The 103,430-nt window shown below is 38.6% G+C and carries 75 protein-coding genes, 4 tRNA genes and 1 pseudogene (1 of these 80 only partly in view); 40 read left to right on the top strand and 40 right to left on the bottom strand.

The features are described from left to right. From HCG49_RS18750 to HCG49_RS18745, 5 genes and pseudogenes are all read left to right on the top strand, one after another. A pseudogene (locus tag HCG49_RS18750) lies at nt 1–876 on the top strand (collagen-like protein); the annotation flags it as partial. Nucleotides 877–964: 88 nt separating this feature from the next. Further along, nucleotides 965–2,143 (top strand): gliding motility-associated C-terminal domain-containing protein, encoded by a 1,179-nt coding sequence (locus HCG49_RS12660; protein WP_168469898.1) that lies wholly within the window; start codon nt 965–967, stop codon nt 2,141–2,143. A gap of 112 nt (nt 2,144–2,255) precedes the next feature. Further along, nucleotides 2,256–2,990, top strand: coding sequence for a M15 family metallopeptidase (locus HCG49_RS12655; protein WP_168469897.1), 735 nt, complete (start codon nt 2,256–2,258; stop codon nt 2,988–2,990). A gap of 34 nt (nt 2,991–3,024) precedes the next feature. Beyond that, nucleotides 3,025–3,798, top strand: a complete 774-nt coding sequence (locus HCG49_RS12650) for a M48 family metalloprotease (protein WP_168469896.1) — start codon at nt 3,025–3,027, stop codon at nt 3,796–3,798. 121 nt (nt 3,799–3,919) lie between these two features. After that, nucleotides 3,920–4,087: a DUF6747 family protein gene (locus HCG49_RS18745; RefSeq protein ID WP_178338866.1), complete on the top strand. Its 168-nt coding sequence runs from the start codon at nt 3,920–3,922 to the stop codon at nt 4,085–4,087. 95 nt (nt 4,088–4,182) lie between these two features. Here the strand turns inward: HCG49_RS18745 and HCG49_RS12645 are convergent, their stop codons facing one another. After that, nucleotides 4,183–4,578, bottom strand: a complete 396-nt coding sequence (locus HCG49_RS12645; RefSeq protein WP_168469895.1) for an ankyrin repeat domain-containing protein — start codon at nt 4,576–4,578, stop codon at nt 4,183–4,185. Between the two features lie 225 nt (nt 4,579–4,803). Here HCG49_RS12645 and gpmI point away from each other — a divergent pair, with 225 nt between their 5' ends. The 3 genes from gpmI to HCG49_RS12630 all read left to right on the top strand — a co-directional run bounded on the left by gpmI (nt 4,804) and on the right by HCG49_RS12630 (nt 8,115). Continuing rightward, complete coding sequence (gene gpmI, locus HCG49_RS12640) at nt 4,804–6,321, top strand: 2,3-bisphosphoglycerate-independent phosphoglycerate mutase (protein ID WP_168469894.1); 1,518 nt, start codon at nt 4,804–4,806, stop codon at nt 6,319–6,321. A 79-nt stretch (nt 6,322–6,400) separates the two neighbouring features. After that, nucleotides 6,401–7,219 (top strand): type I methionyl aminopeptidase, encoded by an 819-nt coding sequence (gene map, locus HCG49_RS12635; protein ID WP_168469893.1) that lies wholly within the window; start codon nt 6,401–6,403, stop codon nt 7,217–7,219. A 128-nt stretch (nt 7,220–7,347) separates the two neighbouring features. After that, entirely contained in the window at nt 7,348–8,115 is a 768-nt protein-coding gene (locus HCG49_RS12630; protein WP_168469892.1) for a class I SAM-dependent methyltransferase, read from the top strand. Here HCG49_RS12630 and HCG49_RS12625 read toward each other — a convergent pair whose 3' ends face one another. From HCG49_RS12625 to HCG49_RS12590, 8 genes are all read right to left on the bottom strand, one after another. After that, nucleotides 8,116–9,147 carry an FAD:protein FMN transferase gene (locus HCG49_RS12625; RefSeq protein ID WP_168469891.1) on the bottom strand — a complete coding sequence of 344 codons (1,032 nt, stop codon included), beginning with the start codon at nt 9,145–9,147 and terminating at the stop codon, nt 8,116–8,118. Next, on the bottom strand, nt 9,122–9,484 hold the full coding sequence (locus tag HCG49_RS12620; RefSeq protein ID WP_168469890.1) for a Na(+)-translocating NADH-quinone reductase subunit F: 363 nt from the start codon (nt 9,482–9,484) through the stop codon (nt 9,122–9,124). The genes HCG49_RS12625 and HCG49_RS12620 overlap by 26 nt, the downstream gene beginning before the upstream one ends. A gap of 107 nt (nt 9,485–9,591) precedes the next feature. Next, on the bottom strand, nt 9,592–10,899 hold the full coding sequence (nqrF, locus tag HCG49_RS12615) for an NADH:ubiquinone reductase (Na(+)-transporting) subunit F (protein WP_168469889.1): 1,308 nt from the start codon (nt 10,897–10,899) through the stop codon (nt 9,592–9,594). 2 nt (nt 10,900–10,901) lie between these two features. Next, the gene (gene nqrE / locus HCG49_RS12610) at nt 10,902–11,639 is read right to left on the bottom strand and encodes an NADH:ubiquinone reductase (Na(+)-transporting) subunit E (RefSeq protein WP_168469888.1); all 738 of its coding nucleotides are present in this window, start codon (nt 11,637–11,639) and stop codon (nt 10,902–10,904) included. A 25-nt stretch (nt 11,640–11,664) separates the two neighbouring features. Further along, a complete protein-coding gene (locus tag HCG49_RS12605; protein WP_168469887.1) occupies nt 11,665–12,312 on the bottom strand; it encodes an NADH:ubiquinone reductase (Na(+)-transporting) subunit D in 648 nt (215 codons plus the stop codon). A 3-nt stretch (nt 12,313–12,315) separates the two neighbouring features. After that, on the bottom strand, nt 12,316–13,068 hold the full coding sequence (locus tag HCG49_RS12600; protein ID WP_168469886.1) for a Na(+)-translocating NADH-quinone reductase subunit C: 753 nt from the start codon (nt 13,066–13,068) through the stop codon (nt 12,316–12,318). A 2-nt stretch (nt 13,069–13,070) separates the two neighbouring features. After that, nucleotides 13,071–14,339 (bottom strand): NADH:ubiquinone reductase (Na(+)-transporting) subunit B, encoded by a 1,269-nt coding sequence (locus HCG49_RS12595; protein ID WP_168469885.1) that lies wholly within the window; start codon nt 14,337–14,339, stop codon nt 13,071–13,073. Between the two features lie 3 nt (nt 14,340–14,342). After that, a complete protein-coding gene (locus tag HCG49_RS12590) occupies nt 14,343–15,695 on the bottom strand; it encodes a Na(+)-translocating NADH-quinone reductase subunit A (protein WP_168469884.1) in 1,353 nt (450 codons plus the stop codon). Between the two features lie 149 nt (nt 15,696–15,844). Here HCG49_RS12590 and HCG49_RS12585 point away from each other — a divergent pair, with 149 nt between their 5' ends. The 4 genes from HCG49_RS12585 (at nt 15,845) to pruA (ending at nt 20,364) form a co-directional block, all read left to right on the top strand. Beyond that, a complete protein-coding gene (locus HCG49_RS12585) occupies nt 15,845–17,089 on the top strand; it encodes a DUF5103 domain-containing protein (protein WP_168469883.1) in 1,245 nt (414 codons plus the stop codon). A gap of 52 nt (nt 17,090–17,141) precedes the next feature. Next, the gene (locus HCG49_RS12580; RefSeq protein WP_168469882.1) at nt 17,142–18,254 is read left to right on the top strand and encodes a DUF3667 domain-containing protein; all 1,113 of its coding nucleotides are present in this window, start codon (nt 17,142–17,144) and stop codon (nt 18,252–18,254) included. 11 nt (nt 18,255–18,265) lie between these two features. Next, the gene (gene apaG, locus HCG49_RS12575) at nt 18,266–18,652 is read left to right on the top strand and encodes a Co2+/Mg2+ efflux protein ApaG (protein WP_168469881.1); all 387 of its coding nucleotides are present in this window, start codon (nt 18,266–18,268) and stop codon (nt 18,650–18,652) included. Nucleotides 18,653–18,735: 83 nt separating this feature from the next. Then, nucleotides 18,736–20,364: an L-glutamate gamma-semialdehyde dehydrogenase gene (gene pruA / locus HCG49_RS12570; protein WP_168469880.1), complete on the top strand. Its 1,629-nt coding sequence runs from the start codon at nt 18,736–18,738 to the stop codon at nt 20,362–20,364. A gap of 117 nt (nt 20,365–20,481) precedes the next feature. Here pruA and HCG49_RS12565 read toward each other — a convergent pair whose 3' ends face one another. The 5 genes from HCG49_RS12565 to rsmG form a co-directional block, all read right to left on the bottom strand. Continuing rightward, nucleotides 20,482–21,726, bottom strand: a complete 1,245-nt coding sequence (locus tag HCG49_RS12565) for a multiheme c-type cytochrome (protein ID WP_168469879.1) — start codon at nt 21,724–21,726, stop codon at nt 20,482–20,484. A gap of 160 nt (nt 21,727–21,886) precedes the next feature. Then, nucleotides 21,887–25,198 (bottom strand): VCBS repeat-containing protein, encoded by a 3,312-nt coding sequence (locus HCG49_RS12560; RefSeq protein WP_240938694.1) that lies wholly within the window; start codon nt 25,196–25,198, stop codon nt 21,887–21,889. Between the two features lie 94 nt (nt 25,199–25,292). After that, nucleotides 25,293–27,161, bottom strand: a complete 1,869-nt coding sequence (locus HCG49_RS12555; protein WP_168469878.1) for a RagB/SusD family nutrient uptake outer membrane protein — start codon at nt 27,159–27,161, stop codon at nt 25,293–25,295. A gap of 12 nt (nt 27,162–27,173) precedes the next feature. Beyond that, nucleotides 27,174–30,338 carry a SusC/RagA family TonB-linked outer membrane protein gene (locus tag HCG49_RS12550; protein ID WP_168469877.1) on the bottom strand — a complete coding sequence of 1,055 codons (3,165 nt, stop codon included), beginning with the start codon at nt 30,336–30,338 and terminating at the stop codon, nt 27,174–27,176. 1,182 nt (nt 30,339–31,520) lie between these two features. Next, nucleotides 31,521–32,156, bottom strand: a complete 636-nt coding sequence (rsmG, locus tag HCG49_RS12545; RefSeq protein ID WP_168469876.1) for a 16S rRNA (guanine(527)-N(7))-methyltransferase RsmG — start codon at nt 32,154–32,156, stop codon at nt 31,521–31,523. A gap of 115 nt (nt 32,157–32,271) precedes the next feature. On the opposite strand from rsmG, the gene HCG49_RS12540 reads away from it, so the two are divergent. Continuing rightward, nucleotides 32,272–33,375, top strand: coding sequence for a fatty acid desaturase family protein (locus HCG49_RS12540; protein ID WP_168469875.1), 1,104 nt, complete (start codon nt 32,272–32,274; stop codon nt 33,373–33,375). Nucleotides 33,376–33,389: 14 nt separating this feature from the next. Continuing rightward, nucleotides 33,390–34,574, top strand: a complete 1,185-nt coding sequence (locus HCG49_RS12535) for a pyridoxal phosphate-dependent aminotransferase (protein ID WP_168469874.1) — start codon at nt 33,390–33,392, stop codon at nt 34,572–34,574. 469 nt (nt 34,575–35,043) lie between these two features. Here the strand turns inward: HCG49_RS12535 and HCG49_RS12530 are convergent, their stop codons facing one another. Together HCG49_RS12530 and trkA are read right to left on the bottom strand one after the other, a co-directional pair. Further along, entirely contained in the window at nt 35,044–36,534 is a 1,491-nt protein-coding gene (locus HCG49_RS12530; protein WP_168469873.1) for a TrkH family potassium uptake protein, read from the bottom strand. Nucleotides 36,535–36,538: 4 nt separating this feature from the next. Continuing rightward, nucleotides 36,539–37,888 (bottom strand): Trk system potassium transporter TrkA, encoded by a 1,350-nt coding sequence (gene trkA / locus HCG49_RS12525; protein ID WP_072764533.1) that lies wholly within the window; start codon nt 37,886–37,888, stop codon nt 36,539–36,541. 392 nt (nt 37,889–38,280) lie between these two features. Between trkA and ubiE the strand changes: the two genes are divergently transcribed. After that, entirely contained in the window at nt 38,281–39,009 is a 729-nt protein-coding gene (gene ubiE / locus HCG49_RS12520) for a bifunctional demethylmenaquinone methyltransferase/2-methoxy-6-polyprenyl-1,4-benzoquinol methylase UbiE (protein WP_168469872.1), read from the top strand. Nucleotides 39,010–39,012: 3 nt separating this feature from the next. Beyond that, complete coding sequence (locus tag HCG49_RS12515) at nt 39,013–39,714, top strand: porin family protein (protein ID WP_168469871.1); 702 nt, start codon at nt 39,013–39,015, stop codon at nt 39,712–39,714. 6 nt (nt 39,715–39,720) lie between these two features. On the opposite strand, the gene HCG49_RS12510 is transcribed toward HCG49_RS12515, so the two are convergent. Further along, on the bottom strand, nt 39,721–40,443 hold the full coding sequence (locus tag HCG49_RS12510) for a TrmH family RNA methyltransferase (RefSeq protein ID WP_168469870.1): 723 nt from the start codon (nt 40,441–40,443) through the stop codon (nt 39,721–39,723). A 24-nt stretch (nt 40,444–40,467) separates the two neighbouring features. On the opposite strand from HCG49_RS12510, the gene HCG49_RS12505 reads away from it, so the two are divergent. From HCG49_RS12505 to HCG49_RS12450, 12 genes are all read left to right on the top strand, one after another. Beyond that, nucleotides 40,468–43,056, top strand: coding sequence for a BamA/TamA family outer membrane protein (locus HCG49_RS12505; RefSeq protein ID WP_240938693.1), 2,589 nt, complete (start codon nt 40,468–40,470; stop codon nt 43,054–43,056). A gap of 57 nt (nt 43,057–43,113) precedes the next feature. Then, a complete protein-coding gene (gene fbaA / locus HCG49_RS12500) occupies nt 43,114–44,181 on the top strand; it encodes a class II fructose-bisphosphate aldolase (RefSeq protein ID WP_168469869.1) in 1,068 nt (355 codons plus the stop codon). Nucleotides 44,182–44,205: 24 nt separating this feature from the next. Beyond that, the gene (gene accD / locus HCG49_RS12495) at nt 44,206–45,066 is read left to right on the top strand and encodes an acetyl-CoA carboxylase, carboxyltransferase subunit beta (protein ID WP_072764539.1); all 861 of its coding nucleotides are present in this window, start codon (nt 44,206–44,208) and stop codon (nt 45,064–45,066) included. Nucleotides 45,067–45,174: 108 nt separating this feature from the next. Then, on the top strand, nt 45,175–45,444 hold the full coding sequence (gene rpsO, locus HCG49_RS12490; protein WP_168469868.1) for a 30S ribosomal protein S15: 270 nt from the start codon (nt 45,175–45,177) through the stop codon (nt 45,442–45,444). Nucleotides 45,445–45,672: 228 nt separating this feature from the next. Next, nucleotides 45,673–47,892 (top strand): polyribonucleotide nucleotidyltransferase, encoded by a 2,220-nt coding sequence (locus tag HCG49_RS12485; RefSeq protein ID WP_168469867.1) that lies wholly within the window; start codon nt 45,673–45,675, stop codon nt 47,890–47,892. A 452-nt stretch (nt 47,893–48,344) separates the two neighbouring features. Then, nucleotides 48,345–49,208 (top strand): RNA polymerase sigma factor RpoD/SigA, encoded by an 864-nt coding sequence (locus HCG49_RS12480; RefSeq protein WP_072764542.1) that lies wholly within the window; start codon nt 48,345–48,347, stop codon nt 49,206–49,208. A gap of 161 nt (nt 49,209–49,369) precedes the next feature. After that, nucleotides 49,370–49,825 (top strand): tRNA (cytidine(34)-2'-O)-methyltransferase, encoded by a 456-nt coding sequence (locus HCG49_RS12475; RefSeq protein WP_168469866.1) that lies wholly within the window; start codon nt 49,370–49,372, stop codon nt 49,823–49,825. 156 nt (nt 49,826–49,981) lie between these two features. Continuing rightward, nucleotides 49,982–50,440, top strand: coding sequence for an FKBP-type peptidyl-prolyl cis-trans isomerase (locus tag HCG49_RS12470; protein ID WP_168469865.1), 459 nt, complete (start codon nt 49,982–49,984; stop codon nt 50,438–50,440). A 495-nt stretch (nt 50,441–50,935) separates the two neighbouring features. Further along, a complete protein-coding gene (locus HCG49_RS12465) occupies nt 50,936–53,134 on the top strand; it encodes a B12-binding domain-containing radical SAM protein (RefSeq protein ID WP_168469864.1) in 2,199 nt (732 codons plus the stop codon). Between the two features lie 209 nt (nt 53,135–53,343). After that, nucleotides 53,344–54,573, top strand: a complete 1,230-nt coding sequence (locus HCG49_RS12460) for a DEAD/DEAH box helicase (protein ID WP_168469863.1) — start codon at nt 53,344–53,346, stop codon at nt 54,571–54,573. Between the two features lie 150 nt (nt 54,574–54,723). Further along, nucleotides 54,724–55,383 carry a ribulose-phosphate 3-epimerase gene (rpe, locus tag HCG49_RS12455; RefSeq protein ID WP_168469862.1) on the top strand — a complete coding sequence of 220 codons (660 nt, stop codon included), beginning with the start codon at nt 54,724–54,726 and terminating at the stop codon, nt 55,381–55,383. Then, nucleotides 55,383–56,360 carry a YpdA family putative bacillithiol disulfide reductase gene (locus tag HCG49_RS12450; RefSeq protein ID WP_168469861.1) on the top strand — a complete coding sequence of 326 codons (978 nt, stop codon included), beginning with the start codon at nt 55,383–55,385 and terminating at the stop codon, nt 56,358–56,360. The genes rpe and HCG49_RS12450 overlap by 1 nt, the downstream gene beginning before the upstream one ends. Before the next feature lie 73 nt (nt 56,361–56,433). Here HCG49_RS12450 and HCG49_RS12445 read toward each other — a convergent pair whose 3' ends face one another. The 16 genes from HCG49_RS12445 to HCG49_RS12370 form a co-directional block, all read right to left on the bottom strand. Beyond that, entirely contained in the window at nt 56,434–57,936 is a 1,503-nt protein-coding gene (locus HCG49_RS12445) for a sulfatase (protein ID WP_168469860.1), read from the bottom strand. Nucleotides 57,937–58,054: 118 nt separating this feature from the next. Further along, on the bottom strand, nt 58,055–59,638 hold the full coding sequence (locus HCG49_RS12440; RefSeq protein ID WP_205764390.1) for a sulfatase family protein: 1,584 nt from the start codon (nt 59,636–59,638) through the stop codon (nt 58,055–58,057). 243 nt (nt 59,639–59,881) lie between these two features. Further along, entirely contained in the window at nt 59,882–60,553 is a 672-nt protein-coding gene (locus HCG49_RS12435) for a DUF6250 domain-containing protein (RefSeq protein WP_168469859.1), read from the bottom strand. 60 nt (nt 60,554–60,613) lie between these two features. After that, nucleotides 60,614–62,239, bottom strand: coding sequence for a DUF4955 domain-containing protein (locus HCG49_RS12430; protein WP_168469858.1), 1,626 nt, complete (start codon nt 62,237–62,239; stop codon nt 60,614–60,616). A 56-nt stretch (nt 62,240–62,295) separates the two neighbouring features. Then, on the bottom strand, nt 62,296–65,373 hold the full coding sequence (locus HCG49_RS12425) for a chondroitinase family polysaccharide lyase (protein ID WP_168469857.1): 3,078 nt from the start codon (nt 65,371–65,373) through the stop codon (nt 62,296–62,298). A gap of 70 nt (nt 65,374–65,443) precedes the next feature. Then, on the bottom strand, nt 65,444–66,148 hold the full coding sequence (locus HCG49_RS12420) for a hypothetical protein (protein WP_168469856.1): 705 nt from the start codon (nt 66,146–66,148) through the stop codon (nt 65,444–65,446). Nucleotides 66,149–66,161: 13 nt separating this feature from the next. Next, a complete protein-coding gene (locus tag HCG49_RS12415; protein ID WP_168469855.1) occupies nt 66,162–67,691 on the bottom strand; it encodes a sulfatase in 1,530 nt (509 codons plus the stop codon). Nucleotides 67,692–67,696: 5 nt separating this feature from the next. Further along, the gene (locus HCG49_RS12410; protein WP_168469854.1) at nt 67,697–68,926 is read right to left on the bottom strand and encodes a glycoside hydrolase family 88 protein; all 1,230 of its coding nucleotides are present in this window, start codon (nt 68,924–68,926) and stop codon (nt 67,697–67,699) included. Between the two features lie 325 nt (nt 68,927–69,251). Further along, the gene (locus HCG49_RS12405; RefSeq protein WP_168469853.1) at nt 69,252–69,917 is read right to left on the bottom strand and encodes a hypothetical protein; all 666 of its coding nucleotides are present in this window, start codon (nt 69,915–69,917) and stop codon (nt 69,252–69,254) included. A gap of 211 nt (nt 69,918–70,128) precedes the next feature. Beyond that, nucleotides 70,129–71,643 (bottom strand): RagB/SusD family nutrient uptake outer membrane protein, encoded by a 1,515-nt coding sequence (locus HCG49_RS12400; protein WP_168469852.1) that lies wholly within the window; start codon nt 71,641–71,643, stop codon nt 70,129–70,131. Nucleotides 71,644–71,666: 23 nt separating this feature from the next. After that, nucleotides 71,667–74,582 (bottom strand): SusC/RagA family TonB-linked outer membrane protein, encoded by a 2,916-nt coding sequence (locus HCG49_RS12395; protein ID WP_168469851.1) that lies wholly within the window; start codon nt 74,580–74,582, stop codon nt 71,667–71,669. Between the two features lie 215 nt (nt 74,583–74,797). Further along, nucleotides 74,798–75,736, bottom strand: coding sequence for a DUF5017 domain-containing protein (locus tag HCG49_RS12390; protein WP_168469850.1), 939 nt, complete (start codon nt 75,734–75,736; stop codon nt 74,798–74,800). Between the two features lie 42 nt (nt 75,737–75,778). After that, nucleotides 75,779–77,362: a RagB/SusD family nutrient uptake outer membrane protein gene (locus HCG49_RS12385; protein WP_168469849.1), complete on the bottom strand. Its 1,584-nt coding sequence runs from the start codon at nt 77,360–77,362 to the stop codon at nt 75,779–75,781. Between the two features lie 12 nt (nt 77,363–77,374). Beyond that, nucleotides 77,375–80,554, bottom strand: coding sequence for a SusC/RagA family TonB-linked outer membrane protein (locus HCG49_RS12380; protein ID WP_168469848.1), 3,180 nt, complete (start codon nt 80,552–80,554; stop codon nt 77,375–77,377). 658 nt (nt 80,555–81,212) lie between these two features. Then, entirely contained in the window at nt 81,213–85,376 is a 4,164-nt protein-coding gene (locus tag HCG49_RS12375) for a two-component regulator propeller domain-containing protein (RefSeq protein ID WP_168469847.1), read from the bottom strand. Nucleotides 85,377–85,433: 57 nt separating this feature from the next. Then, nucleotides 85,434–86,453 carry a LacI family DNA-binding transcriptional regulator gene (locus HCG49_RS12370; RefSeq protein WP_168469846.1) on the bottom strand — a complete coding sequence of 340 codons (1,020 nt, stop codon included), beginning with the start codon at nt 86,451–86,453 and terminating at the stop codon, nt 85,434–85,436. A gap of 412 nt (nt 86,454–86,865) precedes the next feature. Between HCG49_RS12370 and kduI the strand changes: the two genes are divergently transcribed. The 4 genes from kduI (at nt 86,866) to HCG49_RS12350 (ending at nt 91,464) form a co-directional block, all read left to right on the top strand. Continuing rightward, on the top strand, nt 86,866–87,708 hold the full coding sequence (gene kduI / locus HCG49_RS12365; RefSeq protein ID WP_168469845.1) for a 5-dehydro-4-deoxy-D-glucuronate isomerase: 843 nt from the start codon (nt 86,866–86,868) through the stop codon (nt 87,706–87,708). A gap of 18 nt (nt 87,709–87,726) precedes the next feature. Next, entirely contained in the window at nt 87,727–88,521 is a 795-nt protein-coding gene (locus tag HCG49_RS12360) for a gluconate 5-dehydrogenase (RefSeq protein WP_168469844.1), read from the top strand. Nucleotides 88,522–88,540: 19 nt separating this feature from the next. Then, on the top strand, nt 88,541–89,716 hold the full coding sequence (locus HCG49_RS12355) for a DUF4861 family protein (protein WP_240938692.1): 1,176 nt from the start codon (nt 88,541–88,543) through the stop codon (nt 89,714–89,716). 206 nt (nt 89,717–89,922) lie between these two features. Then, nucleotides 89,923–91,464 (top strand): pyruvate kinase, encoded by a 1,542-nt coding sequence (locus HCG49_RS12350; protein ID WP_168469843.1) that lies wholly within the window; start codon nt 89,923–89,925, stop codon nt 91,462–91,464. 286 nt (nt 91,465–91,750) lie between these two features. Here HCG49_RS12350 and rpsT read toward each other — a convergent pair whose 3' ends face one another. The 6 genes from rpsT to proS all read right to left on the bottom strand — a co-directional run bounded on the left by rpsT (nt 91,751) and on the right by proS (nt 94,126). Then, entirely contained in the window at nt 91,751–92,002 is a 252-nt protein-coding gene (rpsT, locus tag HCG49_RS12345) for a 30S ribosomal protein S20 (RefSeq protein ID WP_072764567.1), read from the bottom strand. 52 nt (nt 92,003–92,054) lie between these two features. Next, a tRNA-Glu gene (locus tag HCG49_RS12340) sits at nt 92,055–92,126 on the bottom strand. Between the two features lie 76 nt (nt 92,127–92,202). Next, nucleotides 92,203–92,274: transfer RNA gene (locus tag HCG49_RS12335), tRNA-Glu, on the bottom strand. 78 nt (nt 92,275–92,352) lie between these two features. Continuing rightward, a tRNA-Glu gene (locus HCG49_RS12330) sits at nt 92,353–92,424 on the bottom strand. A 76-nt stretch (nt 92,425–92,500) separates the two neighbouring features. Beyond that, nucleotides 92,501–92,572, bottom strand: a tRNA-Glu gene (locus tag HCG49_RS12325). A gap of 78 nt (nt 92,573–92,650) precedes the next feature. Then, a complete protein-coding gene (gene proS, locus HCG49_RS12320; protein ID WP_168469842.1) occupies nt 92,651–94,126 on the bottom strand; it encodes a proline--tRNA ligase in 1,476 nt (491 codons plus the stop codon). A 95-nt stretch (nt 94,127–94,221) separates the two neighbouring features. On the opposite strand from proS, the gene HCG49_RS12315 reads away from it, so the two are divergent. Both HCG49_RS12315 and HCG49_RS12310 read left to right on the top strand, forming a co-directional pair. Further along, nucleotides 94,222–95,424 (top strand): hypothetical protein, encoded by a 1,203-nt coding sequence (locus HCG49_RS12315; protein WP_168469841.1) that lies wholly within the window; start codon nt 94,222–94,224, stop codon nt 95,422–95,424. A gap of 45 nt (nt 95,425–95,469) precedes the next feature. Continuing rightward, nucleotides 95,470–96,975 (top strand): OmpP1/FadL family transporter, encoded by a 1,506-nt coding sequence (locus HCG49_RS12310; protein WP_168469840.1) that lies wholly within the window; start codon nt 95,470–95,472, stop codon nt 96,973–96,975. A gap of 104 nt (nt 96,976–97,079) precedes the next feature. Here HCG49_RS12310 and HCG49_RS12305 read toward each other — a convergent pair whose 3' ends face one another. Next, nucleotides 97,080–98,888, bottom strand: coding sequence for a T9SS type B sorting domain-containing protein (locus HCG49_RS12305; protein ID WP_168469839.1), 1,809 nt, complete (start codon nt 98,886–98,888; stop codon nt 97,080–97,082). 137 nt (nt 98,889–99,025) lie between these two features. Here HCG49_RS12305 and folE point away from each other — a divergent pair, with 137 nt between their 5' ends. The 6 genes from folE to HCG49_RS12275 all read left to right on the top strand — a co-directional run. Then, nucleotides 99,026–99,706, top strand: a complete 681-nt coding sequence (folE, locus tag HCG49_RS12300) for a GTP cyclohydrolase I FolE (RefSeq protein ID WP_168469838.1) — start codon at nt 99,026–99,028, stop codon at nt 99,704–99,706. Between the two features lie 15 nt (nt 99,707–99,721). Then, entirely contained in the window at nt 99,722–101,203 is a 1,482-nt protein-coding gene (gene cysS / locus HCG49_RS12295) for a cysteine--tRNA ligase (protein WP_168469837.1), read from the top strand. A 96-nt stretch (nt 101,204–101,299) separates the two neighbouring features. Beyond that, the gene (gene yidD, locus HCG49_RS12290) at nt 101,300–101,521 is read left to right on the top strand and encodes a membrane protein insertion efficiency factor YidD (protein ID WP_168469836.1); all 222 of its coding nucleotides are present in this window, start codon (nt 101,300–101,302) and stop codon (nt 101,519–101,521) included. A gap of 121 nt (nt 101,522–101,642) precedes the next feature. Beyond that, a complete protein-coding gene (gene lgt, locus HCG49_RS12285; RefSeq protein WP_168469835.1) occupies nt 101,643–102,608 on the top strand; it encodes a prolipoprotein diacylglyceryl transferase in 966 nt (321 codons plus the stop codon). A gap of 108 nt (nt 102,609–102,716) precedes the next feature. Continuing rightward, nucleotides 102,717–103,226: a DUF192 domain-containing protein gene (locus HCG49_RS12280; protein ID WP_168469834.1), complete on the top strand. Its 510-nt coding sequence runs from the start codon at nt 102,717–102,719 to the stop codon at nt 103,224–103,226. 173 nt (nt 103,227–103,399) lie between these two features. Continuing rightward, nucleotides 103,400–103,430: the beginning of an ATP-binding cassette domain-containing protein gene (locus tag HCG49_RS12275; RefSeq protein ID WP_168469833.1), read on the top strand. The gene runs 1,211 nt beyond the window's last position; the window shows 31 of its 1,242 coding nt (coding positions 1–31); the start codon lies at nt 103,400–103,402; the stop codon falls past the right edge of the window.

Genomic DNA, 103,430 nt, shown 5'->3' with positions numbered 1-103,430 from the left:
GAACAAGGTATACAAGGAGAAACAGGAGCTACCGGGGCCACTGGAGAAAAAGGTAATCAAGGTGAAACCGGAGCTACGGGGGCGACAGGGGAACAAGGTATTCAAGGTGATGCAGGAGCTACAGGAGCAACAGGAGAACAAGGTATTCAAGGCGAAACCGGAGCTACCGGCGCAACAGGAGAACAAGGAATCCAAGGAGAGACTGGAGCTACTGGAGCTACTGGAGCCACGGGTGCAACTGGCGAACAAGGAATTCAAGGAGAAACCGGAGCTACTGGGGCAACAGGTGAACAAGGTATTCAAGGCGAAACCGGAGCTACTGGGGCAACAGGCGAACAAGGTATCCAAGGTGAAACCGGAGCTACTGGTGTAGCCGGAAAAGATGGTGTTGACGGAGCTACAGGCCCAAAAGGAGATACTGGTGCAACCGGACCACAAGGGCCGCAAGGAGTTCAAGGTGAAGTTGGACCACAAGGACCCAAGGGAGATACTGGAGCAACAGGACCGCAAGGACAAGCAGGAGCTACTGGTGCAATCGGACCAAAAGGTGATCAAGGAGAAGTTGGACCCCAAGGTCCTTCTGGAGAAAGTGAATCCGGTGGAGGATTAGTTCGTGGCATAGCAACTACCAATTCAAATTACACACTAGGTCCAAATGATTTTACCTTAATTGTTAATGGTGATGATAAAACCATTTCTTTTCCTACAACTGGCGTAAAAGGACAGATCTATATAATAAAAGTTGGTTCAAATGAGAATCACACCAACATTAGTTATCTGAATGAAAAGGGTGAACCAAAGACCAAATTAGACGACAAAAGGACATATTGGTTCCAATATGACGGTACAAATTGGCATCAATTAAGTAAGGACTAAAATAAATCGAGTTATAATCGGTCTCCGATAAAGGGCTTTATAATGACTAGATCTAATTTAAATTCGAACAGAAAGAATTATTCACAACATGCATATTATCAAAAACATAATTGTAAGCTGTATTTTTTTGGCTGGTTCATTGGCAAACGCCCAAGAGTCATTCCATAACTATGGCACTATCCAGATTCATGAATCGGCTATGGTGGGCTTTCATATGGATATTATTAACGATGGGACTTTTGATGAGAACAAGGGATTGGTAGGTTTTTATAATGAGGATAATCCGCTAACTATCTCTGGGGCCTTTGCCCCTATTTTTTACGATACTGAAGTGGCCATTACGGATGGACTCTATCTAGAGACGTCCATGGGAGTGAACAACAATCTTAATTTTGTCGATGGGAATATTTATACCCCAAAGAATAGAAGCGATATTGCTGTTCGGTTTTTTGACCAAGCCTTTTATGTTGGCGATGGTATAAAAACTAAAATTGAGGGGTACGCTACCGCAATTAACAAGGACTCTTTTACCTTTCCGGTTGGGTATGACAATCGCATTAGACCTTTGACTGTTACCTCTAACACTATCAATCCATTGCTCAAATGTGCTTATTTCTTTGAAGACCCCAACAGTCTTAAATCAACCCAAAAAATCATTGAGTCCAAGAAATTAGATTTTAACATTAAGAAAGTAAGCTCCAAGGAATATTGGCGTTTAGACGGCGATTTTCCCGTACAAGCAACCCTAAGTTGGGATGCCAAAAGTAATATTGGTAGCCTCGGAGAATATCTTAGTGATCTTATTGTAGTTGGCTGGCATAAAAAAGACCAAATATGGCAGAACCTTGGAAATGCCATTGTGGAAGGAGAAATTGGTATGGGCAGTATAACTTCGAATACATTTTTACCCAACAACTACGAACTGATTACCATTGGTGGAATTCTAGATCTTAATGAAGTATTGACAACAATTGATCTGGGCAATTATTTCTTAACACCAAATGGCGATGGAAAAAATGATTTCTTGGTACTGGACGGTATCTCGGAATCTCCCAATAATCTATTGCAAATATTTAATAGATATGGCGTATTGGTATATTCTAAAGCTAATTATAATAATGAGTTCAATGGCTTATCAAACCAAAAAACACTAATAAATGGTGATAGAGGATTGTCCGCGGGAGTATATTTCTATATCCTCGCATTATATGATTTAAAAATAAAACACCAGGGTTATATGTATATCTCGCAGAAGATAACCCCTTAATTGGCTATCTGTAACATATAGGCTCCCCCTACTCTGTTCGATAATTTTTAAGAAATTCATGATAGCTATTTATTCATCTGATTTCCTTATATTTAAATAATTTACTAGCCTTATGCATAGAAGATCCTTTATAATAAAAAGTAGCTATACTGGCTTAGCCATGTCTATTTTACCAGGGCTTAGCCTTAGTCAAGAATCCCAATATTCGGTCTTGGAATTAATGGGAAAAACTAGTATTGACCTTTTTGGAAAAGAAATAAACCTTAGAAAGGAAGCCCATGATGCTTTCATAGACATGAAGAAAGCCGCTTATAGTGATGGGGTAGATTTAAAAATAGTTTCGAGTTACCGAAATTTTCTACGTCAGGATGCCATATGGGAAGGCAAATACCTACAATTTACGGAACAAGAAGGAATGTCTCCTACTGCAGCAATTGAAAAAATTGTTGAATATTCTACCATACCTGGGACTAGTCGGCATCATTGGGGTACCGATGCAGATATTATCGACGGTTACCCAATTACCACTGGTGATGTACTCGAGGTTGAAAAATTTGAAGAAGGCGGTCCCTTTGCTTATTTTAAAAACTGGATGGATGAAAACGCCCACAAGTATGGCTACTATTTGGTATACACCAACAATCCAAAAAGGAAAGGCTTTAAATACGAGCCATGGCATTACAGTTACGCTCCACTATCGGTTCCTATGTTGACCAGCTTTAGGAGAAAAAATATTTATAAATTGCTGTTGGAAGAAGATATCATAGGAAAGGAAAATTTTAGTTCCGGATTTTTAAAAGACTATATTCGGAACAATATAATGTCTATTAATCCGGAATTATTATAAACATTTACATAATTGTAATTGATAATTAAGCGTTGTGAAAAGAGGCAGTTGGAAAATTAGAATATTTATAGGCGTGGCCATAGTAGCCTTTGCCTTTATTCAACGCTGTAACAATAAAGAAAAAAACCCATATACGGGAAGGGTTCAAAACATTAATATGAATGCGGAGCAAGAAATTGCCATAGGTTTACAAACAGCTCCTGAAATAGCCCAACAATATGGCGGACTTTATCCTGACGAGCACATGCAAGCTTTTGTCGATCAAATAGGAAATAAACTTGTTAATAACAGTTTAGCTAGAGAGACTCCTTACCAGTACGACTTCCATTTACTTGCCGATGACAGCACTATAAATGCCTTTGCCTTACCGGGAGGACCGGTTTTTATCACCTATGCCCTATTTTCTAAATTGAACGAAGCACAACTTGCTGGTGTATTGGGACATGAAATTGGACATGTCATAGGCAGGCATTCTGCCGAAAGAATAGCCGATAGCAATTTTTGGAAGACCGTTACCCTTGGTGCTTCTGTAGGCGCCGATGCTGGGGATATTGTAGGAAGCATAGGTAGAACCACTCTTTTGACCAACGGTAGAGAAGATGAGTTGGAAAGCGATGAATTGGGCGTTCTTTTTATGATAAACTCTGGATACGATCCAAATGAAATGATCAAAGTAATGGAAATTTTAAAAGCGGCTGCCGGGGAAAATAACATCCCAGAATTTCAAAGTACACACCCCAATCCAGATAATAGAATTGAAAAAATAAAGGCTGTCATAAAAAAACACCAAGGGGCAATACAACGATAAATCACTAAAATATAACCAGTTATTCATTATCTTTTAGTAACTTGCGTTCATACCCAAAACTTATTGCTACCTCATACCCAACTCTTATAGCTTTGATTAATAATCATTAAAAAAGGACTATATGGGAACACTATTACATTTTAAAAGTATTTATCTGGAAGCGTTTGAGAATTGTAAGCCAGAGATTGCTGTAGTACTCTTAAAAATTTACTCTATTTTTTGTATGGCCATGATATTTATGGCCCTTTATGCTTTTGTTTACAGAGCATTTACTGGATTTGAATTTTAGATTTATAAATTTAGCAGAACACTAGAAGAGTTAAACATCGTTAAAAAAAAACCTATTGGCAAATCCCAATAGGTTTTTTAACGCTGAAAATTCGATTACTTTTTCAACTGATTTTCAATAATTTTTAATGTTTCAAGAGCATTGGCTTCTTCTGCATATTTTAGGGCCGAATAACCACTATTACATCTTAGTGTAACATCGGCACCATTTTTTATTAGAAGTTCTAAAATAGCTCCTCTATTGTAACGGGCAGCAAAAATCACTGGGGTCTTTCCCAAAGATTTTTGATTGACATCAACGCCGTTTTCTAAATAGCGTTTAACCGATTCGATATCGCCTTTTACAATAGCTTTACAAAAAGGGGAAATCTCCTCGATTTTAATGGTTGTTCCTGAGTCATAATTCACTCCTTTATACAATAAATTTTTAGCACTAAGCCCATGAACCATAAGCAATAATACTCCAGTTGTGATGATGATTGTTTTTCTCATGATGAATAAGTTTTAAGAGTTTTTTGATGATACTTAATAGACCTATCTAGAGACCTTTTGTTTCAGCATAACACATTAAATAACATAATTTTAACAGTTCGGTCTTTTTCGAAGGTTCCATTTACAACATCGCCCCTATCGTATGTGAAATTTTCAAAAAAGCACCGTTATATGCTAGTTCATGAGCTTAAATCGTACTATTTTTGAAGTAGAAAAATATAGAACATGAACAAGAAAGTGATTTTAATGATTTTAGATGGCTGGGGTAAATCTCCAGACCCTAAAGTCTCTGCAATAGAAAATGCCAATACTCCATTTATAGATTCTCTATATACTACTTACGCCAATGCCAATCTTTTAACCGATGGTATGAATGTAGGCTTGCCGGAAGGCCAAATGGGAAATAGCGAAGTAGGCCATATGAATTTAGGTGCCGGCCGCATTGTTTACCAAGATTTGGCAAAAATAAACCTTGCCATTGAACAGGATTCCTTAAAGGACGAACAGGTCCTTAAGGATGCTTTTTTACATGCTAAAAACAATAATAAAGCTGTTCATTTTCTTGGTTTACTAAGTGATGGAGGGGTTCATAGCCATACCTCACACCTTAAAGGTCTTATTAGTGCCAGCGAAAGCTACGGTATAAAAAACACCTTTATCCATGCCTTTACCGATGGTCGTGATGTAGACCCTAAAAGTGGTGTAGGTTATATAGATGATATCAATAATTACTGTGCCGATAAAAATGCCAAATTGGCTACGGTAATAGGACGATATTATGCTATGGACAGGGATAAAAGGTGGGAACGTGTAAAACTTGCCTATGACCTTTTAGTGAATAGTGTGGGAGCAAAAACCCAAAACATTTCTGAAACTATTAAGAGCAGTTATGAAGAAGGTGTTACTGACGAATTTATAAAGCCCATAGTACTTACTAACGAAGAGGGTACGCCTTTGGCCAATATAAAAGAGGACGACGTTGTTATCTTTTTCAACTTTAGGACAGATAGAGGTAGAGAATTAACACAGGTCCTTAGTCAGCAAGACATGCATGAGCAAAACATGCATAAATTAAATTTGTACTATGTTACAATGACCAATTATGACGAATCTTATACAGGGGTTAAAGTAGTATATGACAAAGACAATATTCAGGACACTTTAGGAGAAACGTTGGCCAATGCCAATAAAAAGCAAATTCGTATTGCAGAAACTGAAAAGTATCCGCACGTTACCTTTTTCTTCAATGGGGGTAGAGAAATTCCGTTTGAAGGGGAACAGCGTATCCTATGTCCTTCTCCAAAGGTTGCCACCTATGATCTAAAGCCAGAAATGAGCGCTTATGAAATTAGGGATTCTATTGTCCCAGAATTAAAAAAAGGAGAAGCTGATTTTGTTTGCCTAAATTTTGCCAATCCAGATATGGTTGGACATACAGGGGATATGCAAGCTGCCATTAAAGCCTGTGAGGTTGTAGATAGTTGTGCAGAATCTGTAATAAATGCAGGTTTAGAAAATGGATATACAACATTGGTCATTGCTGATCACGGGAATTGCGAAACCATGGTAAACCCAGATGGCTCTCCTAATACGGCCCATACGACCAATCCAGTTCCGTTAATTTTGGTAGACAAGGAACTAAAAAACATAAAAGATGGTGTATTAGGTGATTTAGCACCTACCATTCTAAAACTAATTGGTGTACCACAACCTAAATTAATGACTAGGGAGTCATTGGTGTAAAGGTTAAACTTTTAATAAACTACAAATCAATACTTTAGAAACCATGCGTTTTTAAAGTATTGTTTTACATTTGTATTCTATGGTAAAAATTAAAACTTTAGAGGAGATAGAATTAATGCGAGAAAGCGCATTGATAGTGAGTAAAACCTTAGGCATGCTTGCTAGTGAAGTTAAACCTGGTGTAACGACCTTGCATTTAGATAAACTTGCAGAGGAATATATAAGAGATCATGGCGGTGTACCTGCATTTTTAGGCCTATACGATTTCCCAAATTCTTTATGCATGAGTCCTAATGCCCAAGTGGTTCATGGTATTCCCAATAACACCCCCTTACAAGATGGTGATATTATCTCCATTGATTGTGGTGTTTTAAAGAACGAATTCTATGGCGATCACGCCTATACGTTCGAAGTTGGAGAAGTGGCTCCAGAGGTTAAAAAATTACTTCAGGTAACCAAGGAATCCCTTTATATCGGTATACGAGAATTTAAGGCAGGAAACCGCGTTGGCGATGTGGGTTATGCTATTCAAAAATATACCGAAGACCACGGTTACGGTGTAGTTCGCGAATTAGTTGGCCATGGGCTGGGCAGAAAAATGCACGAAGATCCAGAAATGCCGAATTATGGGAAACGAGGAAAAGGGAAGAAATTTGTAGAAGGTATGGTAGTAGCCATTGAACCCATGATAAATCTTGGAACTCAAAGAATAAATCAACTACAAGACGGATGGACCATATTAACGGCAGATAATAAAGCTAGTGCCCACTTTGAGCATGATGTAGCCATTGTTAATGGAAAACCCGAAATCTTATCTACCTTCGCGTATATTTATGAAGCCTTAGGTATTAAAAGTAATGAAGAAGACGAATTTCGTCAAAAGGCATTAGTATTGTAATACTCCCTTGCATGTCTTTAGGATTCTGATTAATTTCCTATTCAAAGTACCTGCAGTGCTTATACATTAACAACAAACCAAGTTTTAAATCTTTAGAACTTGGTTTGTTGTAATTTGACTAACCATTTATGAAACGTATTTTTAAGTTTTTTCTTAATACCATTCCACGCCCTTTATTAATAAAACTGAGTTATCTCGTTAGACCTATTCTCACTGTTTTCTTACGGGGAAAGAGGTATACAGATCCAATTGATGGTAAACAGTTTTCTAAGTTCCTTCCATATGGTTATGAGAACCCTAGGGATAATGTTTTGTCCCCTTCTACCCTATCTTTGGAACGCCATAGACTATTGTGGTTGTTTTTACAAAATGAAACTAAATTTTTCACGGTAAAATCAAGGGTATTACATTTTGCCCCTGAACAAGCCTTTTATGATCGGTTTAAATTACTAGATAATATAGATTATACTACTACAGATTTAGAATCCCCCTTGGCCGATGTCACCGCCGATATATGCAGTTTACCTTTCCAGGACAATTCCTTTGATGTCATATTCTGTAATCATGTATTAGAACATATTCCGGATGACACAAAGGCCATGCAAGAATTGTACAGAATCTTAAAACCAGGTGGTTGGGGCGTATTTCAAGTACCACAAGATTTAGAAAGACTAACTACCTATGAAGACGATAGTATAACCGACAAAAAAGAAAGAGCTAAAATATTTGGACAATACGACCATGTAAGGATTTACGGGAAGGATTATTTTGACAAACTAAGAAGCGTAGGCTTCAAGGTTCAGGAAATAGATTATACCAATAAAAACCTCACCGCAGAAGAAATTGACCGTTATCGACTAGCCAAAGGTGAAATTATTCCTTTTGTATCGAAGTAATTACTCTAAGATCATCTCTTTAAAGCCTTCGGTCATATATTCTTGGGTATTCCCATTTTCACCGATATAAATAATATATCCTTCTAGATTATTTTGACCTTCCAAAATAGCTTTAGACTGTTCAAGATCCATTGCCATAAAGCCCGTAGCAAAAGCATCGGCGGTAGCACAATTCTCGGCGACTACGGTAGCGGCCAAGATATTTGAATTTTTAGTAAAACCGGATTTTGGATCTATGGTGTGTACATATTTCTCTCCAGTATGTTTATCGACCCTATATTTCCTGTAATTTCCAGAAGAAGCCATAGCCCTATCTTTAAGGTTAACTAACCTCTTGGACGTTCTGTTTTCTCCCATTTGTGGATCGTCTACAGCCACTAGCCACTGTTTTTTCTTAATGGTATTTTCACCTTTAGCAACCAGTTCTCCACCTACTTCCAATAGGTAATTTGTTATTCCTTTCCGATCTAACATTACCGCTAATCTATCGATAGAATAGCCCTTAGCGATAGCATTGAAATCAAAATAAATGTTTGGATCCTTCTTTTTTATTTTGTTTTCAACTGTAAGTAAGACCTTATTAAATCCGACATATTCCAATAAACTATCAACTTTAACACTGTCCAATGCCAACTGTTCACCCGGCCCAAAACCCCAGGCATTTACAAGGGACCCTACTGTAGGATCGAAATATCCATCGGTTTTCTCATAAATAGCTTTAGACAAGTTAAACACCTCCTGAAACATATGCTCTACCACTAGGGTAGAATCTCCTTTATTAATCTTAGAGATATCAGAATTTGGCATATAGGTAGACATAGAAAGATTAACCACCTCAAAAATAGAATCTATTTCTTTTTCCAGGTTTAACTCGTTATCTGAAATAAAAATAAGATTATATGAAGTTCCCAAGGCTTCCCCAGAATGAACATTTTTAACCAATTGATTCTTTTCGCCACAGCCTAGCACCATAACAATAAATAACACTCCTAGACCTAAAAGCCTTTTAGGATATTTTAATAAGTCCCTCATAATCTTCAATATAATCTTGGTTTAAATAAACAGGCAAATCTTTATCTGTAGCGTTATACAATCCCACGCCAGCATAAAAGGCTTCTGCCTGGTGTTTCTCGGCATGCTCCTTCATCTTATTCATCAAGGCCGGATCATAATCCTTAGGATCGTGAGGATAGGCCACAGCCCTCACTACGATAAAAAACAATTGCTTGTCTTTTAAACAAACATATTGGGGATTTTTCTTGGGCTGACTATTAATTCCCATAAACTCAAAGCCATTTGCCTCTAAGTGCTTGCCAACAATATTCATGGCCAAATTATGCAATTCCTGCTCTGTCAAAGGTGTACTCATACTACAAAATTAAGACAAAAAAAACCGATGTAAAATACATCGGTCCTTTATATTATTATAAGACCTACACAGTTTTGATACCGTGCAGGTCTCTAAAATTTTAATGGTTATCCACCAAAATCGTCAAATCTGATATGCTCATCTGGGATACCGAAATCTTCACCCATTTTCTGAACAGCTTTGTTCATCAATGGAGGTCCACAGAAGTACAATTCAATATCTTCTGGAGATTCGTGATGGTTAAGGTAGTTTTCAATTACACAATTGTGAATAAATCCAACAAATCCATCCCCTGGGGCATCTATATTTTCCTTTACCTTCCAGTTATCTTCTGGTAATGGCTCTGAAAGTGCCAAATAGAATTTAAAGTTAGGGAATTCCTTCTCTAATCTATAGAAATGATCTAGGTAAAATAATTCTCTCTTAGATCTACCACCGTACCAATAAGTAACCTTACGGTTCGTCTTTAAGGTATTAAACAAGTGATATAAATGAGATCTCATTGGTGCCATACCTGCTCCACCACCTACATAAAGCATTTCTGACTCAGATTCATTGATAAAGAATTCTCCATAAGGTCCTGAAATAGTAACAGGATCTCCTTTTTTCAAGTTAAAGATATACGAAGAAGCGATACCAGGATTTACATCCATCCAACCGTTTTTAGCTCTATCCCATGGCGGAGTAGCGATACGAACGTTTAGCATAATTTCTCTTCCTTCCGCTGGGTAAGAAGCCATAGAGTAAGCTCTTTCTACAGTCTCCGGGTTCTTCATCACCAAAGGCCATAGGTTAAACTTATCCCATTCTGCTTGAAACTTGTCTGGCGTTTCGTGCTCCTCTGGATGTGCAGTGATATCCATTTCTGAGAATTTCACCTCACATGGTGGTATTTCAATTTGAATATACCCACCAGCTTTATAGCCCATATCCTCCGGGATTTCGACTACAAATTCCTTAATAAAGGAAGCAACATTATAGTTCCGAACAACGGTACCTTGCCATTTTTTAATACCAAAAACTTCTTCAGGTATGGTAATATCCATGTCTTGTTTCACCTTTACCTGACAAGCCAAACGCGCTCCATGGGTTAATTCCTTTTTAGAAAAGTGTGGTGTTTCGGTAGGTAATGCTTCACCACCTCCAGAAAGCACGTGGCATTCGCACTGAATACAGGTACCCCCACCTCCACATGCTGAAGGAAGGAATATTTTCTGATTCCCTAAGGTAGATAACAAAGATCCCCCTGAACCAACTTCTATTTTCTTTTCACCATTTATCGTAATGGTTACCGGTCCTGATGGTGACAACTTTTCTTTTGTAAAAAGTAAAAGAGCGACCAACAATAACAGTAGTACCATAAAAGCAACTACCGTAATAATTATTGTACCAAGTGTACTTGTAGCTAATATCATTTTTACTCGTTTATTATAGCATTGTTGTATGAAACTGAATTCTCATCAGCTTCTTTAATCGTTTTAACTTCTTCGGTTTTCTGAGCGGTATTCTTTTCAACCTCTGCTGGAGCTTCATCACCACCAGTAAGCATACCTCCGAAACTCATAAAACCAATAGCCATAAGTCCGGTTATAATGAAGGTAATACCAAGACCTCTTAGCGGTGCTGGCACATTAGAATAGCGTATTTTTTCACGAATGGCAGCAATTGCTAAAATAGCAAGGAACCAACCAATTCCTGAAGACAAGCCGTAGTTAAAAGCTAACCCTAAAGATTGAATATCTCTAGACTGCATAAACAATGATCCACCAAGAATAGCACAGTTTACCGCAATTAAGGGTAAAAATATTCCTAAGGAATTGTAAAGTGCAGGAGAAAACTTTTCTACCACTATTTCCACCAACTGTACCATTGTTGCGATGGTAGCAATAAACAAAATAAAGGATAAAAAGCTTAGGTCGTAATCGGCATATTCTGGCCCTAACCAAGCCAAGGCCCCACTTCTTAAAAGATACTGATCTAACAACCAGTTAAGGGGTACCGTAACCGCAAGTACAAATATTACTGCGGCTCCCAAACCTACTGCAGTAGTCACTTTTTTAGAAACGGCAAGGTAAGAACACATTCCTAAGAACGTGGCAAATACCATATTATCTATGAATATGGATTTAAAAAATAATTCTACATGTTCTAACATAACATTCTTTTCTTAATAATGACTACTAGTTTTCTTCTATTAATGCTTTGTTACGCGAGCGTTGTACCCATATAATGATACCAACTACTATTAACGCCATAGGCGACAACAACATAAACCCGTTGTTTTCGTACCCAATAGCATATAGACCAGTTTTTTCGATAGGATCTCCTAGAACCTTAATACCTAATAAGGTACCTGATCCCAAAAGCTCTCTAAAGAAACCGATAATCACAAGGATCAAACCGTATCCGGCAGAGTTACCAATTCCATCTAGGAAAGATTTCCATGGTCCATTCGCCAAAGCGAAGGCCTCAAAACGTCCCATAATAATACAGTTAGTAATGATCAATCCGATGAAAACAGAAAGAGTTTTACTCAATTCATAAGCAAAGGCTTTTAACACTTGGTCTACAATAATTACCAAGGTAGCTACCACCACCAATTGAACAATAATTCTGATTTTCGAAGGAATTATATTTCTCATCAAGGAAATAACAACATTTCCGAAGCCCAATACAAACACAACGGACAATGCCATTACGATTGAGGCTTTAAGTTCTGCTGTAATTGCCAATGCGGAACAAATACCCAATACCTGAATGGTAATAGGGTTATTATCTGCTAATGGATCTAGAATAAGTCTAGAATCTTTTTTTGAAAGTAGTGCCATTGTTTAATTTTTAACTCTTATGGTTTCCAAATAAGGTTTATAAAGGTTTACGCTTTCTTTGATCATCGCAGATAAGCCGTCACCTGTAATGGTTGCACCTGCCAATGCATCAACTTCATTATCGTCTTTGTCTTCATTGGTAGGATCATTATTTCCTTTTGCCACGGCAATACCAGCATAACGATCATTATCAAGGATAGACTCCCCAATAAAATCATCCATAAAATAACGTTGCTTAATATTTGCACCAAGCCCTGGAGTTTCTCCTTTATGGTCAAAATACACTCCTTGAACTACCATGGTTTCATCTAAGGCTACAAAGCCCCAAATAGCATCCCATAATCCTTTACCACGCATAGGAATAATGTAATTCTTCTTCCCATCTTTTTCTCCGATAAAAACAGGCAACCTCCTTGTCTTTCCGTTTTTTGCTCTGGTTTCTTCTGCTTTTAAATCGATCAAATAAGCATTAGGATCCGAAGTAATACTCTCTCCTTCGATCACTAGTTGGTCTTTGATATATTTAGAAAACTCACCAGCTACTTTATCTGTTGAAACAAAATTAACGCTTCCTTCGTCTTCATTCTCATTTACACCCATGGCGTAAAGAATATTTTGTTGCTTTTCCAGTCTTTCGTTTTCACCAATTCTTTCTTTCAAGGATGATGCGAAAAATGCTAAAAGCGACCCAACTACGATCACCATAATAGCGGCGAACATAATTGTGTAACTATTTTTTTCTGTATTAACTGCCATGATTATACTGTTTCTGCTTTTAATTCTTTTGCTTTTCCATGAGCTCCTCCGGCCAAATCTGCACTAGCTTGAAGACGCTTCATTCTTTTATTAACGTTTGCTCTAACCACGTAGTGATCAATAGTAGGAGCAAAAACGTTCATTAACAAGATAGCCAAGAACACTCCTTCTGGATAAGCTGGGTTAAACACTCTGATCATTACTGAAATAAATCCGATAAAGAATCCATATATCCATTTCCCTTTATCCGTTTGAGAACCAGTAACAGGATCAGTAGCCATATATACAATACCAAAAGCCAAACCACCTACAAGTAAGTGCTTCCAGAACTCAAAGCTCATCAAACCATAAAACTTAGACGTTTCTGCGATCCAACCTAGTTCTGCTGCACCATTAAATATAAGTCCCATAACCAAAGCTCCGGCAACGGCACTCACCATAATTCTCCAGCTAGCGATCTTAGTAAAGATTAAGAACAACCCTCCTAACAAAATAAGGAGCGTAGAAGTTTCCCCTACAGAACCTGGGATAAATCCGAAAAACATATCCGAGACAGAATAAGTCATTTCAGATCCTTTTCCTTGTGCTAAAAACCCTAAGATAGTTTCTCCAGAGATAGCATCAGGCCCTCCTGCTTTTTCAACTGCTTGATGTACCCAAACCTTATCACCACTCATCCAAGTAGGATAAGCAAAGAACAAGAAAGCTCTAATAGTCAATGCTGGGTTTAGAATATTCATCCCAGTACCACCAAAAACTTCTTTTCCAATAACTACTCCAAAGACAACAGCTACGGCCAACATCCATAATGGCGTATCTATAGGAACGATCAACGGCACTAACATACCGGTAACCAAATACCCTTCTTCTACTTCGTGACCTTTAATTACCGCGAATATAAACTCTACGACAAGACCCACAACATAGGACACAATTACCAAAGGCAATACTGTCCATGCTCCCATTAAAAAATTCTCCCAGGTAATAAAATTACCAAAAAGAGATGCTTGACGAATAATGCCATTAGCAGCATCTACGGCAGCATAATGCTGATATCCTGCATTAAAAATACCAAAGATAAGCACTGGCACTAACGCCATGATTACCGTATTCATCGTACGCTTCAAATCATCCACGGCACGAATATGTCCGCCTGAGTGCGTAGTTTCATTTGGAGTATATAAAAAAGTATGCAACGCATTAAAGGCCGGAGCCATCTTTTTACCCTTATATTTCTCCCTAAGGTTATGTAAATTACTTTTTAAGCTCATCTTTTATCCTATTTCTTTATATAATAAATCCAAACCTTCCCTGATGATTTGTTGGTGGGGCTGCTTAGAGATGCAAATAAACTCCGTTAGAGAAAAATCTTCAGGCGCTACTTCATAAAGTCCCAATTGTTCCATTTCATCAAGATCTTTAACCATACACGCTTTTAGTAATTGTAATGGATAAATATCTAATGGAAATACCTTTTCATACATTCCAGTAACCACAAATGCTCTGTGCTCTCCGTTTGTATTGGTATTTAAATCGTATTTTTTATTTGGGGTCAACCAAGAAAAAGTAAGTGATCTTGTTGTTGAAATCTTATCAAAAACCGGTTTATTCCATCCAAACAACTCGTAATCATCTCCTTCAGGAATAGCCGTAACGGTACTATTATAATGCCCTAAATATCCATTAGGTGTAGTTTGACTACCCGTTAACACATCGCCATTGATAAGTCTGAAGTTTTCGGTATTCACACCGCTAGCATAAAGGAATGTTGCAATTTCCGCTCCTATTTTAGTAGCATAATATTTTGGTTCCTTCACACTAGACCCTGCCAATGCCACTATTCTTTCGGCATTATATTTACCGGTCAGCAATAGCTCACCAATAATCACCAAATCTTGTGGAGTAACAGTCCAAACAACTTCTCCTTTATTAATAGGATCAATTTTATTTATCTGAGTACCTACCAAACCAGCTGGATGCGGCCCTGAAACTCTATGTAGCTCAATACCGCTCATAGCTTCAAGAACAGACTGACTTCCTTTCCCCACAGAAACATGTACTTTCCCAGAAGTCAATTTCGCCAAGGCACCGATAGCAGCTTGCAGCTCCTTTTCTTTTCCTTGAAGAATATAATCCAAATCTGCCGACAATGGACTCGTCGCATATCCGGAGATAAAAATTGCCTTAGGAGTAACGTCCGGATTCGCAATAATATCATATGGCCTTTGTTTTATAAAAGACCAACATCCAGATTTTAAAAGCAGCGTTTTAATTTCTTCCGTGGAAGCGTTCTGTGGCACGATAGTCTGGTGCTCAACAAATTCCTGGCTCTTATCGGCCAAAATCTTTAAAGTTAAAATCCTTCTTCTTGCACCTCTTACTACCTCAACCAGTTCGCCGCTCACAGGAGAAACAAAAAGCATATCCTCTTTATCTTTATTAAAGAAAAGTGGTTGTCCAGCCTTTACCTCAGCCCCTTGCTTAACTAACATTTTAGGTGTAATACCGTGAAAATCCTGAAGATTAATCGCATAAACATTACTTAAAACAGCTTTGGAAGTTATCTTTTCCGCTTCACCAATAAGATTAATGTTCAAGCCTTTTTTAATTCGAATGTCTTTTGACATATTTAGTAGACCTTAGGTTATCAAAATTTCGAGCAAATTTAGCACTTAAAAGAAAGTTTTCATAATTATTACCCATAAATTTAGAGATTAAGACTTGCTAAAATATTTGACCCGCCATTTTTATTACCTTTACGTAAAATTATCATAAAATGCGATCCTATTTTTATACGATAATATTTCTATTATGCACCTACCAATCTACTGCTCAGGTACAAGAAGAAATAAATCCTCCATCGAATATTAAATCCATAATTTTCAAAGGCCACACTGACGACCAATTCCCCATAGTGTTATTAGGAGACACTATATTTTTAGAATTTGATGACCTTTTCGCTAACGAAGAAGACTATTATTTTAAAATTATCCATTGTAATTACGATTGGACCCCCTCTGCCCTCCTCAAGTCCGAATACCTGAACGGCATGGACAACCAACGAATCACTGATTACAACAACAGTTACTCTACCTTACAGCCATACTCTAACTACAAGCTTTCCATTCCAAATGAGCACGTTAGTTTAAAGGTGAGCGGAAATTACTTAATCGCTATTTATAATAATTATGATGAGCTTCAATTTTCCAGACGTTTTATTGTCTACCAAGACCTCGTATCTGTTCAATCCGAGATAAAACGCTCCAGAGACTTTAATTACCTCAATGAAAAACAAAGCGTACAATTTTCCATAAACGCTAGTGATATTTCCTTGGTCAACCCCAAAAAAGAGGTTAAAGTCGCCATATTACAAAACCACCAATGGCCCACAGCCAAGTACAACCTTACACCTCAATTTATTTTAGGAAACACTTTAAGCTATAAGTACGACAAGGAAACCAGTTTTTTTGGGGGCAATGAATATCTGAATTTTGACACCAAAGACCTAAGAGCTCCCAGTGCTGCCATTTCTAAAATAGCACTGAACGATCTTTACGAGCACTACCTTTTTCCTAACGAATACAGACACAAGCACCCTTACACCTATTTTCCTGATATCAACGGTGATTTTGCAATTAGAACCCTCCAAGGAGAAAACAACTCTACAGAAGCAGAATATTCTTTTGTTCACTTCTATTTACCATACTCTAAGGAATTAGGTCTTAACAACGTATATGTTTATGGCAAATACAACAACTACGCTCTTAATGAAGAAAACAAAATGACGTACAATGAGGACAGCGGATATATGGAGGCTACGATAAAAATGAAACAAGGTTTCTACAATTACAAATACGTCGTTGAAAATAAAGGTGGGACTATAGAACTGAATACAGTATCTGGCAATTTTCATTTTACGGAAAACAATTATTTAATAATGGTCTACTATAGAAAATTTGGCGATTTATATGACAGTATTATAGGTATAGGCTCGGCAAACTCAACCACTTTAACCAATTAAAACCACAAAAAAGTGACTGTTTCCTATCTGCAATCTTTAAAATCGGATTCCTATGAAACATATTACGACTCCGAAAGGGCGGTACAAATTAAAGTATCGAGGTACAAAATGCCTAAACTGTGACCATTCATTGGACATCAGTGATAAATTCTGCCCCAATTGCTCACAAGAAAACAGCACAAAAAAACTCAACCTAAAAATTTATATTGCTGAATTCTTCTCCACCTTAATTTCTTATGACTCCAAAGTAATAAGAACCCTGTCCTATCTCTTATTTCATCCTGGCAAGATAACTAAAGACTACATTTTAGGAAAAAGAGTCAGTTTCACAAATCCATTTCGGTTTTTACTGAGCCTATCAATAATATACTTTTTACTTCTAAACGCAACTGGAGATTACACTCAACTTGACAATATCAACACTTCCGATGATAGCAATTTTTTATTTTCCGGAATATCGGAAATGAATTTCGACAACAACGGCAGTAACACTAAAGGGGTTAACCCCTCAGACTCCCTAAGCACTACTCGAAATTTAATTGATTATAAAAGAAGTAAGGATTCGGTGATACTTCGCAATCCGGCCGCATATTTTGAAACTATAAAAGACACAAACACCTTCAACCGATTTACTAAAAAGATCGACTTTTACAACACGCTTATTAGAAATGAAAAAGTGTATTCCTTTCAGGCACTTCGTCAGAAATACAATATCCCCAACACTAAGGAAAACCTCCTTTCCTATAAAACTACAAAAGGCTTGCTAAAGGCTTTTAATCAACCTGGAAGTTTTATTACGGCGCTTATATCGAGACTACCGTTCTTAATATTCTTTTTACTTCCAATATTTACCTTGTTCATTTTAATGACGTATGTCAGGAAAAAATATAATTATACCGATAATCTAATTTTTTGCTTTCACAATCAATCAATGTTATTTATATTGCTCATTACAAGCCTTTTAATTGATACCACATTTAACATAAGCAGCAATATAGTTTTCCTTTTAATCTTTGGAATATACCTATACATAGCTATGCTTTACTTTTATGGCCAAGGCAGAATAATGACATTTGTTAAATATATGTTTTTAAACGTAGTGTTTCTTATTTTAGCAGTACTTTCAATGGTTTTGCTTTCGTTGGGAAGTATTTTAACATATTAGAATTTATCGTTATGACAACACAGATAACCAAAGGGATTAAAATATCGGTAATCACAAGTTTTGAAGGCACATTTTTCAAAAACTACAAAATGCATTTCGCTTTTGGATATACAATTACCATCGAAAACCAAAGTAAAGATTCTGTGCAGCTCACTTCTAGACATTGGCGGATTTACGATTCTCTAAACGATTTAGAAATTTTAAACGGGGAGGGAGTGATTGGCAAAAAGCCTGTTTTAAGACCTGGACAATCTCACACCTATAGTTCTGGTTGCTTACTAACCTCTACCATTGGAGCCATGAAAGGTCATTACAATATGGTAAACTTAAACAATTCCGAAAAATTTAGGGTACAAATTCCCAATTTCAAATTCAGTGCCCCATTTGTACTAAATTAACCGTAAATTACTTATAATCTTCGCTTTAATTTCGCGGATGCTTTTATTACCTTTGCCTTATTTTTAATCTAAAATTCAAAATCATGGGTAAAGGATTTTTTCAAGTCCCCACAGCGTATAACGAACCTATAAAAAGTTTTGCTCCCGGAACTCCGGAGAGAGAAGCAGTTCTTAAACAATACAAGGCATATTTTAACGACACTGTTGATGTACCAATGTATATTGGCAGTAAAGAGGTTAAAACAGGGAACACCAAACCTATGTCTCCACCACATGACCATAAACATATTGTTGGTCAATACCACCTTGCCAACAAGGAGCACGTTACAGAAGCAATTGACAACGCCTTAGAGTCTAGAGAAAAGTGGGCTAATTTGGCTTGGGAACAACGCGCTGCTATTTTTCTAAAAGCGGCAGATCTTATCGCGGGTCCTTATCGAGCTAAAATAAATGCTGCTACGATGATTGCCCAATCGAAGACCATTCATCAGGCAGAGATTGATGCGGCCTGTGAATTCATCGATTTTCTTCGTTTTAACGTAGAATACATGACCCAGATTTATGCAGAACAACCAGAATCTGCCGAAGGTATTTGGAATCGTGTAGAATACAGACCTTTAGAAGGATTTGTATATGCCATCACTCCGTTTAACTTTACTGCTATTGCCGGAAACCTTCCTGCAAGTGCTGCTATGATGGGTAATGTTGTTGTTTGGAAACCAAGCGACCACCAAATCTTTTCTGCCAAGGTTATTGTTGATATATTTAAAGAAGCTGGACTTCCTGATGGCGTTATCAATGTTGTTTATGGTGATCCTGTTATGATTACTAAAACAGTTATAGACCGTCCGGAGTTTGCAGGAATTCACTATACTGGTTCTACTTTTGTATTTAAAGAATTGTGGAAACAAATTGGAAACAACATCCATATTTACAACACTTACCCAAGAATCGTTGGTGAAACGGGAGGTAAAGATTTTATCCTTGCACACCCAACAGCCAATACGAAGCAAGTAGCTACCGCTATTGTTAGGGGAGCCTTTGAATTTCAAGGACAAAAATGTAGTGCTGCCTCAAGGGTATACTTACCAAAATCGACGGCACAAGAAATTTTAGAATATGTAAAGGCCGACTTAGCGTCTTTTAACAAGCCAGGATCTCCTGAAGATATGAGCAATTTCATTACGGCGGTTATTCACGAAGCCTCTTTTGACAAGCTTGCAAAATATATCGATCAGGCCAAAGCAGATACCAATGCAACCATTTTTGCCGGAGGTAATTACGATAAATCGAAAGGTTACTTTATAGAGCCGACCGTAATCGTAACTACCGACCCAAAATATACCACAATGGAAACGGAACTTTTTGGACCAGTAGTTACCATTTATATTTACGAAGATGCAGAGTGGTCTAATACACTTACATTGATAGATGGTACTTCGGAATACGCCCTTACGGGTGCTGTTATTTCTGGTGACCGCTACACTATTGAAGAAGCGACCAAAGCCCTTCAAAACTGTGCCGGTAACTTCTATATCAATGACAAACCAACCGGAGCTGTCGTAGGACAACAACCGTTTGGCGGCGCAAGAGCTTCGGGAACCAACGACAAGGCCGGTTCTGCACAGAATTTATTGCGTTGGGTTTCTCCAAGATTAATAAAAGAAACTTTTGTTACTCCTGTAGATTACAGATATCCTTTCTTAGGGTAACACTTAATAATATTTCAAACAAAAAAAGGCTGCCCAATGGGCGGCCTTTTTATTTTATCGGCAATTTGTATTTCAATCACCTACAACACCTTTCATTTAAAGGTTAACTTAATTTTATTAACGCCATAATTCTTTTGCATAGATATCTATTAAATGAGTTCTAATATTAAAGGAAGTCTCCAAACTATCTTTTGGCAATTGCACCATCATAACAGTTGAAGGCGTAGTTGGCATATGACATTTAACACAATTATTCCCTGTGTGATCGGCCTCAGTTTTATCTACCTTGCAAGTTGTTGTCTTTCCATCGTGACAACCTATACATTTCAGATTAAAATCATTAACATTACCTCTTTCCTTTTTATGTGGATTATGGCAAGTATTGCAGTCCATTACATCCGTTTCCTTAAAGCATTTGCTTTTCACCAAAAGTCCATACTGGTTGCCATGAACATCTAATTTTTCATTTAAGTTTCCATTATCTAAGTTCTGGGAATGCTTACTCAAATCATCTCCCGGTAAATAAGAAAAAGCATTTCCTTTTAACAAAACACCTCTAAGACCAGAGTGACATTGCGCACATAGATCCAACCGTTGTTGCCGTAAAAGAGTATCCATTTTCACTACAAACTTGCCTTCCAAAGCTTTTGGATTTTCTCTTTGATATGCCACATGCTTTGCCGAAGGGCCATGACATCTTTCGCAATCTATTCCATAAATCATTTGTCCCCTATCAAAACGATTTCCTTTTGGTGTATTTTCACTGTTTTTCGCATAGGTTAGGTGACATTTTAAACAGGCATCCCGTATTGGCCTTTCTACACTATAAGAAGGGAATCCCGGGCTATTTACCCAACTATTTGTTGGCGTATAATAAGAGGCCTGTAATTGAAATAATTCGTCCTTCCTCCAAGACAGATATGTCTGGCCGCGAATTCCTGAACCAATTACAATATCAAATTTTGAGGGCAGTATCTCTATACTCCTATTTTTAATTTTCGTGTGCTGAAAGAACGAATCTCCTTTGGAAAGCATATTAAAAGTTACATCATTCAGATCTAAGGTGTTTTCTCCCTCCTTAAAACTACCCTTAATATTTTGAGAATCGGCTATCCCCGATGTTTTAAAATGAGCAGTTTCGATATGGGATTCATACACGTCAGCATGACATTCCCTACAGCTAACCGAGCCTACAAAGTGCTCCCCACTATCGTGAGTAGCAAGGATGGTTGGTGTATAATAATCTGACTCAATTTTAACATTCTTGCAATAATATATTACACAGGAGATTACTAATCCCAATAAGGCTATTATGATATTCGTATAAAATTTTCTTTTGTTTACAACTTTAAAAACCCCCATCCCTTTTTGTTATAAGCATGAAACAAATTATCCACCTATTTCTAGAATATTAAGTATTCAAAATGTAAAAACTTATTAGCAGATCATTTAAAGGGCTTATAAACATGCCCTATATTCCCTGTAATAAGTTTTCACGTATTGGTTAAAATTCATCAACACTTCATTGTATCACTTTAATCAGTTGCAAATAATCATCATTTTTTGCCACTAAAATGTGCTTCTCCCCTTTAATAGTGATAGTTTCCATACCTCGAACATCCCCTATGATTTTCAATCCGGACTCCGTCATACCATTTACTTTAAAATCTCCTTTTCCATCTCCTTGAAGGAAAAGTCCAAAACTAGCATCATTTCTAGGCGTTTCTACTTCTGAATTATATAAATTTCCAGCCAATACAACATCTAATTTTCCATCCGCATCAAAATCATCTACTACAAATTTGTTTATACTAGAAACTTGAGCCATTTGCGGCAAAGGCTTGGCAATAAATTTTCCATCGATATTTTCTAGATATAAGCTTTCAAATGAAATAATCTCATAACTAAGTGATTCGTCTAAAAGCTTATTGGTGTAAATCTGTTTTAACGACGCACTCGCGAAGGAATTATAATCTTGAAATTTCACTTTAATGGCGGGCATTTGTTGGGATGAACATTGACGTCCACGCACAGGAAATTCAGTTTCCCCTTTTTTATAACTCAATACAATATCTGCGGTTTCGTTTTTATCAAAATCATTCAAATACACCTTAAATGGTGACTCGGAACTGGCTTGGTATTTATAATTCTTCCCCAAATTACCTACAATCAAATCTTGATCCCCATCATTATCAAAGTCTCCTTTTTCTAATGAAAACCACCAACCAGTAGAAGCTCCCTTAAAAAGTTGGTCGGATACATCTTCAAAAACACCTTTTGTATTTTTAAAAAACTTTAATGGCATCCATTCCCCTACAACAACAAGATCTTCCCATCCATCATTATCAAAATCTAACCAGCTAGAAGCAGTTACCAACCCTATAGACCTCAGCTCAGGAAGTACTTTATCTGTTGCATCTACAAATCTTATACCTTCATCCGAACTTACGTTCTCTAATATATAGGAATCGGCAGGGTAAGGATATTTTTTTGGAACAAGGCGACCACCAACAAATAAATCTAAATCTCCATCGTTATCAAAATCCGATGCCGTCACGTTCATTCCGCTAATCTTAAAATCGGGGAGGGCTTCTTTATTACGATTGAATTGATTTCCTCCTAAATTTTCATAAAGCCGATCTTCATACCCCAACGAATTAGGTTTAAATTCATTACCTCCACTTGCAATATAGAAATCCATATCGCCATCATTATCAGCGTCGAAAATTAAAATCCCAAGATCCTCATAATACTTATCTTTAATTAGATCAGGAATATTCAATTCCCTAAAATCGCCCTCGGATGTTTGAAGAAAAACGGCAGTTGGCTGGCCTATTGCTCCACCTACAATATAATCGTCCAGACCGTCCCCATTTAAATCCCCTGTGGCCAAAGCTGGACCTAGGGTAGAATTTTTATGAGGAAGTAGTACCTCAACTTCAAAATCATTAAACACGTTCTCATTGTGCTTAAAAATATCCGGCACACTGATAGTTTCGAATTGATTTTTAACCAGTTTCTTTGACTTTTCTGAAGCTACAAGCTTGTCCTCCGAATAGTTAATGGTTAATCTTTGATTCGCTTTTATTTCATCCAACTTTGTGTAATAGCCATTTGGCCATTTCACTACTAAGCTATCTACCTTATTAACATCTCCCAATCCAAAATGCAACAATGGTGTCACTGAAGAAAGATAGCCACGTACGGTATTATACTCTTGAACCTGCATTCCTTCAGAAGTATATATAGATACTTTACTTCCATTAGGCAACACTTTGGAATCTCCTTTAAGACTTACGGTCAGTTGATTTTTACCGGTAGAATTGTTTTTATATATACTAGCAATATCCTCTAAATTATTTATTACCAGGTCTAAATCCCCATCATTATCCAAATCAGAAAAGGCTACTCCATTAGAAAATGTTTTTTCTTGAAATCCCCATTCTTTGGATTTCTTAATAAAGGTGAGATCTTTATTATTATGAAATATATAGTTACTCAACTTCTCCGACGGCAATTGTTCCAAATATTTTAACAGCCCAACTTCTTCCTCTTTATTTTTATAATTCGGGTCATTTTCCATTTTATCAAAAAACTCCCTGTGTTTGGCGTAAAAATCTTTATTGTTTACATCTCTACGAATACCATTGGTAACAAAAAGATCTTTCCAGCCATCATTATCGAAATCGGCCAATAGCCCTCCCCAACTCCAATCTGTTGAGGAAACTCCAGCCAACCTAGCAACATTACTAAACAAAGGAATCCCTTCTTTAGAATTTCCGTTATTTAATTGAAGTGAGTTTTGCATATATTGATGGTGTAGACCGAGGTCTACCGATCTATAAAAAGCATCAGGATCCATTGCGGACATATTGGCTTTTGACCGAAAATTATCCTCAGCGGACATATCTAACTGAAAGATATCTAACCGTCCATCATTATTAAAATCGGCAATATCGGCGCCCATTCCAAAAAATGAAGTTTGTTGCAGACTATTGTCTATCTGATTAGTAAAGGTCCCGTCCTGATTATTGATAAACAAAAAATCTGGGGCATTAAAATCATTGGACACAAAAATATCGATATAACCATCATCATTAACATCTGATGTCACCACCCCCAAGCTCAATCCAAAGGAGCTTAAACCTGCCTCTAGGGTAACATCCGTAAATTTACCATTGTCGTTTCTATACAGTTTATCTGAATCTTTAAACTCATGATTTTTAAGCATATAGTGATAATATTCAACAGGTGCGGTAAAACTTGTTGGCGGATAATTTATAACGTATAAATCGAGATCACCGTCATTATCATAGTCAAAAAAAGAAGCGTGCATACTAATACCGTCACAATCTACTCCGTACTCTGCCCCTCTTTCAGTGAATGTGTTATCCCGATTATTAATGTAGAGCTGATTGTTGTTAGGCCCGTTCTTTCCTCCTACGGACACATATATATCCGGATATCCATCCTGATTAACATCTACAAAGGTTGCTCCTGAATACCAACGGTCGTCCCCAGCAACCCCTGCACTTACAGATATATCCTCAAATTCCAGATTGCCTTTGTTTAGATACAACTTATTAGCCACCATATTCCCAGTAAAAAAAATATCTTCTAAACCATCGTTGTTCACATCTCCTATAGCCACCCCACCTCCAAGATACATATATGGATAGGTAAAATAATTATAGGTATGTGTTTCGGTAAGCTTATTATTAAAATGAACATTAGTATCCTTAGCATCGAGTTTCGAAAACAAAGTTTCTGACTCTGACTGACAGGACTGAAACAGCAATCCCAAAAAAAGAAAGTAAATAATTTTTCTCATCATAAATAGATATAATCAATAGACTCCTAAAATAGGAATAACCCCGCAATAAGTGCTAAGGGTTATTCCTTTAATTGTTAAATAAAGTTAATCTAGACTAGTAACCTGGATTTTGAATAATAGAAGGGTCCTTATCTATTTCTTCTTGTTTTATAGGCATAAAATAAACATGGTCTTGCCATATCCTATTTTCGAAAACGATATCCGTTGGTTTATAAGTATAATTGAATTTAGCAGTATCCTTTCTATAGTCCGTTACTGTTGTTCCCGGCTTCTGAGTAGCCTGTATAAGGACTTGCCTCACCGGTTTATTCAATGACTGTGGTCCTTCTAACCATCGTTTCATATCAAACAACCTAGCATCTTCATTCACCAATTCCTTATCTCTTTCTCGTTTATAGAGTTCTAATAAAGCTGCCCCAGAAACCGTTACCGGAGGAAGACCATTTCTAAACCTAAGTTTATTAAGCCAAATGATCGCTTCTCCCTCATCGCCAATATTAATGTTAGCCTCCACGTAGTTCAACAATACTTCTGTATAACGTATATATGGGGCATCAATCTTTTGAAGGTTATTAGGCCAGGATGCCGGTTGTCTTGGATCAGAAAATTTCCTAAAGTAATAACCGGTTCTAGAACCATTCCAATCTTCTACAGGACCTTGCCTTGTATCTACACCGTTGATGATGGTTCCGTCAGACAAGGTATAATACCCTGTTTGTATCTCGTTAAATTTATCGTATTTAACAACATCATCTGTTCTTTGTTTCCAAGGACCACCATCGTAAAGGAAGGTAGAATAGAAACGTGCTTCACGATCATTGTAGGGAGCTGCGGCGTGTGCTGGATTATTCCAGTCAAATTTAGTTCCATCGGCAAAATCATATTTGGAAACCAATGCTTCTGTAGGCGTAGTTCCTGCCCACTCGTGATAGCCATTTGGTCCGTGATACAATGCCACCATTCCTGGTCCCTGAGACCAACCATCTCCTCCTGGGTACGTTCTAGAACCAAAACCAAACTCCTCTACCAATCTTCCCCAGATAAAATCCTGGTTTTCATCTCCTTGCAACCATATATCCTCATAATTCTGGATAGCTTCTGCTTGGGAAGCAGGAGCGGTATAATCTAACTTATATCCTGTAGTTGCGTCTAACAAGGCCTTAGAAGCAACCTTTGCTGCTTCCCATCTTTGCAGTTGCGAGCCGCTAGTCCATCCAATTAATTCGGGATGACTATAAGATGCTATTGTTGATACTCCAGAATTCTTTGATTGATGATATAGATCACTAGCGACATGGGTTAACACTCTCGACTTCATAGCCATAGCCGTAATCTTATGAGCTCTTGCCGGATCTATTGGGGCATCTTCCAACAAATCAATAGCTCTATCTAAATCTGAAAGAATAAGATCGACGGTTTCTTCAAAAGTACCACGAGGATTATTAGCCTCACTATCTAATGTCAATGGTTCGGTAAGCAATACAACTCCTCCAAATTGTCGCATCAATTGCGTATAATAAAATCCTCTCATAAAATAGGCCTCTCCTAGCAAGCGGTTTACCAACTCTCCTTCTATTCCTGCTTCGTTAACAGTAAGTTTTTGAATAGCAACATTAGCGCTACGTATAAATGGATATAATTGAGGCCAACTCATCCACTGCATATCCATAAAGCTTCCTGCAGAGTTCATTTTTCCTTCTGTATATCCATCTACCCCCCTACCTGGATGAGTAAACACCGCTTGATCGGTAAAAGCATCTGTTGTTTCTTCACGAGTTAATGTTCCTGCCCATGTTCCTTGATACAGATCTAATACTGCTGCTTCGGCAAGTTTTTTATCTGACCAAACATTGTTTTCCCCAACTTCACTGAGCGGGGTAGTTTCCAAGAAGTCCTCGTTACAGCCCACAACCAATAGTCCGAAGATCATCAAAGTTGCATTTTTTAAAATATTCTTTTTCATTTAAGTGTTTTTTTAAAAAGTTATTTGCAATCCGGTCATAATTGTTTTCAACATTGGATATGCTCCTCCATTATTGACCGCTCCTCCAGTAGCTTGTCTTGTATCATCTACACGCACCCCACTCTGAGACACCTCAGGATCGAAAGGAAAATCGGTGATAGTCACCAAATTCGTTCCTGATAGTGAAAGTCTCAAGCTTTTAACACCAAACTGACTAATAAGTTCCTCATTCAAACTATAGCCTATTTCCAACGTTTTTAATCTGAAAAAATCTCTAGTTATAAGTGCATAATCTGTTTGACCAGAATACCACTGATCTCCTCTATCTGCCAATCTTGGTGCTGGGGCATTTGGATTATCTATGGACCAGGCACGATCGCGGACCTCACGTTGCACATTGGCCAAGGTTCCGGACATAAAGCTCCATTCATAGGTATTATAACCTCCTGCAGAACCTGTCCAGTACATATTGAAATCCAAATTTTTATAATTCATAGCCGTGTTCCAACCGAATTGGGTATCTGCAAAAGCACTACCTCCAACACGAGTCTTATCTTCTGGACCGATTTTACCATCTCCATTAATATCTAGTACTCTTGCATCCCCAGGCTTTAAGGCCGGTGTTACCCCGCTGTAGTCTAAGGTTTCTGCGTCTATTTCTGCTTGGGAACGAAAAACACCATCAAATTTATATCGTAGTGGTCTTCCAATTTCCCCTCCAGTTTCACGCTGCCATGGGCGGTCTGCTAAATCTGGTTCATCAAAAAACACTAATTTATTATTAGAATCACTGAAGTTAAAGGATAGGTTATAATTAAAACCTGAAGGGTTTCCTCCATTAAATCCTACACTTATTTCATATCCAGTATTTTCAAATTCCCCTATATTGACCGCTGGAGCCGCAATACCGCTATACTCTGGCAATGTTTTTTGAGGAGTAGTCAAAATATCCTTTCTAGAGTTTTTGTATACATCCAGACCAATGGTCAACCTATTGTTCAAGGTTCTTAAATCGAACCCTACGTTTTTTGAAGTCGCTGTTTCCCAGGAAATATTTGGATTTGCTACTTTATTTTCAAAGGCCGTTGTAAAAACGGGCCCTAAACCTGTTGCAGACAGCTCATATGTAGCAATATACTGAAAAGGCTCGACATTATCGTTTCCTAATTGCCCCCAAGAACCTCTTAGTTTAAAGAAATTAATAAATGACACACCTTCTTTAAAGAATGATTCCTCTGACACTATCCACCCTGCAGACACTCCTGGAAAGAAACCAAATCGGTTATTCTTTGGAAATAAATAAGACCCATCATATCTAAACAAACCTTCTAACAAATACTTATCCTTATAGGTATAATTTAATCTACCATAATAATTAAGGCGTGCTGTTTCGTAACCATTACCAAAACTATTTTGACCGTCGTTACCTCCCACATCCAATTGAGCTAGATCACTTGATAAAAAGAATCTCCTAAATGCTCCAAAGAAACTTTGCTCGGACTCTTCACGAGTAACCCCTCCTAACAGTTTAAAGTAATGATTCCCAAACTCCTTTTCATAGGAAGCATTTAGAGATGCTGTAAAATCTGTTAAGGTAGTGTGTTGTTGATTTAAACTTGGATCACCGGGTCCACGATCTGCTGCTGTTAAACCAGAAGAGTCCCTGTTAACTCCGTCCCAAGTATATAACTGCCATGGTCGTTGCCATTGTTTAAAGTCATAATTCATTTTGTCATAGGACATATTCCCCATTAATTGGAGGCCCTCCACTCCTGGAACCTTCAATGTTATCCCTATATTACTTTGAACAAAATTAGTTTTATTATCATTATAACCTGGAAGATCGGTAACTCTTATAGCAGGGTTATTTCCATTTTCTATATCCGGTCCGAATTCGCCAGTTGGCCAATAGGCCGGAAACCAAGGATACTGTCTTACCAAATCATTAAAAATATTTCCTGGTGTATTAGTGGCAGTGTAATTCTCTTCCTGACGAGAATACAACCCTACATTCATACTTAGATATTTATTAATATTAGCATCTAGGTTTAATCTTAGGTCGTATTGTGTATACCCTTTAGGAGCGTTTTTAAAATTTACATCTTGTCTTAAGTGACCCAAGGAAGCCAAATACTTTACATTCTCCGTACCACCGGAAACTTGAAGATTTTGACGCTGAATTGGTGCCCCTCTTGTTGTTACTTCTTTCATCCAGTCAGTATCTGGATATAGCCATGGATCATCTCCTGCGGCCGTATTTTGAATTCTTTCTTCGGTATAGGTTGGATTTAAGACTTCCCCATTAGGTCGGGTAAAAGGTCTCCCTCTAACAGCATTCGCATCTGCCCATTCATTGGTAGGAAGTTTATATACATTTAATAAATTTACTAAATCCATATATTCAGCGCCGTTCAACATATCGGGAGTAGTAGTAAAACTTTGCAATCCGTAATTGCTGGTAATTTTCACCACTGGTGCTCCAACTTTTCCACGTTTGGTAGTCACCAAGATTACCCCGTTTGCGGCACGTGCCCCATAAATCGCAGCGGAAGCATCTTTAAGCACTGAAATACTTTCTATATCTGCCGGATTTATCCTTGAAATTCCTCCCGCTCTATCTGGAATACCATCAACAACCACTAGGGCTGAGGAGTTATTAAAAGTGTTGGTACCTCGCACCCGGATACCGGTGCTTTCGGCACCTGGAGCAGAATTGCCAGTATCTACATACAAGCCCGCTACCTTACCTGCAAGTGCAGCACCTAAATTAGGAGAAGAAGACTTTTCAAGTGCTTCACCTCCAACGGTTGCTACAGATCCTGTTAGGGTTGCTTTCTTCTGAACACCATAACCTACAATTACCACTTCTTCCAACTGACTAGCGTCTTCGGTCATGGTTACGCTTACGCTGGACTGTCCGTTAACCGGTATTTCTACCGTCTTATATCCAATATAGCTAAATACTAAAATTGCATTGTTGGCAACCCCGGACAAGGTGTAATTACCATCAAAATCTGTTTGAGTGCCGTTGGTGGTACCTTTAACCAAAACACTAGCACCCGGCAATGGCCCCATATCATCTGCGACTACCCCCGTAATAGTTTGCTGTTGTGATTCTGAATAAACTCCTTCGGCCTTCGGTTTTTCATATGCCGCCTGTAAACTAGACAGGGTCATCGCAAATAATAAAACCGAAAGCCCAAACTTCGATTTCTTTTTTAGAATGTCTTCATGTTGAATAGAAAACTTTTTTTTTCTTTCATAAGGTTTAAAATTGAGTTGGCTGGTTTAATTCGTTAAATTTTAATGCTTAATGGTTTAAAAACTATTAATTAAAATCCTCAACGGCAGTCTATTGATCCATTAATTAGATAGAAATCATTGTCTTAAATGACTTTTAAAATTTAACAGATACCTTTTGAAGGCACATTCAACTAAGAATAACCGTATAATTGACTTTTGCTATAAATTTATAAAAATATTTAACATTATGTTAATTTATGATAAATTATTGTTAACATACTTAGGAGAAAAACAAAGAATTAATTTATTAAAACCTGAAACAGTAGCACCAAAAAAGAGTTCTTCAGCAGAAGGCTGCCTTCACATCTGTTTCTGTTATTAAGAAGCTGTCGTAGGACAACAACCGTTTGGTGGCGCAAGAGCTTCGGGAACCAACGACAAGGCCGGTTCTGCACAGAATTTATTGCGTTGGGTATCTCCAAGATTAATAAAAGAAACTTTTGTTACTCCTGTAGATTACAGATATCCTTTCTTAGGGTAACACTTAATAATATTTCAAACAAAAAAAGGCTGCCCAATGGGCGGCCTTTTTATTTGTTATTTACTTATACAATACTCTAAACTTACAAAACCTACAGAATAAGAATCCCTTTCCCCTATTTATATATAATTTTAGGAAATATCTATCTGCTAAGAATCTTTCCTAGCAACACTTCCTTATACCTTGGCAGAATAGCTTTTGATCAATTATTTCCTAACCTCCAAAACCTCCTTTCTGCTATTCATTAATATTAAAGCAAAAATTCTTCTGTCAGGAATCACACTCCTTCCAGTTAAAATCCACCCCTAATACTCTATAATAAATACAGTAAATTCTCTTTAAACAGACTTTTTCTTACATTTTAGCTACTCCAATGTAAAGTTTAGGTTAATTTTTTGTAAATTTAACGTAAACCCAAATGTGAAATTTGCTAAAACGTAAGATATGAAAACTAAAAATCCAACATACCACCAAAAAACTTCTACATCTTTTTCCTTCAGTCTAATTTTTAAATATTTAAAAGACTACGCCAAAAGATGTAAAGAATCGTACTACCGAATGTTAAGTATTTAATCCTATCCTTTAAACTTCATAGGAAGATACACTAGTCTTTTGGTTTCATAGAACTCCTCCTCATAAATATCGGACAGGTTATAGATTTGCACCGTGCGGTATTCTTTTAATTCTTCTTCCAAGTCGCCTCCTTTTAGATAAAGGATACCGTTTTTACGATCGTGCTCGGAGTTCTTTTTTATCCTACCTTTTACCCAATGAACAAAGGTAGGCATAGCGGCCACGGCCCTACTGACAATAAAATCAAACTGTTCTTTAATTTCTTCTACCCGACAATTTTTTGCGGTTACATTGGTTATTCCCAATCCGTCTACCACTTCTTGCACCACTTTTATTTTTTTCCCGATAGCATCGACCAGGGTGAAATGGGTTTCAGGAAACAATATCGCCAACGGAATACCAGGAAAACCTCCTCCTGTGCCTACATCCATAACGGTAGAACCTGGCTTAAATTGTTGAAATTTAGCTATAGCCAAGGCATGCAACACATGTCGCAAATACAATTCATCTATATCCTTTCTAGACACCACGTTAATTTTAGTGTTCCAGTCTTGGTATAAAGACTGTAGTTTTTCAAACTGCTCTTTCTGCAATTCCGATAGATCCGGAAAGTATTTATATATGATATCGATCCCCATAATTTTCAAAATATTAATTGCAAAAATAGTATTTTCGACGCCATTTGTTAACTTTTAACAAACCATATATATATAATTAAAATATGATTTACCGTATCTTTACAAAAAATTACGCATGAATAATGAAACCGTAAGGTTTTCGAGAAAAGATTCCACTCAATTCTTCAAAACCTTAAACAAAAGAGTAAATTCCTATTTTAAAGATAATAATATTAAGAAAACGGGGAACTGGAGATTGCATGTAAAGACTGCTATTATGTTCGCCTTATTTTTAGCGCCCTATTTTTTAATTTTAACCCTTGGTCTCCCTAATTGGGCCAACTTGCTATTGACCATCGTTATGGGAGTAGGAATGGCCGGAGTTGGCATGAACGTTATGCACGATGGCAACCACGGGTCTTATTCCACCAAAAAATGGGTCAACAAAATAATGGGGGGCAGCATCTATATTCTTGCTGGAAACGTCTATAATTGGCAAGTACAGCACAATGTGCTACACCATACCTACACCAATATTCACGAGCACGATGAAGATTTGGAAGCCGGTAGGATCCTTAGATTTTCTAAACATGCCGAATGGAGAAAATACCATAGATTTCAGCATTTTTATTCTATTTTCCTTTATGGTCTTTTAACTTTTAACTGGGCTATTACTACCGATTTTCAACAAATGTACCGTTACACTAAACGAAAACTGGCTTATGGTAAATTCCCAAATCCATTTATGAACTGGAGTATGCTGGTAGTGACTAAAATTATTTATATCACGATTTGGATTGTACTTCCGATGTTAGTTTTAGACATACCTTGGTGGACTATTATATTAGGATTTTTCATCATGCATTATGTTGCCGGGGTTATTTTAAGTGTTGTTTTCCAATTGGCACATGTTGTAAAAGATGCCGACACACCATTACCGCAGGAAGATGGCAGCATGAAAAATACTTGGGCTATTCACCAACTTTTCACTACGGTAAATTTCGGCACTAAAAACCGAATAATGAATTGGTTTACGGGGGGACTGAACCACCAGGTAGAGCATCATATTTTCCCTAACATCAGCCATGTACATTACACAAAAATTGCCAAAATTGTTAAAGAGACAGCAAATGAATTTAATTTGCCGTACAACGAATATAAAACTACTAGAAAAGCTATAATTTCGCACTTCAAGCATTTAAAAGAACTGGGCAAAAACCCTGAAATACAATATCAGTAAATTTAAACATCGAGATGAAAAACCATTTATCCAATAGGATTAACTCAATGGCTACTTCGGCTACTTTAGCTATGGCCGCAAAAGCAAGAGAATTAAAAAGCGAAGGAAAAGATATCATTGGGCTTAGTTTAGGGGAGCCTGATTTTAACATTCCTGATTTTATCAAGGAAGCTGCCAAACAAGCCGTAGATGACAACTACAGCAGTTACTCTCCTGTTGATGGATATGCAGACTTAAAGCAGGCAATTGCCAACAAATTTAAAAGAGACAATGGTCTTACCTACGGTCTTAATCAGATTGTGGTTTCTACTGGAGCGAAACAATCTTTAGCCAACATTGCTATGGTAATGTTAAACCAAGGTGACGAGGTTATTTTACCTGCACCTTACTGGGTAAGCTACAGCGATATAGTAAAACTAGCAGAAGGGGTACCTGTAGAAGTTGCTACAAGTATAGAAACCGATTTTAAAATGACCCCGGAACAATTGGAAAAAGCGATTACACCAAAGACTAAAATGATTTGGTTTAGTTCTCCATGCAATCCAAGCGGATCGGTATACAACCAAGAAGAATTGGAAGGCTTGGCCAAGGTTCTAAGAAATCACCCTAATGTTTTTGTTGTTTCTGATGAAATCTACGAGCACATTAATTTTAGAGGAGGCCATGTAAGCATTGCCAATATTGAAGGAATGTACGAGCGTACCATTACTGTTAACGGTGTTTCCAAGGCATTTGCCATGACCGGATGGAGAATTGGATATATCGGTGCTCCTGAATGGATTGCCAAAGCATGTACCAAATTCCAAGGCCAAATCACTAGTGGTGCCAATGCTATCGCCCAACGCGCTACCATTGCCGCTCTTGAGGCTCCTGTTTCTTCTATCAAATACATGATAGACGAATTTCACAAAAGACGTGACCTTGTATTAGCCTTATTAGGTGAAATAGAAGGATTTAACCTGAACGTACCTGAAGGGGCTTTTTACGTATTCCCAGACATTTCTGGTTTCTTCGGAAAAACCTTAAAAGGATCAGTTATCAACAGTGCTTCTGACTTTTCATTATACTTGTTAGAACACGCCAATGTTGCAACCGTAACCGGTGAAGCTTTTGGTAACCCTAACTGCATCCGTATTTCATACGCAGCATCGGAAAAAGAACTAAGGGAAGCGATCGCCAGAATTAAGGCTGTTCTATAACTTGTTTTTATATATTTTTATAAATATGGCTGCCTCTAAATGGCGGCCATATTTTTTTCACCCCTACTCTCCATTTCCTTAAAAAACACTAGCATTTCCTAAGAAACCTCCCTTAGGCCATTTTCATAAACCCCCTTGATTCATTACCCACCATTAGTCGCAACCTTACCAATACATTAAATCGTTGTCCATGAATTTCTATACGATCGTTTTTTTGCGTTAGGGACCGCGGCGGCATCCCCGCAGCGGAGCAAGGGATACAGCCAAGGGCCCGCCCGACAAAGGAGGGAACGCCCATAACAACATGCTAAAATCTAAGGAAAGATTTCACTGGGCTGTCCTTATAAGTATTCTTAAAAAATTTTTGATTTAACACAGGAGAAATCCTTCTCCACCAAACTATATACGTCAAAATAGTCCAGTGAAACCACGATACAAAATCTAGCTGTAGCTTATAGAAGCACAGTCACTAGTTAGTTTTCCAGAAATATGGTGTAAATAATATGAGGACGGTAAACAGCTCTAATCTTCCCAACAGCATTAAAAAACCACACCACCATTTACCCAATTCCGGAAGACTGTTATAATTGCTTACCGGGTTTAAGCTCCCCAAGGCAGGCCCTACATTCCCTAAAGAAGAAGCTGCGCCTCCGATGGCACTGGTAAAATCGAGTCCTAGTGCCCCCAGGCCGAGTGAACCAATTATAAACAGTAACATATACAGCACAAAAAACGCGATGATGTTATATACGATATTCTCATCAACGGTCTTATTATTATACCTTACCGGAATAATGGCATTGTTGTGAAGGGTACGTTTAAACTCTAACAGGCCATTCCTAATAATCAACAAATGCCTCATTACCTTGATTCCACCTGAGGTAGATCCGGCGGAACCACCTAGAAACATTAGCCCGAAAAAAAGCACGGTAAGAAAAGGAGCCCATGAGGTAAAATCGGCCGTCACAAAACCTGTGGTGGTAATTACAGAAACTACCTGAAACAAAGAATGCCTGAAAGCACTTTCTGCCTCTCCAAAGACCATTGGATGAAAATCAGACAAGGGCACATTGGCCTTTAGATAAACTACCAAGGCCGCGATTAAGGAAAAGCTGATTATAAAAATGGAATACATTTTAAACTCTTCATCAAAAAGAACCTTTTGAATTTTCCCTTTAAAGGCATAATAACTCAATACAAAATTACTCCCTGCCAAAAACATAAATAAAATAACTATATACTGAATCAAAGGCTGGTCGTTCCAATACGCCATACTTAAATTCTTGGTAGAAAATCCGCCTGTAGACAAGGTTGCCAAGGAATGATTAATAGCGTCAAAAAAGGACATTCCTGCTAATTTTAACAGCAGGGTCTCTGCCACGGTATAGCCAAAATAAATCAGCCACAGTCTCTTTGCGGTGTCGGTAATCCTAGGATGAAGTTTATCGGCACTTGGACCAGGGGCTTCGGCTGCGAATAGCTGCATACCACCGATTCCTAAAAGAGGCAAAATAGCTATTGCAAGGACTATAATCCCCATCCCCCCTATCCAATGGGTGAGACTTCTCCAAAAAAGAATTCCTTGGGGAAGCGCTTCAATATCATCGACAATGCTAGCACCCGTAGTGGTATACCCTGACATAGTTTCAAAAAAAGCATTGGTAACCCCTGGTATAGCTCCAGAAAAAAGATAAGGCAACATACCGGAGGCAGACATAACAAGCCACCCAAAAGTAACGATAATATACCCTTCCCTACGTTTTACTTCCTTCTTATGAGTACGGGTATAAAACATGGAAACGGTACCAATTAGCATGGTAATAATACCTGCCAAGGATATATCCAAAGTAACGCCATCGTCATAAATACCGCTTACAATGGCCGCCATAATCATAAAAAAGCCATTGCAAAGCAACAGCAATCCCATGAGGTGAAATATGATTTTTAAATTTAAACGCATGAACCTAGAGGAATAACTTTTCTATTTTTTGAATCGCGCTAGGCAAACAACAGACTACTACCCGGTCTCCCTGCAGAATCTCAAAGCCCCCTAATGCAATAATCCCTTTATTATCACGTATAACGCCGCCGATGGTAGCCTCTCTAGGAAACTCTAATTCCCGTATCAATTTTCCGTTGACCCTAGAGGTTGGTTTTACCACAAATTCTAATATTTCGGCATTTAAATTATTCAACCTGGTCACTGCCACTACTTCTCCCTTGCGAATATGCCTAAATATATTATTGGCCGCCAGCAGTTTTTTATTGAGCAGGGTATCTATTCCGATAGAATGCGAAAGCTGAAAATAATCCATGTTTTCGACTAGGGCTATCGTTTTTTTAACATTCTTGGATTTAGCGACCAAACAGGACATGATATTGGTTTCCGAATTACCCGTCACGGCAACAAAGGCATCCATAGCCTCTAAATTCTCTTCTTCGAGCAATTCTACATTTCTTCCATCGCCATTAATAATTAAGGCATTGGGAAGCATATCGGCAAGATCAAAAGCTTTTTCCTTGTCCTTTTCGATTAGCTTCACATTGAACTTATTGACACAAAGATCACGAGCGGTTTTAAACCCAACCTGACTCCCACCTAGTATCATTACATTTTTTATTTCTTTACGCTCTGTACCGGTAAGCTTATGAATTTCTTCGACACCTTCCTTAGAGATAATAAAATATACCTGGTCCTTTTCCTTAAAAACCGTATCGCCTCGAGGCACGGTGGTATATTGAGTACCGCTTCGTTGTAGTGCTATGGGCATAAAGTGCAGTTCAGGAAAAATCTTGGCAGCATCTTTCACCATTTTCCCTACAAAGGGTGCTGTTTTTGGCATGCACACCCCAACCATAATTAGGGCACCATCTTCAAATTCGTAGGTATTATTAAATCCGGATTGATTTAATAATAGTTGTATCTCCGTAGCCGCTAAGGCTTCTGGAGAAATTAATTCATCTATTCCTAGGTCGGAAAATTTTAGATCTTCCTTATTATGAATAAATTCTGCGTTCGAAATCCTAGCAATGGTTCTTTTACTACCTAATTGCTTTGCCAACATACACAAGGTAAGGTTAGTAGTCTCCGAAGAGGTTACCGCAATAACTAAATCCGATTTTCCTACTTGGGCATCTTTTAGCACTGCAATAGAAGTAGCATCTCCTCTGAGCACCCGTATATCCAAATGGCTATCGGCATAAGACAAGCTGTCTTTATTGCTGTCTATTAAAGTAATGTCCTGGGATTCGTAAGAGAGCAATTTTGCCAAATGAAATCCTACTTCACCAGCCCCCGCAATAATAATTTTCATCTATTGAGTAAAAAGTTTTTCATAACATTAACCTGCATTATTAACCTGGAAATAAAATTAATTAATTTAACTGTCTCGATTAATAAACTTGAAGGAAAAGCATGGCAAAACTACATAATTTTATTGTGTTGCCACTGTTTATCCCCGAGAGAAACGCCCCCATCCTACCTTAAGACAAAGATTTACAGGGTTTTCCTTCCCTATTTAAGGCTATTTGAAAGAAATAATAGCTATTTTAAGAACCCTATGGAATCAAATCCTTTGGAACTAGTTCATCCAAGTAGCTCTGTATATAAACCGTTGGACATAAATTTTCCTTCTACTTTAATATCTAAACCAAAGTTGCACCGTAACTTTATCGGTAAATAGTATCTTTACCAAAAATTTTAAAAATGAACAAAAAAGTCACTCCATACAGCGATTCTAAACTTGGCAAAAAGGAGCAAGTAACACAAATGTTCGATAATATTTCCGGGGATTACGACGGACTTAATAGGGTTATTTCTTTTGGTATTGACATAAAATGGAGAAAACGGGTTGTTGCTATCATTGGCAAAACGAATCCGAAAAACATCTTAGATATTGCTACAGGTACGGGTGACCTTGCCATAAACATGGTTAAAACAGGTGCTAAAGAAATCATTGGCTTAGATATTTCTCCTGGCATGTTGGCCGTAGGAAAGAAAAAAATAGCTGATAAAAATCTAGACAAGACCATTAAAATGGTCGTCGGAGACAGTGAAAAATTACCGTTCCAAGACAACACTTTCGATGCCGTTACGGTAGCTTTTGGCGTACGTAATTTCGAAAATCTTGAAGTAGGGTTATCAGAAATATATAGGGTACTTAAACCCACGGGCACCTTTGTGGTATTAGAAACTTCGGTACCAACAAAAACACCTTACAAACAGGGCTACAAAATATACACCAAATATATTTTACCTACCATTGGACGTTTATTTTCGAAAGATCGTAGTGCTTATTCCTATCTTTCAGAATCGGCCGCTGCTTTTCCACACGGACAGGCCTTCAACAATATTTTACAAAAAACAGGGTTTATAAAGGTAGAGAACAAACCTCAAACCATGGGTGTTGCCACTATTTACGTTGCTACAAAATAACAGATGAAACAGATTCTTGTCCTTTTTACCGTTTTTGTGTTCCTAGGCCCTGCCCTTAGGGCTCAGTTTAATGAAAAGCCCGTATTAAACCTCCAAAATGAGGATGAGGCTCTTTTAAATTGGGGCTATTTCCTAGGTTTTAACCAATACGATTTTAAGTTCAACTACAAGGAGGACACAGAAGATATTTTGGTTCGCAAATCTATGGGCTTCAACGTGGGGCTTATTGGAGAATTGCGACTCAACAAGTTTATGGATCTACGTTTTGAACCTGGTCTGCATTACAACCAGCGCGATTTAGGGTCCCGTAGTTATTTCGAAGGCGAAGAGGAAGAAGCTGTTCGGGAGGTAAAATCGACTTATATCAATTTCCCCCTATTATTAAAAGTAAGCACCAAAAGATTGGGCAACTGGAAACCATTTATCATTGGGGGAGCATCGACCTCTTTAAACCTTGGCAGTAACGAAAAAAGCGTAGAGGACAATGCAAGCGGAACCTTCCGCATGAAAAAGAACACCTACTATTACGAAATGGGCTTTGGCATCGATTTCTATTTGGAATACTTTAAATTTAGTCCCTCTATCCGTGGCGTTTTCGCCATCAACGACGAATTAATTCGCGACAACGACCCCAATAGCAGATGGACCGGAAATATAGATACCATGAAAACCAGAGGGCTTTTTGTGAATTTTACTTTTGAATAGAGCTACTTAACCCCTTCTAATTTCATTCAATAAAATTGCGGTAGCTGTAGCCACATTAAGGCTTTCTGTTGCAGTACCGCCAAACTGGGGAATACTAATTTTTTTGGTAACCATGGCTTCAATACTTTCAGACACCCCATTGGCCTCGTTCCCCATAATCAAAATCCCTGCCTCTGGCATTTTTTCGCCATAGACTACCTTTCCTTCCATAAAAGCTCCGTACACAGGCACCTTTACCTCTTGAAGGATGCTTTGCAAATTAGCATACACGATATTCACACGGGTAATAGACCCCATGGTGGCCTGTAGCGTTTTTGGATTATAGCAATCTACCGTTGCCGAAGAACAAAGCAGTGTTGGAATCCCAAACCAATCGCAAAGACGGATGATGGTTCCTAAATTTCCTGGGTCTCTAACGTCGTCCAATGCTACTACCCAACTGGAAAAATCTATTTCTTTCTCTTCGGGCATATGAAAAACCCCCAACACCTTATTAGGAGTGGTTAAACTGCTCATTTTTTTCAGATCGCCCTCGGCAACCAATGTCACTCCACCCGTATTTGGTGGCAATACAGAAGGGTCGCTCACATAAACCTGGTAGTTTTTTAAGCTGGATGCTAATAGTTCTTTTACGGTTTTTACCCCTTCTACCACAAACAACTTATGTAGTGCGCGGTATTTTTTTTGCTGTAAGCTTTTTATAAATTTTATTTGGCTTTTACCAACCATTCAAATAACGTATTTTTGACTCCTATGAGGACCCGATTGTCTATGATTAAAAACTTCCCAAAAATAAGCTTAATATTCCTAGCAATTGCAATCACCTCTTGTAATGCTTTAAAAAGGGTTGGTAAGGACGAACTGTTACTTTCCAAAAACACCCTGTACGCCGACGATAAAAAAATCACCAACGAGGATATCCACAGTTTAATTGTTCAAAAACCAAATAGCAGGGTGCTAGGATACCCCCTGCGCCTAAACTTGTACAACCTCGCCAAAAAAGACCCAGATTCTTCTTTTCAGGCATGGTTGCACAAAAAAGAAAAAAGGGAACAACGCCTCATTAATTTTTTATCCGAAAAACAGGTAAACCGCTTAGGAGAGTCCTTTCTTGTGAAAGGCGCCAGCGTTTGGTTAAAAAATATTGGCGAGGCCCCAGTGGTCATAGACACTGCGAAGACCAACAAATCCTTACGAAGGTTAAATGCCTATTATAAAAGCAAGGGGTATTTTAACAACAACACCACTTTTGTTATAGACAGTAACAAACAGAGAGGCCGCATCACTTATAAGTTAGACTTGGGCGCCCCGTTCCTTATCGATTCCATATCTGACAAAATCGCTTCCAAAGCATTGGATTCCATCTACCATTCGGAGAAAAGGAAATCCTTTATTAAAAAAGGACAAAAAATAGATTTGGACAATTTTAATAGCGAAAGGGAAAGACTGACAAGTTTATTTAGGAATACCGGGGTACATAATTTTCAAGAAAGCTCTATTTCTTATGATTTAATTGGCGACACGACAAAAGTTAGTGGCAACCAGAAATTGGATATTCTCTTAAATATTGAAAACCTACGCAAAAGAACCGACAATAATATTACCACTACAGAGTATCGGGTATATAGATTTAAAGATATTAATATCTACACCGATTATCTTTTTAATTCCGATACGGACAGCTTACAATCTATCACCTATAACGACTTTACCATATATTATAAGGACAAGTTACGATACAAACCAAAAGCCATCACCGATGCCGTCTTTTTAAAAAAGGATAGTATTTACAGGGAAATTGACAGAATTAGAACCTATAGACAGATCACCAATTTAAATGCCTTTAAATATCCCAATATAGAATTTAAGGAAGATAGCATTCAGCCCTATTTAACCACTAATATATACCTTGCCCCAAGGCCCAAATACTCGTTGGGAACAGACCTAGATATTACGCACTCTAACATTCAATTTTTAGGGCTAGGCTTTAGTCCCTCCTTACAGGCTAGAAACTTATTTAAAGGAGCCGAACACCTCAGTATTTCTGGAAGAATAAACCTAGGAGCATCTAAAGACCCAAAAATAACGGACAATCGTTTTTTCAACATTTTAGAATTTGGGGGCGATGTTAACTTAAACATCCCAAGGATTTGGTTTCCGTTGGTAAACACCAATAAGATTATCCCCAACTATATGTTACCACAGACAAAAGTGTCTATGGGTACAATGTTTCAACAAAATATAGGTTTGGACAAGCAAACTTTTAATGCCGTCTTCGGATACAATTGGTCGCCAACAGATTTCAAGAAAAACAATATAGAATTATTAAATGTTCAATTTGTACGCAATGTAAACCCCAACAGGTTTTTTATGGTATACCAAAATACCTATAATAAATTAGACAATATAGCGGACAATTACCAGGACAATGCAGCCCTTGCCGAATATTTCGAAACTCCCGAAGGGGACACTGATCCAACCCTTATTATCCCGGAAGGCACCACAGGTTTTACCAACGCTATTTTAAACAGAGAAGTTGCTTCTTCTTCCCAGGATTACACCGAAATAAGTAGCATTGAGGAAAGAAGGAAAAGGCTTTCTGAAAATAATTTAATCTTTGCCAGCAACTACACCTATAACAAAACCAGTAAAAAAGGTATCACTGATAACAATTTCTATCAGTTTAGATTCAAATTAGAAAGCGCTGGAAGTCTCCTAACGGGATTGTCAAAATTAATCGACTTTAACAAAAACGAAGAAGACAAGGCTTTGGTATTTAAGGTTCCATATTCCCAATACTTAAAAACAGAATTAGACTTTATAAAGCACTTCACCATATCTGGTTCGGATGTATTTGCCTTTAGAAGCTTTTTTGGCATCGCCATCCCTTACGGCAATTCGGACAACATTCCTTTTGTAAGGAGTTATTTTGCCGGAGGATCGAACGACAATCGCGCTTGGCTGCCCTATTCCCTTGGCCCTGGCGCTACTAAGGATTTAAATGACTTTAATGAGGCCAACTTAAAAATAGCCCTTAACCTAGAATATAGGTTTCCTATTGTTGGCAATATCAAAGGAGCGCTATTTGCCGACGCCGGCAACATTTGGAATGCCATGGACAACGTTAAGGACAGCGCTGCTACTTTTAACGATTTTAGCTCATTGGCCGAAATAGCTTTAGGGACCGGCATAGGTTTAAGGTATGATTTTACATACTTTGTTTTTAGGCTAGATATGGGGCTAAAGACCTATAATCCTGCCGAAGAAGCGGGCAAAAGATGGTTCAGAGATTACAATTTAGCGAACGCCGTCTTCAACATAGGGATAAATTATCCTTTTTAGAGCTAATTATTTTATTACTTTTGTCAATCTTTTAATTAACTACACTAAAGTAAGATTATGGCACACGAGATTAAACCAGGGGTTGCGACCGGAGATGAAGTACAGGCAATTTTTAAATATGCAAAAGAAAAAGGATTTGCCCTTCCTGCTGTAAACGTTATTGGTTCTGATACCATTAATGGAGTTTTGGAAACTGCTGCAAGTTTAAACGCACCAGTTATCATTCAGTTCTCCAATGGTGGAGCACAATTTAACGCTGGAAAAGGATTATCTAACGACGGACAACAAGCGGCCATCCAAGGAGCTATCGCTGGGGCCAAGCATGTACACCAATTAGCAGAAGCTTATGGAGCTAGCGTAATTTTACATACTGACCACTGTGCAAAAAAATTATTGCCTTGGATCGATGGTTTATTAGAAGCTAGTGAAAAGCATTTTGCAGAAACAGGAAAACCTTTGTTCAGCTCTCATATGATCGATTTATCGGAAGAGCCGTTAGAGGAGAATATTGCCATCTGTAAAGAATATCTTGCTAGAATGAGCAAGATGGGCATGACACTAGAAATTGAATTGGGAATCACAGGTGGTGAAGAAGACGGTGTAGACAATACCGACGTAGACGATTCTAAACTGTACACCCAACCAGAAGAAGTTGCTTATGCGTATGAGGAACTTTCTAAAATAAGCCCTAAATTTACAATTGCCGCTGCTTTTGGTAATGTACACGGTGTTTACAAGCCTGGAAATGTTAAATTGACTCCGAAAATTTTATTGAACTCTCAAGAGTTTATTTCTAAAAAATACGGGGTTGAAGAAAACCATATCGATTTTGTATTCCACGGAGGTTCTGGATCAACTATTGAAGAGATTCGTGAAGCTATCGGTTATGGTGTTATTAAAATGAATATCGATACAGATCTACAATATGCTTTCTTATCTGGGATCAGAGATTATATCCAAGATAAAAAAGACTATTTACAAGGACAAATTGGCAACCCAAATGGTGCCGATGAGCCTAACAAAAAGTATTACGACCCACGTGTTTGGTTAAGAGAAGGTGAAAAAACTTTTATCGAGCGTTTAAAGAAAGCCTTCGAAGACCTTAACAACGTAAATACGTTATAATCCGCAAACCTTAATACAACATTTATGTCATCTTGGTTCAAAAGAAAGGAAAAAGGTATACAAACTGCCACAGATCAAAAAAAGGACACTCCTAAAGGCCTTTGGTATAAATCCCCTACGGGAAAAATTGTAGAAGCCGATGAATTGGCCAAAAACTTTTATGTAAGCCCCGAGGACGATTACCATGTTCGCATCGGCAGTAAAGAATATTTTGAAATTCTTTTCGACAATAATGAGTTTAAAGAGCTAGATGCAAAGCTTACATCCAAGGACCCTTTAAAGTTCGAGGATACTAAAAAATATGTTGACCGATTAAAGGCGGCCGAGAAGAAAACAGGATTAAAGGATGCTGTAAGAACCGGTGTTGGAAAATCACTAGGCAAGGAAATCGTCATCTCTTGTATGGACTTTAGCTTTATTGGCGGGTCTATGGGTAGTGTCGTTGGTGAAAAAATCGCTAGAGGAATAGACTATGCGATCAAAAACAAACTTCCATTTGTTATGATCTCAAAATCTGGGGGTGCCCGTATGATGGAAGCTGCCCTATCCTTGATGCAATTGGCCAAAACATCGGCTAAATTGGCGCAACTTGCAGAGGCTGGCTTGCCGTACATTTCGCTATGTACCGATCCTACCACTGGAGGAACCACTGCTTCTTATGCCATGTTGGGAGATATTAATATTTCCGAACCAGGTGCTCTTATCGGTTTTGCCGGACCAAGAGTAGTGAAAGAAGCTACTGGAAAAGAATTGCCAGAAGATTTTCAAACAGCAGAGTTTTTGCAAGAACACGGTTTTTTAGATTTTATAGTACACCGTAGAGATCTTAAAAAGAAAATTAATCTTTATATAGATCTAATAGAAAACAAGCCTGTAAGGGCTTAATCATTTTCTGTTTGTCATTTATCGGCAGACTATAAAAAAATAATCGTATATTTGCGCCCTTGACCGAATTTCGGTCATGTACATAAAAATCATTAAAACAATATTGGAATGTATTTAACTAAAGAAGTAAAAGCTGAGATTTTTCAGAAGCATGGTGGTGAAGCAGTAAACACAGGTTCTGCCGAAGGACAAATTGCTTTGTTCACTTACAGAATCAACCACTTAACAGAGCACTTAAAAAAGAATCGTAAAGATTTTAACACTGAGCGTTCTCTAGTAAAATTGGTAGGTAAAAGAAGATCTCTTCTAGATTATTTAATTAAGAAAGATATTATTAGATATCGTGCTATAATTAAAGAATTAGGAATTAGAAAATAATTCACAAAAAGGGGGAAAGTTGTACTTTCCCCCTTTTTTACAATACCCATAATACTGATTTTCAATATTATGGTCAAGCCCTTAAGGTTCCTTAAGGCAAAACAAAAAGCTTACTTATAGTTTTTCATTGGTCCACAACACACAACTACAACACAACAACTTCGTTTCTACAAGGCGAAAGACCATTGTTTAACAAACCTATAATGAGATAGGTTTTAATTCGTATTTATGATACCAAAAGTATTTAAAGAGGTCATTGACCTAGGCGACGGTAGGGAAATTTCTATCGAAACCGGAAAATTGGCTAAGCAGGCCCATGGTTCTGTTGTTGTTCAATCAGGCGACTGTATGTTATTGTGTACCGTTGTTTCTAACTACAAGGCCAGTGATGTAGATTTCCTTCCCTTAACGGTAGATTACCGTGAAAAATTTGCCGCTGCCGGACGTTACCCAGGTGGGTTCTTTAAAAGAGAAGCCAGACCTAGTGACGGTGAAGTATTGACTATGAGATTAGTAGACCGTGTTTTACGTCCACTTTTCCCAAAAGATTACCATGCAGAAACTCAGGTGATGATTCAGTTAATGTCTCATGACGACAATGTAATGCCAGAAGCGATGGCCGGTTTGGCTGCTTCTGCTGCCATTCAATTATCTGACTTTCCATTTGAATGTGCCATTTCTGAAGTACGCGTAGGACGTATCGATGGTAAATTTATCCTTAACCCAACTAGAGAACAGTTAGAGTTATCTGACATCGATATGATGATCGGAGCCTCTGCCGATTCTGTAATGATGGTAGAAGGTGAGATGAAAGAAATTTCGGAAGAAGAAATGGTAGAAGCCATTGAGTTTGCTCACGAAGCTATTAAAGTTCAGTGTGCTGCCCAGTTGCGTTTGGCCGAAGCTTTCGGAAAAAAAGAGGTACGTGAGTACACTCCGGAAAGAGAAGACGAAGCCTTCGCGAAGAGAATCCACGATATGGCATATGACAAAGTGTATGCTATTGCTAAAGCCGGATCGTCTAAAAAAGAAAGAACTACTGCCTTTGCTGAAATAAAAGAAGAAATTAAAGCTTCTTTTTCTGAAGAGGAAATAGCTGAATATGGTGACTTGATTTCCAAGTACTACTACCAAGCAGAAAAAGCTGCCGTTAGAGACCTTACCTTAAACGAAGGATTGCGTTTAGACGGTAGAAAAACAGATGAGATTCGTCCTATCTGGTGCGAGGTTAACTACTTGCCTTCTACCCACGGTTCTGCAATCTTTACAAGAGGTGAAACCCAGGCCTTGGCCACGGTAACCCTTGGAACTTCTAGAGAAGCCAACAAAATAGACATGCCGTCTTTTGAAGGCGAAGAAAAGTTCTATTTACATTACAACTTCCCTCCTTTCTCCACTGGTGAAGCTAAACCAATCAGAGGTACTTCCCGTAGAGAGGTAGGACACGGAAACTTGGCACAACGCGCCCTAAAAGGAATGATCCCTGCAGATTGTCCTTATACCGTAAGAGTAGTATCGGAAGTATTAGAATCTAACGGTTCTTCTTCTATGGCTACCGTATGTAGTGGTACAATGGCCCTTATGGATGCCGGTGTTCAAATGATCAAACCAGTTTCTGGTATTGCTATGGGATTAATCTCTGATAGCGAAAGCGGTAAATACGCCGTATTATCGGATATCTTAGGTGATGAAGATCACTTGGGAGATATGGACTTTAAAGTAACCGGAACTGCAGATGGTATTACCGCCTGTCAGATGGATATTAAAGTAAAAGGTCTTTCTTATGAAATTTTGGTGAACGCTTTAAAACAAGCAAGAGCCGGACGTTTACATATCTTGGAGAAAATCACCGAGACTATAGCTACTCCTAACCAAGATGTAAAAGCACACGCTCCTAAAATGGTTACTAGAACTATTCCTGGACAATTTATCGGGGCTTTGATCGGACCTGGTGGAAAAGTGATCCAAGAATTACAAAAAGCTACCGATACTACCATCGTTATCAATGAAGATCCTACTACAGAAGAAGGTATTGTTGAAATTTTAGGTACTAATCAGGACGGAATCGATATGGTATTGGCCAAAATAGATTCTTTAATGTTTAAGCCAGAATTAGGTAGTGCTTACGAAGTGAAAGTAATTAAAATGCTCGATTTTGGTGCGGTAGTAGAATATACCGACGCTCCAGGAAACGAAGTATTGCTTCACGTATCCGAACTAGCTTGGGAACGTACCGAAAATGTATCCGATGTCGTAAAGATGGGGGATGTTTTTGACGTGAAATATTTTGGTCTTGATCCAAGAACTAAAAAAGAAAAAGTATCTCGTAAAGCGTTACTTCCAAAACCTGAAGGATTTGTCGAAAGACCTCCAAGGGACAATAAAAGTGGCGGAAGAGATAATCGTGGCCGCGACAACCGCAGAGACGACAGAAAACCAAGAGACTAATCTTTCGGTCTTTTAATTACCATAAAGCCTATTCATTCCAATGGATAGGCTTTTTTTGTTTCCCCTTACTTTTAAATTTATAATCGGCATACTACTTTGGGCGTTCCCTCCTTCGTCGGGCGGGCTCTCCGCTATATCCCTTGCGCCGCTGCGGGGATGCCGCTGCGATCCCTAACGCGGTATCTTTTTTCCCGGATCATATTCCATTAGAGCCTGCACATAAGCCATCTTTAAGGCAATTTTAAAAATTCCAACCAGGAGGGTCTAAATCACTAAATCCTTCTATACCATACGGCTAACAAAGTTCCAAAGGTGTTAAAACCAGCTTTTTTTGACTTTTTTTCCTTATTTATTAAAAAAAATTAATTAAATTGTAACATTTTGTTCTCTTCGAACGTATAACCTAATGCAGCCCATGCTTACTGCACTTAATTTAGAAAGGAAAAACTTCGATGAGACAGCTAAAAATTACAAAACAGGTTACCAATAGAGAAACCGCTTCGTTAGATAAATATTTGCAAGAAATTGGAAAGGTAGATCTTATTACTGCGGATGAAGAGGTTGAATTGGCACAACGGATCAAGGCCGGAGACCAAGTCGCTCTTGAAAAATTGACAAAAGCCAACTTGCGATTTGTGGTTTCCGTAGCAAAGCAATACCAAAACCAAGGTTTAACCCTACCCGATTTAATTAACGAAGGAAACCTTGGACTTATTAAGGCTGCCCAGCGTTTTGACGAAACTCGTGGATTTAAATTTATCTCTTATGCCGTATGGTGGATTCGTCAATCGATACTTCAAGCTTTGGCAGAACAATCCCGTATTGTTAGACTTCCTTTAAATAAGATTGGATCTATCAACAAGATCAACAAGACCTTCGCCTTCTTGGAGCAAGCACACGAAAGACAGCCTTCAGCAGAAGAAATTGCCAAGGAATTGGATATGACTGTTGAAGACGTAAAGCAATCCCTAAAAAACTCTGGTCGTCACGTATCCATGGATGCCCCTTTGATCGACGGAGAAGATTCTAACCTGTACGATGTATTGCGTAGTGGAGAATCGCCAAACCCAGATAGGGAATTATTACATGAGTCTCTAAGAACAGAAATAGAAAGAGCTTTAGAAACCTTAACCCCAAGAGAAGCCGATGTTATCCGTTTATATTTCGGATTGGCAGGACAGCATTCTATGACCTTGGAAGAAATTGGAGAAACTTTTGATCTTACAAGAGAAAGAGTTCGTCAAATTAAGGAAAAAGCCATCAGAAGATTGAAACATACTTCTAGAAGTAAAATACTAAAAACTTATTTAGGATAAATCCATACATGTATACAATTCCTGCAACAAAATTCCATTTGGAAAGTTGGTGCTAAAATTATACATTGTGAACCGTAACAACAGTTATCATGACTGTTCGTTTTTTGATTGATGAATAAACTCCGGCTGATTACCGGAGTTTTTTTTTAAACCCCTCATTAATGCCCTACAACATTGTTCTTATTGAACCCGAAATTCCGATGAATACCGGAAACATCGGTCGCTTAAGTTTAGCCACCGGAGCAAACTTACACCTGGTAAAACCCTTTGGCTTTGAATTGGACGACAAACGAGTAAAACGTGCCGGCCTCGATTATTGGCAACATATTTCACTTTTTACCTATGAAAGTGCCGAGGAGTTTTTTGCCGCCCATAAAGACAAGGAAATGGCATTCTTCTCTAGTCATGGAGATAAAGACCATTGGTCTATAGACTATAAGGAAGACATGTTTTTTATTTTTGGTAAGGAATCTAAAGGCCTATCCAAAGAAATCACCGATAACAACCAAGACAAATTGTATAAAATACCCTTATACAGTCCACATATACGCAGCTTAAATTTGGCCAATGCGGTGAGTGTTGTTATGTATGAAGGATTAAGAAACCTTCGGCCATAAAGATTTACTATTGGAAACCCAGCGATACAATACCAATCTCTAAGCTTTTAATTAAAAAAACATCCTGGAATTGGACCCAATCCCCACTCCTCAAGAAGTTTTAAGGAAAGGCATAGTATTTTACTATATTTGTGCCGCTTAAAAAAATAAAACCTTATGAAATACACCTTTTTTGCCCTAGTATTTGCCTTGTTTATTTCGTGTGATGACGATAAGAAAGCAGAGAATATAGATTATACAGCCAAGAATGAATTGGAAATTACCGAGTATATTAAAGACAACAATTTAAATGCCCAAAAAGGCGATTATGGACTGTATTATGTCATCGATGAACCGGGAGACGGAAAACAACCAAGTGCTTCTTCACAAGTAACCGTTGCCTATAAGGGAACATTTATCAATGGAGAAATATTTGACCAAAGTGGTGCAGAGGGCATAACTTTTGGCTTAAACCAAGTCATTAGGGGCTGGACAATGGGGATTCCTTATTTTAAAGAAGGTGGTAGCGGAATGCTATTAATTCCGGCCCATTTAGGATATGGAAGTACGGATCGCGGTCCAATCCCTGCCGGTTCTGTGCTTGTTTTTGATGTAAAACTCATCGCTGTAAAATAACATCAATGCTGTAATACACAGTATATACCATAGGAATAAGCGCCCTTAAAGCGCTATTCAAAAAAAAAGCCCTTTTAAAGGGCTTTTTTTGGGACTATATTTTAATGTTTAAGTCCTTTCTTCCATGACTCCTTCTAATCGTGATCACGGGACAATTTTTATCTTAAGGAGGCCTATTTTGCGTTAGGGATCGCAGCGGCATCCCCGCAGCGGAGCAAGGGATATAGCGAAGAGCCCGCCCGACGAAGGAGGGAACGCCCCTATCAAAAGACGCTTGATACTTCAAAATAACCAAATCGATCATTCTTTGAACTACAGCTATTAAAGTGTGGGGAAAAATAATGGGAGCTAGCTTTATGTATATTGCCTTGCCCTACCGAACAACACAGCAAAACCACTTGTTAAAAAGCATATTATTCCTTAAAATTTCCTTTATTTTTGCACTGACTTTAGACGATCTTAATGATGCTGTCTATCGATAAAAACCCAAAACTTTTGAAAGACATTCTCCTTCTTACGCCTCCCTTTACCCAATTAAATACCCCTTATCCGGCTACCGCCTATATTAAGGGTTTCTTAAACACCAAAAACATTGGTAGTTTTCAGATGGATTTGGGTATTGAGGTTATTTTGGCCATTTTTTCAAAAGAAGGACTCGGAGACATATTTGCTTTGGCCGAAAAAAACCAGCGTATAGTGACAGAGAATGCAGGGCGTATTTTTGCTTTACAACAAGACTATTTAAAGACCATAGACCCTGTAATATCTTTTTTACAGGGCCATAATGCCACCCTTGCCAGACAGATATGTACTGATAATTTCTTGCCACAGGCATCTAGATTTCATCAGTTAGACGATATGGAATGGGCATTTGGCGCTATGGGCACCCAAGACAAGGCCAAACATTTGGCTACACTGTACCTAGAAGACCTCTCGGATTTTATTGTAGAATGTATAGACGAAAATTTTGGCTTTAGCAGGTATGCGGAACGCTTGGGAAGAAGCGCCAATTCTTTTGACGAACTGTATCAGCATTTACAAAAGGAACATACGTATATAGACCGTATTACCCTGGATATTTTGGAACAACGTATAAAAACCGTGCAACCAAAACTGCTCTGTATTTCTGTTCCCTTCCCCGGAAATTTATATAGTGCCTTTAAATGTGCACAATTCATAAAAGCCCATTATCCAGACATAAAGACGACTATGGGTGGCGGATTTCCAAACACAGAATTGCGATCGCTTACCGATATCAGGGTTTTTGAATTCTTTGACTTTATTACCCTAGACGACGGAGAGCTGCCAATAGAACTATTGGTAGCGCATATTACAAATCCCGAGCCAACATTAGCCGAACCAGCATTAAAGCGGACCTTTGTACTTCAAAACGGAGCGGTATATTACAATAACTCATCTCCAAGACCAGACTACAAACAAAGTCAGGTAGGCACCCCTGACTATTCGGATCTGCTATTGGACAAGTATATTTCCGTAATAGAAATTGCCAATCCCATGCACAGCCTTTGGAGCGATGGCCGCTGGAACAAGCTGACAATGGCTCATGGTTGCTATTGGGGAAAATGTACCTTTTGCGATATCTCCCTAGATTATATTAAAATCTATGAGCCCATTGCTGCCAAACTTTTGGTAGACAGAATGGAAGAACTCATAGAAAGCACCGGAGAAAGAGGCTTTCATTTTGTAGATGAAGCGGCTCCACCGGCCCTTATGCGTGCTTTGGCCCTAGAAATTATAAAGCGGAAATTAACCGTTACCTGGTGGACCAATATCCGGTTCGAGAAAAGTTTTAGCCGCGACCTATGTGTATTGTTAAAAACATCGGGCTGTATTGCTATTTCGGGTGGATTGGAAGTGGCATCGGACCGATTGCTAGCCTTGATTAAAAAAGGGGTTACCGTTACCCAAGTGGCCCAGGTAACCCGAAACCTGACAGAATCGGGAATAATGGTACACGCTTACCTAATGTACGGGTATCCTACCCAAACTGTTCAGGAAACCGTAGATAGCCTGGAAATGGTCCGACAGATGTTTGACCTTGGCGTATTACAATCGGGTTTCTGGCATCAATTTGCCCTTACGGCTCACAGTCCCATTGGCTTAAATCCGTCGGAATACAACATAGTGCCACAATACGAGGAAATAAGTTTTGCCAACAATGATGTGCAGTTTATTGACGATACCGGTATCGATCATGAACAATTTAGTTATGGGCTTAAAAAATCGCTCTTCAATTTTATGCACGGCATTTGCTTTGATTACCCCTTGCAAGATTGGTTCGATTTTAAAATCCCAAAAACTACTATCGCCCCGAATTTTATCGAAACGGCACTAGAGGCCGAAACCGCGTTTACCAATAAACCAAATGCCAAAATTATCTGGCTGGGAAGTACTCCATTAGTACAAACCCTGACCAAATCGAAAAAAGGACAAAGTTGGGAGTTATTAAAACTGACCTTTCACGATAAAACCAAAACAGTGGCAATTTCGGTAGACAAGGAAAAAGGAGAATGGCTGTTGGGTGCTTTAGACAAAATATCGCCTTATAGTGATCAAACCCTTACTTTTTCCCAATTAAAAACAGATTTTGAAGCTACTTTTGATGACTTCGAGCTGTTTTGGTATTCTAAACCCTTGTCCATTCTAAAAAATCATGGCTTATTAGTGCTTTAAGCCTAAAGTGAATTCCGTTTGGACGAATCGTTTTTTTAGTAAAATCAACCACTCGCTGCAAACATCTCTCTTTTTTGCAATACCACGTTTTTACGCCAAGTTCCTTTCCTGATTTATTATGGATAAAATTGGCTATAAGTTGGGTAGAAAAAAAAGTAAACAACGAATTTACCGTACCTTTGTACACATATTTTAGAAAATTAACATCCATGAATTTTAAAGAGTTAAAGCTTAATAAACCTATCTTAAGAGCTATAGCAGAAAAAAATTACGACGCTCCTACTCCGGTTCAAGAAATGACTATTCCTCTTGTACTCGATGGGAAAGACGTTATTGCTTCGGCACAAACGGGTACTGGTAAAACAGCAGCCTTTGCTTTGCCTATTCTGCAACTTTTGTTCGACAGGCAAGACGCCTCTAAAAAAAAGATAAAGGCTTTAATCATAAGTCCAACTCGAGAGTTGGCCATGCAGATTCAGGAAAACTTTAAAGATTACGCCCAATATACCAACCTTGTTTCGGCTGTTATTTATGGTGGTTCGGCTATAGAACCACAGATAGAAACCCTAAAAAAAGGAGTCGATATCCTTGTAGCAACCCCTGGTAGGTTATTGGACTTGCACAAACAGGATGTTATCAATTTAGATTATATAGAGACCTTGGTTTTGGACGAGGCAGATTTAATGTTGGACATGGGCTTTATTGACGATGTCAAGAAAATAGAACGTCTATGTCCAAAAGGAAAGCAAATTTTATTGTTCTCTGCCACCATGCCTTTTAAAGTGGTTCAATTGGCAAATAGCATTCTAAAAGATGCCGAAAAGATTGCCGTCACCCCTACCTCATCGGCGGCAGCAAGGGTACATCAAACACTTTATTTTACGCCAAAACCCAAAAAAATAGAACTGTGCCTTCACCTTTTAAGAAATACGATAAAAGGTAATATTCTTATTTTCAGGAGAACCAAACACGGTGTCGATAAACTAGAACAAACCCTTCTTAGAAACAATTATAAGGTAGATAGCATTCATGGCGCCAAAAGCCAGGATGAAAGACAAGAAGCCTTAAACAGGTTTAAAAATAAGGAAACCAATATTCTTATAGCCACAGATGTTGCTGCCAGGGGTATTGATATCGATAACTTGGACAGTGTGGTAAACTTTGATTTACCAAACATTCCAGAAACCTATGTTCACCGAATCGGAAGAACGGGAAGAGCGGGCCAAAGCGGTACCTCCTACTCCTTTTGTTCTGCAGACGAAAAGCAATATGTCATTAGCATTCAAAAATTGATGCAAAAACATATCGATGTAGAAGAAGACCACCCTTATCCATTAGATCCGAAAGCCCAGCCCGAAGTGCACAAAAGAAAAGGCAGTAAACACAGAAAAGGCAGAAAATCTGAAGGTTCAAAAAAGAAAAAGAAACGCTGGTATTAATAATTGTGGCATTGCCCTAATATTTTTAACAGCAAATATGTTTTCCCTAAATACGTAGGAATTATAGAATTCATCTCCTAATGAAGAGATCGTTTTTTAGGAAACCTATCAAATTATTATCTTTATACCATAAAATTATAGCGACTGAAAATGGATAAAAAAATCATAGCACCTTCCCTGTTGGCTGCCGACTTTGCCAACCTACAACGAGATATAGAAATGGTAAACAACAGTGAGGCAGATTGGTTTCATATCGACATCATGGATGGTGTGTTTGTCCCTAATATATCTTTTGGCATGCCTGTTTTAAAAGCCATTACGGCACATGCCCAGAAGACTATAGATGTACATTTAATGATTGTAGATCCAGACCGTTATATCAAAACCTTTGCCGAGTTAGGAGCTCATAATTTGACGGTACATTATGAAGCGTGTACACATCTGCACCGAACCCTACAAGCCATAAAGGCCGAAGGGATGACAGCTGGAGTGGCCCTAAACCCACATACCAATATCAATCTTTTGGAAGATATTATCAATGATATTGATCTAGTATTAATTATGAGTGTAAACCCAGGGTTTGGCGGACAATCTTTTATTGAGAACACCTACGATAAAGTAAAGGCACTAAAAGAACTCATCAACCGTAAAGGGGCTCATACCATAATAGAGATCGATGGCGGTGTTAGCTCGGAAAATGCCAAAAAGCTTATCGATGCCGGTGCCGATGTATTGGTAGCAGGGAGCTTTATTTTTCAAAGTGACAACCCTACCAAGACCATCAAAGAATTAAATGAATTAATTGGGTAATGAAGAATTTTGATATTGTCATTGTTGGAGGAGGACCTATTGGTATTGCATGTGGCCTAGAAGCTAAAAAGAAAGGTCTTTCCTATGTTATTCTAGAAAAGGGATGTATCGTCAATTCCCTTTACCATTACCCGCAAAACATGCAGTTCTTTTCTTCTTCGGAGAAATTAGAAATAGATAATATTCCCTTCATAAGTATTGAGGCCAAACCTAAAAGAAATGAAGCCTTAGAGTATTACCGACGCATTGTGACCAGCAATGAACTGAACATACAACTGTTTGAAAAGGTAGGATCCGTCCAAAAAATCGACGGGTATTTTGAAATCCAATCCTCAAAAAACACCTATCGTGCATCCAATGTTATTCTAGCAACCGGATTTTATGACATCCCTAATAAGATGGATGTTCCTGGGGAAGACCTGGACAAGGTATCGCATTATTACAAGGATCCCCACTTTTATTCTAGCCAGAAAGTAGCCGTTATAGGCGCCAGCAATTCGTCTATAGATGCTGCCTTGGAGTGCTACCGAAAAGGCGCCGATGTTACCCTTATCATTCGTGGTCCAGGGGTAGGAGAACGTGTAAAATATTGGGTAAGGCCCGATATTATCAATAGAATTGAAGAAGGCAGTATAAAAGCATACTATAACAGTACCGTAAAAGAAATTACCGAAGAGGAAATTATAATACAATCGGCTACGGAGACCATAGCCTTGAAAAACGATTATGTATTGGCCCTTACGGGATATATGCCAAATTTTGGATTTTTGGAAAAGATAGGCATCCAACTATCTGAAGACGAAAAAAGACTCCCACAATACGACCCGGAAACGATGGAAACCAATGTAGAAGGTATTTATTTGGCTGGAGTTATTTGCGGGGGGATGGAAACCCATAAATGGTTTATAGAAAACTCTAGGGTTCATGCCAACATGATCATAGGTTCTATACTTCAAAAAAGAACCGTAAACTCCTAAAAAACGCCTTAAAACAAAAACCCAAGGAGACACTATACACAAGCGTCTTCTTGGGTTCTTTATTCAAGAATACTTAATACGGTTTATCAAACAGCTCGCTCGATGAGATAGTGCTATTGGTAGGGAGTATTACTTTTCTTAAAAACTTAGTGTCGTTGGTTTCCTTGCACCATTCTAAAAGCTTTTGACGATACTCATCCAATTTTTCCAAATAGGCACCTGAATGTACAAGGTTATTCATTTCAAAAGGATCGTTTTCTAGATCAAAAAGCTGCTCCCTATTTTTACCCCAACTGTACAAAACGTACTTATATTTTTTACCGATCAGGGCCCTTCCCAGGGTGCCATAGGCCTGCTTCCCTTCAAATTTAGTCTCTACCACTACAAATTCTCTCTCTTGACTCTTCTTGTTCCCTTCTAGTCTTGGTTTAATACTTTCTCCGAGCAACCCTGCTGGAATAGGAATTCCGGCATAATCACAAATAGTAGGGTACAGATCTAACCCATTACTGATCAAGCTTTGGTCTACCCCTTTTTTAAAGCCTTTTTTTCCTTTGTAAGTCATAATAAAAGGCACTTTAACGCTTTCCTGAAAAAGGGCTGTTTTTTGGTTCCAACCATGGGAAGCATTTCCGTCGCCATGGTCACTGGTAAAAATAATCAGTGTATTGTCACTTAAGCCCATAGCATCAATGGCGTCTATAATTTTTCCTATCTCTCGGTCTACTTTTTCTACCAACCTATAATAGGTATAGCGGTACTGTCTCCAATCTTCTTCGGTATAATTTTGGGTCGGGTACACCTTCTTATCTACGTCTTGCTCTATTTGCAAAGCTTCGGGAAAAGTTTCCGATTTCTTGAAATTAGGGGGCAGCCCTGGTGTTTCGCTAAGGGGAACCATGGGGATATTCCCATAAGGCAAGGGTTCGTTCCTGGCCCATTCGCATATATTATGCGGATTGTCAAAGGAAGCTACCAAAAAGAAAGGCTTGTTGCCATCTTTTTTAGATGCCATATAATCGATACATTTCTCTGCCAAAGGGATATCCCCGAAATCTGCGATCTTCTCAAAACCATTTCCTTCGGAGATAGCTGCCTCATGGGCATGCCATTTACCACCATAGGCACAGTCATACCCTGCCTGTTGCATGATATGCCCTAAGCCCATTTCCTTATTTTCAGCGGACATTCTATTATCACCAGAAACATTGGAATTAACCCCTAGAGTATGTGGCATTTTCCCCGTGAATATGCTAGAACGAGAAGGACTGCACAAGGGAAAAGTAACATAGGCGTTGTTAAAGCGAACCCCATTTTTGGCTAATTTATCCAAATTAGGGGTTTCTAAATCCGTATTCCCGGCTATACTCATTGCCGCTGCTTGGTGTTGATCTGTCATAATCAACACTATATTAGGCCTGTCCTTATCCTTTGCCCCTGTTGCAGACGATTTCTGAGCTTGGCTTACTTGGAATACCAACAACACCACTATAAAAATTAATGTATTGGATACTTTTTGTAAGAAGTTCCCTGAATTGGCAACCTTCCTAATATTTTGAATTGGTTCAGTATTCATATTTTTAGTTCAATTGTTTTGTGAAATATTTTTTCCTTTTAAATACATCATTTAAAACCATATTAAATTTACTATTAGCTGTACGGCCTAGGGGCTGTCCTCACATTTCTGAGCTTCCCTATTCAACAATATTTACCTCGTGAACATTGATAAAGGAGCCTTGGGTTACTTTTGCCATTTTCTCTTGTAATTCGGCTACTTTTTCGGGCATCTCATTCGCTAGATTATGTTGTTCATTAGGATCCTCTAGTAGATTATACAATTGCGGCTTAGTTTCAAATCCCGTCTCAATTTTAGGTCCCCATGGCACCATTTTAGGTCCATCGTGGGGCAGTATAAATTTCCATCCGTTCTCTATATAGGATAACGGACCTTGGAAGCTCTCGTGTATCAGCGACTGTCTACCAGCCTGGTCTTCGCCATTTAGGACAGCCAGCATATTTTGGCTATCTACAGCTTGGCTCTTATCTACATCAACGGCTAACAATGTACTAAATGACTTAAGAAAATCGACCTGACTAAACAGTGCGTTAGAAATGCTTCCCTTTCCTTTGGCATCGGGCCATCTGATGATCATGGGGATTTTTGCTCCCCCGTCATAAGAACTGTATTTACCTCCTCTTAAGCCCCCTGTAGGTTGGTGGTCGCCGACCAATTCCCTTGCCTTATCATGGTACCCGTCGTCCAAGACAGGACCGTTGTCACTAGAAAAAACAACAATGGTATTATCCAGTAAATTTTGGGCTTTTAGTATTTCCATAATTTCCTTGACGGTCCAATCTAACTGAAGAATAACATCGCCTCTTGGTCCCATACCACTTTTACCTTGGAACATTTTATTGGCAACTCTTGGCACATGTATATCGTGTGTAGAAAGCAGCAGGAAAAATGGTTGATCCTTACTAGAATCAATGAATTTTTTAGATTTATCAACCAATTCCATAGGGATGGTTTCATCATCCCACAAGGCGGCTTTTCCACCTTCCATAAAACCAATTCTACTGATACCGTTTACAATGGTATTGTTGTGGCCTTGAGAGGGCTTCATTGTTAATAATTCCGGATTGTCTTTCCCTGTAGGCCAATTTCCAATCTTTTCCTTGTAATTTACTTTTACAGGATCGTTAGGGTCTAAATTAACAATATGATGATTTTCGACAAAAACACAGGGAACTCTGTCCCCTGTGGCTGGAATTATATAGGAATAATCAAAACCTATTTCTAAGGGTCCCGGACTAATTTTACCATTCCAGTTAGGTCCATTTCCATCGCCCAAACCTAAATGCCACTTTCCTACGATACCTGTTTTGTATCCCGCAGTTTTTAAGACATCTGGCAAGGTGGTTTTCTTGGTATCAATAAGAAGAGCCTCATCGCCGGCAGCAACACCAGTTCCTTTTTTACGCCAGGCATAATCGCCGGTTAATAAAGAATACCTAGATGGTGTACAAGTAGCCGCGGTGGCATAGGCATTTGTAAATAGAATGCCTTCCTTGGCCAGGGCATCAATATTAGGGGTACTAATGGTAGTGGCCCCATAGGAGCTGATATCGCCATACCCTAAGTCATCTGTGTATATGAATACGATATTGGGCTTCTTTTTATTTTGAACAATTTTGGTGGAAGATTCTTTTTGCTCTTTGCAACTCACCATGGCAATACCTAACAGTATTGCTATTATATAGCTTTTTTTGATTCTCATAATTACAAATATTGGTTTCCTTATTTAAGTTTTTTATTTTTTTTCGCGCTCCTATTCTAGCGTTAAAGTCTTTTTATTTATAGCACTGCTACTTAACTGTCATTATGCACAGAGTTGTATTCCAATCCAACCCTTACAAAGCCATTTGCCTTTCTATTTTATCCCATTCTTTTTTAGTAAACATTTTTGAACTTTCAATGCCCTTGAAGCAGAAAGTTTTAAATACTATATTGGTTATTAATTTTAAATTCTTTTGACTTCAAAATTTTCTATCCTCATATGATTGTTCACCGTTCTAAATCCAAAATATCCGCGGGTATAAGGTTGTGGATCCTTAACTTCATAAATCACTTCCCCGTCTCTCGAATAACTTGTGAAATTATCGTTGACTATAATTTCAATTCTCATTTTCTTATTAGCTATAATCATAAATTTCTTATCCGATAGATCGTGTTCTGGCAACAACGGCCTATCGACATTGCCATTATAGCGCCTGAATCTAGTTTTTGTATTATGATGGCCACCATAGCCCACATAGTAGGATGTAAAATGATGATAATTGGGAAAATGACCCGCTCGGTTCTTAGAATCTTTAAAAAAATCATCAGGGTTTTTAGGATCATTTGCCATCCAAAGGCAATTCATGTCCGAAACCCTGTCGTATATACCACCTTGGTCTATAATAGTAATATCGTATGATATTTTCACTGGTGCTAGTAATGGATTTTTAAACCAAATGGTGCAACCTTTGGCATCAATTACTTCTATGCCTTTGTCAGAAAAAATAGTTCGTCCATTTGGTTGCTGTTCAACCACCCAATTTTCTGAATCATGGAGTACATTTTTATATAATGTATTGTCATAACCACAGCCATAGATTAATAGAAATAAGATAATAATAGGTGTGATTTTCATAATAATTTCTGATTATAATTTTAAAGAGTTTAGGCAGATGCACTTTAGTCTTTTTTAAGTTTATATTTTAGACATCTCACCTCCCTTACATTCATTTTCTATCTCCTTCCATTCTTTCAAACTTTTGGCAATCCACGCTGGAGTTTTACCTAATCTGTGTTTTAATTGTGCTTCGTATAAAGATTCAGGAAAAACGGCCTGTCCTAAACTTTCAAAATAGCCAAGGTTATCTTGATTGAAGCTCGTTCCTGAACCATGCATACCTACTACGGTAGGATTCACGACAGAAAAACCCCAATACAAATGTTTGGGTCCTGACAGTTTCCAGAAATCGTAATTATCTTGTGGTTCACCTACTCTTTTATAGTTCCATAAGGTTAATCCTTTTAAGTGATGCGGCTCATTTTTGTAATACCCTCCGTGGCTGGTCATTTTTGAACCTTCGTACATATCCACCAAATTATTGATTGGAATGTCGGCATGGGAATCCCATCCTTGTTTTGGCGTTTTTACGCGCCAAATTACAGATCCCGATGTTTTGTGAGACATAGATGCGCCATGGAATTGCCCATAATTGGAAGTATCCTTAATTAAACCCGTTAACACCCGTGTAGACTGTGTCACGTTCGTTAATTTATGTCCGCTGTTCTCTTCGACCCATAACATTAAAACAGAAGATGCATAACTATTACTAACAGAAACAGCTCCACTTACACTGCTAAACCGGCATCTTCTAACCCAAGAGTTTGCCACTCTTTGCATAGAAACCATTGACCAAGCATTGTCGTGCAAAAAATCTTTATGGTGTACAAATGTATCCTTAAAATTTGCTTTGAAGAAGAAATCTTCTACACCCACATTTTCTAACGGATAAAAAGGTTTTGCTTGCCAATTGTAATCGGTATTAATCGAATTTATCAACGGATCCTTTAAGGTGATTTTATTCCCAGAAATACTTTTTATTTCATGGTTCTCAATAAATGTCACTCCTTCTTGTTGTATCTTTTCCCAATGTGGTCTTGGTTTCTTTCCTTCAAAAGATTCTTTTGCAGCAGTGACATTATAAGGCATTTGTAGTTGTATAAACTTTGTATCCTTAAAGATGTCTACATTTTTCACAACAATGGTAAACGCTCCTTCATTTGCATTTTCTGTGATCTTTGTTTGTTGTTTTTCTCCTTTTTTTGACGAAAATGTAAACATATAACTCACTTTCCATTCAGGTTCATCGGGCGTTCGTTGCAACATGTGATCTTTCATATTAATCACCGTTCCATTTTTCCCCATGCCACTTCCTTTTAAAATAATATTAGAAGATGATATTTGAATAGGATTGGTTTTTTTAGGTTTCACATTCACCATAAATTCTCCTGGCGGAAAAAACACAATGCCGCCCTTGTTTAATTCTGCTGCGTTTATAGCAGCCTCAATAGCCTCTTGGTCCGAAATACTATCATTGGGAATGGCGCCAAAATCTAACACATTAAAAACCTTTAAACCCTTATGCTTTTCGGGGATTCCTTTTTCACCAAGTTGATATCCGGCATAGGAATAATCAAATAGCAATGGAATTTCAGGGTCGTTTATTTCACCTGTATATTTTTTCCATATAAGCGCTTCTTGAGCAAAGGACGGGCCTATGTTAAGTATGAAAGCTATAAAACAAGTAATAAAAAGTACACGCATTGTTATGGATAATTTCTCTATTTAAAGACTTAGAAGCAATAGGATGCCTTCTTGACCTAAGAACTTAATTTCATCATTTTAAACACCCTTGGAAATCCATCTTTACACTCTAAACTAATGACGGTTTTCGTACCAGAATTATCGATAGCGGTTATAAAATCGGCTGGCAAGGCGCTCCATTTCCCTTCTAAGGTAATGGTCAGTGTAACTGGGGTGCTGTAATTCCTATATTTATTCGGTTGGTATTCCGGAAAATTCAAATCGGGCTGCACAGCACTGATAGTTATATTTTTATCAGAATCCTTTCTTACCATAATTAATGTAGGTTCCGACACTTCTGATAAATAACCGCTATCCAATTTTTTCTTAGCCTCAAAAACGGCGTATGCCGTGGTGTTCGACTTATGGTCCGAAACAATATGAGCTATACTATCGGCTCTAATAATGGAATAAGAATCATCGGCCTTTGCCTTTTTTTCGAACTTCTTTTGATCTTCCTCCTTCAGAAAGGGATAAATAACATATTGATAGTTGGCATTTTTAGGAGCCAATCCATGATCTATCCAAGCAGCAGCATAATCGGCCTCCGTCTCTTTTGCTCCTTTGCCCTTGGCATTCATTCTCCCGGTATTGATCGAGTACTTGTTGTGATAAGAATGTTGATGTTCCTTCTTTAATTGTACGGCGGTATTGGAAAGGATATAATACCCATTCCCATAAGGATCTACCACCCAGTTATTCTTTTTCACATCAGAAGCCAATTCTGTTTTAACCGGAAACTTTGTTATGGTTTTATTAGATGTGTAGAGCGGAATTTTTGGATCTATTAACAAAGACTGAAAAAGATTGGTCTGTACAGGATTATTTTCGTCTATACTAGAAATATTGGTTCCTATTGCTATCAGCTTGTCACCAAATGAAAATACCGATTTCTTAGCATACAATTTTCCTGGAAATCCCACTTTCGTTTCTGGCCATTCCGAATTAGAGCCTTTGCCTTCATTTAAGATCATTCCAAAAACGCCGTTCCCGTCCAATTCTGTAGCCCCAGCAAAGGTTTCATTGGAACGGAACATTATAAGGGGCATTTTTGGTTCCAATTCTTCAAAAGGCAAGTAAATTACGGTAGCCCCCGGATATCGGTTCCAATCCCAACCTTCTTGTTTAAATCCACTACCAGCTTCGCCTTTATGGTTCAATAATTGAATAGTTCCGTTGGCAGGGTATCTACCGTACCTGTTTTCATCTACATAAATTTCTGATGCCCATACATATTTGCTATATCCTTTCACAATAACTGCCCAATCGTTGCGTCTATGGATTGCCGTTGCCGCATAGGGCATGGTATGGTAGCCAGAGAGCTGTTCTGGACGTATTCCGTTAACTTCCCTAAAAAGGGTGCTATTGAGTTTATCTTCTTTTCCCCATAGCCTAAGATATGCAGCGGCCACCTCCTTATCAATTTTCTCGGTTCCCTCCGGATTTCCTGCATATGCCATTAAAAGATACTCTTCCTTTAAGGATTTAATACTGTTGGCTTCCAAGGGATGTCGTCCTGCATTTCCAAATCCCCAATCGTACAATTGGCTATAAGCTCTAGTATTTAAAAAAGCCTTTTTAAAATTCTCATGTCCGTCCGTTTTTATTCGAAACCTAGTCCCTGACAAGGTTCTGATTACTTTAGGGACTGTTTTAAAGGCACCATAACCGTAGGCCGGATAGTGACCATTGTGATGCCATGCCGTACCATCTACCTTAAAGCCCCATTCTTCATTTTGTTGTGCTAGGGTTATAGAGATATAATTAGAATAAGCATGTAATAAGGCTGCTTGCTTTTCCTGGCTATCCATAAGGAAAATCAACATTAAATGATAATAGGATTGTGTGTTTAGGTAATCGATATTTACATGAAAATTACTTTCATCGTCCAAAAGCATTCCTAAGTTAAACAACCAGTGCAAACTTGCGCCAATCTCATTTAACAAACCGTTATCGTATAGCAATTGACGCATGGTAAAAAATGCCTCGGTAATGTCCCTAACGTTATACCCAATATGATGCCTTGTACCGCCAGCGGCACCAGACACCCAACCTTGATCTAAAAAGTATTTAGTCCCAGTCAAAAACATTTCCTCAATTTCCTGTTTCTGGGAGGCATCTGCCCTATCGTGAAAATTAGCTAGTTTTTTTAATACTTTCCCCAAATCCGACACATCATTAACCTTTAATGGCCCATGTTGTTTCTCATCATAATACTCCTGCTTTATCATAAAAGTTAAAGGAGGTCCTATTACCGTCTCACCCGTATCCTTTATATTTAATTTTTGAAAATCTTCCCGTAAAGACTTTATATACACCTTGTATTTCTTATCGATCCTTAAATCTGTGTCAATTAATTTTTCGAATTTTTGTAAATCCATCCTCACAGCCATAGAAATTGGGGATACCTCTAAATTCTTAATGCGTTCGTAATTGCTTATCAAAGGCATCCAATGATCACTGCCCAAATTAGTATCTGCCTTAATAAAGGGCACCAAAAGATCTGGGTATTGATGCCTGTCATCCTGGTATTGTGAAAAAACAATGTCGTCTAGATATAGTTTTCCCTTTTCTGCTGAAGTACTAATTCTAAAATAATCATAATCTACTTCGGCTCCCTTCTCTGGAGCATTTCCTTGCATTTCATAAAAAGGAACCCAAATTCGTCGCCATCCTTTAAAAGACAATGGAACATCAAACCAAACCGCTACTTTTCCTTCTTTTTCAAAGGAAATAGTTAGGGTATCGTTTTGTGGTGTCTCGTTGTAAAGGGAAATCGCTGTAGTGGGACTAGACGGAAAGTAATTTCCGTACCGCAATGGACTTTCTGCATGTGACAATATCCTAAAATTTGAAGTCCCTAGACTACTTTCGCCTTGCCATTCCCATTTCAATGACGATTTTCCTAACCTCATATGATCAGTACTGATTGCCAAAGTGCTATTAGAACTCTGATATAGCTCTAATACGTTGCTGGACTCAAAAGATTCTAAGGCGGGTAGCTTCGTTTGTTGTGAAAAACCTATACCAGTGATTAAAAAAAGGATCATTTTAATTGGCATATGTTTTCTTGATTTATAAAATAATGATCTCATTAGTTTCCTTATATTTTTATATTTCTAATAGGCATATGTCATGGCTTCTTTTGCCAATACACCCTCATGATTAATATATTTTCCAATCTTTAAACCAAACACTTTTTGTAAAACTGCTTTGGTCTTTAGCATTGCTTTGAAAATTACTCACCAACGCCAAATCGCCCTTCCACCTTTCTATAGCTACATGGTTCTTAGATATATTGGCCAATAACTTACCCGTACTAATGTCGGAGATAGCAACATCTATCACATAGTTGTTTGCCTCTGGCCTAAGTTGCACTTTTAGTTTCACTCCAGTAGCCAATGCTTTCATCACATTCTTATTTTTAGGATTGGGGCTTGGCGTTCCTATAAACAATACCCCGTTTGTACTGACCCCTATATTTAAGCCTTTTCGATGCACCGCATGATCTGAACTTAGGGTATCTGCCCCCAAATTAAATCCGGCCCAATTCTTACTATTCCCGGCCAAATCTCCATAATAAAAACCAACCTCAACTTCCATTTCAAAGGTTCCCTCTCTTAACTGAGGTGTTAACAGATGAACTGTTCTATTTTCCCTACTGACCAAACATTCCAATTTCCCATTGGACACCTGCCAATCTTCCAATGGATAAGGCGTATACTCTGGCCCTACCCTTGAAGGTGTTGCAGTGCCCGTAAAATCACTTTTAAAGACAATCTTATTTTCTGTCTTGCCTTTACATCCCAGCAAGGTATAAAGCAAGATAATTAAGCATAAAAGTGTCCTATTAAAACTCCAGGCATTCATTGGTCTCGATGGTTTACTTTGATAGTACCGTTTCTGAATCACTTAACTTTTGGAATCGGTTTAACCAAGGGTCCTTTTTATCCTTTAATTGCTTTAAAAGTTGCTTTTTCAACCCGCTTTTCAATTCCGTATCCTTTTCGGCAATATTATGTTTTTGAAAAGGATCGTTTTTATTATCGTATAAAAATTCACGAGCTTGGTTTTGGTCATCCAAGGTGATCACATAAGTATGGGTATGGGTCCTTATTCCACGGTGTCCCGATGCTGGCTGCCCTTCTTCTATATAGTAATACAAGACAGAACTTGGCCTTTTCCCTTCATTTTTTAAAATGATGGACGATAGGTCTTGGCCATCTAAATTGGAAGGAATGCCATCTGTAGTACCTAGCATATTTAGGATAGTCGGCATAATATCCGTGGCACCAATAAGCAGATCGTCTTTTTGGCCTCCCTTAATTTTAGCAGGCCATCTAATGATAAAAGGAACGTTTATAGCTTCTTCATACCATACATTTTTTGACATCAAAGCATGGCTACCCATCATTTCGCCATGATCTGAGGTAATGACTACTATAGTGTTATCTTCCAATCCCTCTTCTTTCAAGGCCTTTAACACTCTCCCTATTTGGTCGTCTACACCCGTCACCATAGCATAATAATTACGCATATGATCTTTGGCTAATTCGGTTCTTTTCCTGGTTGCCCCCTTATGGAAGGCCAATTCTTGGGCCTCGCTATCCAAATCTAGATTCCCCCTATTGAGCAATTCCTCCAAGGATTTGTCCTTATAGGGTGCTATATATTTTTCAGGCACATAATGATATGGCGGATGCGGAGGGTTTACCGACCAAAAAAGCGCAAAAGGCTTGTCTTTAGTCCTTGTTTTCTCGGAGGGGTTTTTAATATAATCGATGATCACATCTGCTTCGTGCTTAGCAGACCATTCGTTGATATACGTCAGCTCATCCTCCGCAGCATCGTTGATCCAATAATGAGGTGTGTTGTGCTCATCAAAAGTACCATAAGCATACCAAAAATTAAACCCATGCCGAAATTCCTTAGGGGTATAAGCATCCCATAACACCGTATCCTTATCCGCAATAGGCGGTGGGGAGGTTAAATGTAATTTCCCCACATAACCTGCGTCATAACCGTTCTTCACCAAAACATCGGAAAAACTAATATCGTCTTTTTGCCATGAATTATTGTACTTATACCTATTGGAGTTACTATTGGTCAGCACCGAATTATTATAAGGTAATTTTCCGGTCATCAACATAGCCCGGTAAGGACTACACAGCGGAAAATTACTTATAGCATCTGTAATCACCATTCCTTCTTTAGCCAGTTGATCCATATTAGGAGTCACCACCGGATCCTGTCCATTGATCCCAATAGCCGAATTTCGCAATTGATCGGGAAAGATAAATAACAAATTGGGTGCTTCCTTTTGCGAGGAATTTAAGGTAGGCTTACAAGAAATCATAGTGCCGAACACCCAACTAAATAGCAACAAATACCGAATTACAAAATGCATGTTCATAATATCTAGTTTACTGAATTCATTTTCTTTAATCTATCCAAAGCCTCAATATAATAATAATCGGCATAGATCAGGGCAACGTCAATTTCGTGTCCCAATGATTTTGCACCTGTCGAATGAAGTAAAAAAGAATCGGCTTTCCCTACTCCCGAATATTTTTCGGAACTTAATGAAGCTAACATTTTCAAGGCCGCATTATAATATTTATTTTGCAATGCTTCGTCTTCCATATAGGTACTAAGTTCTAGCAGGCTAGAGGCTACAACAGCTGCTGCAGAGGCATCCCTATCATCATCTTTTGTAGTGTCAATATCAAAATCCCAATGAGGTATGTAATCTTCTGGAAGTAGTTCTAAATACTTATCGGTAATCTTTTGTGCAAAATCTAGGAACTTTTTATCCTTTGTTTCCCTATACATCAAAGTATACCCATATATCCCCCATGCCTGTCCTCTAGACCAACGGCTATCATCGTGAAGACCTTGTTTGGTATGCTTGTTCAATACCTTTCCGTTAATGGAATCGTATTCTACGACATGCCAAGAAGTATTATCGTCTCTAAAATGATGTTCCATGGTCGTTTCCGCATGTTTTACAGCGATATCATAGTGACTTTTATCCCCACCATTTTTAGCAGACCAGAACAGCAGTTCCAAATTTAACATGTTGTCTATGATGGTGATATGTTGTTGCCAACGAGGATGCATTTTATTAGACCAAGACCTAATAGTTCCTACCTTAGGATTATACCTACTTGCAAGTGATTTTGCAGAAGTCAATAATATATCCTTATACTCCTTCTTGTCTCCAAAAAGGTACCCATTGCCATAAGCTGGAAACATCATAAATCCTATATCGTGGTGTTCGGTAATGGTTTTAAAATCCTCAAAAACTTCAGTTCTTTTTATAGCTTCTTGTTTCCATTTTTCATCCTTGGTAATTTCGTACATATACCAAAGTATGCCTGGATAAAATCCGGAGGTCCAAACCAATCTTCCGTTGGGTATTTCTTTCCATTCGGTTTCGTTTGTTTCTATTAACCTAGGGTGCTTGGAAAGATCGGTTAACTTGGGTACGGCTATTTCCAATTGTGACTCGCAATCTTCAATGGCACCATTCAAATCGAATGCCACGCTTTTTCCATTTAGGACTTGTGCCGTAGCAGTTTCTTTTTTCTTTTGTCCAGATTGGCAGCTTGCCAAGCAAATAACTAGGGACAGTAATAATAATCTCATTCGTTTGCATTTTTATGTTAATACTTTACTTTTTTAATCTTTGGTTTCCGTTAGATGATGATTGTAAAAAAAACACCCCACATATTTTTCTATGGACAATACGGGGATGTTCTAAACTCAACTCAATCAACTAACTTTTCAATGGTGCTTTGAGACCTATTTTACTTTTAGGTTTCAGGGCCTAAGACAAAGTTGCAGTATATTCATAAAAACTAGAGGGGCTAAAAGTTCAATAAAAGGGTGCTCACTGACCAAAGCCATCAAAAACACTTAAAATTCAATATTTTATAAAAATCCCCCCTTCCTCGCTTTCAAAGAATGGCGTTTATTTTTTTAAAGGTTGATTGATCTTATAAATTTGAAGCGGGCCATTATTTTGGGCAAACACCATCAATTGATCCAAACCTCCTTGCCTCACTACGGCGATATCCCGGATTTCTCCGGCCAATTGAAGTCCGCTTTCCAGATTGTTCACCGCCTTAAAGCTTCCTTTTCCATCTCCTAAAAGCAATAGTCCTTTATTGGCATCATAACGACCGTATTTTACCCGTGTGCCGAAAAAATTCCCCGTTAAAAGCAAATCTAAATTTCCATCCCGATCAAAGTCCTTGGCAACCATACCGTAAATGGGGCTAAACTGTGCTTCTTTTGGCAAGGGGGAAAGCTGAAAACGACCCTCCCCTAAATTCTCCATATAACTGGTTTCAAAATTTTTAGTTTCTAATACCCTTGCCTCCTTTAATTGATCGGGGGTAAAAATGTCGGTAATTTTTTCATCGGCATAATCTACATAATTAACGTACCTGCCTTTTAACTTGTTCAACTGCCCCAATAGATCGTCCTTAGAAAACACCGGATAACTTTCGTTCTCGATATAGGAACAAAGAATAGGATCTAAAGAACCATTGCCATCAAAATCGCTGTCATACAAACTCACCGGTTTATCTTGGGATGCTTTTAACTGTGAATTCAGTCCAAAATTTCCTGTCATAATAAAAAATCCCAATCAATACATGAAAATGTACCGGTTGGGATTTTAACAATTAATTATGATTGGTTATTCGGTAATGGTTAATTCCTTTACCTTTTCTAGTTACCTCAATAATATTTCTTTAAGTAATTAAAGAAAACTTCCACTTATAAACAGTATCAAACTTTATTCATTTTTTCAGTTACTAGTTTACCAAAATGTTATTGCATTTTTATTCTCTCAATTGAGGCGCTTTGCTAAGCTCGGACTCCGGGATTTCTGCAAAATAATTTGAAGGGCTTTGATCTCCGATAATAGGACCGACTAGTTCTTCTGGAGACCTATTAGCTAAAGCTTCGGCTACCCTTTCCAACCGGGTAAGATCATCCCATCTTTTATATTCTCCTGCCAATTCCCATTTTCTTTCTGTATACGCCAATTCTGCTAAATCACCGTTAGTCACATCGACTAGGACATCTGGAGTATCAATTGGTAAATTATTCGCTCTTCTACGCACCTTGTTCAGGGCTTCCCAAGCATCGGCAGAGTTTCCTCCCGATCTTCCTTCAGCTTCTGCGTAATATAATAGGAGATCGGCATATCTCATAGAATAGGTATTCATAGAAGTAATTGAATTATTCGTTTTTATCTCATCCTGATAGCCTGTTACTTTAAGGAAAAGTGGGTGTTTTTCATCTTTAAAGTCTTCCCATTGAATTGTTTCATTCTTAAATACCACCTCGGTTCGGAAAGTATTATCCTTTCTTGGGCCCTCCGGAAAATCGTTAAAAAACCCTATTTCTGCAAAAACCTCGGCCCATCCCTGAACATCCCCGGGATATCCAACTCTTCCTGTATGCCTATTGGAATAAGCATTATTCAATGGTTGGTTGTGGGCCAAACCAAAAACCATCTCGGAATTGAAACGGTTTTCATCCTTTACGGACCATAAGGTTCCCATATCTGGTACTAACGCAAATCCATGTGAAGTAGCATTGTCTATAACAGTCTTTGCGCTGCTTGCCGCCATAGCGTATTTAGAATTATCTTTTAGCGGCCATCCTGCCCAATGCATATATAACTTCGCTAAAAAGGCACGAGCCGAACCGCTATTAGGACGAATAGCAGCAGGAGTTCCCAAATATTTTACAGGTAATAAACTTTCTGCCATTAAAAAATCACGCTCTATCTGCTTATAAATTTCTAATATTTCTGAACGCTTAATGTCGGTATTTCCTGGTATATCCGTAGAAGTTAATAGAGGAACCTTTCCAAAGGTCCTAGTCAAATGAAAATAACAAAAAGCCCGTAGGAAATACGCCTCCCCTATCATGGCGTCAATCTTTTCCTGATTGCCACCCATAATATTTTCACGAACCGAAATAATATTATTGGCTTCCTTGATCGTTTTATAAGGCCCATTATAGGCTAGTGCAATACCACTGGTCAAAGAAGACATTTTCATTTGATCGGCATCTCTAAATCCTTGTTTATTTTTACCGCTATGGGTTGTAATATCATCACCTCCAAAAGAACGCATCCAATAATGCGCCCACTGCATGGACAGGGTAAACTGATGGTACATTCCGGCTGTTGCTGCTTCTAGAGCATCCTGTGAGTTTAAGGCTTCGGGAACCAGGCGACCCTCTGTAGGGTTTTCATCCAAAGTACAGCTATTAAAGACTATCGGGGCTAAAAATAGTACCGTTAGAATACGTAATGATCCTATTATTTTATTAGTTTTCATACTCCTTTATTTTCTTTTTTATATTAAAATCCTAATTTAACTCCTACGGTGTAGGTTCGCGAATTGGGGTTGGCACCATAATCTATAGAAGAAGCAGATCCGGAACTTGCACTTATCGAGCTTGCCTCAGGGTCATACCCTTCATAGCCTGTTAATGTAAACAGGTTTTGGGCACTAGCATATATCCGAATTGATTTGAAGAATTTAGGATCTGGCATATTGTATCCTAACGCTATATTACTCAACTTAACAAAATCGCCCTTCTCCAAGAACCGAGTCGAATTCACAAATAAATCCCCAGAAGCAGGAATATCAGTTTCATTTTGAGCTGTCCAGCGATTTCTATATTCCCCATAGGTAGCCAATGATTGTACGCCACCTGCCATGGAAATTTTTGCACGGGTAAAGTTAAATACATCAAAGCCATGGGCTCCCCTTAACAAAAAGTTTAGATCGAAACTCCCCAAGGTAAAGGTATTGTTTAGGGCCCAGTTATGATCTGGAACACCATTACCTATAACACCAAGTGCTATATTACCTTCTTCATTTAGCTCATACCGTGCATCCCCCGGATTTCCTCCTGTATCCCCTGTTTTATAGGTGCCTAAAAATGTAGCCCCATACAGTTGTCCTAATGGTTGTCCTTTTTCTATACTTACATAGGCACCAGTAGTATTGGATATATTACCCAAAGGGCTCACCAAGATTTCGTCCTGACCATCTGCCAAGGCTTTCACCTCACTTTGGTTATAGGAATAGTTAAAATTTGCAGTCCAATCAAATGTATCGTTACTAGCAATCACACTTTCTAGATTAAACTCCCAACCACCGTTAAACACTTCACCGACATTGCTAAGAATGGAGCTCCCACCTGTGAAATCGGGCAGTGGAACCTCTAACAAAAGGTCCGTCGTATTTTTCCAATATTTGTTTGCCGAAAAATTGATCCTTCCGTTCATAAAGGTGGCGTCGAAACCAAAGTTGGTTTGTTTTGTGGTTTCCCAAGTAAGATCTGGATTGGCAATATTCCCTAAGATAACCCCCCTTGTTTCACTACTACCATCCAAAGGATAATTTTGTCCTGTAAGTAGGGTATTGTAGGTAGAGTAAGGCGCTATTGCCTGATTCCCAACCTCACCATAACCTGCCCTTAATTTTAGACGCTCAAGTCTATCGCCCAATAGATTTCGGAATTGATAGGCTACAGATCCGGAAGGAAAATAACCAGTTTGGTTCCCTGGCCTAAATCTTGAGGAAATATCTGCACGTAGGGTCCCTGTTAAATATAAGGTTTGGTCAAAATTATATTCGGCCCTCCCCATATAGGAATGTATTTTGCTTTTGCTAAAATTTGCGCCCACAGATGGTGTAGTTCCAAGCTCCAGTGAATAAAAGTTGGCCGGTATGGAGTACTCTCCTGCATTGGCATTGAACCCCTTACTAACAAAGTTTTGAATTTCAAAGAGCGCTGTCGCTTTTAAGTTATGGTCATTAAAACTCTTGTTCCAAGTTAAAATATTACTATTTTGTAGGGTTGTATTATAATTGGTACTCCCCCCTCCTGTTGGGCTACTTAAAACAGTTCCTGGTGGTACGCCTCTATAGGTTTCGTACAATGAATTTGTGAATAACAATCCACCGATAACGGTTAAGTTTAAGTTATCCGTTAAATCATAGGAAAGATTTACATTGGCATTTACGCTATTGATGGTACCGTTAGCTTGTGATTCCAATCTTTCTGCGATAGGGTTAATAAGACCAGAACCATTTGAACTAATAAGATTATAATTTCCATCGATATCTTTAAGGGGCAAAGTAGGATCCCATCCTAATACCGCTATAATACCCGCCCTGTCGTCCGGAGAAGAAGATCTCCCTCCTGCGACCAAATTCAAAGTCTCCTCACTACTACCATATAAATTTAATCCTACTGATAGTTTGTCTGATAGTTGAGTATCAAGATTCGTTCGAAGGGAATAACGTCTATAATTAGAATTGATAGCGACTCCTGATTGATCCAATAGGTTGCCCGAAATAAAATAACCTATGTTTTCTTTTTTTCCACTGATCGCTACTTGTACGTTTTCCGTGATTCCGGTTTTAAAATATTCCTTTTGATAATTGGTTCCCCCATCGATAACCGGCAGGTTGTTGATAGCTCCAAATTCTTCGGGCGAAAGCACATCTAATTTATTTGTAATTTCAGAGATAGAGGAAAATGCATCTATATTTATACTAGGTTCTCCCGACCCTCTTTTCGTAGACACCAAAATAACCCCATTGGCACCTCGGGAGCCATATATAGCAGTTGCTGAAGCATCCTTTAATATTTCCATGGATGAAATATCGTTGGTATTAATTGCTCTAAGATCAGCCCCAATCACTCCATCGATGACTACTAATGGCTGGTTATTTCCATTAATTGAGTTCGCACCTCTAATTCGTATTTTTATTTCAGAGCCCGGTGCTCCAGAATTTTTACTCACCTGAACCCCAGAAGCACGCCCTTGTAAAGCATCTTCGACTCGAAACACAGGCTGTTTTTCAAAATCTTTCGCCGATACGCTTGCCACAGCACCGGTAAGGTCACTTTTTTTGGTGGCTCCATACCCTACCACGACTAACTCATCGAGCTGAAAGGCATCTTCGACCATAGAAACATTTATAATATTCAAGGCCCCCACAGTGATAGTTTGTGATTTCATTCCAATATAGGAAAACACCAATTTGTCTCCTTCTTTTGCATCTATGGAATAGTTTCCATCGAAATCATTTTGTACACCATTCGTTGTTCCTTGCACCAAAATATTTACCCCTGGGAGAGCAAATCCATTGGAAGCATCGGTAACCTTTCCCGATATCGTTTTTTCCTGAGCCGTTATACTTTGCGAAAGAAGCAATAACGCAAAGACGAATAAGCCATTAATAATTCGTTTCATACTATTTTAGTTTTGGTATTTGGTTAAATAATAGAGGCAAATATTACTTTAAAAGCATCAAAAATAGCGGGCCAATCTGTTCATTCAGAGGGGGTTTTCTGTTCAAATAATTCTATGACCCCCAGTATTTATAACTTTTTTGCCTACTCAATAAAAAATCCCAACCAATACATGAAAATGTACCGGTTGGGATTTTACCAATTAATTATGATTGGTTATTCGGTGACGGTAATGGTCAATTCCTTTACCGTTTCTTGACTTCCATGAATGGTAGTATTTGTTCCTACCAAGGTTACAGTATAGGTTCCTGGTGTCTCATAGATATGAGTAAAAGATTCTAGCTTTTCAGAAAACGATTTTAAGGGTGTTCCTTTGTCCGGATTCACTTGGGTTAAATTTATGGAATTAGTAACCAACCAATCCTCGTTTGCGTAATCTGACGGTCCTCCTCTAAACCTCCAAACGTCATTACTCGAATCGAAGTACCATTTCCCTGTATTCCAAGACTCTACTACACCTTGTACGTCTACTGGCAAGAATCCTGGTGCATCTGTTGTGGCAACTGTCAACGGAGCCGGAGCATCCTCGGTAGACAATACAATATTGAAATCGGCGATACGCCATTCGGGCTGCCTGTGACCGTTCCCTTTATGATCTTCTGCGTAAAACTTAAGAGCAAAGTAGATCGGGCTCCCAGTAGTCAAATCCGTTATATCCGCTTCTCCAGATTCTGTCCAAGCAAAATCATAGGCCGTCGCGATATTGAAGCGATCAGAAATATCCATCCATGTAGCGTTGGCTATTCCCTCGGGTGTTCCAGAACCATCGTAGTCTGTAGATGCCATTACGGATAAGGTACCCGTGGCATTATTGTTTAGTCCGTATTTTTGTGCATTTTTAAAAGACATTGAAACCATTCCTTCTGCCTCGGTTCTGTCCCTGAATTTGTATTTATGCCCAAAATCGCCGGCATAGAATTGTAGAAAATTAGGAGCGTTATGGACCATAAATTCTACTGGTTCCCCCACTTTTGCAGTGACGCTGGTTGGTATTACTGTAAAATCGGGCACTTTAACCTCTTCAAAGTCCTCACATCCTTGAAAAACGAAGGCGAAGAGCAGTAAGACTGACATTATATTTATTGATTTTTTCATAGTTGATTTTTATAAGGTTTATTATCAAGATGGATATATCTTTTACCAACCCGGGTTTTGAGTTATCAGATCATTAGCTCCTATTTCCTGTTCTGGAATTGGCAACAGTTGGTGTTTAGAATCTACATAATTATTATAGCCATCTAAATAATAATTTTCCGTAGTGTTTGTCCTTGTTGCTGGATTACCACTTCCGTAGATTGGCCAATCAGTATTTTCACTTCCATCCGCGGCTTGTAGAGCAGCTTTGGTTTCATTTATTTTCTCTTGTAAGATCCCCCAACGTATCAAATCGTACTTACGAAGTCCTTCAAAACACAGTTCCAAACGACGTTCTTCCTGAATTAATGCTTCTGTAATTGGGCCAACCAATGGTGTTGCCTTTGCCCTGTTCCTTACTTGGTTTACGGCATCCAATGCCGCTGCGGATCCAGGATTCAGTTTATTTTCCGCTTCGGCATACATTAATAAGACGTCAGAATATCTCAAGACAGGAAAATGATGTGGTCCGTAGCTACCGGTTCCCCCGCTTTCTAGGAACCTGCGATATTTTGATGCAGGATAAGCTGTTTGGTTAAATTGTGTTCTAAACTCACAATTGTTATTGTTTGGCACATAGTAAGGAGAGACATTCCAAAGACCTCTTTCATCAGAAGGATCGTTTCTATAAGCATCTGTCAATGTTATAGCGGCAGAAATTAAACCGTACCCTCTGTTATTACAAGAGCCATCATCAACCCTCATTCCTATCGTGGATCCGAGTTTATTGGATTGGTTCTGGTCTTGATTACCGAAGTAAAATCCGATTTGAAACAATACTTCTTTAGTATCGTACTGTTCTGTTGCCAATTTATTAAAAATATCCTCATAGCTAGGGTTCAACTCCTGATAGCCATTCTCCATTACTTTTTTGGCCCAATCCCTTGCTTTTGTATAATAGTCACCATCATTGGTAAAGGGAGCTCCCGCCCTGAACAAATTCACTCTGGCTAACAATGCTTGTGCGGCATCTTTACTGGCTCTCCCTGCCGTGGCTTCCTGAATCCCTGGTAAATTTTGCTCGGCATATTCCAAATCGGCAATGATTTGCGCATACACATCTACCCCTTTTGTTCTTGGCAATAATTGTTTTAGGGTGTTTTCCGTTGGCAATGGTATTCCTTCTAATCCTCCAAAGTTCTTTTGTAGTTCAAATAGCAGATAAGATCTTAAAAAACGTGCTTCGGCCTCAAAAACAGCCTTAGAGGTTTCGCTGATGCCCGTTGAGTTTTCCAGCTCGGCCAACATGATATTCGCAGCATATACCCCTTCATATAATAAGGTCCAACTATCTAGAATCTGCGCATTGTTACTCGCAAAGCTGTTCTCTAAAAAGAATCGGTTTACACTTCTATTCTCAAAGCCTTCATCTGTTACAGCACTCGGATACATAGCATTAAGGATAGATTCTCTATAGGCCGCAACAAACCTACTGTAAACACCAGAAAGTCCGGCTAAGGCTCCAGCATCATTTTGATAAAGAGTAGCAGATCCTAGGCCATCTTCTGGCAATATATCTAATTGATCGTCACAACTTTGAAGAAACAATAGACTCGATAGGGCAAATATTAATATTTTTGATTTCATGTGTCTTTTTTTTTAAAATGTTATGTTTAATCCTAGGCTAAAGGTCCTACTTACAGGGTATGACGAATAATCGACCCCAGGCATAATAGCAGATCTATTCACCGAAACATCAGGATCGAAACCACTGTAATCCGTCCAAGTAATTAGGTTTTGACCCGAAAGAAAAATCGATAAGCTATTAACTTGTAGTTTATCCAATACTTTTTTAGAGAAGGCATAAGACAGGTTCACTGTTTTTAAACGGATATAAGATCCATCCTCAATGACTCTAGAAGAGACATCTTCAAACCCTCTTCCCCTAGCTCTAAACATATCGGTATCTTGATTGGTAGGTGTCCATCTATTTTTTACAGAGGCATATTGATTTTGTGCACTATGAGTCATTTCTTCAAAAATTAACCTATTGGCATTCATTACATCATTACCATAAGACCATTGAAAAAAGGCACTTAGTTCTAATCCTTTATAAGAAAATGTATTTCCCAGACCACCAAAATGCTTTGGCAATCCATTTCCTATAATTGTTTTATCATCAGGGGTAATTTTTCCATCTCCGTTCAGATCCTTATATTTTTCATCTCCTGGCTGACGTATAGGGGAACCACCATCATAATCTGGCTGACCAGCAATTAAGGTGTGCGAGGCATCGTCTTCATTATAATTTGCAAAGTCTTCTGGTTGGTATACCCCATCGGAAATATAACCGAACATATTCCCCAATGGCTTTCCTTCCTCTACAATAAATTGGTTGGAAGCATACCTCCAATAATAATTAGGGTTTCCAAAAATGGGCTTCCCTTCTGGCAAGGACAACACTTTGTTCTGGTTAAAGGATATATTAAAATCTGTCGTCCATCTAAAATTCTTAGATTTTACATTAATGGTACTCAGAGCTAACTCCAAACCTCTGTTTCTTACGGTTCCGCTATTTTTCCAAACTCTACTAATACCTAAAGAAGGTGGGGTATCTGCATTGATCAACAGATCGTCGGTTGTCTTTTCATAGACTTCGGCGGTTATTGCAATCCGACCGTTAAATAAACCTAGGTCTACACCCGCATTATACTGGGAAGTAGTCTCCCATTCGATATCGGGATTAGCTCCGCTCGAAGTAGGACGCTGTCCCAAAACTTCTGAACCATTTAAAAAATAGGACGCTAAATTAGACGTAAACAAGTCGAACCTTGCATCCCCTGGAATTCTGTCGTTCCCTGTTTTTCCATAGCCTCCTTTAAATTTAAGCTGAGAAATAAAGCCCAGATTTTTTATAAATTCTTCTTCCTCTGCTTTCCAAGAAAGCGCTAAGGAAGGAAAATATCCAATATTATGTCCTGGTCCAAATTTGGAAGATCCATCTCGCCTTATAGAAGCCGTTAATAAATATTTGTTGTCATAAGCATAGGTCAATCTCCCTAAAAGCGACTGTATTCTTTCTTCAGAACTTCCTAACAAATCATCTGTACTGGACAAGGTGCCCTCATCCATAGCATTGATTCCTTGACTCTCGGCATATTTCGGAATTTGTATAGAACGTATAAAGGTTCTAGTAATTTTTCTACTGTTAAGCGAGCTACCTACCAATACGTTTAAATCGTGTTTTCCAAATGAATTGCGATACGTCAGGGTATTGATATTAGACAAAGTCTTGTAATTGTGGTAATCCATGGTTCCGTTAATTCCATTAATAGGATTTATTAACCTTCCATATACGGTATTACTATTATTAAAAACTCCCGTTTGTCTAAAATCTCCGTTATAGCCACCTTTGGTTTCAAACTCTAGGTTGCGGGTTATTCTATATTTTATAGAAAGATTGGCGATAAATTGATTTGTTTCTCTTTTCCGGTATTCATTGTTTAAGGACACTATTGGGTGCCAGTTAAAAATGTTATTGACATCGAACTCATCTGGATTAATCCCGTACAAAGGATTGCTATCTCCATAATCCTTAAACTTGTTTACCACATTTGGATACGTTATAAGGTTTCTCATAAATGAATAAGAAGAAGTTCCTTCGGTATCAAGCCCCAACCTTTCTGTATTGGCATATATAGTGTTTAAATTAAAGTCTAGTTTATCATTAACTTTATGTCTAAGGTTTAACCTACCATTAATCTTCTTGAATTCGGATTTAAGCAAGGTTCCTTCGTCATTCACAAGATTAATCGAAGCGTCAAGTTTTGTCGCTTCACTTCCACTAGCCACCTTCAAGGTATGCGATTTGGTATACGCCGTTTTAAACGCTTCATCTTGCCAATTGGCAGTAGGAGCATTTAGATAATCTTCCACTCCACCAACAACGGCACCGCTATCATCACCGAAAAACTTTTCAGAGGCTGAAGACGGATTGATCTCATCGGCCAATTTTACAAATTCATAAGCATCTAGTACCTCTAGTTTATTGGCAACGTTTTTTACATCGAGCCTTGTTTCGTACGAGATTCTGGTTTTTCCAGATTTTGCCTGTTTGGTAGTAATCAGCACCACTCCGTTAGCACCCCGTGCCCCATAAATAGCAGTTGCAGAGGCATCTTTTAGTATATCGATGCTTTGGATATCCGTAGGGTTTAAAATACCGGGATTAAAATTTTCTATAATAAAACCATCTAAGACATACAGAGGGGAATTATCTCCGTTAATGGTATTCCCTCCTCTAATGGTTATCTGAAGTCCAGCTCCTGGCTCTCCAGTATCGGAACCCACTTGAACCCCAGTAACCCTACCTGCCAAAGCTTGGTCAAAGTTAGCTACAGGCGCCTCGGTCAACTTATCCATTTTCACGGAGGCGACCGAACCTGTCAAATCTTTTTTCCGAACGGTCCCGAATCCTACCACGACCACATCGTCCAATTGTTGGAAATCTGGATCCAACCCTATATTATAGGTCAATTTATCGCCTTGAATGAGTACCACCTTAGTAGTATAGCCAACATAACTAATAGTAATGGAAGCTCCCTGATTGACCTGAATGGTATAGTTGCCATCAAAATCTGAAGTGACCCCATTTTTTGTTCCTGTCTCCATTACGGTTGCGCCCGGTAGCGGAATCCCTACCTCATCGGAAATGACCCCCTGAATGGTTTTTACCTGGGCCTGAGCCGAAAAGCTGCACAAGACCCCAAATAGAATCATCAAAAAAACGAGTAGATCGCTTTTCCGTTTCTTAATAAAAAGTGTCAATTGATTTTTCATTTTTATTTTGGTTTGATTTTAGTTTGGTTATTAATTTCAAGTATAAAATTATAGAGATGCTTGATGAAAAATGAGGGGGTTTGGGTTCATTTGGGAGGGGTCTAGCGTTCATTTCACCTGAAAAGTTGATTTTTAACACCCTAATTAACTATACCCCAATAATTCATTAACATTTGACGCAACCAATACGGCGCACATTAAATTTTGATAAATATTAGATTTGACGGTTTCAGAAGAGAAACGTACATAAAGTAACATTTTATCATTCCTATTGTCCTTTTATTCTATATCTAGAAAAGGGATTGGGAACCATTATTTTGTTTACATTTTTTGCGTTAGGGACCGCGGCGGCATCCCCGCAGCACAGCAAGGGATATAGACAAGGGCCCGCCCGACGAAGGAGGGAACGCCCAAAGTACAACAACATGAACTATTGATTTTTGAAGGCGAACCGACTTCAACACGAACAATTGGAAAATAAAACATCCTACCTATTACTGTTTCAAAAAAAATAGGACAGTCCAAATCATATTTAGAAAGCCCTATTCCTTTTTTATATAAAAATTTCAATATTTTCTAACTTAAAAAAAGATATCATTCTTTTGCTCCTCCCTTCAAGATTACCTAGACAATAATTGTCTCCGAAAGATGGAACCTATTAACTAATATCGCTTTTTTCTGTTTTACGCTCACTGTGGTTCAACCGGTACTCCGAAGGCAATTCATTGAACACTTTTTGAAACGATTTTCTAAAGTGCTTTAAATCATTAAAGCCAAGGTCAAAGGCAATTTCAGAAATATTCAATTGCGATTGCAGGATCAATTGCCCCGCTCTTTTAAGTTTCACCGTTCTAATAAATTCGGTTATCGACTGGTTGGTGAGCGCCTTCAGTTTTCTGTATAGGGCAGAGCGACTCATATTCATCTCCGTAATAAAGTCATTAATCGTAAACTCTTGGTTCGATATATTTTCTTCTACTAATTTAATCGCCTTTTGCAAAAACAATTCGTCGGGAGAGGTAGCCGTTAATTCCTTAGGTTCAAGAATAATATCTTTTTTGAATTTGTCAATTAGAAATTTCCTAGAATTCAGTATGTTATTTACGCGTAACTCCAATAAGTTTGCATCGAAAGGTTTGGTGATATAAGCATCGGCACCCGTGGTAAAACCAGATTTTTGGGCCTCTTCGGAAGTTTTTGCAGTTAACAAGAGAACCGGAATGTGACTGGTGGTAATATTTGATTTTATTCTATTACATAATTCTACCCCATCCATAACGGGCATCATGACATCGCTAATTATTAAATCTACCTTTTGGTTATTCGCTATTTCTACAGCGCTAGCACCATTTTCAGCCTCTAAGATATTATAATTACTTTCAAAAATAGTTTTGATGAACGCCCGTACTTCCATATTATCCTCAACTAAAAGAATGGTTGCAGAAACGGTATCAACAGTAGTGCTTTCTTCTTCCTCTTTTACTTCTTCCTCTATCAATTCGTTCACCAAAAAGCTTGGCTTATTAAAATATTGGGAACTGCTGCCCAATTCTTCTTCGGTATTGGATATCATTTGATCTTCGCTCAAATGATCATTGCCCATTGGCAACAATACTACAAAAGCCGTTCCTTGACCTACCTTGCTTTTGGCTTTTATGGTTCCTTGGTGAAGTTCTACAAGACTCTTGGTAAGGGCCAGCCCTATTCCCGTTCCTGATCGGGTGTTTTCATCTTGCCCCAACTGAAAAAATCGATCAAAAATAAATTTCTGATTTTTTTTAGGAATCCCTTTCCCATTATCCTCTACCACCAGCTTTAAAAATTCTGTCGGAGTACCTTTGCGTTTTCTTTTGGTAACCAAGCTAAGCGTTATTAATATTTTTCCCTGGTCAGGGGTAAATTTAAAAGCATTGGACAAGAGGTTGAAAATTATTTTTTTCAAATTTATTTTATCGAAATACAGCTCAATAGTATCGGAAAATGGCTCAAAGGAATACTCTATCTCCCTTATTCTTGCCAATTCTTCGAACGATAGTTTAATATTTTCTATGAATGGAACAATATTCTCCTTGGATGCCTGCAGCTGTAATTTCCCAGAATCGCTTTTTCTAAAATCTAATAATTGATTGATTAGTTGCAACAGGACACTAGCGTTTCTATGCATTATCTCGTGCTGTCGTTGCACAAAGGAATCCCCAGATTTATTGCTTAACATTCGCTCCAAGGGCCCAATAATTAAGGTTAATGGGGTTCTAAAATCGTGGGATATATTGGTAAACAACCTCAATTTCATTTGATTTATTTCTTCTATCCGCTCTTTCTCCAGTCGTTCTTGCTTTAGTTCATTTTTCTCGTGCATCCTTATAAGGCTATATCTTCTTATGGCTAAAATAGCGGCCACCAATAAAATAGAATAAATGAGATAGGCCCACCAGGTCTCCCAAGGTGCAGGTAATATTTTGATTTTTATGGAGGTTCCCTTTTCATTCCATAAACCATCACTATTTGAAGCTTTTACTTTAAAAACATAATCTCCATGATCTAAATTGGTATATGTCGCCGACCTATTATTCCCAATATAGATCCATTCCTCATCAAAGCCTTCCAATTTATAGGCATATTGGTTTTTACTAGGTTGAGAATAACTGAGCGCCACAAAGTTGAAGTTAAAATCATTTTGATTATACTTTAACTTTATAGACTCTCTCCTAAAATCGCCATCTACAAACGGTTTATTATTAACATGCATCCCAGTTATCTTCACCGGGGGTATAAAGGAATTTTCTACCAGATCGTCAGGATCAAAGTAATTAAGCCCGTTGGTACCGCCAAATACAAGTTTATCATTCTTTAATTTTGTGTAGGACCCATAGTTAAATTCGTTCCCTAAAAGACCGTCCGAGACATCGAAATTTTTAAACTGAAACGATGCTAGGTTTAATCTGCTTAGGCCGTTATTGGTACTCAACCATAAATTATTCAGGTCATCGGGCAGCATACCGTACACAACCTCATTGGGCAATCCGCTTGTACGTCCGTATTTAACGCTCCTTTTGATTTCGGCATCGTAATAGTACAATCCATCGCCCTCTGTACCAATCCAAATATTGTTCTTTGGATCTTGGTAAACACTCAGAACGGCACTTATATTATAAGCGTCTTGCTCGTCTTTCTTATATATCACCGGAACTATGGTTTGGCTCAGGATATTAATTTTTGCCAAGCCGTTACTCCCACCGACCAGCAGCACGTTCTTATCGGAAGTTTTGGCAATGGTGTATATAATGGCCCCTAGGACATCATCGGAATCTTTAATCCTGTGAAAGGACTTTTTCTGGTTATCAAAAACATTTAAGCCCCCGCCCGAGGTACCTATCCAAATATTGTTCTTGTGGTCCTCGAAAAGGGAAATCACCCTGTTATTACTTAAACTAGTACTATCTCCAGGTATATTTTTATATTTTTTAAAATTGAAAGGTTTCTTTTTTGGATCTAGAAAATTAAGTCCGCCGTCGTGGGTGCCGATCCAAAAATTCCCAGATCGAGTTTGGATCATAGCTTTAACATTGTCTGTACTAAGGCTTCTAGGATCTTTTTCGTTATGCTTATAATAGGTAAAAAGACCGGTTTCCCTATTCATAAAATTAATTCCCCCTCCTTCGGTAGCGATCCACAGATTTTGTTCCTCATCTTCAATGATAGAACTGGTTACCTTATAATTAAGCTTTGTTCTATTAGCTCCAGAAGAGATGCCCTTAAAAAGGTCATAGCTCCGGTCATAATAATTTATCCCTCCGGCATAGGTCCCTAGCCATAGATCTCCTTTCGTGTCCTGTAAAATTTTATAGATAGAATTCTGACTTAAACTTGTGGGATCGTTTTCGTCGTGTACGTAATGGGAGATTAGGTTTAGGTCCTTATTAATCACATAGAGTCCGTTATAGGTACCCACCCATAAATTCCCCAAATAATCCTGCTCCAAACTTCTAATTTCATCCGTGATTTGGTTTATTCCGGAAGACGCGATGCGAAATGATTCAAACATATCGCGTTCTTTATTAAATTGGGAAAGACCATTATTATCTCCCAGCCAAAGATTTTTGTTTTGATCTTCAAAAAGAACCGGAGTATAATTCCTGTTTATTTTAGTTTTCTTATCCTTGGGATAATAGTACTGTTTAAAATGGTTTGTTTCCGGATTGTAAACATAGATATTATTCAAATTACATATCCAAAGCATACCATCGGTTGTTACTAATAAAGACCTGATTTTAGTATTTGTAATCCCCTTAAAATTGTTTTTTTCGGTTTGAAAACGAACAAACTCCCCGCTATTGACATTAAATTTCTCTAGGCCGTAGTTGGTACCCAACCATAAATTCCCGTTCCCATCAGAAACAATGTCCCAAATATCATTCTTGAAAACACTATTTTTATCCCTAGAAAAATGAAACCTCTCGAACCGGTCCTCTTCTGAAAGATATTTGTTTAAGCCATAATTAGTACCTACCCATAGCGTTCCTTCCTCATCTTGGAATAGAGATCTTATATAACTATTGCTAATACTATATGGATCTACGGAATTATGCCTATAGGTTTTAAAAGAATGTCCATCATATTTATTCAGTCCATCCCTAGTGCCAAACCACAAAAACCCTTTATTATCCTGCAAAATCTCCAATACGGAACTTTGCGACAAGCCTTCGGCTATAGAGAAGTGTTTAAATTTTAATGTTTTTTGTTCTCTGCTCTCAATTTGACCAAAAACTGAGGATATTATTAAATTAAAAAAAAGAAATAATAAGTGATTTCTTAACTTCATTTGGTTGGTATTTTAAATGCAAAAAATGTAATAATTATTGGTTGCACTAAAGATACTTTATTTGATTGACGATCTTCGTTCTATCAAACTTGGCTTTAATACAATGGTCTCTTTCAGTATCTCACCAGCCTTATTTTCTATTTGGGAAATCAATAGGTTGGTTGCCAACCTACCCATCTCAAAACCAGGCTGATCAATAGTCGTTAAAGATGGCTCAATGATCCCTGAAATAGGTTCGTTACTAAAACCTACGATCGCAATATCTTGGGGAATTTTAATTCCTTTCTCCTTAAAATATTGCATAGCTCCAATGGCGGCAACGTCATTGGCCGAAAATAAGCCGTCGACCTTGGGCTTCAGAGCAAGAATAGATTTTGCACTTTCGGCGCCATCCTTCTCCATCAATCTAGAACTAAACACCATTTCTTCCCTAAAAGGGATATGGTGTTTCGCTAGCGCATTTTGATATCCTTTAAATCTATTCTTATAAATTTCCACGTTTTGAGGCCCGGACAAATGGGCTATATTTTTACATCCTTGCAATATAAGATGCTCCGTTGCCTCAAATCCAGCTTGAAAATCATCAATCAATACCGTATTATAATCGGGAATATCACAATGTCTATCAAAAAACACTAAAGGCACCCCTCTGTTTTTTAATCCTTGAAAATGCTCGTAGTTTTCTGTTTCCATCGATATAGATACCATAACCCCATCTACCCGGTTTGCCAGAAGGGTGTTGACTAAATTTTGTTCGCGTTCCAATTGCTCCAAGGATTGACAAATAAAGACATGATAACCGGCCTCATAGGCAGTTTCCTCTATTCCTGCAATCGCCGAAGAAAAGAAATGACGCGATATCCTGGGAACTATGATACCTATGGTATGCGTTTTACTGGTCCGTAAACTAGATGCCAAATGATTTCTTTGGTACCCCATTTCATTAGCCGCGGCAAGAATTTTGTCCTTGGTCTTCTGCGTAACCCTGGGACTATTGTTTAATGCCCTAGATACCGTAGAGCTATTAATATTTAGTTTTTTGGCGATATCATGTATCGTTATTTTATTGTTTTCCATTGTTTAACGCTATTATAAAAAAGCTTCCCTTTAGATGAATCACTCCTCAAAAAAAAGGGGGTCTACAAATATATATACTGTCCTGATAATTCCTTTGACCACAGTAGCAAGATAGTCTTCCAACATGTCATCCCTTCTTTTCACCTCCTTCTTCCCTCCTAAAGGTAGACCAACGAGAAACATGATTTTTAGCTTATCCAAAGGGATTCTTTACAAGCTGTATTTCCCAATGCTGCTATTGGTATGATACTTTTTTTGGCCTTTAAATAGCCCCATAATCTTCTAACAAATATACAATTATCATAATACAATCGATTGTATTATGATAATTATTATTACATTTACAACAAATGAAAAGGAAAAACCTGTTCTAAGACACCTCTTAATAATCAATAATCAAACATATATAAACATGAAAAATCAATTCCAAGTACGATATGCCTGCTCTCCTAATGAGACAAAAGAACTAACCACAGAAGGGTTACGAAAGGAATTTTTAATTCAAAATTTAATGGAGGCCGATTCCGTTAATTTAGTATACACCCATTTTGACAGATATATTGTAGGTGGAGCGGTTCCGGTTACTACTTCCTTAAAATTAACCACCATAGACCCATTAAAATCCGATTATTTTTTAGAGAGAAGAGAGATCGGTATTATCAATGTTGGCGGAGCTGGTACTGTTACGGTAAATGGGGAAAAGTATCCATTGGCCTATAAGGAAGCCCTTTATATAGGTAGGGAGAATAAAGACGTGGTATTCTCTAGCGACAATGCGAAAACCCCGGCCAAATTTTATTTAAATTCTACTCCGGCACACAAGGTACTGCCTACCAAAAAAATCAGTCAGAGCGATGCAGAGGTTGTAGAACTAGGGGCTATGGAAACTGCCAATGCCCGAACCATTAGGAAATTAATTGTGAACAGCGTGGTAGAAACCTGCCAAGTACAAATGGGAATGACCGAATTAAAAACCGGCAGCGTATGGAATACTATGCCCGCCCATGTTCACGACAGAAGGATGGAAGTTTACTTTTATTTTGAAATTCCACAAGATCAGGCCGTTTGTCATTTTATGGGGCAACCCCAAGAGACCAGACATATATGGATGGGCAATAATGAAGCTGTAATCTCACCCCCATGGTCTATTCATTCTGGTTCAGGAACCAGCAACTATACGTTTATCTGGGGAATGGCCGGAGAAAACTTAGACTATAGCGATATGGACCATTGCAAAATAACCGATTTAAAATAACCTTTTTACCCCATCACGATGTCTACAAATTTATTTGATTTATCAGGAAAAACTGCCCTTATCACCGGTGCCACCCATGGCCTAGGTATGGCTATGGCCATAGGGTTGGGAAATGCAGGCGCTACCTTGGTTATCAACGGTGCGTCTTCCCAAGAAAAATTGAACAATGCCCTAGCAGAATATAAGGCTTTAGGATTAAAGGCACATGCTTACCTTTTTGATGTAACCGACGAAAAGCAGGTCATAGAAAATATTGCTAAAATTGAAAAGGAGGTCGGCCAAATCGATATTTTAGTAAATAATGCCGGTATAATAAAGAGAACCCCTTTGGAAGACATGGAGGTTGCCGATTTTGAACAAGTGATCAAGGTCGATTTAGTGAGTCCCTTCATTGTTTCCAAGCATGTTGTCAAGGGTATGATCGCCAGAAAAGAGGGCAAAATTATCAACATTTGTTCTATGATGACCGAATTAGGCCGAAATACGGTCGGTGCCTATGCCGCTGCCAAGGGAGGCCTAAAAATGTTGACCAAAAATATGGCCACCGAATGGGCCAAGCACAATATCCAGGTCAACGGTATAGGCCCCGGTTACTTTGCTACCAGCCAAACCGCTCCCATACGTGTCGATGGGCACCCTTTTAATGATTTTATAGTGGGCAGGACGCCTGCCGGTCGCTGGGGAGATCCGGACGATTTACAGGGAGCCGCCATTTTCTTGAGCGCTAAGGCCAGTAACTTTGTCAACGGACAGATTGTCTATGTAGACGGCGGAATTTTGGCCACTATAGGAAAACCATCCAACGAGTCTTAACTCCTCTAAACCGGAAACCATGAACACATTTAAAACCCTAGGGATATTAGCCGGTATAAGCATGCTGACCGCTTGTTCCGAACCAAAGAAAGAAACGACCATTCTTGTGACCAACCAACTAGATAAGGAAAGGACTTTCGAAACCGTTAGCTTAACCAAAGATTTCTTAAAGGTCAATGATTTGACTGGACTTGGCGTTCGGGAATTAAAAACGGGCACACTTCTAGTAACACAAAGCGTAGACACCGATGGGGACGGCACTATGGACGAACTATTGTTCCAACCTACAATTGCCCCTAATTCCGAACAGAAATATGAAATAGTCCCTATTGACAAGGACGCCCAACCAACGGCTCCTGAGTATTGTTATTCGCGTTTTGTACCAGAACGCACCGATGATTATACCTGGGAAAACAACAGGGTTGCCTTTAGGGTCTATGGACCAACGGCTCAAAAAATGATCGAGGACAAAATTCCCGGGGGAACTTTATCTAGTGGCGTCGATGCTTGGTTGAAAAAAGTTGAATACCCCATTATTAACAAATGGTACAAAGAAACCTTAGACGGAACCGGGAATTACCATGAGGATACCGGGGAAGGCCTTGATGATTTTCACGTAGGTGTTAGTAGGGGCGTCGGCGGAATGGCAGTGAGGCAAGATACCGTATACCACCTGTCTAAAAATTACACCGGATGGCGTACCATTACCACAGGCCCCATCCGTACTAGTTTTTATTTAGAATATGAAAATTGGGATGCAGGTGGGAAACTTATAAAAGAATCAAAAATCATTAGTTTAGACTTGGGAAGTAACTTTTCAAAATTTGACGTTTCCCTGGAAGGGAGCAATGAAGTTTCGGCCGGACTCACGTTACATGAAAAAGATGGCGAAGTCACAGCAAACACCGATAAAGGTTGGGTGAGTTATTGGCAACCACACGGAGATTCCGAACTTGGGACCGCCATAGTTGCCGCTAAAAGCACTTTTATCGGTTTTGAGAAGTACGATACCGAAACCAAGGATCTAAGCAACGCCTACGCTCATTTAAAGGTAAAAAACAACAAGACGGTATACTATGCCGGATTTGGATGGAAAGAAAGCGGACAATTCGGTTCTCAACAAGAATGGGAGGCTTATTTGGACGAATTTTCAACAAAGATCAATAATCCTTTAGTCGTTACGTTAACTCCCTAAGAAACGACCCTTTTCATATACAAAATACTGCAATACCCCCATTCATTCAAATGTCTTGGGGTATTGCTTTTTTTAGGAGTAATAATTGTATCCTTTCCGGTGTTATACAGCCATTGATAGGCTTTAATTTCGTATTTTTAAGTAAGCAATATTCCCATGAAATAAGGAATAAAAACTTCATTTTACCATAATTAAACTGATGAGATATGACCTTGGAAAAACTAGAAAAGGAACTCGAAAAAATTCATGAGCAACTCCTAAAACAAGAACCAGTTGCCAATGCTATTGCTTCTTCCGTGCACCCACAATATAGGGCTAGCGCCAAAAACTTATACCGCTATTTACAATTGCGAAATACAGATATTAGGGCTATCCAAGATGGATTAGCAGAACTTGGCATATCTTCTTTGGGAAGTGGTGCCGGTTACGTCTATGAAAATATTTCCAGTGCCCTTAAGCTTGTAAAAGTACTCAACAACAAAACCTGGGAGAAAAACAAGGATATTGAATCCATCGGCTTTGCTGGCAGTAAAAAGTTATTGGTACAACATGCCAATATGCTTTTTAAAACCACTTGTAAAGTTCACGATACCGAAATTATGGTGACCATGCCCGATGAAGCCGCAACAGATAAAAAGCTGATCCGAAAACTACGAAAGGCAGGTATGGGGATCGCCCGGATAAATCTCAGCCATGGCAATGAGAAATTGTGGAAAAAAATCCTTAAAAAGTCGCACAGTGTCGCCCAAGAAATTCAACAACCCATAAAAATCTATATGGATCTTCCCGGCCCAAAAATTAGGGTCGCTAATATTTACATCAAAAAAGAGGATGACCCCTCCTTTTCGGCCACTCCATTTATACCCATCGCTAAGAAATCGCCATTGTTGTTGGTAAAAAACAACTCCCCTTACCTCTCCAAAGGCAAAAAGAAGCAAAAATCCCCTTCAGACATCCCCTTGATTGAAGTAAGTATTCCTGAAATCATCGATAATTTAAAGGTCGGCCAACAGGTTTTTTTCGATGATGGCGCTATAGAGGCCAAGGTGCTCTCTTTAGACAACAACACGGCCTCTTTGGTCATTAAAAATGCTTATAAGAAAAAATTACGCACTGAAAAAGGTATTAATCTGCCCAATACAAAATTAAATCTGCCATCACTGACTAAGGAAGATCTTTCCCTCTTGCCGTTTATTACCGCACATGCCGATCTAATGGGCTATTCTTTTGTCAGCAATGCAGAAGATGTATCTGTGCTTTACAAGGAATTAAAAAACCTTGGCGATACGGATACGGGGATTGTTTTTAAGATAGAGAACAAAGAAGCTTTTGAGAATTTACCTGCTATCCTTTTTAGGGCCATGAAAAGACCTAATATAGGCGTGATGATAGCGCGAGGAGATTTAGCTGTAGAGATAGGCTTTGAGCGTATTTCAGAGGTGCAAAATGAAATCTTATGGCTATGCGAGGCTGCCCAGATACCGGTTGTATGGGCTACCCAAGTGCTCGATCATATGGCAAAAAAGGGAATGGCCACCAGGGCCGAAATCTCGGATGCCACCATCAGCGCACAGGCAGAATGTGTAATGCTCAACAAAGGTCCTTATATCGTAGAAGCCACCAAAACCTTAAAGAATGTGCTTTTACGCATGGAAGCCCATTCACAGAAATCCAAGAATACCCTAAGAGCGCTTAAAGTTGCGAAAAAAGGACTGACGAATATCCACAAGGAATTTACTAAAAAATAGAACGATTATTTGGGCGTTCCCTCCTACGTCGGGCGGGCCCTTAGCTATATCCCTTGCGTTGCTTCGGGGATGCCGCTGCGGTCCCTAACGCGGAAATCAATCTAACAATTAACAAACTAAAAAAAATTCGCTATCAATATATAAATACGAGCAACAGGAGGTTCAATGATAGCAAAAGCTTAAAAATCATTCCCAGTACTTGATACTAAAAGATAGGAATTATAAAAAATAAGAAAAGGCTGTCTACGATAGACAGCCTTTTTTTATAATATATTTTGATTAAAGCTTATAGCGATGCTACTTGCTTAGTAAGCTTGCTTTTTAAGTTTGCAGCTTTGTTATTATGGATAATGTTACGCTTTGCTAACCTATCGATCATGCTAAACACACTTGGCAATAAAGTTTCAGCAGCCTTCTTATCTTCCTCAGCACGCAATCTTTTTATCGCGTTACGAGTCGTTTTGTGCTGATATCTGTTACGCAAACGCACTTCTTCGTTTCTTCTAATCCTCTTTAATGCTGACTTATGATTTGCCATTTCTATTTAATTTTGTTTTTTTTAATCGAGATAAACTCCTAAATATACTATGTAGTCCGTAGGGGAATCGAACCCCTGTTACCAGGATGAAAACCTGGCGTCCTAACCCCTAGACGAACGGACCATTAATTGATTTTGAGAACGCACTCTGCACCTCGTCGGCACTGTCTCAAATCCAAAATTTCAAATTACTTCTTTTGTAGTCCGTAGGGGAATCGAACCCCTGTTACCAGGATGAAAACCTGGCGTCCTAACCCCTAGACGAACGGACCATTAATTGATTTTGAGAACGTACTCTGCACCTCGTTGGCACTGTCTCAAATCCAAAATTTCAAATTACTTTTATATTGTAGTCCGTAGGGGAATCGAACCCCTGTTACCAGGATGAAAACCTGGCGTCCTAACCCCTAGACGAACGGACCATTAATTGATTTTGAGAACGTACTCTGCACCTCGTCGGCACTGTCTCAAATCCAAAATTTCAAATTACTTCTTTTGTAGTCCGTAGGGGAATCGAACCCCTGTTACCAGGATGAAAACCTGGCGTCCTAACCCCTAGACGAACGGACCATTAATTGCTTAATTGCGGATGCAAATATACAACTAATTTTTACTGCAGCAAGTCTTATTCGATTTTTTTGAAAAAAATTAATAAGCCTTCGCAAACAGTACCCTTTTTGCCGATGGTTTTCCAGTAACCATACAGCTTCCGGCCTCTTCTTTTGCCTCCAAAGGAATGCAACGGATAGTTGCTTTAGTCTCTTCTTTTATACGTTCTTCGGTCTCTTCGGTACCATCCCAATGCGCCGATATAAATCCTGGCTTAGTTTCGAGCACCGTTTTAAACTCTTCATAAGAATTTACTTCAGTAATATTGTTTTCCCTAAAGTCATATGCTTTCTTATAAATAGATTTTTGAATATCCTCTAATAAGAACTCTATTTTGGCAACAACCTCATCGGCATTTACTGTTTCTTTAGTCAAGGTATCTCTTCTAGCTACCTCATAAGTTCCGTTTTCCAGATCGCGCTGACCAATAGCCAAACGAACAGGAACCCCTTTAAGTTCGTACTCATTAAACTTAAATCCGGGCTTATGAGTATCCCTATTATCATATTTAACAGAAATTCCCTTAGCACGAAGTTCTTTCACCAAAGGATTTACCTTTTCAGAAATAGCATCTAATTGATCGTCTCCTTTATATATAGGAACAATAACCACTTGTATTGGCGCCAACATTGGCGGCAACACCAAACCATTATCATCACTATGGGTCATAATCAAGGCTCCCATTAAGCGAGTAGACACTCCCCATGAGGTTGCCCATACATGTTCTTGTTTTCCTTCTTTGTTCGCAAACTTCACATCAAAGGCCTTGGCAAAGTTTTGTCCCAAGAAATGCGAAGTACCGGCCTGCAATGCCTTTCCGTCTTGCATCAAGGCTTCAATACAATAGGTCTCCAAAGCCCCGGCAAAACGCTCACTAGCAGTTTTAACCCCTTTTATAACTGGCATAGCCATATGGGTTTCTGCAAATTCGGCATAAATATCTACCATCTGTTCTGCCTCTGCTATGGCCTCTTTTTCCGTAGCATGGGCAGTATGCCCTTCCTGCCATAAGAATTCTGCGGTCCTTAAAAACAATCGCGTACGCAATTCCCATCGCACTACATTGGCCCATTGGTTAATTAGTAATGGTAAATCTCTATAGGACTGTATCCATCTCCTATAGGTATCCCATATTATGGTTTCAGAAGTTGGCCTAACTATAAGCTCCTCTTCTAATTTTGCATCTGGATCTACAATAATACCGCTACCATCCTCGGCATTTTTTAATCTATAATGCGTTACAACGGCACATTCTTTGGCAAAACCCTCGACATGGGTCGCCTCTTTGCTTAAATAAGACTTGGGGATAAACAAGGGGAAATACGCATTTTCATGTCCGGTTTCCTTGAACCTTTTATCCAAGGCGGCTTGCATTTTTTCCCATATAGCATACCCATAAGGTTTAATTACCATACAACCCCTAACTCCCGAATTCTCAGCTAAATCCGCCTTTACCACGAGTTCATTATACCATTTGGAATAATCCTCTTCCCTTTTCGTTAACTTTTTACTCATTACTTGTAGTTTGGCACAAAACTTGCGACTTTATATTTTAGAAAATAGTTTGGTAAAACTAACTATTTTTACCATGTTCAACAATAAAATTTACGATGATGACACATTCTCTACTTCCCGGAAGAACATATTTGGCAGCCACAGTTATGGTTCTTGGTATATTATTGGCTTCTTGTGGATCTTACCAGCAGGCATCATATTATGACAATGACGGCATATACGGTGATGGTTTAGAGCAACAAGTCACCATTGTTCAAGAATCTAGACCGCAACAAGTTTCTCAAGAGGAGAATACTTTTGGTGAATACTTTGGTCAAAAAGCTAATGAATACGACAACATTCTTGCCGATGAAGTCTTTACCGATGTCGATGGTTACTACGGAAACAACATGAACAACGGTATGGATGACAATTCAGAGGCGAACTATTACGACTCCAACAATACCTATAGCGGGTATGGTGCTTGGGGCGACAACCCTACCAGTGTTAACATCAACATTTATGATAATTACGGATGGGGAGGCTACTACAATAATTGGGGCCGTCCTTGGGGATTCTATGCTGGCTACTGGGGTGGTTATTACAGCCCTTGGGCATGGAACTACTATGGTTATGGCTACAATAATTGGGGCTGGCCTGGGTACGGTTATGGGTACGGATACGGATGGGGACACCATTATTATCGCCCCTACTACCACTACCCTTACTATTCATCTTACAGACACTATCCTAAGTACTACAACAACGCCTATTCCTATAATAATAGCAGAAGAGGCTACTACAGATCTAACGCCATTAGTTCAAGCAACAACCTAAGAGGAAGATCTAATCTTAATAACGCAAGAACTAGCGATGCTACCAGATTAAGGAGCAATGCCCGTTCTTCGAACAATAGAAGCAATATCTCTAGTAACAATAGCCGATATAGAAGCGGAACGAGCTCTAGAAACAATATTGGTGTAGATGCTAAGGTCCGAAATCAATCCTATAGAACTAGCAGAAGTACTAGGGCCACCCCTAGATACAACTCCACTTCTAGGAACAACAGCACCTATAAAAGTACTGCTCCGGCAAATAGGACCTACAGAAGCAACTCTAGGAGCACAAGCCCTAGCCGTTCTACTTACAGGAGTTCCAACAGCTCTTCCAAACCTTCGAGCAGCACTATAAGAAGTTCAAGTAGCCCTTCAAGATCTTCTGGCGGAACCATAAGAAGTTCTAGCAGCTCTAGAAGTTCTAGCGGAAACACACGAAGTTCATCTTCTAGCTCTTCAAGCAGAAGAGGTGGCGGGAAATAAAAAGCAGGGCAATAAAATCAATTAAAACATATTAAAACTAAACCGATGAAAAGAAATATCACCTTCTTTCTAATGTTGGCCTGTGCTATCGTAAGCGGACAAAACATTAACGATGTGCTTCGTTATAGCGGCGAAAATTTACAAGGTACAGCGCGTTTTCAAGGATTAAGTGGTGCCTTTGGAGCCCTCGGGGGAGATTTATCATCCCTAAACGTCAATCCGGCCGGTAGCGCTGTTTTTAACAATAGCCAGTTTGCCCTAACCGCCTCTACCGCCAACACCAAAAATAATTCCTCCTATTTTAACGGCAATACTTTCGCTTCCAATCATGCCTTTGAAATCAATCAGGTTGGCGGCGTGCTCGTATTTAAAAACACCAAAAACCCTAATTGGAAAAAAGTATCCTTGGCCTTTAATTATGATCTGGCCAATAACTTTGACGGAGAAGTTTTTATTGCAGGAACCAGTAATCAGGGTATTGACAACTATTTTTTAGCGAACGCCAACGGCGTGCCTTTTGGACCATTATTGATACAAAATGATGAATTCATAGAAGAAGCCTACTTGGACATCGGGGCTCAGTTAGGCTTTATAGATCAACAAGCTTTTTTAGGGTATTATGGTGGTATAATAGACCCGATTGACGAAACAAACGACAATAACACAAGCTATGTATCCAATGCCAAGTACCGTAGTGTTAACCAAAATTATTCAGAAACCACCCTTGGTCACAACGGAAAATTTACGGCAAACTTGGCCTCACAATACAATGAAAACCTTTCTATAGGGGCTGCCATAAATATCCACAATGTATTCTATGACAAACTGACCAAATTCACTGAAAGCGGATACGATTTAGATTCAGCTATAAAGAACACTAGTTTTGACAATCATTTAAAGACTACGGGAACGGGCTTTTCTTATAGCATGGGTGCCATAGCAAAACTAAACCATTATATCAGGGTCGGTGGAAGCTATCAGTCACCAACTTGGTATCGTTTATCCGATGAGACATCTCAGCGAATAAATTCTGACCTAGCCGATGACGATATAGGCTTCATCAATTTAAATGTGGTTAATATTTTTGATAAATACACCATTAAAACTCCCGAAAAACTCACCGCTAGCATGGCCGTTATTTTTGGAAAACAAGGGCTGTTAAGTTTTGATTACGGATATCAAGACATGTCAAAAGCAGAATTAAGACCTACTTCGGATCCAAGCTTTGCTTCAGAAAATGCTTTTATAGCTAACCAACTGGGGGTTGTTTCTACTTTTAGATTAGGTGGAGAGTACCGAATTGAAGCCTTAAGTCTAAGGGCAGGATATAGGTTTGAAGAAAGTCCGTACGCCAATGGCGTTACTATTGGCGACCTAAAGGGATATTCCTTAGGTATAGGATATGATTTTGGCGGCGGCAAACTAGACTTGGCTTACAGTTATGCCTCCCAAGAGAGAAACAAACAACTATACGATGTTGGCTTACCAACACCGGCTACTATTAGCACCAAAAATACTTTCGTTGGTTTAAGCTACATCTTGAACTTCTAAAAAAAAACACTATTTATATTAAAAAAAGACGGGCATATACCCGTCTTTTTTTATATCCTTTATTTAATAAATACCCCCAAAACAAACAGCCTTTAATTCCGAGGCTATCGTTTTAAGGAGAAATGACTATTGATATATTTAGCATATAAGCGCTGCCCATTGGTATCTACATAACTTAACTTAAACCAATAATCTGTAGCTGGCAACACATACCCATCTAAAGTGCCATTCCACCCTATACTATTTTTCGTCAATTGTTTGATTAACTTCCCATACCTATCATATATAAATACCACAGGATCTTTTAAACTAGAGACCCCACTGATATGCCATAAATCATTAACGCCATCTCCATTGGGTGTAAAAAACTTAGAATACCCAACAACCACAATAGTTTCTGTAACCGACCCACAACCTCTAGGATCGTTTACCGTCACCCTATGCAAGCCCGGGGCTACATTATCAAATACTTGCTCTGCCTGATAAGGCCCGTTATTTAGTTTAAATTCAAATTCCCCTTCCCCAACAGGCACTATAGTTATGCTATTATTATCTTGTAGGTCGCTTATTTTTATGTTTTTTATTCGAGGTGTTTTTGAAGCAATCACCTGTATTTCAAAGGTATTTTCGCAAATACCATCACTTTCCCCATCATAGATAGAAAGCGTATACGTACCACCTTGAGCCACACTGATACTTGAAGATGTTTCGCCAGAATCCCATTGATAGTAATACTTAGGATCCGGAGACAAATCGCCAATAATCACATTGGTATTGTCTTCACACAAATAGACCATCAAAGGAAAATCTTTCACCAATGGCTTATATACTGTTATGGAAAATTCTTCGGACACATCGAAACAGTTAGAATTTTCCATTGCGGTAGTCCTGATAAAAATTTGATGTTCGCCAACGCTCAGCGGATAATTCTTGGACAATGGATTTGTACCATAAAAAGCGTCTGAAGGAGTACTATGATATGTCACCACAACCTCTTCCGAAGATTGGTCTCCCAATACTTGGGCATCCTTATCCGATAAATTATAGGTATCTAGCTCACCAAAGCAAAAATACTCGTCACTTACCCCAAAAGTTTTTGGTGTTTTCGTAAACGCCACCTGTACATCGCTAATGATATCGTTTTGATTTTTTGTCTCTACCACAACCCTATACATAGCGGGATCGCTCACTTGGAGCGTTTCCGAAACTTCACCCAAAACAACTGTAAATCCGCTCCCCGTATCCTTATACCAAGAATATTTCAGGGCATCGTCCGTGGTTGCGTCCAAGTTTACTATTTCGGTATCACAGGCTGCTATTGGCGGACCTAAAAGATTATTGATAATAGAACAATCTAAGGCATCATAAGGGTTGGTAACAAATAAGTTTCCAGAAAATTGTATGGAAAAACCAGAATTGACATTACTAAAATTATTAACCATCAGGTAATACTCTTCCCCAGCCTCTACTTGCAACCATTCTTCATACTGAACATTATTTGTATGTGCGCTTGGATCTTCCCCTACCCCTATATAGGTGTTTTGCTCTTTATTATCGTAAAAATTACAACGAATAGGATCTCCTAGGGCACCGCAATCACTTGCCCTGTACAGTGCAAAATCCCAATCTTCTTCAGGATCTATACCAATATTAAAACCTAACTGACCAGAAGCCCCAGTTTTAAACCTATACCAGGCCGAATTAGACTCAATAGCCCCAGAGAGTGTTTTTTCTAAACAACCAGAGGTTTCCACCTCTTTAAAATCGTCTACCCCATAACCATCAGTACCCCCATTCACGGGGGTATTATTACAGATTGGCACAGCATTGGCGCAATCGGAAGAAACTTGCGCCCAGGCATTGCCTGTGTTCACAACACACATCACTATAAATACATAAACTAGTTGCCTCATGAACCCATGTAAATTTTGTGTCTTATAAAAATAGCTAGCTGTTGTACTTAACACTAATTTATGTTGTGTAAGCACGTAATCGTGTTATAAAGTGGCATATAATGTATATCTTTGCAGCCTTAAAAAGCCATATTTTAATGAAAATCGACAACGCATTGGAAAAGCAATTTGAAGAATTAGGAGACGATCACGTATCGGCAGCAGAAGACACTCCTTTACGCGAGGACGCATTTGTGCTTAGTGATGAAGAGAAAATTGCAAAAATACAAGGGAACGTAAACGAAATTATGCTTACCCTAGGGCTCGACCTAGAGGACGACAGTTTAAAAGGCACCCCAAATAGAGTAGCCAAAATGTTCGTAAGCGAAATATTCGGTGGATTAAACCCAAAGCGTAAACCAAAATCATCTACTTTTAGTAATAAGTATAAGTACGGTGAAATGTTGGTTGAGAAAAACATCACCTTATACTCTACTTGTGAACATCACCTGTTACCGATAGTTGGTAAGGCACACGTAGCGTATATCTCTAAAGGGACTGTTGTAGGCTTATCGAAAATGAACAGGATCGTAGATTATTTCGCCAAGAGACCACAGGTACAGGAGCGTCTTAACATACAGATTGTAAGAGAGCTCCAAAAAGTATTAGGAACAGAAGATGTTGCCTGTGTAATAGACGCCAAGCATTTATGTGTGAACTCTAGAGGTATCAGAGATATCGAAAGTAGCACGGTAACGGCTGAATACGGAGGAAAATTTAAAGATGAAGCGGTAAGACGCGAATTTTTAGACTACATAAACATAGACACCAAATTTTAATTCTTTTAGCTTAAAATGCATTTGTACCAAAATCAACATTTAAAAGTTTATAACTCCTTATCTGGAAAAAAAGAAGATTTTAAACCTTTAAACGAAGGTCATATAGGCATGTATGTTTGTGGACCCACGGTTTACAGCAATGTACACCTTGGCAACTGTCGTACCTTTATGTCCTTTGATATGATTTTCCGGTATTTTAAGCATTTGGGCTATAAGGTACGCTATGTAAGAAATATTACCGATGCCGGTCATTTGGAAAACGATGCCGAAACCGGTGAGGACAAAATTGCTAAAAAAGCCCGCTTGGAGCAATTGGAGCCCATGGAAGTAGTACAGCGCTACACCTTGGATTTTCATACTATTTTAGAAAAATTCAATTTTTTACCTCCAAGTATAGAGCCTACGGCGACTGGTCATATTATTGAGCAAATCGAAATCATAAAAACCATCCTTAACAAAGGTTTGGCGTATGAAATCAATGGTTCTGTATATTTTGACGTTGAAAAGTTCAACAAAACCAACGAATACGGAAAGCTAAGCGGCAGGAAATTAGAAGATATGATCTCTAACACCCGCGAATTAGCTGCTCAGGACGAGAAAAGAAATCCTCAGGATTTCGCTTTATGGAAAAAAGCCGAACCCCAACACATTATGCGTTGGCCTTCTCCTTGGGGCGATGGTTTTCCGGGATGGCACCTAGAGTGTACCGCAATGAGCACCAAGTACTTGGGAGAGACTTTTGATATTCACGGAGGTGGGATGGACTTAAAATTCCCGCATCACGAATGCGAAATCGCCCAGGCAGAGGCTTGCAACGGGCACGCGCCTGTAAATTACTGGTTGCACGCCAACATGCTTACCCTAAACGGAAAGAAGATGGCTAAATCTACGGGCAACAATATTTTGCCACATGAGATTTTTTCTGGTGAGAATGAAATTCTCAGCAAAGCCTATTCTCCTTCCGCGGTACGGTTCTTTATGATGCAGGCCCATTACAATAGCATTTTGGATTTAAGCGATGAAGCGCTATTAGCTTCAGAAAAAGGATTCCATAAATTAATGGAAGCTTGGGAGAATTTAGCCAAACTTCCTACTGCTACTGTTAGTAGTTTTGATGTTGCCGCATGGAAACAGAAGTGTTATGACGCCATGAACGACGATTTTAACACCCCTATTTTAATTGCCCATTTATTTGAAGCGGTCAAGCACATCAACCTCATAAAAGAATCTAAGGAAAGTATTACCGAAAAGGATTTAGAAGTATTAAAGGGCGCCATGAACGATTTTATTTTTGATATCCTAGGATTAGAAAACAAAACTGCTACGGCCTTGGACAACGGAAAACTATCTGATGTAATCGGTCTTTTAATCCAATTAAGAAACGATGCACGGGCCAATAAGGATTTTGCCACCTCTGATAAAATACGGGAACAGTTAGAAACTATGGGCATCCAATTAAAGGATGGCAAAGACGGTACTACTTTTAGTCTTTCTTAACCAAGGTTCTACTTTTTTATATCCATTGCAACAATGGCTCATAACAATACGGGATACCGACATTAATAGCAGGCTACAAAAACAACCTAAATATTGATGAAGAAAATACTTATTGCCCCATTTTTACTTTTGGTAAAACTCTACCAAATCCTAATCTCGCCCCTAACACCCGCTAGTTGTCGTTATTCGCCCACATGCTCTCATTACACTTTGGAAGCACTTAAAAAACACGGACTTTTCAAAGGCGGTTGGTTAGCCATCAAAAGAATCTTTAGTTGCCATCCATGGGGCGGTAGCGGTTATGATCCCGTACCCTAACTAGAAAAGTCCAAAAGTCTATTTTCTTTATTCCCTTTAGGAATTATCCATTAATTCATAATTCCTAATCCTTATTTCTTGTTACTAATTACTTATCTTAGTCCCTTAAAATTAATTGCAAATGTATTTTTTAGGCTTTACCTGGAACCCTGCCGATACCCTTTTTAATATTGGGTTTATACAAATAAAATATTACAACCTTCTTTGGATCATTGCCTTTGCCCTTGGCTGGTACATTATGAAGAAAATTTTCCTGAAGGAAAAGAAATCTCTGGAGCAGTTAGATTCTTTATTCATATATACTGTTTTAGCCACCATGTTGGGTGCACGTTTGGGACATGTCTTTTTTTACGATTGGCCCTATTATCAAAACCATTTGGCAGAAATATTACTTCCTATTAGAGAAAGTGCAGACAGCAGGCTCTTTGGCCTTTTTCCAGGCTACGAATTCACTGGTTTTACCGGATTGGCCAGCCATGGTGCCGCGATAGGTATTATCATAGGCATGTACCTGTACACTAGAAAATTTCCTGAATTTAATATGTTATGGATTTTGGACCGAATTGTTGTTCCTGTTTCCATAGGGGCCTTTTGTGTGCGTTTAGGAAACTTCTTTAATTCGGAAATCAACGGTAAAATAGTAGATAAATCATTTCTTTTTGCAACGCGATTTGTTCGCGATTCCGATGATTTACACCCTGCACAAGCCTTGGCAGTTACAAAACAAAACACGGTTAACGCCGCGTACGACCTAATTGAGAAAGACCCTCGTTTTTCTGAATACCTAGAAGCCATCCCATACAGACATCCGGCACAACTATATGAAGGGATATGCTATATATTTATATTCGCCCTTTTATATTACCTATACTGGAAGACCGACAAAATAAACAAGCCAGGCTATTTATTTGGACTATTCCTAGTATTGCTTTGGACCGTTCGCTTTTTTGTAGAATTTGTAAAGAAAAGCCAAGGCGGATTTGAAGAATCCTTGGGATTATTGGCAACCGGGCAATGGTTAAGCATTCCTTTTATTCTTATAGGCCTATTTTTTATGTTTAGAAAAAGATCAGGAAATACCATATAAATTTCCTATAAAACACCTTTAAGGCAGTACAAACAGTTTATTTTTGAATAGCTTGTTTGTCTGCCTTTCCATTTAAATAGCTATTGCTTGTAAACGACATTGTCACTGATGACTACTCATAAATCAACACCATTAAAAACAGGTTTTTTTACTGTTATCTTTTTCGCCTTTTTTACGCTTCTTTCCTGTAAGGAGCAACCCAAAAATGTCGTTGAGCGGGCGCCTATTACTTTTACCAAGGATGGAGAACTGAGTATTTTAAAAAAAGATACTGAAACTGCTTATATTACGTTCGATATAGAAATCTCCGAAAGTGAATACGAGACACAAACTGGACTTATGTATCGCAGTTCGATGGAAGATACCCAAGGTATGTTGTTTATTTTTGAGGATATTGCCGTGCGTTCCTTTTATATGAAAAACACCGAAATACCATTGGACATTATTTTCATAGACGAGAACATGCATATAGTAAGTTTCCAGAAAAACGCCAAACCATTTGATGAAACCGGTTTGACTTCTACCGTTCCCGCAAAATATGTTTTTGAAATTAATTCAGGCTTAGTAGATTCTCATAATCTTGAGGTTGGAGATCTTGTGCAATTTGAACGAAATTAGCACAAAAGAGGTTCTTATTTAGCAGCTTGAGAACTTAGAACATTGCCTTTTTTTGCGTTGAAAAACATAGGCTCCACAGCACCCAACTTATGCCTCCATACTTTTTTTAGCCTCGGTTAAGATTAGTAAATTAGCTTTCTTTCAGTATTGAATACTTATTGAAACAACTGCATATGGAGCCAAAAAAACATTGGGCTGTTTTCA

This window comes from Arenibacter sp. 6A1, from assembly GCF_012272855.1.
Taxonomy (GTDB): Bacteria; Bacteroidota; Bacteroidia; order Flavobacteriales; family Flavobacteriaceae; genus Arenibacter.
This window is presented reverse-complemented; position numbering and strand designations above follow the sequence as displayed.

Coding starts and splice junctions, on each gene's coding strand:
- nqrF (WP_168469889.1), bottom strand. CDS start 10,899: ATGATATTAGCTACAAGTACACTTGGTACAATAATTATTACGGTAGTT.
- yidD (WP_168469836.1), top strand. CDS start 101,300: ATGAAGAAAATACTTATTGCCCCATTTTTACTTTTGGTAAAACTCTAC.
- lgt (WP_168469835.1), top strand. CDS start 101,643: ATGTATTTTTTAGGCTTTACCTGGAACCCTGCCGATACCCTTTTTAAT.
- HCG49_RS12415 (WP_168469855.1), bottom strand. CDS start 67,691: ATGAACATGCATTTTGTAATTCGGTATTTGTTGCTATTTAGTTGGGTG.
- trkA (WP_072764533.1), bottom strand. CDS start 37,888: ATGAAAATTATTATTGCGGGGGCTGGTGAAGTAGGATTTCATTTGGCA.
- HCG49_RS12605 (WP_168469887.1), bottom strand. CDS start 12,312: ATGGCACTACTTTCAAAAAAAGATTCTAGACTTATTCTAGATCCATTA.
- pruA (WP_168469880.1), top strand. CDS start 18,736: ATGGGTAAAGGATTTTTTCAAGTCCCCACAGCGTATAACGAACCTATA.
- HCG49_RS12420 (WP_168469856.1), bottom strand. CDS start 66,148: ATGAATGCCTGGAGTTTTAATAGGACACTTTTATGCTTAATTATCTTG.
- ubiE (WP_168469872.1), top strand. CDS start 38,281: ATGAACAAAAAAGTCACTCCATACAGCGATTCTAAACTTGGCAAAAAG.
- HCG49_RS12350 (WP_168469843.1), top strand. CDS start 89,923: ATGACCTTGGAAAAACTAGAAAAGGAACTCGAAAAAATTCATGAGCAA.
- HCG49_RS12280 (WP_168469834.1), top strand. CDS start 102,717: ATGACTACTCATAAATCAACACCATTAAAAACAGGTTTTTTTACTGTT.
- HCG49_RS12510 (WP_168469870.1), bottom strand. CDS start 40,443: ATGGTTGGTAAAAGCCAAATAAAATTTATAAAAAGCTTACAGCAAAAA.
- HCG49_RS12460 (WP_168469863.1), top strand. CDS start 53,344: ATGAATTTTAAAGAGTTAAAGCTTAATAAACCTATCTTAAGAGCTATA.
- HCG49_RS12645 (WP_168469895.1), bottom strand. CDS start 4,578: ATGAGAAAAACAATCATCATCACAACTGGAGTATTATTGCTTATGGTT.
- HCG49_RS12405 (WP_168469853.1), bottom strand. CDS start 69,917: ATGACAGGAAATTTTGGACTGAATTCACAGTTAAAAGCATCCCAAGAT.
- HCG49_RS12625 (WP_168469891.1), bottom strand. CDS start 9,147: ATGAGGGACTTATTAAAATATCCTAAAAGGCTTTTAGGTCTAGGAGTG.
- HCG49_RS12370 (WP_168469846.1), bottom strand. CDS start 86,453: ATGGAAAACAATAAAATAACGATACATGATATCGCCAAAAAACTAAAT.
- HCG49_RS12565 (WP_168469879.1), bottom strand. CDS start 21,726: ATGGGGGTTTTTAAAGTTGTAAACAAAAGAAAATTTTATACGAATATC.
- HCG49_RS12440 (WP_205764390.1), bottom strand. CDS start 59,638: ATGAGAATCAAAAAAAGCTATATAATAGCAATACTGTTAGGTATTGCC.
- proS (WP_168469842.1), bottom strand. CDS start 94,126: ATGAGTAAAAAGTTAACGAAAAGGGAAGAGGATTATTCCAAATGGTAT.
- HCG49_RS12435 (WP_168469859.1), bottom strand. CDS start 60,553: ATGAAAATCACACCTATTATTATCTTATTTCTATTAATCTATGGCTGT.
- HCG49_RS18745 (WP_178338866.1), top strand. CDS start 3,920: ATGGGAACACTATTACATTTTAAAAGTATTTATCTGGAAGCGTTTGAG.
- HCG49_RS12630 (WP_168469892.1), top strand. CDS start 7,348: ATGAAACGTATTTTTAAGTTTTTTCTTAATACCATTCCACGCCCTTTA.
- HCG49_RS12380 (WP_168469848.1), bottom strand. CDS start 80,554: ATGAAAAATCAATTGACACTTTTTATTAAGAAACGGAAAAGCGATCTA.
- HCG49_RS12480 (WP_072764542.1), top strand. CDS start 48,345: ATGAGACAGCTAAAAATTACAAAACAGGTTACCAATAGAGAAACCGCT.
- HCG49_RS12620 (WP_168469890.1), bottom strand. CDS start 9,484: ATGAGTACACCTTTGACAGAGCAGGAATTGCATAATTTGGCCATGAAT.
- HCG49_RS12590 (WP_168469884.1), bottom strand. CDS start 15,695: ATGTCAAAAGACATTCGAATTAAAAAAGGCTTGAACATTAATCTTATT.
- HCG49_RS12580 (WP_168469882.1), top strand. CDS start 17,142: ATGAAACATATTACGACTCCGAAAGGGCGGTACAAATTAAAGTATCGA.
- HCG49_RS12315 (WP_168469841.1), top strand. CDS start 94,222: ATGATGACACATTCTCTACTTCCCGGAAGAACATATTTGGCAGCCACA.
- rpsT (WP_072764567.1), bottom strand. CDS start 92,002: ATGGCAAATCATAAGTCAGCATTAAAGAGGATTAGAAGAAACGAAGAA.
- HCG49_RS12470 (WP_168469865.1), top strand. CDS start 49,982: ATGAAATACACCTTTTTTGCCCTAGTATTTGCCTTGTTTATTTCGTGT.
- apaG (WP_168469881.1), top strand. CDS start 18,266: ATGACAACACAGATAACCAAAGGGATTAAAATATCGGTAATCACAAGT.
- HCG49_RS12505 (WP_240938693.1), top strand. CDS start 40,468: ATGAGGACCCGATTGTCTATGATTAAAAACTTCCCAAAAATAAGCTTA.
- folE (WP_168469838.1), top strand. CDS start 99,026: ATGAAAATCGACAACGCATTGGAAAAGCAATTTGAAGAATTAGGAGAC.
- HCG49_RS12560 (WP_240938694.1), bottom strand. CDS start 25,198: ATGATGAGAAAAATTATTTACTTTCTTTTTTTGGGATTGCTGTTTCAG.
- HCG49_RS12660 (WP_168469898.1), top strand. CDS start 965: ATGCATATTATCAAAAACATAATTGTAAGCTGTATTTTTTTGGCTGGT.
- HCG49_RS12595 (WP_168469885.1), bottom strand. CDS start 14,339: ATGAGCTTAAAAAGTAATTTACATAACCTTAGGGAGAAATATAAGGGT.
- HCG49_RS12585 (WP_168469883.1), top strand. CDS start 15,845: ATGCGATCCTATTTTTATACGATAATATTTCTATTATGCACCTACCAA.
- HCG49_RS12400 (WP_168469852.1), bottom strand. CDS start 71,643: ATGAAAACTAATAAAATAATAGGATCATTACGTATTCTAACGGTACTA.
- HCG49_RS12410 (WP_168469854.1), bottom strand. CDS start 68,926: ATGAGATTATTATTACTGTCCCTAGTTATTTGCTTGGCAAGCTGCCAA.
- map (WP_168469893.1), top strand. CDS start 6,401: ATGGTAAAAATTAAAACTTTAGAGGAGATAGAATTAATGCGAGAAAGC.
- HCG49_RS12530 (WP_168469873.1), bottom strand. CDS start 36,534: ATGCGTTTAAATTTAAAAATCATATTTCACCTCATGGGATTGCTGTTG.
- rpsO (WP_168469868.1), top strand. CDS start 45,175: ATGTATTTAACTAAAGAAGTAAAAGCTGAGATTTTTCAGAAGCATGGT.
- rsmG (WP_168469876.1), bottom strand. CDS start 32,156: ATGGGGATCGATATCATATATAAATACTTTCCGGATCTATCGGAATTG.
- HCG49_RS12445 (WP_168469860.1), bottom strand. CDS start 57,936: ATGAATACTGAACCAATTCAAAATATTAGGAAGGTTGCCAATTCAGGG.
- HCG49_RS12655 (WP_168469897.1), top strand. CDS start 2,256: ATGCATAGAAGATCCTTTATAATAAAAAGTAGCTATACTGGCTTAGCC.
- HCG49_RS12450 (WP_168469861.1), top strand. CDS start 55,383: ATGAAGAATTTTGATATTGTCATTGTTGGAGGAGGACCTATTGGTATT.
- HCG49_RS12550 (WP_168469877.1), bottom strand. CDS start 30,338: ATGACCCTGTCTAGTTTACAGGCGGCATATGAAAAACCGAAGGCCGAA.
- HCG49_RS12355 (WP_240938692.1), top strand. CDS start 88,541: ATGAACACATTTAAAACCCTAGGGATATTAGCCGGTATAAGCATGCTG.
- HCG49_RS12540 (WP_168469875.1), top strand. CDS start 32,272: ATGAATAATGAAACCGTAAGGTTTTCGAGAAAAGATTCCACTCAATTC.
- HCG49_RS12310 (WP_168469840.1), top strand. CDS start 95,470: ATGAAAAGAAATATCACCTTCTTTCTAATGTTGGCCTGTGCTATCGTA.
- kduI (WP_168469845.1), top strand. CDS start 86,866: ATGAAAAATCAATTCCAAGTACGATATGCCTGCTCTCCTAATGAGACA.
- HCG49_RS12475 (WP_168469866.1), top strand. CDS start 49,370: ATGCCCTACAACATTGTTCTTATTGAACCCGAAATTCCGATGAATACC.
- nqrE (WP_168469888.1), bottom strand. CDS start 11,639: ATGTTAGAACATGTAGAATTATTTTTTAAATCCATATTCATAGATAAT.
- rpe (WP_168469862.1), top strand. CDS start 54,724: ATGGATAAAAAAATCATAGCACCTTCCCTGTTGGCTGCCGACTTTGCC.
- HCG49_RS12555 (WP_168469878.1), bottom strand. CDS start 27,161: ATGAAAAAGAATATTTTAAAAAATGCAACTTTGATGATCTTCGGACTA.
- HCG49_RS12485 (WP_168469867.1), top strand. CDS start 45,673: ATGATACCAAAAGTATTTAAAGAGGTCATTGACCTAGGCGACGGTAGG.
- gpmI (WP_168469894.1), top strand. CDS start 4,804: ATGAACAAGAAAGTGATTTTAATGATTTTAGATGGCTGGGGTAAATCT.
- fbaA (WP_168469869.1), top strand. CDS start 43,114: ATGGCACACGAGATTAAACCAGGGGTTGCGACCGGAGATGAAGTACAG.
- HCG49_RS12360 (WP_168469844.1), top strand. CDS start 87,727: ATGTCTACAAATTTATTTGATTTATCAGGAAAAACTGCCCTTATCACC.
- HCG49_RS12375 (WP_168469847.1), bottom strand. CDS start 85,376: ATGAAGTTAAGAAATCACTTATTATTTCTTTTTTTTAATTTAATAATA.
- HCG49_RS12425 (WP_168469857.1), bottom strand. CDS start 65,373: ATGAGATCATTATTTTATAAATCAAGAAAACATATGCCAATTAAAATG.
- HCG49_RS12600 (WP_168469886.1), bottom strand. CDS start 13,068: ATGGCAGTTAATACAGAAAAAAATAGTTACACAATTATGTTCGCCGCT.
- HCG49_RS12395 (WP_168469851.1), bottom strand. CDS start 74,582: ATGAAACGAATTATTAATGGCTTATTCGTCTTTGCGTTATTGCTTCTT.
- HCG49_RS12385 (WP_168469849.1), bottom strand. CDS start 77,362: ATGAAATCAAAAATATTAATATTTGCCCTATCGAGTCTATTGTTTCTT.
- HCG49_RS12515 (WP_168469871.1), top strand. CDS start 39,013: ATGAAACAGATTCTTGTCCTTTTTACCGTTTTTGTGTTCCTAGGCCCT.
- HCG49_RS12305 (WP_168469839.1), bottom strand. CDS start 98,888: ATGAGGCAACTAGTTTATGTATTTATAGTGATGTGTGTTGTGAACACA.
- HCG49_RS12430 (WP_168469858.1), bottom strand. CDS start 62,239: ATGCGTGTACTTTTTATTACTTGTTTTATAGCTTTCATACTTAACATA.
- cysS (WP_168469837.1), top strand. CDS start 99,722: ATGCATTTGTACCAAAATCAACATTTAAAAGTTTATAACTCCTTATCT.
- HCG49_RS12535 (WP_168469874.1), top strand. CDS start 33,390: ATGAAAAACCATTTATCCAATAGGATTAACTCAATGGCTACTTCGGCT.
- HCG49_RS12390 (WP_168469850.1), bottom strand. CDS start 75,736: ATGAAAAAATCAATAAATATAATGTCAGTCTTACTGCTCTTCGCCTTC.
- accD (WP_072764539.1), top strand. CDS start 44,206: ATGTCATCTTGGTTCAAAAGAAAGGAAAAAGGTATACAAACTGCCACA.